At 63.1% G+C, this 112,993-nt stretch carries 107 protein-coding genes, 1 other RNA gene and 1 pseudogene (2 of these 109 running past the window's edge); 38 read left to right on the top strand and 71 right to left on the bottom strand.

Translation table 11 applies throughout. The features are described from left to right. The 8 genes from C4K39_RS18640 to C4K39_RS18605 form a co-directional block, all read right to left on the bottom strand. Positions 1–423, bottom strand: partial view of a putative 2-aminoethylphosphonate ABC transporter substrate-binding protein gene (locus C4K39_RS18640; RefSeq protein ID WP_068575444.1) — the start only. Its footprint begins 603 nt before the window's first position; only the first 423 of its 1,026 coding nucleotides appear in the window; its start codon is at positions 421–423; the stop codon falls past the left edge of the window. Positions 424–469: 46 nt separating this feature from the next. After that, positions 470–2,194: a putative 2-aminoethylphosphonate ABC transporter permease subunit gene (locus tag C4K39_RS18635; RefSeq protein WP_068575443.1), complete on the bottom strand. Its 1,725-nt coding sequence runs from the start codon at positions 2,192–2,194 to the stop codon at positions 470–472. A 1-nt stretch (position 2,195) separates the two neighbouring features. After that, entirely contained in the window at positions 2,196–3,272 is a 1,077-nt protein-coding gene (locus C4K39_RS18630) for a putative 2-aminoethylphosphonate ABC transporter ATP-binding protein (protein WP_068575442.1), read from the bottom strand. Between the two features lie 122 nt (positions 3,273–3,394). Beyond that, entirely contained in the window at positions 3,395–5,047 is a 1,653-nt protein-coding gene (locus tag C4K39_RS18625; RefSeq protein WP_164487304.1) for an IucA/IucC family protein, read from the bottom strand. 25 nt (positions 5,048–5,072) lie between these two features. Then, on the bottom strand, positions 5,073–5,816 hold the full coding sequence (locus C4K39_RS18620; protein ID WP_124347153.1) for a hypothetical protein: 744 nt from the start codon (positions 5,814–5,816) through the stop codon (positions 5,073–5,075). Between the two features lie 206 nt (positions 5,817–6,022). Next, complete coding sequence (locus tag C4K39_RS18615) at positions 6,023–6,238, bottom strand: hypothetical protein (protein WP_053133871.1); 216 nt, start codon at positions 6,236–6,238, stop codon at positions 6,023–6,025. Between the two features lie 261 nt (positions 6,239–6,499). Then, positions 6,500–7,369, bottom strand: coding sequence for a LysR family transcriptional regulator (locus tag C4K39_RS18610; RefSeq protein WP_068575439.1), 870 nt, complete (start codon positions 7,367–7,369; stop codon positions 6,500–6,502). A 107-nt stretch (positions 7,370–7,476) separates the two neighbouring features. Then, on the bottom strand, positions 7,477–9,795 hold the full coding sequence (locus C4K39_RS18605) for a heavy metal translocating P-type ATPase (RefSeq protein ID WP_124347152.1): 2,319 nt from the start codon (positions 9,793–9,795) through the stop codon (positions 7,477–7,479). 87 nt (positions 9,796–9,882) lie between these two features. Between C4K39_RS18605 and cadR the strand changes: the two genes are divergently transcribed. After that, on the top strand, positions 9,883–10,332 hold the full coding sequence (cadR, locus tag C4K39_RS18600; protein ID WP_068575437.1) for a Cd(II)/Pb(II)-responsive transcriptional regulator: 450 nt from the start codon (positions 9,883–9,885) through the stop codon (positions 10,330–10,332). Between the two features lie 24 nt (positions 10,333–10,356). Here the strand turns inward: cadR and C4K39_RS18595 are convergent, their stop codons facing one another. The 4 genes from C4K39_RS18595 to C4K39_RS18580 all read right to left on the bottom strand — a co-directional run bounded on the left by C4K39_RS18595 (position 10,357) and on the right by C4K39_RS18580 (position 13,811). After that, positions 10,357–10,941 carry an undecaprenyl-diphosphatase gene (locus C4K39_RS18595; RefSeq protein ID WP_124347151.1) on the bottom strand — a complete coding sequence of 195 codons (585 nt, stop codon included), beginning with the start codon at positions 10,939–10,941 and terminating at the stop codon, positions 10,357–10,359. A 178-nt stretch (positions 10,942–11,119) separates the two neighbouring features. Continuing rightward, positions 11,120–12,091: a thymidylate synthase gene (locus C4K39_RS18590; RefSeq protein ID WP_124347150.1), complete on the bottom strand. Its 972-nt coding sequence runs from the start codon at positions 12,089–12,091 to the stop codon at positions 11,120–11,122. Between the two features lie 48 nt (positions 12,092–12,139). Next, positions 12,140–12,949: a prolipoprotein diacylglyceryl transferase gene (lgt, locus tag C4K39_RS18585; RefSeq protein ID WP_022641675.1), complete on the bottom strand. Its 810-nt coding sequence runs from the start codon at positions 12,947–12,949 to the stop codon at positions 12,140–12,142. A gap of 79 nt (positions 12,950–13,028) precedes the next feature. Next, positions 13,029–13,811, bottom strand: a complete 783-nt coding sequence (locus tag C4K39_RS18580; protein ID WP_068575434.1) for a sulfite exporter TauE/SafE family protein — start codon at positions 13,809–13,811, stop codon at positions 13,029–13,031. A gap of 123 nt (positions 13,812–13,934) precedes the next feature. On the opposite strand from C4K39_RS18580, the gene C4K39_RS18575 reads away from it, so the two are divergent. Then, positions 13,935–14,681 (top strand): NRDE family protein, encoded by a 747-nt coding sequence (locus C4K39_RS18575; RefSeq protein ID WP_068575433.1) that lies wholly within the window; start codon positions 13,935–13,937, stop codon positions 14,679–14,681. 42 nt (positions 14,682–14,723) lie between these two features. On the opposite strand, the gene ptsP is transcribed toward C4K39_RS18575, so the two are convergent. Together ptsP and C4K39_RS18565 are read right to left on the bottom strand one after the other, a co-directional pair. Beyond that, entirely contained in the window at positions 14,724–17,003 is a 2,280-nt protein-coding gene (gene ptsP / locus C4K39_RS18570) for a phosphoenolpyruvate--protein phosphotransferase (RefSeq protein ID WP_068575432.1), read from the bottom strand. 22 nt (positions 17,004–17,025) lie between these two features. Continuing rightward, the gene (locus C4K39_RS18565) at positions 17,026–17,505 is read right to left on the bottom strand and encodes an RNA pyrophosphohydrolase (protein ID WP_011064073.1); all 480 of its coding nucleotides are present in this window, start codon (positions 17,503–17,505) and stop codon (positions 17,026–17,028) included. Between the two features lie 143 nt (positions 17,506–17,648). Between C4K39_RS18565 and C4K39_RS18560 the strand changes: the two genes are divergently transcribed. Continuing rightward, entirely contained in the window at positions 17,649–18,305 is a 657-nt protein-coding gene (locus C4K39_RS18560; RefSeq protein ID WP_068575431.1) for a histidinol-phosphatase, read from the top strand. Between the two features lie 44 nt (positions 18,306–18,349). Here C4K39_RS18560 and C4K39_RS18555 read toward each other — a convergent pair whose 3' ends face one another. From C4K39_RS18555 to ilvA, 4 genes are read right to left on the bottom strand one after another with little or no spacing between them, the layout of a single operon-like run. Next, complete coding sequence (locus C4K39_RS18555; RefSeq protein WP_068575430.1) at positions 18,350–18,817, bottom strand: DUF2269 family protein; 468 nt, start codon at positions 18,815–18,817, stop codon at positions 18,350–18,352. Next, complete coding sequence (locus C4K39_RS18550; protein WP_124347149.1) at positions 18,814–20,070, bottom strand: SDR family oxidoreductase; 1,257 nt, start codon at positions 20,068–20,070, stop codon at positions 18,814–18,816. The genes C4K39_RS18555 and C4K39_RS18550 overlap by 4 nt, the downstream gene beginning before the upstream one ends. 19 nt (positions 20,071–20,089) lie before the next feature. Further along, a complete protein-coding gene (locus C4K39_RS18545) occupies positions 20,090–20,518 on the bottom strand; it encodes a DUF2269 family protein (protein WP_124347148.1) in 429 nt (142 codons plus the stop codon). 38 nt (positions 20,519–20,556) lie between these two features. Then, entirely contained in the window at positions 20,557–22,071 is a 1,515-nt protein-coding gene (gene ilvA / locus C4K39_RS18540) for a threonine ammonia-lyase, biosynthetic (RefSeq protein ID WP_068575427.1), read from the bottom strand. Between the two features lie 205 nt (positions 22,072–22,276). Between ilvA and rpiA the strand changes: the two genes are divergently transcribed. Then, positions 22,277–22,948 (top strand): ribose-5-phosphate isomerase RpiA, encoded by a 672-nt coding sequence (gene rpiA / locus C4K39_RS18535; RefSeq protein ID WP_124347147.1) that lies wholly within the window; start codon positions 22,277–22,279, stop codon positions 22,946–22,948. 53 nt (positions 22,949–23,001) lie between these two features. On the opposite strand, the gene C4K39_RS18530 is transcribed toward rpiA, so the two are convergent. The 4 genes from C4K39_RS18530 to C4K39_RS18515 form a co-directional block, all read right to left on the bottom strand. Further along, positions 23,002–23,910 (bottom strand): SdiA-regulated domain-containing protein, encoded by a 909-nt coding sequence (locus C4K39_RS18530; protein ID WP_124347146.1) that lies wholly within the window; start codon positions 23,908–23,910, stop codon positions 23,002–23,004. A gap of 97 nt (positions 23,911–24,007) precedes the next feature. Next, positions 24,008–24,925 (bottom strand): SdiA-regulated domain-containing protein, encoded by a 918-nt coding sequence (locus C4K39_RS18525; RefSeq protein ID WP_068575424.1) that lies wholly within the window; start codon positions 24,923–24,925, stop codon positions 24,008–24,010. Positions 24,926–25,089: 164 nt separating this feature from the next. Continuing rightward, positions 25,090–25,755: a fumarylacetoacetate hydrolase family protein gene (locus C4K39_RS18520; RefSeq protein ID WP_124347145.1), complete on the bottom strand. Its 666-nt coding sequence runs from the start codon at positions 25,753–25,755 to the stop codon at positions 25,090–25,092. 43 nt (positions 25,756–25,798) lie between these two features. Further along, entirely contained in the window at positions 25,799–27,193 is a 1,395-nt protein-coding gene (locus tag C4K39_RS18515; protein ID WP_068575422.1) for a D-2-hydroxyglutarate dehydrogenase, read from the bottom strand. 203 nt (positions 27,194–27,396) lie between these two features. Here C4K39_RS18515 and serA point away from each other — a divergent pair, with 203 nt between their 5' ends. Next, positions 27,397–28,626, top strand: coding sequence for a phosphoglycerate dehydrogenase (serA, locus tag C4K39_RS18505; protein WP_068575421.1), 1,230 nt, complete (start codon positions 27,397–27,399; stop codon positions 28,624–28,626). Positions 28,627–28,755: 129 nt separating this feature from the next. On the opposite strand, the gene C4K39_RS18500 is transcribed toward serA, so the two are convergent. After that, positions 28,756–29,193: a DUF4399 domain-containing protein gene (locus C4K39_RS18500; RefSeq protein WP_068575420.1), complete on the bottom strand. Its 438-nt coding sequence runs from the start codon at positions 29,191–29,193 to the stop codon at positions 28,756–28,758. A gap of 131 nt (positions 29,194–29,324) precedes the next feature. Here C4K39_RS18500 and C4K39_RS18495 point away from each other — a divergent pair, with 131 nt between their 5' ends. Continuing rightward, the gene (locus C4K39_RS18495; protein ID WP_124347144.1) at positions 29,325–30,110 is read left to right on the top strand and encodes a transporter substrate-binding domain-containing protein; all 786 of its coding nucleotides are present in this window, start codon (positions 29,325–29,327) and stop codon (positions 30,108–30,110) included. Between the two features lie 135 nt (positions 30,111–30,245). On the opposite strand, the gene C4K39_RS18490 is transcribed toward C4K39_RS18495, so the two are convergent. Both C4K39_RS18490 and C4K39_RS18485 read right to left on the bottom strand, forming a co-directional pair. After that, on the bottom strand, positions 30,246–30,734 hold the full coding sequence (locus C4K39_RS18490; RefSeq protein ID WP_124347143.1) for a 2-thiouracil desulfurase family protein: 489 nt from the start codon (positions 30,732–30,734) through the stop codon (positions 30,246–30,248). A 2-nt stretch (positions 30,735–30,736) separates the two neighbouring features. Next, the gene (locus C4K39_RS18485; protein WP_124347142.1) at positions 30,737–31,369 is read right to left on the bottom strand and encodes a 2OG-Fe(II) oxygenase; all 633 of its coding nucleotides are present in this window, start codon (positions 31,367–31,369) and stop codon (positions 30,737–30,739) included. Between the two features lie 151 nt (positions 31,370–31,520). Here C4K39_RS18485 and C4K39_RS18480 point away from each other — a divergent pair, with 151 nt between their 5' ends. Beyond that, the gene (locus C4K39_RS18480; protein WP_124347141.1) at positions 31,521–32,273 is read left to right on the top strand and encodes a DUF2059 domain-containing protein; all 753 of its coding nucleotides are present in this window, start codon (positions 31,521–31,523) and stop codon (positions 32,271–32,273) included. 161 nt (positions 32,274–32,434) lie between these two features. Here the strand turns inward: C4K39_RS18480 and bipL are convergent, their stop codons facing one another. Then, positions 32,435–33,373, bottom strand: a complete 939-nt coding sequence (gene bipL, locus C4K39_RS18475) for a phospholipase BipL (protein WP_124347140.1) — start codon at positions 33,371–33,373, stop codon at positions 32,435–32,437. A gap of 107 nt (positions 33,374–33,480) precedes the next feature. On the opposite strand from bipL, the gene C4K39_RS18470 reads away from it, so the two are divergent. Continuing rightward, on the top strand, positions 33,481–34,074 hold the full coding sequence (locus C4K39_RS18470) for a DUF6436 domain-containing protein (protein ID WP_124347139.1): 594 nt from the start codon (positions 33,481–33,483) through the stop codon (positions 34,072–34,074). A gap of 95 nt (positions 34,075–34,169) precedes the next feature. Beyond that, positions 34,170–36,578: a penicillin acylase family protein gene (locus C4K39_RS18465; RefSeq protein WP_124347138.1), complete on the top strand. Its 2,409-nt coding sequence runs from the start codon at positions 34,170–34,172 to the stop codon at positions 36,576–36,578. A gap of 27 nt (positions 36,579–36,605) precedes the next feature. Here C4K39_RS18465 and C4K39_RS18460 read toward each other — a convergent pair whose 3' ends face one another. Continuing rightward, positions 36,606–37,574, bottom strand: a complete 969-nt coding sequence (locus C4K39_RS18460) for a GlxA family transcriptional regulator (protein ID WP_124347137.1) — start codon at positions 37,572–37,574, stop codon at positions 36,606–36,608. Between the two features lie 200 nt (positions 37,575–37,774). On the opposite strand from C4K39_RS18460, the gene C4K39_RS18455 reads away from it, so the two are divergent. Then, positions 37,775–38,416: an HD domain-containing protein gene (locus tag C4K39_RS18455; protein WP_124347136.1), complete on the top strand. Its 642-nt coding sequence runs from the start codon at positions 37,775–37,777 to the stop codon at positions 38,414–38,416. A gap of 64 nt (positions 38,417–38,480) precedes the next feature. Here C4K39_RS18455 and C4K39_RS18450 read toward each other — a convergent pair whose 3' ends face one another. From C4K39_RS18450 to C4K39_RS18415, 8 genes are all read right to left on the bottom strand, one after another. Continuing rightward, on the bottom strand, positions 38,481–39,371 hold the full coding sequence (locus C4K39_RS18450; protein ID WP_022641701.1) for an ABC transporter permease subunit: 891 nt from the start codon (positions 39,369–39,371) through the stop codon (positions 38,481–38,483). Further along, positions 39,368–40,288, bottom strand: coding sequence for an ABC transporter permease subunit (locus C4K39_RS18445; RefSeq protein ID WP_022641702.1), 921 nt, complete (start codon positions 40,286–40,288; stop codon positions 39,368–39,370). The genes C4K39_RS18450 and C4K39_RS18445 overlap by 4 nt, the downstream gene beginning before the upstream one ends. Further along, complete coding sequence (locus C4K39_RS18440) at positions 40,285–41,427, bottom strand: ABC transporter ATP-binding protein (protein WP_068575409.1); 1,143 nt, start codon at positions 41,425–41,427, stop codon at positions 40,285–40,287. Before C4K39_RS18440 ends, C4K39_RS18445 begins: the two co-directional genes overlap by 4 nt. Positions 41,428–41,498: 71 nt before the next feature. Then, complete coding sequence (locus C4K39_RS18435) at positions 41,499–42,593, bottom strand: polyamine ABC transporter substrate-binding protein (protein WP_124347135.1); 1,095 nt, start codon at positions 42,591–42,593, stop codon at positions 41,499–41,501. Positions 42,594–42,782: 189 nt separating this feature from the next. Then, entirely contained in the window at positions 42,783–43,895 is a 1,113-nt protein-coding gene (locus C4K39_RS18430) for a polyamine ABC transporter substrate-binding protein (RefSeq protein WP_068575407.1), read from the bottom strand. Positions 43,896–44,075: 180 nt separating this feature from the next. Next, positions 44,076–45,440 carry an aspartate aminotransferase family protein gene (locus tag C4K39_RS18425; RefSeq protein WP_124347134.1) on the bottom strand — a complete coding sequence of 455 codons (1,365 nt, stop codon included), beginning with the start codon at positions 45,438–45,440 and terminating at the stop codon, positions 44,076–44,078. Positions 45,441–45,496: 56 nt separating this feature from the next. After that, positions 45,497–46,855 carry a glutamine synthetase family protein gene (locus tag C4K39_RS18420; protein ID WP_068575405.1) on the bottom strand — a complete coding sequence of 453 codons (1,359 nt, stop codon included), beginning with the start codon at positions 46,853–46,855 and terminating at the stop codon, positions 45,497–45,499. Between the two features lie 38 nt (positions 46,856–46,893). Next, positions 46,894–47,676 (bottom strand): gamma-glutamyl-gamma-aminobutyrate hydrolase family protein, encoded by a 783-nt coding sequence (locus tag C4K39_RS18415; protein ID WP_068575404.1) that lies wholly within the window; start codon positions 47,674–47,676, stop codon positions 46,894–46,896. 278 nt (positions 47,677–47,954) lie between these two features. Between C4K39_RS18415 and C4K39_RS18410 the strand changes: the two genes are divergently transcribed. Continuing rightward, complete coding sequence (locus C4K39_RS18410; protein ID WP_068575403.1) at positions 47,955–49,331, top strand: glutamine synthetase family protein; 1,377 nt, start codon at positions 47,955–47,957, stop codon at positions 49,329–49,331. Positions 49,332–49,473: 142 nt separating this feature from the next. Then, the gene (locus C4K39_RS18405; RefSeq protein ID WP_068575402.1) at positions 49,474–50,112 is read left to right on the top strand and encodes a TetR/AcrR family transcriptional regulator; all 639 of its coding nucleotides are present in this window, start codon (positions 49,474–49,476) and stop codon (positions 50,110–50,112) included. A gap of 4 nt (positions 50,113–50,116) precedes the next feature. Here C4K39_RS18405 and coaA read toward each other — a convergent pair whose 3' ends face one another. The 11 genes from coaA to argE form a co-directional block, all read right to left on the bottom strand. Beyond that, positions 50,117–51,034 carry a type I pantothenate kinase gene (coaA, locus tag C4K39_RS18400; protein WP_068575401.1) on the bottom strand — a complete coding sequence of 306 codons (918 nt, stop codon included), beginning with the start codon at positions 51,032–51,034 and terminating at the stop codon, positions 50,117–50,119. 118 nt (positions 51,035–51,152) lie between these two features. Then, entirely contained in the window at positions 51,153–51,368 is a 216-nt protein-coding gene (locus C4K39_RS18395) for a TOBE domain-containing protein (protein ID WP_011064106.1), read from the bottom strand. Positions 51,369–51,456: 88 nt separating this feature from the next. After that, positions 51,457–52,263, bottom strand: coding sequence for an aliphatic sulfonates ABC transporter ATP-binding protein (gene ssuB / locus C4K39_RS18390; RefSeq protein WP_068575400.1), 807 nt, complete (start codon positions 52,261–52,263; stop codon positions 51,457–51,459). Next, positions 52,260–53,048 carry an aliphatic sulfonate ABC transporter permease SsuC gene (ssuC, locus tag C4K39_RS18385; protein WP_068575399.1) on the bottom strand — a complete coding sequence of 263 codons (789 nt, stop codon included), beginning with the start codon at positions 53,046–53,048 and terminating at the stop codon, positions 52,260–52,262. Before ssuC ends, ssuB begins: the two co-directional genes overlap by 4 nt. Before the next feature lie 9 nt (positions 53,049–53,057). Next, complete coding sequence (gene ssuD / locus C4K39_RS18380) at positions 53,058–54,206, bottom strand: FMNH2-dependent alkanesulfonate monooxygenase (RefSeq protein WP_068575398.1); 1,149 nt, start codon at positions 54,204–54,206, stop codon at positions 53,058–53,060. A 24-nt stretch (positions 54,207–54,230) separates the two neighbouring features. Further along, on the bottom strand, positions 54,231–55,196 hold the full coding sequence (locus C4K39_RS18375; protein ID WP_068575397.1) for a sulfonate ABC transporter substrate-binding protein: 966 nt from the start codon (positions 55,194–55,196) through the stop codon (positions 54,231–54,233). 90 nt (positions 55,197–55,286) lie between these two features. After that, positions 55,287–55,880: an NADPH-dependent FMN reductase gene (gene ssuE / locus C4K39_RS18370; RefSeq protein ID WP_068575396.1), complete on the bottom strand. Its 594-nt coding sequence runs from the start codon at positions 55,878–55,880 to the stop codon at positions 55,287–55,289. A 207-nt stretch (positions 55,881–56,087) separates the two neighbouring features. Then, positions 56,088–56,726 carry a peroxiredoxin gene (locus C4K39_RS18365; RefSeq protein WP_022641715.1) on the bottom strand — a complete coding sequence of 213 codons (639 nt, stop codon included), beginning with the start codon at positions 56,724–56,726 and terminating at the stop codon, positions 56,088–56,090. Positions 56,727–57,001: 275 nt separating this feature from the next. Further along, the gene (locus C4K39_RS18360) at positions 57,002–58,327 is read right to left on the bottom strand and encodes an OprD family porin (protein ID WP_124347133.1); all 1,326 of its coding nucleotides are present in this window, start codon (positions 58,325–58,327) and stop codon (positions 57,002–57,004) included. A gap of 495 nt (positions 58,328–58,822) precedes the next feature. Continuing rightward, positions 58,823–60,121, bottom strand: coding sequence for an amino-acid N-acetyltransferase (argA, locus tag C4K39_RS18355; RefSeq protein WP_068576058.1), 1,299 nt, complete (start codon positions 60,119–60,121; stop codon positions 58,823–58,825). A 136-nt stretch (positions 60,122–60,257) separates the two neighbouring features. Beyond that, positions 60,258–61,415 (bottom strand): acetylornithine deacetylase, encoded by a 1,158-nt coding sequence (gene argE, locus C4K39_RS18350; RefSeq protein ID WP_124347132.1) that lies wholly within the window; start codon positions 61,413–61,415, stop codon positions 60,258–60,260. Positions 61,416–61,573: 158 nt separating this feature from the next. Here argE and C4K39_RS18345 point away from each other — a divergent pair, with 158 nt between their 5' ends. Then, a complete protein-coding gene (locus tag C4K39_RS18345; RefSeq protein ID WP_124347131.1) occupies positions 61,574–62,941 on the top strand; it encodes a CYTH domain-containing protein in 1,368 nt (455 codons plus the stop codon). A 10-nt stretch (positions 62,942–62,951) separates the two neighbouring features. On the opposite strand, the gene C4K39_RS18340 is transcribed toward C4K39_RS18345, so the two are convergent. After that, complete coding sequence (locus C4K39_RS18340) at positions 62,952–63,422, bottom strand: Lrp/AsnC family transcriptional regulator (RefSeq protein ID WP_068576052.1); 471 nt, start codon at positions 63,420–63,422, stop codon at positions 62,952–62,954. A 124-nt stretch (positions 63,423–63,546) separates the two neighbouring features. Between C4K39_RS18340 and C4K39_RS18335 the strand changes: the two genes are divergently transcribed. The 7 genes and pseudogenes from C4K39_RS18335 to C4K39_RS18310 all read left to right on the top strand — a co-directional run bounded on the left by C4K39_RS18335 (position 63,547) and on the right by C4K39_RS18310 (position 69,257). Further along, complete coding sequence (locus C4K39_RS18335) at positions 63,547–63,873, top strand: ACT-like domain-containing protein (RefSeq protein WP_068576050.1); 327 nt, start codon at positions 63,547–63,549, stop codon at positions 63,871–63,873. A 112-nt stretch (positions 63,874–63,985) separates the two neighbouring features. Further along, the gene (gene tfpB / locus C4K39_RS18330) at positions 63,986–65,764 is read left to right on the top strand and encodes a type IV pilus assembly ATPase TfpB (protein ID WP_124347130.1); all 1,779 of its coding nucleotides are present in this window, start codon (positions 63,986–63,988) and stop codon (positions 65,762–65,764) included. Positions 65,765–65,833: 69 nt separating this feature from the next. Further along, positions 65,834–66,586 (top strand): annotated as a pseudogene (locus tag C4K39_RS32270) (HAMP domain-containing protein); the annotation flags it as partial. After that, positions 66,578–67,441, top strand: a complete 864-nt coding sequence (locus tag C4K39_RS32265) for a methyl-accepting chemotaxis protein (RefSeq protein ID WP_437179388.1) — start codon at positions 66,578–66,580, stop codon at positions 67,439–67,441. The pseudogene C4K39_RS32270 and the gene C4K39_RS32265, both read left to right, overlap by 9 nt. Positions 67,442–67,488: 47 nt before the next feature. After that, complete coding sequence (locus tag C4K39_RS18320; RefSeq protein WP_124347129.1) at positions 67,489–68,409, top strand: SPFH domain-containing protein; 921 nt, start codon at positions 67,489–67,491, stop codon at positions 68,407–68,409. Positions 68,410–68,419: 10 nt separating this feature from the next. Beyond that, positions 68,420–68,869, top strand: coding sequence for an NfeD family protein (locus tag C4K39_RS18315; protein WP_068576042.1), 450 nt, complete (start codon positions 68,420–68,422; stop codon positions 68,867–68,869). 70 nt (positions 68,870–68,939) lie between these two features. Continuing rightward, positions 68,940–69,257 carry a DUF2388 domain-containing protein gene (locus tag C4K39_RS18310; RefSeq protein ID WP_068576040.1) on the top strand — a complete coding sequence of 106 codons (318 nt, stop codon included), beginning with the start codon at positions 68,940–68,942 and terminating at the stop codon, positions 69,255–69,257. Positions 69,258–69,334: 77 nt separating this feature from the next. Here the strand turns inward: C4K39_RS18310 and gcvP are convergent, their stop codons facing one another. Next, positions 69,335–72,208, bottom strand: coding sequence for an aminomethyl-transferring glycine dehydrogenase (gcvP, locus tag C4K39_RS18305; RefSeq protein ID WP_124347128.1), 2,874 nt, complete (start codon positions 72,206–72,208; stop codon positions 69,335–69,337). A 190-nt stretch (positions 72,209–72,398) separates the two neighbouring features. On the opposite strand from gcvP, the gene C4K39_RS18300 reads away from it, so the two are divergent. Further along, positions 72,399–73,538 carry a DegT/DnrJ/EryC1/StrS family aminotransferase gene (locus C4K39_RS18300; protein ID WP_068576035.1) on the top strand — a complete coding sequence of 380 codons (1,140 nt, stop codon included), beginning with the start codon at positions 72,399–72,401 and terminating at the stop codon, positions 73,536–73,538. A 42-nt stretch (positions 73,539–73,580) separates the two neighbouring features. Here the strand turns inward: C4K39_RS18300 and gcvH are convergent, their stop codons facing one another. The 9 genes from gcvH to C4K39_RS18255 form a co-directional block, all read right to left on the bottom strand. Next, complete coding sequence (gene gcvH / locus C4K39_RS18295) at positions 73,581–73,964, bottom strand: glycine cleavage system protein GcvH (RefSeq protein WP_068576033.1); 384 nt, start codon at positions 73,962–73,964, stop codon at positions 73,581–73,583. Positions 73,965–74,017: 53 nt separating this feature from the next. After that, a complete protein-coding gene (gene gcvT / locus C4K39_RS18290; RefSeq protein ID WP_124347127.1) occupies positions 74,018–75,100 on the bottom strand; it encodes a glycine cleavage system aminomethyltransferase GcvT in 1,083 nt (360 codons plus the stop codon). A gap of 154 nt (positions 75,101–75,254) precedes the next feature. Beyond that, a complete protein-coding gene (locus tag C4K39_RS18285) occupies positions 75,255–76,871 on the bottom strand; it encodes an ABC transporter permease (protein ID WP_068576029.1) in 1,617 nt (538 codons plus the stop codon). Between the two features lie 88 nt (positions 76,872–76,959). Next, on the bottom strand, positions 76,960–77,961 hold the full coding sequence (locus C4K39_RS18280; protein WP_068576027.1) for an extracellular solute-binding protein: 1,002 nt from the start codon (positions 77,959–77,961) through the stop codon (positions 76,960–76,962). Between the two features lie 160 nt (positions 77,962–78,121). Continuing rightward, positions 78,122–79,342 carry a 2-octaprenyl-3-methyl-6-methoxy-1,4-benzoquinol hydroxylase gene (locus C4K39_RS18275; protein ID WP_164487357.1) on the bottom strand — a complete coding sequence of 407 codons (1,221 nt, stop codon included), beginning with the start codon at positions 79,340–79,342 and terminating at the stop codon, positions 78,122–78,124. A gap of 15 nt (positions 79,343–79,357) precedes the next feature. After that, the gene (locus C4K39_RS18270; protein WP_124347125.1) at positions 79,358–79,837 is read right to left on the bottom strand and encodes a DUF4442 domain-containing protein; all 480 of its coding nucleotides are present in this window, start codon (positions 79,835–79,837) and stop codon (positions 79,358–79,360) included. Next, positions 79,830–81,017, bottom strand: a complete 1,188-nt coding sequence (gene ubiH, locus C4K39_RS18265; RefSeq protein WP_068576020.1) for a 2-octaprenyl-6-methoxyphenyl hydroxylase — start codon at positions 81,015–81,017, stop codon at positions 79,830–79,832. Before ubiH ends, C4K39_RS18270 begins: the two co-directional genes overlap by 8 nt. Further along, positions 81,014–82,348, bottom strand: coding sequence for a Xaa-Pro aminopeptidase (pepP, locus tag C4K39_RS18260; RefSeq protein WP_068576018.1), 1,335 nt, complete (start codon positions 82,346–82,348; stop codon positions 81,014–81,016). The genes ubiH and pepP overlap by 4 nt, the downstream gene beginning before the upstream one ends. A 22-nt stretch (positions 82,349–82,370) precedes the next feature. Continuing rightward, positions 82,371–82,928 (bottom strand): YecA/YgfB family protein, encoded by a 558-nt coding sequence (locus C4K39_RS18255; RefSeq protein WP_068576016.1) that lies wholly within the window; start codon positions 82,926–82,928, stop codon positions 82,371–82,373. A 233-nt stretch (positions 82,929–83,161) separates the two neighbouring features. Here C4K39_RS18255 and C4K39_RS18250 point away from each other — a divergent pair, with 233 nt between their 5' ends. The 4 genes from C4K39_RS18250 to C4K39_RS18235 all read left to right on the top strand — a co-directional run bounded on the left by C4K39_RS18250 (position 83,162) and on the right by C4K39_RS18235 (position 84,587). Further along, positions 83,162–83,371, top strand: a complete 210-nt coding sequence (locus C4K39_RS18250; protein WP_011064144.1) for a TIGR02449 family protein — start codon at positions 83,162–83,164, stop codon at positions 83,369–83,371. Beyond that, positions 83,368–83,691, top strand: a complete 324-nt coding sequence (locus C4K39_RS18245) for a cell division protein ZapA (protein ID WP_068576014.1) — start codon at positions 83,368–83,370, stop codon at positions 83,689–83,691. Before C4K39_RS18250 ends, C4K39_RS18245 begins: the two co-directional genes overlap by 4 nt. Before the next feature lie 23 nt (positions 83,692–83,714). Then, positions 83,715–83,893, top strand: a non-coding RNA gene (gene ssrS, locus C4K39_RS18240) — 6S RNA. A gap of 88 nt (positions 83,894–83,981) precedes the next feature. Continuing rightward, positions 83,982–84,587: a 5-formyltetrahydrofolate cyclo-ligase gene (locus C4K39_RS18235; RefSeq protein WP_068576012.1), complete on the top strand. Its 606-nt coding sequence runs from the start codon at positions 83,982–83,984 to the stop codon at positions 84,585–84,587. A 24-nt stretch (positions 84,588–84,611) separates the two neighbouring features. Here the strand turns inward: C4K39_RS18235 and C4K39_RS18230 are convergent, their stop codons facing one another. Continuing rightward, complete coding sequence (locus tag C4K39_RS18230) at positions 84,612–84,833, bottom strand: hypothetical protein (RefSeq protein ID WP_124347124.1); 222 nt, start codon at positions 84,831–84,833, stop codon at positions 84,612–84,614. A gap of 123 nt (positions 84,834–84,956) precedes the next feature. Here C4K39_RS18230 and C4K39_RS18225 point away from each other — a divergent pair, with 123 nt between their 5' ends. From C4K39_RS18225 to C4K39_RS18210, 4 genes are all read left to right on the top strand, one after another. Then, positions 84,957–85,406, top strand: coding sequence for an EVE domain-containing protein (locus tag C4K39_RS18225; RefSeq protein WP_124347123.1), 450 nt, complete (start codon positions 84,957–84,959; stop codon positions 85,404–85,406). 178 nt (positions 85,407–85,584) lie between these two features. Further along, a complete protein-coding gene (locus tag C4K39_RS18220) occupies positions 85,585–86,550 on the top strand; it encodes an HlyD family secretion protein (protein WP_068576008.1) in 966 nt (321 codons plus the stop codon). Beyond that, positions 86,547–89,270 carry a ribosome-associated ATPase/putative transporter RbbA gene (gene rbbA, locus C4K39_RS18215; RefSeq protein ID WP_124347122.1) on the top strand — a complete coding sequence of 908 codons (2,724 nt, stop codon included), beginning with the start codon at positions 86,547–86,549 and terminating at the stop codon, positions 89,268–89,270. The genes C4K39_RS18220 and rbbA overlap by 4 nt, the downstream gene beginning before the upstream one ends. Continuing rightward, positions 89,270–90,388, top strand: coding sequence for an ABC transporter permease (locus C4K39_RS18210; RefSeq protein WP_068576003.1), 1,119 nt, complete (start codon positions 89,270–89,272; stop codon positions 90,386–90,388). The genes rbbA and C4K39_RS18210 overlap by 1 nt, the downstream gene beginning before the upstream one ends. 57 nt (positions 90,389–90,445) lie before the next feature. On the opposite strand, the gene C4K39_RS18205 is transcribed toward C4K39_RS18210, so the two are convergent. Beyond that, entirely contained in the window at positions 90,446–90,853 is a 408-nt protein-coding gene (locus tag C4K39_RS18205; RefSeq protein WP_068576001.1) for a flagellar basal body-associated protein FliL, read from the bottom strand. Positions 90,854–91,011: 158 nt separating this feature from the next. Between C4K39_RS18205 and C4K39_RS18200 the strand changes: the two genes are divergently transcribed. Further along, the gene (locus C4K39_RS18200) at positions 91,012–91,989 is read left to right on the top strand and encodes an NADPH:quinone oxidoreductase family protein (RefSeq protein ID WP_068575999.1); all 978 of its coding nucleotides are present in this window, start codon (positions 91,012–91,014) and stop codon (positions 91,987–91,989) included. Between the two features lie 118 nt (positions 91,990–92,107). Beyond that, positions 92,108–92,710: a flagellar basal body-associated protein FliL gene (locus C4K39_RS18195; RefSeq protein WP_124348373.1), complete on the top strand. Its 603-nt coding sequence runs from the start codon at positions 92,108–92,110 to the stop codon at positions 92,708–92,710. Between the two features lie 13 nt (positions 92,711–92,723). On the opposite strand, the gene C4K39_RS18190 is transcribed toward C4K39_RS18195, so the two are convergent. From C4K39_RS18190 to trxA, 5 genes are all read right to left on the bottom strand, one after another. Then, the gene (locus C4K39_RS18190) at positions 92,724–93,371 is read right to left on the bottom strand and encodes a gamma-glutamylcyclotransferase (RefSeq protein ID WP_068575997.1); all 648 of its coding nucleotides are present in this window, start codon (positions 93,369–93,371) and stop codon (positions 92,724–92,726) included. Positions 93,372–93,585: 214 nt separating this feature from the next. Further along, the gene (locus C4K39_RS18185; protein WP_068575995.1) at positions 93,586–94,554 is read right to left on the bottom strand and encodes a CDP-6-deoxy-delta-3,4-glucoseen reductase; all 969 of its coding nucleotides are present in this window, start codon (positions 94,552–94,554) and stop codon (positions 93,586–93,588) included. Further along, entirely contained in the window at positions 94,554–96,020 is a 1,467-nt protein-coding gene (gene ubiD / locus C4K39_RS18180) for a 4-hydroxy-3-polyprenylbenzoate decarboxylase (protein WP_124347121.1), read from the bottom strand. The genes C4K39_RS18185 and ubiD overlap by 1 nt, the downstream gene beginning before the upstream one ends. Positions 96,021–96,142: 122 nt before the next feature. Further along, entirely contained in the window at positions 96,143–97,402 is a 1,260-nt protein-coding gene (gene rho / locus C4K39_RS18175; RefSeq protein ID WP_022641764.1) for a transcription termination factor Rho, read from the bottom strand. A gap of 246 nt (positions 97,403–97,648) precedes the next feature. Beyond that, positions 97,649–97,978 (bottom strand): thioredoxin TrxA, encoded by a 330-nt coding sequence (gene trxA / locus C4K39_RS18170; protein WP_003206727.1) that lies wholly within the window; start codon positions 97,976–97,978, stop codon positions 97,649–97,651. Between the two features lie 426 nt (positions 97,979–98,404). On the opposite strand from trxA, the gene ppx reads away from it, so the two are divergent. After that, positions 98,405–99,907, top strand: a complete 1,503-nt coding sequence (gene ppx / locus C4K39_RS18165; RefSeq protein ID WP_068575991.1) for an exopolyphosphatase — start codon at positions 98,405–98,407, stop codon at positions 99,905–99,907. Between the two features lie 73 nt (positions 99,908–99,980). Here the strand turns inward: ppx and ppk1 are convergent, their stop codons facing one another. Further along, positions 99,981–102,200 carry a polyphosphate kinase 1 gene (gene ppk1, locus C4K39_RS18160; RefSeq protein ID WP_068575989.1) on the bottom strand — a complete coding sequence of 740 codons (2,220 nt, stop codon included), beginning with the start codon at positions 102,198–102,200 and terminating at the stop codon, positions 99,981–99,983. Positions 102,201–102,218: 18 nt separating this feature from the next. Then, positions 102,219–103,232: a porphobilinogen synthase gene (gene hemB / locus C4K39_RS18155; RefSeq protein WP_124347120.1), complete on the bottom strand. Its 1,014-nt coding sequence runs from the start codon at positions 103,230–103,232 to the stop codon at positions 102,219–102,221. A 208-nt stretch (positions 103,233–103,440) separates the two neighbouring features. Here hemB and C4K39_RS18150 point away from each other — a divergent pair, with 208 nt between their 5' ends. Next, positions 103,441–104,049 carry a DedA family protein gene (locus C4K39_RS18150; protein WP_068575985.1) on the top strand — a complete coding sequence of 203 codons (609 nt, stop codon included), beginning with the start codon at positions 103,441–103,443 and terminating at the stop codon, positions 104,047–104,049. A gap of 201 nt (positions 104,050–104,250) precedes the next feature. Further along, positions 104,251–104,919, top strand: coding sequence for an isoprenoid biosynthesis glyoxalase ElbB (gene elbB / locus C4K39_RS18145; protein WP_068575983.1), 669 nt, complete (start codon positions 104,251–104,253; stop codon positions 104,917–104,919). 39 nt (positions 104,920–104,958) lie between these two features. Here elbB and C4K39_RS18140 read toward each other — a convergent pair whose 3' ends face one another. Further along, entirely contained in the window at positions 104,959–105,414 is a 456-nt protein-coding gene (locus C4K39_RS18140) for a YaiI/YqxD family protein (protein WP_068575982.1), read from the bottom strand. A gap of 80 nt (positions 105,415–105,494) precedes the next feature. Continuing rightward, positions 105,495–107,393, bottom strand: a complete 1,899-nt coding sequence (locus tag C4K39_RS18135; protein ID WP_124347119.1) for an FTR1 family protein — start codon at positions 107,391–107,393, stop codon at positions 105,495–105,497. A 494-nt stretch (positions 107,394–107,887) separates the two neighbouring features. Between C4K39_RS18135 and C4K39_RS18130 the strand changes: the two genes are divergently transcribed. The 4 genes from C4K39_RS18130 to C4K39_RS18115 are packed head-to-tail and all read left to right on the top strand — an operon-like array spanning position 107,888 to position 111,121. After that, positions 107,888–109,369 (top strand): COG3014 family protein, encoded by a 1,482-nt coding sequence (locus C4K39_RS18130; RefSeq protein WP_068575978.1) that lies wholly within the window; start codon positions 107,888–107,890, stop codon positions 109,367–109,369. 12 nt (positions 109,370–109,381) lie between these two features. Then, positions 109,382–109,753 carry a YcfL family putative periplasmic lipoprotein gene (locus tag C4K39_RS18125; RefSeq protein WP_124347118.1) on the top strand — a complete coding sequence of 124 codons (372 nt, stop codon included), beginning with the start codon at positions 109,382–109,384 and terminating at the stop codon, positions 109,751–109,753. Positions 109,754–109,786: 33 nt separating this feature from the next. After that, complete coding sequence (lpoB, locus tag C4K39_RS18120) at positions 109,787–110,374, top strand: penicillin-binding protein activator LpoB (RefSeq protein ID WP_068575974.1); 588 nt, start codon at positions 109,787–109,789, stop codon at positions 110,372–110,374. Between the two features lie 3 nt (positions 110,375–110,377). Continuing rightward, entirely contained in the window at positions 110,378–111,121 is a 744-nt protein-coding gene (locus C4K39_RS18115; protein ID WP_068575972.1) for a penicillin-binding protein activator LpoB, read from the top strand. A 55-nt stretch (positions 111,122–111,176) separates the two neighbouring features. On the opposite strand, the gene C4K39_RS18110 is transcribed toward C4K39_RS18115, so the two are convergent. The 3 genes from C4K39_RS18110 to C4K39_RS18100 form a co-directional block, all read right to left on the bottom strand. Continuing rightward, complete coding sequence (locus C4K39_RS18110; RefSeq protein ID WP_031320684.1) at positions 111,177–111,809, bottom strand: LysE family transporter; 633 nt, start codon at positions 111,807–111,809, stop codon at positions 111,177–111,179. A 186-nt stretch (positions 111,810–111,995) separates the two neighbouring features. Continuing rightward, positions 111,996–112,577: a mechanosensitive ion channel family protein gene (locus C4K39_RS18105; RefSeq protein WP_068575970.1), complete on the bottom strand. Its 582-nt coding sequence runs from the start codon at positions 112,575–112,577 to the stop codon at positions 111,996–111,998. Beyond that, positions 112,577–112,993, bottom strand: partial view of an ATP-binding cassette domain-containing protein gene (locus C4K39_RS18100; protein WP_124347117.1) — the final stretch only. The gene runs 1,494 nt beyond the window's last position; only the last 417 of its 1,911 coding nucleotides appear in the window; its start codon lies off the right edge, out of view — the gene reads right to left on this strand; it ends in the stop codon at positions 112,577–112,579. Before C4K39_RS18100 ends, C4K39_RS18105 begins: the two co-directional genes overlap by 1 nt.

Here is a 112,993-nt window from a genome sequence, read left to right as displayed (position 1 = left end):
GCCTTGTTTCTTGGCTTCCACAGTGTTGAAACAGATGGTGGCGGCCCACACGTCCATGCCGACCCAGGCCGGTGGATTGGCGGCATCGCGGTAGTTGCCGCCAATCTTGTCCAGATCCTTGGGCGCATAGTTCTGCAGCATCTTCTGCTGATTCAGGATCGCCAGGCTGGATGCCGCCAGCCCCCAGACGGCATCAGCCTGTGGACGGTCCTTTTCCGCCAGCAGCTTGGCGGTGATGATCCCGGTTGAGTCACGCACCCACTTGATCTCGATATCCGGGTTGGCTTGCTCGAAGGCCTGCTTGTAGGTCTTCAATTGTTCAGCTTCGAGGGCGGTGTAGACCGTCAGCTCGGTCTTCGCAGCAAAGGCGTTCAGGCTGACAGCGCAGAGGACAGAAGCGGCAAGAGCCAAAGGCTTGAACATGGTGCGGTTCCTTGGTGAGTGCGGATCAGTGGGTGGTTGGGTGAATTCAATGACCGGGCGCCGTCTGGCGCCAGGCCTGGGAGCGACGCAGCAGGCCGCGCGAAGCACCGGCCAGGAGCAGCGACACGCCGATCGAGGTGAACAGGATCAGGGTCGACATCGCCGCGGCGCCGCCGACGTTGCCGGCGTCGTCCATGTTCAGCACGGCGACGGCGGCCAGGATGGTGTCGGGGCTGTAGAGGAAGATTGCCGCCGAGACTGTGGTCATGGCCGAAACGAACAGGTAGCGCACGATGTCCAGCAGCGCCGGCAGGCAGATCGGCACCGTGACCCGCAGGTAGTGGCGGTACAGCGGCGCCTTGAGGGACAGCGCCGCCGCCTCGAACTCCGCGTCCAGCTGGCGCAGGGCGGTGGTGGCGGTCATCTGCGCGGTGGTCAGGTAGTGGGCGATGGTGCACACCACCAGCAGCGCCATGCTGCCGTAGAACACATGCAGCGGATTGCCGTTGAGATTGAAGAAGAAGACGTAGCCCAGGCCCAGCACCAGCCCGGGTACCGCCATGGGCACGAAGCTGAGCATGCGCAGGGCCAGGTTCAAGCCGCGCTGGCCGCTGGTTTTCTCCATCAGGTAGGCCCCGGTGAAGATCACCACACTGCCGATCAGCGCCGTGCACAGGGCCATGGTCAGGCTGTTGCGATAGGCCAGCCAGCCGCCGCCGGCGGTTTCGTCGAACTGGTAGTGGTTCAGCGACAACGACAGGTTGTAGGGCCAGAACTTCACCAGCGATGAGTACACCGCCATGCCGAACACCAGCAGCAGCGCCGCGCAGATCAGCAGCACGATGACCAGGTAGCAGCCATCACGCAGCCGCGAGGGGGTCGGTTTGAACACCTGGGCCCGGCCGCTCATGGAGTCGCCATGGCGCCGGCGCAACCAGGCATCGACGCCGAAGCTCAACAGGGCCGGCACCAGCAGCACCATGCCGATCAGCGCACCACGGCCGAACTGTTGCTGCCCGACCACGGCCTTGTAGGCCTCCAGGGCCAGCACCTGGTAGTCCCCGCCCACCACCACCGGCACCCCGAAATCGGTGATGGTCAGGGTGAACACCAGGCAGAACGCGGCGAACACCGCTTGCCGCGTAGCCGGCCAGGTGATGCTGCGAAACGCCTTGGCCGGGCTCGCGCCCATGCTCGAGGCGGCATCGAACAGCCGCGCATCGGCCAGGGACAGCGCCGACAGCAGGATCATCAGGGCATGGGGAAAGGTGTAGATCACCTCGCCCAGGACGATGCCCCAGAAACCGTAGATGTTGTCGGCAAACAGCCCGCGCAGCAGGCCCTGGTTGCCGAACAGGTAGACCAGGGCGATGCCCGGCAGCATCGACGGCGCCATCAAGGGCAGCAGCGACAGCCCGCGCCAGATGCCCTTGCCGGGGATCAAGGTACGTTGCAGGGCGTAGGCGAACAGGTAGGCCAGGGGCACGACGATGGCGGCCACGCTCAGGGAGACTTTCAGGCTGTTGCCCAGCAGCCAGTGGAAGTTGGCGCTGGTCACCAGCTCGCGGGCGGCCAGCCAGCCACCGCCCTGCCCGGCCTCGGCACTGAAACCGCGCCAGAAGATCGCCAGCAGCGGCAGCAGCACCGCTACCCCCAGCAACACCAGCAGCAAAACCTTGCCACCGATGACGAACACTCGATCGCCAATCTCGGCACGGGAAACCTGGCGCGCCCGTTTGGCGGGTAGCGGCAGGGACATTTCGACGGCCATCTCAGGCAAACACCTGCAGGCTGCGCGGTGGCAGGGCCACCCAGATGTCCTGGGCTCCCAGGCGCGGCATGGCCTCCGGTGCCAGCTCCGCCAGCAGCGGATGCCCCGGCAACTGGTTGAGTTCGAAACTCATGCGGCAGCGGTTGCCGAGGAAGGTGATCTCGCGGACCTTGGCCGGGAACAGGTTTTCCTCATGCACCGGCGGGTTCACGCTGATGGCCTCCGGACGGCAGAACAGGCGTCCCGAGGCGGCCTTGGCCGAGTCGTCGGCCAGGCGCAGGTTCATCCCGCCGACCTGGGCATGGCTGTCGCTGCTGCGGCTGAAGGGCAGCCAGTTGCCCTGGCCGACGAACTCGGCGACGAACGGCGTGGCCGGACGATCGTAGATTTCCTGGGGCGTGGCGTACTGCTCGACCTTGCCGTTGTTCATCACGGCGATGCGGTCGGCCATCAACATGGCCTCGTCCTGGTTGTGGGTCACCATCAGGGTGGTGATGCCCAAGCGTCGCTGCAGCTGGCGCAGCTCGGTGCACAGGTGCTCGCGCACGCGGGCGTCGAGGGCCGACATCGGCTCGTCCAGCAACAACAGCGACGGCGAAGGGGCCAGGGCGCGGGCCAGGGCCACCCGCTGCTGCTGGCCGCCGGACAACTGGCCGGGGTATTTCTTCTCGCTGCCGGTCAGGCCCACCAGTTCGAGCATCTGCGCCACGCGCTTGCGGGCTTCGTCACGGCCACTGCCAGCCAAGCCATAGGCAATGTTGGCCTCCACCGTGAGGTTGGGGAACAGCGCATAGGACTGGAACAGGATGCCGTAGTCCCGGGCCTGCGGCGCCAGGTTCGAGACGTCACGCTGGCCCAGGTACAACTCGCCCGCATCCTGGCGCTCCAGGCCGGCGATGCAACGCAACAAGGTGGTCTTGCCGCAGCCCGACGGCCCCAGCAGGCACACCAGCTCACCAGCGGCCACGTCCAGGGACACGTTATCCAAGGCAGTGAAGGCGCCGAAGCGCTTCTGGATGCCGCGCACCTTCATCGGCGCGCCAGGGTTGCTCAGGGCGGTTGCGGGGGAGTTGTTCATGGACGGACCTCATCTGGCAGATGCAGGCCATCCTAGGGAACGAATGCGTAGGTCTTATGGCAATCAGATAAAAGTTGCCGATAGCGGTATTGGCAGATTTGGGTTGGTGCTCGGCCCCGGTCTCAGAACTTCATGTTCGAGGATTGCTCCAGGCGCATGCTCAGGGAGTGCTTGGTGGAGCCCACCATGGCCCGTAGCCGCTGCAGTTCGCCCTGGCCCGAGGTACTGCGCAATCGGGCAGCCAATCCTTGCCAGTGCTGTTCCAGGCACGGCTCCAGCTCGGCCAGCGCCATGCCCCTGTGCTTGATCAGCCAATGCATGACCAGGTACAGGTGCCCATGCAGCATCGCGTGGACCAGCCGCCCCTGGCCAATCAGGACATCCGGCATGTGGGTCCAGGTATCGGGCGCCAGCGGTACACGCAGTTCCTGGCAGATGGGGCGCACCCGGGCCGGGTCCATGATCGTGTTGTCCAGGTCACGCAGTAACAGCCGCACCGGCTTGCCAGCGCGCAGAACGATGTAGCTGTTCTGCATATGCGGTTCGAGGCAGATGCCCCATTGCACGCAAAGCTGCAACGGGCCGCTCATCAGCACCTCGGCGTAGCGCCGGAAGCTATCGAGGCGGTCGCTGTGGCTGTCCAGCTTCAGCAGGGTCGCGGCCTGTCCGGTCGGGCTCCAGAGGTTCAGGGCCGGCACCACCACCTCGCCATCTCCTGCCAGACAAGGCCCCCTGACGATGGCGCTCAGGTGTTCGCTGACCAGGGCATCGTCCCAGCACAGGGAGGCGACGTCGTATTGGAAGCCGATGCTGGCAATCTCGCTGCGCCCATGGACCTCACGGACGATGCTGGAAACGAAGGGCGCGTTGTAGCTATTGAGGCGGTACAACAAGCGACGCTCCCCGGTCAGGGTGGCATCCAGCGCCAGCTTGACGTCGTACCCTGTCGCCAGCACCCGGCAAGTGCGCTGGGAAGCCAGGGGCACCACTTGCAGTTGGGTCGGCGCGAGGGATACCAGGTCCCTGCGCAGCAACTCGCGGACGACCGGAGACAGTCGCAGTTGCCAGGGATGGACAGGCAACAGGCCCTCCTGGCCGGCCATATCCGGCCCGCCCCAATGCTGCGCGCAAGACTGCGGGTCCGCATAGTCGCTGGAGTGGAACCTGAAACCGGCGGCATTCACCAGGAACAGCGGGACCGGCTCTGGCGACAGGTTCGAGACATCGACCACGTCCTGGATGCAGGGGCCGATCCGCAGCGCCGGAAACGGATAATAGCCATGGCCCCGGCACACCGGCTCGATGGCACACCCGGGTTGCCCGGCACGCCGACCCAGCGCCAGGTTGAGGATCAGGTTGCAGAAGCTGTTGCGGTAGTCGTGCGCCAACGCCGGCAAGTGCCTGTCATAGGGCGTTCCTGCAAGCACCTGGCTCAGGGCACGCAAGAAGGGCCCGGACCAGGCCAGATCGCGGCACTGGCCTGCGTCGTCCAGCCTGGGGTTGGCGAGCAACTCGAAATACACCTGTGGAGCATCGCCCACCAACTGCATCTGCAACGTTGGCCCCAGCCCCAGGCACAAGCGCAGGCCGCCCTCGCCTGCCACGCGGGTTATCCGCTCATCGCATAAATGCTCGAGAAACACGTAGTGCAACAGGCGCGCCATGCAGATGAGGTGGGCTTCCCGGTAGATCGCACGCAGGCCCTGCCTGTCCAGGCCATTGCACAGGCACCAGTGCCTGACCGTCGCCAGGGATACCGTCGCTGGAGGGCGCATGTCCTTCATCCTGGGGTTGAACCGCTCATTCGAAGACCCGCAGCTCAAGTTCATGGCGGGTAATGGCATCGAAGTCATCCATGCGCTCGAGCATCAACGCTTTGGCCTGTGCCGCCTCGCCCTGGGTGCAGAATCCTTCGATGAGCCGTGCGGTGTAGGCCACATGTCGGGTTTCATCGAGCAGCAGGCGATCGAGGATCCGCGCCAACCGGGGCCTGCTGTCCACCGGGCAGAACTGCAGCAGGATCGGCCGCTGCATCAAGTGATGCACGCGAGTGCGGATCTCGGCGATGTTCATCTGGATCAGGTCGTCCAGGGTAATGGGGTGGGCAAAGGCCGAGCCGGGCACCGCCACCGGCGCTTGTTGCCGGGAATAGCCGGGAGACAGCGTCAGCAACTGGGCGTGGAGCTTGCGGTCCACCGCCCCGGGAAAAGCGATGTCCAGCATCTGTACATAGGCCCGTGCATGGTGGGACTCATCGATGGCGTGCTGGCGTATCTGCGCGGCTAGCCCGGCATCGGGCGTACTGGCCGCAAGGCTCCACAAGCGAGTGGCGCCATCCCCTTCACGCTCGGCATTGGTGATCAGGGAGATCGCCAGCCATTGCGGATCGCACGCGGCTTCATGGTAGATATCGGCATAAGTGGTTTCACCGAACAACGGCGGACTTTTCTGGCAGGCATTACAGAGCAGGTCGTCGTAATGAAACAGCAACGGCACATTCTGTTGGCGCAGTGCCTGAAGGGTGGAATGGGCAATGTCGCTCATGACGCACTCTCCTGCGTGGAAGTGAAGCAAGAGCCAGGAGTTGCACAGTGTTGTTACAGGCAACCCGGACCTGGAAAGATCAACCAGCAGCAACTACCGAACTCTGCGCGATGAATAGTCGAAAGAACTGGGGCAGCGAATATCTCCGACATACCCCAGCCACTCCAGTGTGCAGAGTTTCAATAGTCATGCTTCGGATATGTCAGCTAGTGCGTTCTGAACGGAGCGTTAACCGCCACGAAAGACAAGTTGGCCTGCGGGTGCGTCCTGTTCAGCTCGGCCAGGGACTCAGGGTCGATCTCCAGCTTGCCGTTCTTGATCGAGCCGACGATTTTCACCGTATGCCCGTCGTCCGCCAGCTTCTTGAGCGACTCCGACAACCGCCCTGGTTTTTTTGCCGTACCTGTTTCGTCCTTCTTCATGATTCCATCCTCGTTGCGTTCAGTGACCCCCACGCGCAACGTTAGTGCATGGTTCTTATACATCTGGCCCAAGCGGACGGACGGCCAGATATAAAACGCGATTAGTATCCGAGAATTATGAGAATTCACTATTAGTCGATCTTTACAGTCCATAGCGACTAATTAAAAGCATGTAGTCCGATGCCCTGGACACATAAAACCGCCGACTATTGATGCAACTAACTGCAATAGGACAAATTAACTTTGGATATACCCTGGAGTTCAGGGTAAAGCCGGGGCCATTTCCTGGGCCAGGCCGAGGAAGGCTGCCGGCAGGCGGGCGTTCTTGCGCTCCTTGAGGCAGTACAGGTATTCAACGATCTGCGGCGCATGTTCGATGGTCAGCACCCGCAGTTGCGGATCGTGGGGAACCTCCTGGCGGGCGATGATGCTGATGCCGATATTGCGCAATACCGCCTCGCGGATCGATTCACGGCTGCCAATCTCCAGCAACGGGCCAAAGCTGACGTTGGCGCTCTTGAGTAGCGCCTCAGTGAGGCTGCGGGTGGTGGAACCCGGCTCGCGCATCAGCAGGGTATGGCCAGCCAGGGCACTGAGCGGCACATGCTCCAGGGCCGCCAGGGGGTGATTGCGATGCACCGCCAGCACCAGCGGGTCGCTGCCCAGCACCCGGCGCACCAGGCGCGAGTCCTCCAGCAATTGGGAAGAGGCTGCCACATCGACCCGGTATTCCTCCAGGGCCTCCAGCACCTGCTGGGAGTTGCCGATTTCCACCGATACCTCCACTTGGGGCAAGTGCTGGCGGAAGGTCTTCACCAGGTCGAGGATGTAGTACGGCGCGGTGGCGGCGATCCGCAACGTGCCCTGGACCTGCCCGCTGTTACGCAGGAAGAACTCGATATCGGCCTCCTTCTGCAACAGCTCCTTGACCATCGGCAGCAAGCGCGCGCCCTCGTCGCTCAGGCTCAGGCGCCGGCCACCGCGGTAGAACAGCTCCACCGAGTACTGGCTTTCCAGGTTGCGGATCTGGGTGGTCACCGTGGGCTGGCTGAGGCCGAGCTTCTTCGCCGCCTGGGTGATGCTGCCCAGCCGGGCGACCATGTAGAAAGCCTTCAGCTCGGCACTCAGCATGACGGCTTACCGCGGCTGCAAGCTTTCAGCGGCAAGCCGCAAGCTGAAGCCGGTGTGCGTGAGTTCATCACTCTGATTCCCCCTCAGTTGCTTGCAGCTACGGTGTCCTATTTGCGCAGCAGGCGCAGGCCGTTGAACACCACCAACAGGCTGACCCCCATGTCGGCGAACACGGCCATCCACATGGTGGCCAATCCGGCAAAGGTTACCCCAAGAAAGATCGCCTTGATCACCAGGGCCAGGGCGATATTTTGCTTGAGCACTGCCGAGGTCTGGCGCGACAGGCGGATGAAGGCCGGGATCTTGCGCAGATCGTCGTCCATCAGCGCGACATCCGCAGTCTCGATGGCGGTATCGGTGCCGGCGGCCGCCATGGCGAAGCCGATCTCCGCCCGGGCCAGGGCCGGGGCATCGTTGATGCCGTCGCCCACCATGCCCACCCGGTGACCCTGGGCATACAGGTCCTCGATGGCTTGCAGCTTGTCGGTGGGCAACAGGTCGCCCCGGGCCTGGTCGATGCCTACCTGAGCGGCGATGGCCTTGGCGGTGTGGGGGTTGTCGCCGGTGAGCATCAGGGTCTTGATGCCCAGCTCGTGCAGTTGCTGGATCGCTTCGCGGCTGGACTCCTTGACCGTATCGGCCACCGCGAACAGCGCCAGCGGCCCCTTGTTGTCCAGCAGCAGGACCACGGTCTTGCCTTGCTTCTCCAGGGCGAAGAGCTTTTCTTCCAAAGCTGGCGAGCACAGGCCCAGCTCCTCCACCAGGCGGTGGTTGCCCAGGTGGTACAACTGGCCGTCGATTTCACCGCGCACGCCACGGCCAGCCAGGGCCGCGAAGTTATCCACAGGGTGCATGGCCAGCTGTTGATCCACAGCCGCCTGGGCGATGGCCAGGGACACCGGGTGATCTGAACGGCCAGCCAGGCTGGCGGCCAGGGCCGGGGCGCTGTCGTTGGCCAGCGGGTCCAGGGGCAGGAAGTCGGTCTGCACCGGCTTGCCATGGGTAATGGTGCCGGTCTTGTCCAGGGCCAGGTAATCCAGCTTGTAGCCACCTTCCAGATAGACCCCGCCCTTGACCAGGATGCCCTTGCGCGCTGCGGCAGCCAGGCCGCTGACGATGCTCACCGGGGTCGAGATCACTAGGGCGCACGGGCAGGCCACCACCAGCAGCACCAGGGCGCGGTAGATCCAGTCGAACCACAGGCCACCCATGAACAGCGGGGGAATCAGCGCCACCGCCAAGGCGAAGGCGAACACCGCCGGGGTGTAGATTTTCGAGAAACTGTCGACGAAGCGCTGGGTCGGCGCCCGTGCTCCCTGGGCCTGTTCCACGGCGTGGATGATCCGCGCCAGGGTCGAGTTGTTGGCCGCAGCGGTGACCCGGTATTCCAGGGCGCCGGCCTGGTTGATGGTGCCGGCGAACACCTTGTCGCCCACGGTCTTTTCCACCGGCAGGCTTTCACCGGTGATCGGTGCCTGGTCGATGGTGGAACTGCCACTGGTCACCTCGCCATCCAGGCCGATGCGCTCACCCGGGCGCACCCTCACCAACGCGCCAAGCTCGACGCTTTTCGCCTCCTGTTCGCTCCAGCTACCGTCGGTTTGTTGCACCGTGACCTGCTCCGGGGTCATCTGCATCAGGCCACTGATGGCATTGCGCGCGCGGTCCAGGGAGCGAGCCTCGATCAACTCGGCCACGGTGAACAGGAACATCACCATGGCCGCCTCTGGCCACTGGCCGATCAGCACGGCGCCGGTCACGGCGATGCTCATCAGCGCATTGATGTTGAGGTTGCGGTTCTTCAGGGCGATCCAGCCCTTCTTGTAGGTGCCCAGCCCGCCGCTGAGGATCGAGACCAGGGCCACCAGCGCTACCAGCCAATCCGGCCCGGCACTGGTGAAGTGAATGACTTCGGCAGCCAGCGCGCCGACGCCGGACAGCGCCAGCGGCCACCAGGGTTTCTTCACCGGCTGCGCACTGGCAGGCTGGCTATCGCTCCCTGCCTCCAGGGGTTCGGCATGCATCCCGAGGGACTTGATGGCCTCGACGATCGGCGCAATGTTCGGCAGGTCGTGGGTCACGCCCAGCACCCGGTTGATCAGGTTGAACTCCAGGGCCTGGATGCCGGCCAGCTTGCCCAGCTTGTTCTGGATCAGGGTCTGTTCGGTGGGGCAATCCATGGCCTCGATGCGAAAGCTGCTCAACCGCGCCCCGGCAGCCGATGCCTCGCCCAGGACCACCCGGGCTGGCGCAGCAGCCGCGGAGCCACAGCAGGAACCGCCATGACTGGCGTGATCGTGGGACTTGAGCGGCTGCAGCTTGCCCACGGCAGCGTGGGCATGGCTGTGATCGTGATCGTGATCGTGATCGTGGCCAGCATGGGCATGCTGGGCGGGCTTGCGCGGATTGTGCAGGGAATCGCTCATGGGGTCGCGTCCGTATGAAGGTGCTTGTTGCCAAGTGAACACCCTGTAGCCACTATAGGGTCAAGCACCTATTCGGAGACGATGGCGATGAAAATTGGCGAACTGGCGAAACTCACCGACTGTCAGGTCGAGACCATCCGCTACTACGAACGCGAAGGACTGCTACCGGAACCGGCTCGCAGCGAAGGCAACTACCGCCTCTATACCCAGGCTCACAGCGAGCGCCTGACCTTCATCCGCAACTGCCGCAGCCTGGACATGACCCTGGAAGAGATCCGCAGCCTGCTGAATCTGCGGGACAGCCCCCAGGACCAGTGCGCCAGCGTCAACGCCCTGATCGACGAGCACATCCATCACGTCAAGGCGCGGATCGACGGCTTGCTGGCCCTGCAAGAGCAACTGGTGGACCTGCGCCAGCGCTGCAGCGAGGCGCCGGACCTTGAGCACTGCGGCATTCTCCAGCGCCTGGAAGTCAGCGGTTCGGTGGCCCCCAGCGAGGCCGAGCCGTCCCACGTCGGCCGCAGCCACGGCCATTGAGCCGCGAGGCCGGGCGCCACGCTCTCAGGAGCCGTGGCGCCCAGGCAGCAACCGCAGGTAGACCCCTTCCAGCAACGCCAGCAAACGCTCGTCCAGCTGATGCCAGGCGATCCCGCGGCGCACCAGCCAGGCACTCCCCAGCCCCACCAGGCAACCGCCGAGGATGTCGAACGGGAAGTGCACCCCCAGGTAGACCCGTGCCCAACTCACCAGCAATGCCAGGGCCAGCATCACCAGGGCGGTCTTGCGCAGGGAAGCCAGCAACAGGGCAAACCCCATGGCGAACATGCCGCTGGCGTGGTCGCTGGGGAAGGACGCGCCGGGTGCATGAGCCAGGAAGTTCTGTCCCAACTCCAGCATGAAGGGCCGAGGATGGAACCACAGGCCGCGAATCAGCAGGTTGCTGGCCAGGGCCAGGATGATGCTCAAGGTGGCCAATAGCACCACCATTCGCTGGCGTCGCTCGCCGAACACCCAGAACAGCAACAGCAGCAGCGGCACGCTCAGCACCACCCATTGCGCCAGGAAAACCGCCAGTTCACGCATGAGCATCGAGGCGTCGGCACTGGCATTGATGGCCAGGAACAGGCTGCGATTGAGTTCTTCCATTCAGGGGCTCGTGTTCAGAAAAATAAGAGGAGTGCAGCTCATAAGAGCTTAGTTGCCCGTCCGGCACGGCAATGCCCGGGACACGTCCCGGGCAAGCTCGATAACGGCAACGGCAGAATCGACCGGGGGCCGTGCGATATGGATCGCAAGGCCCCCGATTGGTTCAGGACAGGGGGGGCTAGACCGCCATGGGCGCGGTCATTGGCGCATGGTGTTCGTAGCCTTCCAGGGAGAAGTCGCCCGGCTCGATCAGCTCCAGCCACTCAGGCTGGTACGCGCCGGTCTTGGCGAACTCCGGCACCCGGTCGGAGATCACCAGCTTGGGCATCGGGAACGGCTCGCGCTTGAGCTGCTCGTTGAGCATGTCCAGGTGGTTCTCGTAGACGTGGGCATCACCGATGAAATAGGTGAACCAACGTGGGGTATAGCCGGTCAGGCGACCGATCAGGCTCAGCAGCGCCGCGCCTTCGGTGAGGTTGAACGGTGTGCCCAGGCCCAGGTCGTTGGAACGGATGTAGAGGGTCAGGGAGATTTCCCGGGTCTCGACATTCGGATGGAACTGGTACAGCAGGTGGCACGGCGGCAAGGCCATTTCATCCAGCTGGGCGCAGTTCCAGCCGTGGAACAGGATGCGCCGGCTGCCCGGGTCGTTGATGATGGTATCGACGCACTGGCGCACCTGGTCGATGGCCTTGTACAGCACCACGTAGGCTTCGCCCTCTTCTTCGCCCGCGGCGATCTGCCGGTAGCCCTGGCTCAGCGCCAACTCGATGGCGGCCTGGTTGGCGACCTTGATCTGCTTATAGGCCGGCCATTTGCGCCATTGCACGCCGTAGATCTCGCCCAGGTCGTCCTCGCCCTGACGGAACGGGTTGGCTAGCCACTGGGCGTTTTCGTTGGCGTTCTGGTCCCAGACCTTGCAGCCCAGGGCACGGAACTCGGCGGCGTTGTTCACACCGCGCAGGAAGCCGACCATTTCGCCGATCGCCGACTTGAACGCCATCTTGCGCGTGGTGATGGCCGGGAAGCCTTCCTTGAGGTCGTAGCGCAGCATCGCCCCGGGGAAGCTGATGGTGTTCACACCGGTGCGGTTGGCCTGCTTGGTGCCGTTGTTGATGACGTGGGCCACCAGATCAAGATATTGCTTCATGAATTACCTGCATCCCTGAACCCGGGACCTGCGCCCCGGGATTCGAATTTATTGCGCGGCACTCTTGGCCGGAGCGCGATGATAAGCCAGCCAGATCAATCCGAGGCCACCGAGGATCATCGGAACGCACAGAATCTGACCCATGGTCAGCCAGTTCCACGCCAGGTAGCCCAGCTGGGCATCCGGCACCCGCACGAATTCGACGATGAAACGGAATATTCCGTAGAACAGCGCGAACATCCCCGAGACCGCCATGGTCGGGCGCGGCTTGCGCGAGAACAGCCAGAGGATCAGGAACAACGCCACACCTTCCAGGGCGAACTGGTACAGCTGCGACGGATGGCGCGGCAACTGCGCCGGATCGCTGAACGGCGGGAACACCATGGCCCAGGGCAGGTCGGTGGCCTTGCCCCACAACTCGGCGTTAATGAAGTTGCCGATGCGCCCGGCGCCCAGGCCGATCGGCACCATGGGTGCGACGAAGTCCATCAGTTCGAAGAAGGTCTTGTTGTTGCGCTTGCCAAACCACCAGGCCGCCAGCATCACCCCGATGAAACCGCCGTGGAACGACATGCCACCCTTCCACACCTCGAAAATCAGGGTCGGGTTGGCCAGGTAGGCGCTGAGGTCGTAGAACAGCACGTAGCCCAGGCGCCCGCCGACGATCACGCCCATGGACAACCAGAACACCAGGTCCGAGAGTTTTTCCTTGGTCCAGGTCGGATCGAAGCGGTTCAGCCGGCGCGACGCCAGCAACCAGGCACCGCCGATGCCGATCAGGTACATCAGGCCGTACCAGTGGATTTTCAGCGGGCCGATGGCCACGGCCACCGGATCAATCTGCGGGTAAGGCAGCATTACGACTCCTCGTAAGGGTTGGGACTTCGGTTCCGGGCGAAACTGTCACGCCAGGATTAAGCCAGGATTGCGTCACGACTCAGAACAGGAAGCTGGTCCCCACGCAGAACAGCAGCGCGGCGAACATTCGCTTCAACAGTCGCGGTGACAGTTTGTGGGCCAGGCGCGCACCGATACGGGCGAACACCATGCTGGTCAGGGCGATGCCCAATAGCGCCGGCAGATAGATGAAGCCCAGACTATGAGCCGGCAACAGGGGATCATGCCAGCCCAGAATCATGAAACTTAACGCACTGGCCAGGGCGATGGGCAAACCGCAGGCCGAGGAAGTGGCCACGGCCTGCTGCATCGGCACGCTGCGCCAGGTGAGGAATGGCACCGTCAGCGAGCCACCACCGATGCCAAAGATCGCCGAGGCCCAGCCGATCACCCCACCGGCAGCGGTCAGGCCAAGCTTGCCGGGCACCTCGCGGCTGGCCTTGGGCTTGAGTTCCAGGGCCATCTGCACGGCGATCACCAGGGCGAACACACCGATGATCTTCTGCAGGTGCGGGCCGGAAATGGCCTCGGCCGTCAACGCCCCGAACCCGGCCCCCATGAGGATGCCCAGGGTCATCCAGGCGAATATCGGCCAGCGCACTGCGCCCCGGCGATGGTGTTCCCGCACTGAATTGATGGACGTGAAGATGATGCTGGCCAGGGAGGTGCCCACTGCCAGGTGGGTCAGCACCGAGGCATCGAAGCCTTGCAGGGTGAAACTGAACACCAGCACCGGAACGATGATGATTCCGCCGCCTACGCCGAACAGCCCGGCCAGTACGCCCGCACAGGCGCCCAAGAGCAGATAGAGCAGAAATTCCATGGGAGCATCCAAAAATGAGTTCGGCATGGTAACGGATGCGCGGCCCAGGACTCCACCGGATGACGATGGATACCCATCGGCTCTGTGCGTAAAGTGGGCAAAAACACACAGGGGGCCACCTTCATGTGCTTGATTGTCTTTGCCTGGCGACCGGGACACACCCAACCGCTGATCGTCGCGGCCAACCGTGACGAGTTCTATGCCCGGCCCAGCCTGCCCCTGGCGCAATGGCCGGAGTCGCCACAGATCCACGCCGGACGCGACCTGGAGGCCGGCGGCACCTGGCTCGGGGTCGGCGCCGATGGGCGCTTCGCGGCCCTGACCAATATCCGCAACCCGCACCAGCCGCCGGCACGTCGCTCCCGCGGGGAACTGGTGGCACGCTTCCTGGCCGGCACCATCGACCTGGACGAGTACCTGCGTGACGTAGTGGGCCGCTCTCTGGAATACGCCGGTTTCAACCTGCTGCTGGGTACCGCGGACCAGCTCTGGCACTACAACGCCCATGACCCGGAGCCACGCCAGCTGGAGGCCGGCGTCTATGGCCTGTCCAATGCCGGCCTGGACACCCCCTGGCCCAAGCTGCTCAAGGCCAAGGCCGCGCTGCGTGAGGTGTTGGACGATCCCCGGCCCGAGGCCTTGCTGGCGCTGTTGGGCGACCCGCAGACCGCGCCTTTCGCCGACTTGCCAGACACTGGCGTGGGCCTGGCCACCGAGAGCCTGCTGTCGAGTATCTTCATTGCCAGTCCCAGTTATGGCACTCGCGCCAGTACCGCGCTGATCGTCCACGCCGACGGCTCACGGCATCTGGTCGAGCGCAGCTTTGGCCCCTATGGCGGGCATCTGGGAGAGATCGAACTGAGGATCTGAGGCGCCGTCGGCGGCCGGTCTCAAGGAGGACCGGCACGCGGACTAGAGGGTCTTGTTCGACGCGGGGTTGATCATCCGCGCCAGGCCGAGCTTCTTCAGCGCCAGCTGCAGCGAGCTGTGGATAACTTGCGGGTTGTCGATGGTCATCATCTCGTCCAGCAATTCCTTGGCCTTGGTCATGCTGATCTGGCGCAGCATCCACTTCACCTTCGGCAGGTTGGTGGCGTTCATCGACAGGCTGTCAAAGCCCATGGCCATCAGCAGCACCGCAGCGGCCGGGTCGCCGGCCATCTCGCCACAGATACTCACCGGCTTGCCTTCGGCGTGGGCGTCGCGGACCACGGTCTGCAGGGCTTGCAACACCGCCGGATGCAGGTAGTCGTAGAGGTCGGCCACCCGCGGGTTGTTGCGGTCCACCGCCAGCAGGTACTGGGTCAGGTCGTTGGAACCCACCGACAGGAAGTCCACCTGGCGCGCCAGTTCCTTGGTCTGGTACACCGCCGCAGGAATCTCGATCATCACCCCCACCGGCGGCATCGGCACGTCGGTGCCTTCGTCGCGCACCTCGCCCCAGGCCCGGTGGATCAGGTGCAGCGCCTCTTCCAGCTCGTGGATGCCGGAGATCATTGGCAACAGGATGCGCAGGTTGTTCAGGCCCTCGCTGGCCTTGAGCATGGCCCGGGCCTGCACCAGGAATATCTCCGGGTGGTCGAGGGTCACGCGGATACCGCGCCAGCCCAGGAACGGGTTGTCTTCCTTGATCGGGAAGTAGGACAGCGACTTGTCGCCACCGATGTCCAGGCTACGCATGGTGACCGGCTGCGGATGGAAAGCCGCCAGTTGTTCACGGTAGATCGCCAGCTGTTCCTTTTCGCTGGGGAAGCGCTGGTTGATCATGAACGGCACTTCGGTGCGGTACAGCCCCACGCCCTCGGCACCACGCTTCTGCGCCCGGGCCACGTCCGCCAGCAGGCCGGTGTTGACCCACAGCGGCATGCGGTGGCCATCGGGGGTCACGCAAGGCTGGTCGCGCAGCGCATCCAGGCCCTGGGCCAGTTGCCGCTCCTCTTCCACCACATCGGCGAACTGCTTGCGCAGCACGTCGCTGGGGTTGGTGTAGACCTCGCCATGGTAACCATCGACGATCATCTGGATACCATCGACCTTGGAGTACGGCAGGTCGACCAGGCCCATCACCGTCGGGATACCCATGGCCCGGGCCAGGATCGCCACGTGGGAGTTGCCCGAGCCCAGTACCGAGACCAGGCCCACCAGCTTGCCCTCGGGCACTTCGCCGAGCATGGCTGGAGTCAGCTCCTCGCTGACCAGGATGGTGTTGTCGGGGTAGACCAGGGTCTGCTGGCGCTCTTCCTGGAGGTAGGCCAGGAGCCGCCGGCCCAGGTCCTTGACGTCCGAGGCGCGCTCGCGCAGGTAGGCATCGTCCATCAGTTCGAAACGGTTGACGTGATCGCTGACCACCTGGCGCAACGCACCCTGGGCCCATTGGCCGGTCTTGATCACGGCCTTCACTTCGCTGCCCAGGGAGGCATCGTCGAGCATCATCAGGTAGACGTCGAACAGCGCCCGCTCCTCGGGACGCAACTGGGTCGCGAGCTTTTCCGACAACGCCCGCATGTCGGCGCGCACCCCTTCCAGGGCGCTCCTGAACAACGCCAGCTCTGCGTCGATATCGGTGATGTGCTTGTCCGGCACCACGTCCAGGTCAGCCGGCGGCAGCATCACCACCGCGCTGCCCACGGCGGCGCCGGGAGAACCCGGCACGCCAACGAACTTGGCTTCCTGGATACCCTTGCCCTGGCGTCCCAGGCCGCGGATCGAGCCGGTGGCCTCGGCATGGGCGATAACCCCGGCCAGCTGGGCACTCATGGTCACCAGGAAGGCTTCTTCGCCTTCATCGAACTGGCGGCGTTCCTTCTGCTGGATCACCAGGACCCCGACCACCCGCCGGTGATGGATGATCGGCGCCCCGAGGAAGGAGGCATAGCGCTCCTCGCCGGTCTCGGCGAAGTAGCGGTAGCGGGGGTGATCGGCGGCGTTTTCCAGGTTGAGGGGTTCTTCCCGAGTACCTACCAGGCCCACCAGGCCTTCGTTGGGAGCCATGCTGACCTTGCCGATGGAACGCTTGTTCAAGCCTTCGGTAGCCATCAGCACGAAACGGTTGGTTTCCGGGTCCAGCAGGTAGACGGAGCAGACCTGGCTGCCCATGGCCTCTTTGACGCGCAAGACGATGATCCCCAACGCCGTCTTGAGATCCTTGGCGGAGTTAACTTCCTGGACGATCTTGCGCAGCGTATTGAGCATGGCTCGGGGTCGAACTCCGTCGTCAGTCGCGCACTAGAAGGCGCGGGGCAAGCTCTTTGAGAGCGCGGCGATACACTTCGCGCTTGAATGTCACCACCTGGCCCAACGGGTACCAATAACTGACCCAGCGCCAGCCATCGAATTCCGGTTTACCGGTCAAATCCATCCGCACCCGCTGCTCGTTGGAGATCAGGCGCAAGAGAAACCATTTCTGCTTTTGGCCGATGCACAGCGGTTGGCTGTGGGTCCTTACCAGGCGCTGCGGCAAACGATAGCGCAACCAGCCGCGGGTGCAGGCGAGAATTTGCACATCTTCGCGCTCCAGGCCCACTTCTTCGTTCAACTCGCGATAAAGAGCGTCTTCCGGCGTCTCGTCGGGGTTGATGCCGCCTTGGGGAAACTGCCAGGCATCTTGATTGATACGGCGAGCCCATAGCACCTGGCCGGCATCATTCGTCAGAATGATCCCGACATTGGGGCGAAAACCATCGGGGTCGATCACGGCTACAACCTCGCAAACGCATGTCGCCGCATTGTTCCATAAAGCTTGGGAATGCAGCAACGAGGCTGCCAAGCTTATGTGCACTCTTGTGAAAAGACCGTATTCTGGGGGCCTTTTCCAAGACTTTTCAGTGAGTAACTGCAATGCGCCTGGCTTTATTCGACTTGGACAACACACTCCTGGGTGGCGATAGCGACCATGCCTGGGGCGACTACCTGTGCGAGAAGGGCTTCCTCGACCCCGTGGCCTACAAGGCCCGCAACGACGAGTTCTACCAGGACTACCTGGCCGGCAAGCTCGACAACGCCGCGTACCTGAACTTCTGCCTGGAAGTCCTCGGCCGCACCGACATGGACGTGCTGGAACAATGGCATCGCGACTACATGCGCGACTGCATCGAGCCGATCCTGCTGCCCAAGGCCCAGGCCCTTCTGGCCCGGCACCGCGAGGCTGGCGACAAGCTGGTGATCATCACCGCCACCAACCGCTTCGTCACCGCCCCGATCGCCGAGCGCCTGGGCGTGGAAACCCTGATCGCTACCGAGTGCGAGATGCAGGACGGTCGCTACACCGGCCGCAGCACCGACGTACCGTGCTTTCGCGAGGGCAAGGTGACCCGCCTGCTGCGCTGGATGGAAGAAACCGGCCACGACCTGCAAGACAGCTATTTCTACAGCGATTCGATGAATGACCTGCCGCTGCTGGAGCAGGTGACCACTCCGGTGGCCGTCGACCCTGACCCCAACCTGCGCGCCGAAGCCCAGAAACGCGGCTGGCAGGTGATCAGCCTGCGCGATTGAAGCGGCGCCCCGGGCCGCAGTGCGGTCCGGGGCGGCTCTGGGCCTCAGGCCGGCTTGGCCACCATCAGGTAGAAGATCGCCATGAAGGCCAGGAACGCCGGCCAGCCCAGGGCGAACCACCAGCGCATATAGAGAGTGGCGCGCATCGGCATCGGCGTCCCATCGCGCAAGGCCTGCTCGGCCATCTTGTGCACCCGGATCTGCAACCAGACCACCGGCAGCCAGCACACCCCCGCCAAGACATACAGCCCCAGGCTCCACATCAGCCAGGACTGCTGGATCGACCATCCTGCCAGGTGGATCAGGCCCAGCCCGCTCAGCGGCTGGAACACCGCGGTGGTCGCGGTGAAGGCCCAGTCGGCGAACACCAGGTGCCTGAAGGTCACGGCGATCACCTGCACCTGACCGCTGCGCCAAGCCCGCAAGGCGTAGTAGGCCGACCCGGCACCCAGGCCGAATAGCACGGTGGAAGACAGGATATGCAGGGTTTTCAGCAGCAGGTAAGCGCTCATCGACGAGGTTCGGTCCACAACAGCCAAAGGGTCGCCACCATCAGCACCAGGTTCTTGGCGACGGCGGCATAAGGGTCAAACCAGAAATGCGGCAGGATCAGGCTGATGATCAGCGTGTAGCCAAACATCAGCAGCAATTGCGCCTGCAAGGCCCGCCGGCGCCAGCGCCGCAGCAGCAGGCCGACGCCCAGCACCGCGTCGCAGAGCGAACCACCGATCACCGCCAGCACCGCCCAGGCGCCCTGCACCCCAGCCTCGGCCATGATCCGCAGGCCCCAGTCGTAGCCGGGGCCGATGCACACCACTGCCGTCCCGAGCCAGATCAGCACCATCACCGCCAATAGCAGCGGCCGCAGCACCCACTGGGTGGTTTGCCCGGCCTGGGGCCAGCCCTGCAGGCGCGTCGCCAGGGGAGCGGCGTGATAACCACAGACCGATGCCAGCACCTCGGGGTCCGCCAGGTTGTCCTGCCGGGCCATGCTCAGGCTTTGCCGGCTCAGCGCCCGCCAACCCAGGCGCTCGCCCAGCAGCGCGGCCAGGCCCAGGAGCGGCCCCGGCAACTGGATATAACGGGCCGGCGCCCAGCCTTGGGCCGCTCGCAGGCGATCGAGCAATTGCCCCATGGTCATCCGCTCCGGGCCAACCAGCGGCAGGACCATGGATTCTGTCGGCCACTGCCGCAGCAGCGCCAGCACCGCGGCGCTCAAGTCATCCACATGCAGGGGCTGCATCTGTGCCCTGGAGGACAGCAGCGGGATCAGCGGCCAGGGCGAGAGTCGTGCCAGCCAACCGCTACTGGCACCACCCGCCCCCAGCACCAATGAAGGACGCAGCACCACGGCTGAAATGCCCAGGCCCAGCAGATAGTCGTCCGCCACGGCCTTGCTTGCCAGGAACGGCACCCGGGGCTGGCTGCCGGCGCCCAACGCGGAAATCTGCAGGACTCGCGTGCCACGAGCCGCCGCCAGGTCGAACAGCGCGCGCGTACCCAGGTCCTGGGTCAGGCTCAAGGCCTGGGGGTCGTTGCTCAGCAAACCGGCGGCATTGATCAGTAGATCGGTATCCGCTGGCAGTTCGAACGAACCGGGCTCACGACCGAGACGGTCAAGATCCAGCTGCAACCACTGCACCCCGGGCAAACCCCGAGGTTGTGGCTGGCGGCTGGTAGCGATCAATTGATGACCGGCGGCGTGCAACGCCGCCAGCAGATGACGGCCGACAAACCCTGTGGCCCCCACCAGAACAACCTTCATGGCAATCCTTAAGACCGGATCAGACCGGCTTGGCCCCCATGAGGCCGGCAATGGTGACGAAACACAGGGCGCTGAAGACCGCCAAGACCAGGGTAAAAGCCAGGCCACTGGCAGCCTTGGCCACGCGCAGGCGATTGAGCCGCACCATCAGCCATAGCCAGGCCAGCGCCCCCAGGGTGTAGAGCACGCTGGAGCCCAGGACCCAGGTCTGCCCCAGCGGCCAACCCACCAGGTGCACCAGCCACCAACCGGTGACCGGCAGGGTCACCAGGCCCAGGGCCAGTAGCAACCAGCCGAACAGGCCCGGGCGGTGCAGTACCCGGCTATAGACCCCCGCGTCACCCTGGCGGCGCAGGCGCCAGACCCAGATAGCCAAGCCCAGCGCGCTGCCCAGCAGCAATACCGTGGCCGATACATGAAGCGTCTTCAGCATGCTCAGCGTTTCCATATTCTCGTGTCCTTAAGGCCTCGATTCAGCGTAGCCGCTCAGCCGAGGAACAGCTGGTAGGCCGGGTTGTCGCTTTCGTCCCAGTACGGATAACCGATCTGCTCCAGGGCCGCAGGAACCAGGTGGCGCTCCTCGGCCGGCACCTGCAGGCCAGCGACCACTCGCCCGTCCGCCGCACCGTGGTTACGGTAGTGGAACATGGAAATGTTCCAGCGCCCGCCCAGCTTGTTGAGGAAGTTGAACAAGGCGCCCGGGCGCTCCGGGAACTCGAAGCGCAGGACCAGTTCGTCGCTGACCTTCTCCGCACGCCCACCGACCATGTAGCGAATGTGCAACTTGGCCAGTTCGTTATCGGTCAGGTCGATCACCGGGAAACCCTGGTCAGTCAGGTTGGCGATCAGGGCACTGCGCGGGTCGTTTTCCGGGTGGGTCTGCACGCCGACGAAAATGTGCGCCTCGCTGCCGGTGTTGTAGCGGTAGTTGAATTCGGTGATCTGGCGTTTGCCCACCGCCTCGCAGAAGGCCTTGAAGCTGCCAGGCTGCTCGGGAATGGTCACGGCGATGATGGCTTCGCGGCCCTCACCCAGCTCGGCGCGCTCGGCCACGTGGCGCAGGCGGTCGAAGTTGACGTTGGCACCGGAATCGATGGCCACCAGGGTCTGCCCGGTGATGCCACGCTGCTCGACGTACTTCTTGATCCCCGCCACCCCGAGGGCACCGGCAGGTTCGGTGATCGAGCGGGTATCGTCGTAGATATCCTTGATTGCCGCACAGATCTCGTCGGTGCTGACCGTGATGACCTCGTCGACGTGGTCCTTGCAGATATCGAAGGTGTGCTGGCCGATCTGCGCCACGGCCACGCCGTCGGCGAAGATGCCCACGGTTGGCAACACCACCCGCTCGCCGGCGGCCATGGCCATTTGCAAGCAGTTGGAGTCGTCCGGCTCGACGCCGATCACCCGCGTCTCGGGACGCAGGTACTTCACATAGGCTGCGATGCCGGCGATCAGCCCGCCGCCGCCGACCGGCACGAAGATCGCATCCAGCGGGCCGGGATGCTGGCGCAGGATCTCCATGGCCACCGTGCCCTGCCCGGCAATGGTGTGGGGATCGTCGTAGGGATGGATGTAGACGTAGCCCTTCTCGTCCACCAGTTTCAGCGAATAGGCCAGCGCTTCGGGGAAAGTATCGCCGTGCAGCACCACCTTGCCGCCACGGGAACGCACGCCTTCGACCTTGATCTCGGGAGTGGTCTTGGGCATCACGATGGTGGCCTTGACCCCCAGCACCTTGGCGGCCAGGGCCAGGCCCTGGGCATGGTTGCCCGCCGAGGCGGTGACCACGCCACGGGCGCGTTCGACATCGGTGAGCTGGGTCAGCTTGTTGTAGGCGCCGCGAATCTTGAACGAGAACACCGGCTGCAAGTCTTCGCGCTTGAGCCAGACCTGGTTGCCCAGCCGCTCGGAGAGCTGGCGAGCGGACTGCAACGGGGTTTCTACGGCAACGTCATAAACGCGCGAGGTGAGGATCTTCTTTACGTACTGTTCGAGCATCGGAAAGCATCACTGAGCGGGTTGGGCAGGGCCAAGGAGTCTAACCCAGCGTTTGCCCGGGCGACCACACGAATACAGAGGTTTTGGCCTGTCTCCGGGACCTGTCGCCAATCCAGGCAAACGAGTGGCCAGACGGGCAATGACCTGGCCGGCGCCGGCGCCTATAATGCCGGGCTTTGTGCCCCCTGCCCGCTTCGGAGCCCGCATGACCCAGGATCAACTCAAACAGGCCGTCGCCCAGGCCGCCGTCGACCTCATCCTGCCGAAACTCGACGACAAGAGCATCGTCGGGGTCGGCACCGGCTCCACCGCCAACTGCTTCATCGACGCCCTGGCCCAGCACAAGGGCGCCTTCGACGGCGCCGTGGCCAGCTCCGAAGCCACCGCCGCGCGCCTCAAAGGCCATGGCATCCCGGTGTACGAGCTCAACACCGTCAGCGAGCTGGAGTTCTACATCGACGGCGCCGACGAAAGCGATGCGCACCTGAACCTGATCAAGGGCGGTGGCGCGGCCCTGACCCGGGAAAAGATCGTCGCGGCCGTGGCCAAGACCTTCATCTGCATCGCCGATGCCAGCAAGCTGGTCCCGGTGCTGGGCGCTTTCCCGCTGCCAGTGGAAGTGATCCCGATGGCCCGCAGCCACGTGGCGCGCGAGCTGGTGAAGCTCGGCGGCGACCCGGTGTACCGCGAAGGCGTGATCACCGACAACGGCAACATCATCCTCGACGTGCATAACATGCAGATCAGCAACCCGGTGGAACTGGAAAGCCAGATCAATGCCATCGTCGGCGTGGTCACCAACGGCCTGTTCGCCGCACGCCCCGCCAATGTGCTGCTGCTGGGCACCGCTGAAGGCGTGAAGACCCTCAAGGCCTGATGCCCCGAGCCAGCGCAGGCGCTCACCGGGCGCCCGCACTGGCAGCACATGGCTTATTCCCCAGGCCTCCTGAAGACGTAGAACAGGTTCGGCTCGCTGACCAGGTACAGCGTGCCCGCCTTGTCCATGGCCATTCCTTCTGCCTGGGGCACAGCCTTGCTCAAGCCTTGGCGCCCCCTGCCCAGTGCCAGGGTACTCAACGGACGCCCCTCGGTATCCAGCTCTACGATCAGCCGCGATTCATCCGACAAAGCCAGCAGATGCCCGCTGCCCGCGTCGTACTGCAAGCTGGAGAGATCACGCACGAACAACCCCGCGTCGCGCCTGGGATCATTCACTACATGCATGCCACGAGGCGCGTGCGGGTCGCTGTCGGGAAAGCCCCGCACCTCATAGATCAGCATCGGATCGCGCTCCTTGGCGACGAACAGCCGCTTGCCCGAGGCATCGTAGGCCAGGCCTTCGAACCCCTTGTTGCCTCCCAGGTGCATGCCGAGGGTCACCTGCTCGGACAGCGCCGCATCCACCTGCGTCGTGCCCTCTTGCAGGTGAATCTTCACCAACCGCTGCTGGCGCTCATCGCTGATGACGTAAGTATCGGCACTGATGAACTCCACCGCCTCCGGGTCCGTGAAGCCGGCCAGGGCGATCCGCCGGAGAACCTGCCCCTCCAGGGACAGCTCGATCAGCTCGGCGTTCTTGTTGGTAACGGTGAACAGGCTATTGCGCAGCGGGTCGTAGGTCAGCGCCGAGACATCGTCCAGGCCCTCGATGGGCTGCGCCTCACGCACCACTCGGTAATCGCCCAGATTCAGCGATCGAGGATCACCCGTCTGCCAGTAGGCCTGCCAGTCGAACCAGGCGCGCTGCCACAACCGCTGGTTATGCGCGAACGCAACAAACAGCACGGCCACCAGGCAGAGCAATAGAGAGAGGGAATGAAGACGACTCAGAGGGTACATGGCAGGCAGGCTCGAAATCAGGACAGGCCGATGAAATATCACAGCCGACTGAATTCAAGCTTAATCCGCGGGAAGGCCCGGGAAACCGGGCCAGGACTCAGCGCTTCTCGAAGCGGTAGAACAGATTGGGCTCACTGACCATATACAGGTTGCCAGCTTCGTCCATGGCTACGCCTTCGGCCCGCGGAATGGTGTGTTCCAGGCCGTTGAAACCACCGAGCAGGGTCATGAAGCTGACTTGTTCGCCTTGCTCGTCCAATTCCAGCAACAGGTGGGAGTCGGCAGACAGCACCAGGGTATGGCCGGTGCGCGGGTCGATCCCCAACGCCGATAGATTGCGCAGGTCGAGCTCGTCGCTAGGCAGCTTCTGCTTGTCGCCCTTGAGCACGGTACCGTCGCTGCTCCAGGTGAACAACGCCGGCGGACGCTCCTCTCCCAACAGCAGTTGCTGCTTGCGCGGGTCCCAGGCCACAGCCTCGAAAGCCTTGTTCTGGTCTGCCGAGGGGCCCAGGTCATACTTCGGGAAGTCCGCGATGTTCAGCTCCCTGGTATTGCCATCGACCTTGACGACCACCAGCGAATGCTCGCGCTCATCGACAATCGCCAACAGGCCGTTTTCCATGACCGCCACCCCTTCCGGGTTGCTCCAGCCCACCAGGGGAATCTTGCGCAGGACATCGCCCTGCAGGGTCAACTCCACCAGGAACGGGTGTTTGCCCATCACCGAAAACAGGGTCTTGGTCTGCGGGCTGTAGGAAAGATCGGAAGCTTCATCACGCTCCATGCCCGGCAGGACCTTGGCATCGATCACCGCGCGATAAGCAGGCAGCCAGATACTGGCGTTGCGCTCGGCAGGACTGACGAAGCCTTCCTGGACCCAAAGCGCACCACGGTCATCCCAGTGCATGATGCTGGCGACGCCATAGCTGATCACCCCGGCCAACAGCAGCCAGGAATACCAACGCATGCGCAGGCGGCGCAGAGTAAAAGGTTTGGTCAGCGGTTGGGCATCCATTTCACAGATTCCAGAAGCTCGGCCATAGGTAATAGCACGCAGATTTCACATCCGCGAACGGTAAACCCGGTGATTATCCAGAGAGAATGTGAAAAAACGGTTAATGCCCTGGCGTTTTTACGAGGCGTCCAGATATTCAGGGCCGCCTCGCAGAAAGTTTCCGATCAACGGACGCTGCTGGCAAAGCGACTGGCGCCTGGCAACTCCAGTACCAGCTCATCCCCCACGTTCAGCGGACCCACACCCACCGGTGTGCCGGTGAGAATCACATCGCCAGCTTGCAGGGAGAAGCAGCCAGCCATGTACTGGATCATGGGGACGATGGGATTGAGCATGATGCTGCTGTTGCCATCCTGGCGCACCTCGCCATTGATGGTCAGGCGAATGCCAATATCGCCCAGGTCGGCAAAGGTGCTGCCCACTACAAAGGGCGCGATCACCGCCGCGCCATCGAACGACTTGGCGATTTCCCAGGGCAGGCCCTTGGCTTTCAGTTCGGCCTGCTTGTCCCGCAGGGTCAGGTCCAGGGCCGGGGCGAAGCCGGAAATGGCATCCAGCACCTCTTCACGGCTGGGCTTGGTGGACAGCGGCTTGCCGATCAACACGGCAATCTCGGCCTCGTAATGCACCGAGCCACGCTCGGTAGGAATGGCGAAACCGCCCTCCAGGGGAACGACGCAGCTACCGGGCTTGATAAACAACAAGGGCTCGGTGGGAACCGGGTTGTCCAGCTCCTTGGCGTGCTCGGCGTAGTTGCGACCGATGCATACCACCTTGCCCACCGGGAAATGAATCCGGGTACCGTCGACATACTGGTGCTGATAGCTCATTACCGACTCCTGCTCGTACGCGTGCTCTGGACGCTGCCTGGATTCAGGCAGCGAAGATCTTGCCCGGATTCATGATGCCGTTCGGATCGAATACCGCCTTGACCGCCTTCATGTACTCGATCTCCACCGGCGAGCGGCTATAGGTCAGGTAATCGCGCTTGGTCATGCCTACGCCATGTTCCGCGGAGATCGAGCCATTGTGCTTCTCGACGGTTTCGAACACCCATTTGTTGACCGTGGCGCACTTGGCGAAGAACTCGTCCTTGCTCAGGTTGTCCGGCTTGAGGATGTTCAGGTGCAGGTTGCCGTCGCCGATATGGCCGAACCAGACGATCTCGAAGTCCGGGTAGTGCTTGCCGACGATGGCGTCGATTTCCTGGAGGAATGCCGGCACTTTCGACACCGTGACCGAGATGTCGTTCTTGTACGGGGTCCAGTGGGAGATGGTCTCGGAGATGTACTCGCGCAGCTTCCACAGATTCTGCAGCTGGGTTTCGCTCTGGCTCATCACGCCATCCAGGACCCAGCCCTGCTCTACGCAATGCTCGAACGTCTCCAGGGCGTGGTTGGCCACCTCTTCGGTGGTGGCTTCGAATTCCAGCAGGGCGTAGAACGGGCAGTCGGATTCGAATGGCGCCGGTACGTCGCCGCGGGCCAGGACCTTGGCCAGCGCCTTGTCGGAGAAGAACTCGAAAGCCGTCAGGTCGACCTTGCCCTGGAACGCATGCAGCACCGGCATGATCGAGTCGAAGTCAGGCGTGCCCAGGACCATGGCGGTGAGGTTCTTCGGCGCGCGATCCAGGCGCATGGTGGCCTCGACCACGAAACCCAGGGTGCCCTCGGCGCCGATGAACAACTGGCGCAGGTCGTAGCCGGTGGCGTTCTTGATCAGGTCCTTGTTCAGTTCAAGCAGGTCGCCGTTGCCGGTGACCACCTTCATGCCAGCCACCCAGTTACGGGTCATGCCGTAGCGAATGACCTTGATCCCGCCAGCATTGGTGCCGATATTGCCGCCAATTTGGCTGGAACCTGCCGAAGCGAAGTCCACCGGGTAGTACAGGCCGTTTTCTTCCGCCAGGTTCTGCAGTTGCTCGGTGACCACGCCCGGCTGGCACACTGCGGTGCGATCGGTCAGGTTCAGTTCGAGAATCTGGTTCATGTAGTCGAAGGACACCACCACTTCGCCGCTGGCCGCCACGGCAGCGGCCGACAATCCGGTACGACCGCCCGAAGGCACCAGCGCCACCTTGTGCTGGTTGGCCCAGCGGACGATGGCCTGGACCTGTTCGATGGTCTTGGGGAACACGATGGCCGTGGGTGCGGGGGCGAAGTGCTTGGTCCAATCCTTGCCGTAGGCATTCAGCGAGTCGGCGTCGGTCAGCACCTTGCCGGGCTCAACCAGGGTCTTCAGCTCATCAATCAGGGCAGGATTGGTCATCGACAGAACTCTCGAACAATTCATGGTCATCCTGAGAACGCTTCACGTCGCAGGAATGAGTGTTTAGCGGGGCGCGTATGCTAGCATACCGCCCCCGCAGAAGAGTGCCCAAGGGCCTTCTGCGGTGTCGGCTTCGCGCCGTCCAGGTCAGCTCAAGCTGTCCAATTCCCTGCCATTTTTCTCCGGGACACAGGTTTACGCAGATGAGCAAGACTTCTCTCGATAAGAGCAAGATCAAGTTCCTTCTCCTCGAAGGCGTCCACCAATCCGCTGTCGACGTCCTCAAGGCCGCCGGCTACACCAGCATCGAGTACCTCACCAGTTCTCTGCCGGAAGCCCAGCTCAAGGAAAAGATCGCCGATGCACACTTCATCGGTATTCGCTCCCGTACCCAACTGACCGAAGAGATCTTCGACCACGCGAAGAAACTGGTCGCAGTAGGGTGCTTCTGCATCGGCACCAACCAGGTTGACCTGGCTGCTGCTCGCGAGCGCGGCATCGCAGTGTTCAACGCGCCTTACTCCAACACCCGCTCGGTAGCCGAGCTGGTACTGGCCGAGGCCATCCTGCTGCTACGCGGCATCCCCGAGAAAAATGCATCCTGCCACCGTGGCGGCTGGATCAAGAGCGCAGCCAATTCCTTCGAAATCCGCGGCAAGAAGCTGGGTATCGTCGGTTATGGCTCCATTGGCACCCAGCTGTCGGTCCTGGCCGAGGGCCTGGGCATGCAGGTGTTCTTCTACGACACCGTGACCAAGCTGCCGCTGGGCAACGCCACCCAGGTGGGCAACCTGCACGAGCTGCTGGGCATGTCCGACATCGTGACCCTGCACGTACCGGAAACCGCAGCCACCCAGTGGATGATCGGCGAGAAGGAAATCCGTGCCATCAAGAAGGGCGGCATCCTGATCAACGCTGCTCGCGGTACCGTGGTCGAGCTGGACGCCCTGGCGGACGCGATCAAGGACAAGCACCTGATCGGCGCAGCCATCGACGTGTTCCCGGTCGAGCCACGCTCCAATGACGAAGAGTTCGAAAGCCCGCTGCGCGGCCTGGACAACGTGATCCTGACCCCGCACATCGGCGGTTCCACTGCCGAAGCCCAGGCCAACATTGGCCTGGAAGTGGCCGAGAAGCTGGTCAAGTACAGCGACAACGGTACCTCGGTGTCCTCGGTCAACTTCCCTGAAGTGGCCCTGCCTGCCCACCCTGGCAAGCACCGTCTGCTGCACATCCACGAGAACATTCCGGGCGTGATGAGCGAGATCAACAAGGTCTTCGCCGAAAACGGCATCAACATCTCCGGCCAGTTCCTGCAGACCAACGAGAAGGTCGGCTACGTGGTGATCGACGTCGACGCCGAATACTCGGACCTCGCTCAAGAGAAACTGCAGCACATCAACGGCACCATCCGTTGCCGGGTGCTGTTCTAAGAGCAGCTGCAAGCGGCAAGTTTCAAGCGGCAAGCAAGGGCCCGCCCTGGTTTGTAGCTGCAGCCTTGTAGCTAGCCGTACAAAAAAGGGAGCCTTGATGGGCTCCCTTTTTTTGCGCGGCATTTACGTTTATTTCACTGTCACTGTGATTTTCTTGGAGACGATCACCGGGTCGAACGGTACGTGGTTCTTGTCTCCCAGCTCCAGTTGCAGGGTGTGCTTGCCCGGGGCCAGGGTCACTTCGGTCTCGGTCTGGGCCTTGCCGAAATGCAGGTGCTTGGCGTCCATCGGGATCGGCATGTTCTCGGCCGGCAGTTGGTCGACATCGATCAGCAGGTGATGGTGGCCGGTATTGGCGGCCTGGTCGCCAGCCGGCGCCAGGGCAATGCCCTCGACGCCGAACTTGACCTTGAAGGTCTTGTCCACGGTATCCCCGTCAGCTGGAGATACGATGAACACCTTGGCACCGGCGGGTGCCTGAGTACGAGGAATTTCAGCGGCGCCGACCTGCAATGAGGCCCCCAGCAACAGGCCGGCCAGTGCCGCGCAAGACATGAATTTATTCATTTTTTTCTCCAGTTTTCCGCAAATCTTTTACGGTTATGACAACTTCGTGGCGATTCGTTGTCGAAGGCACTCAACACCTTAGCAAAGCGAGCCTGAATGGCGCATCGCTCATATGACTTCAAGGAGTGACCATGCGTTTTCTGCCTGGCCTGATACTTTTGCTACCTCTGGTAAGCCTCTGCGCCCAAGCCGAACTGATTGACGACATCAACGACCGTGGTGAACTGCGCATTGCCCTGGAAGCCGATACACCCCCCTTCAACTTCAAGGACGAAGGCAGGCTCACCGGCTTCGAGGTCGAACTGGGGCAGTTGCTGGCCAGCGAACTGGACGTACGCGCCGACTTCGTCGTGACCGAGGCCGCCGAGCTGCTGCCTGGTGTCGAGAGCGGTCGCTTCGACGTCGCCATCAACCACATAGCAGTGACCCCGGAACTCAAGGATCGTTTCGACTTCAGCGAACCCTATAGCTACTCCAACGCCCAACTGATCGTGCGCAAGGAAGAACAACGCCCACTCTTCAACCTGCAATCCCTGCGCGGCCGGGCCCTCGGTGTGGCCCAGGGCAGCCAGTTCGTCGACCAGGCACGGACCGTGGAAGGGATCAACCTGCGCAGCTATGCCGACGCCCAGCAGCCGATCAAGGATGTAGCGGACAAGCAGATCGATGCCGCCATCAGCGATCGCCTGCTGATCCCCTACGCCATTCGTGACAGCCGCCTGCCAGTGAAGGAAGGCGCCAAGGTGGGGCCTACCCTGAGCCTGGCCATTCCCTTCCAGAAGGGTAATCCGGCCTTTCGCGCCAGCCTGAACGGCGCCCTGCAGCGGATCAAGGCCGATGGCCGGCTGATGACCCTGTCGGAAAAATGGTTCGGCATGGACGCCAGCAAACCGCCCAAGGGCGAGACCGAGCAATAAACCTGAGCTGTAGCCACTGGCGCAGGCCGCGAAGGGCTCGAAGGATTGCACCGCAGGGACGCCAAGGGTTTGGCGGGAGTGCGCCAAGCGAGGCGCGGCGGGCCTTATCGCAGCCTCACTGAAACTCGACAGCGGTTACGAGGACAATGCGGCGAGGGCGCTGGCGGCCTCGAGCAGTTGCAACTCGCTGAAGACCTGCACGCCATGTTGCTTGAGCAAGGCGGCGGTGACGCCCTCTCCCGGGACCTTGACCCCACTGAAGGTGCCGTCATAGGTCAACAGGTTGCCGCAAGACGGGCTGTTGGCCTTGAGCACGGCAATACGGATGCCGTGTTTTTCCACCAGGGCCAAAGCCTGCCGGGCCCCGGAGAGGAACTCGGCGCTGACATCTTCACCTTCCGTGGTCATCACCGGTGCCCGCCCCTGCAGCACATCGACGCCCTGGCCACCCGGGATTTCCGCCGCGGCCCGTGGTGTCGGCAAGCCACCAGCCACTTCCGGGCACAGCGCCACCACGCGCCCTTCCTGCTGCCAGGCCGCCAATTGATCGAAGGGGCCGCTGGCACCACCGTCGTAGCGTACGCGGTGGCCCAGCAGGCAGCGGCTGACCAGGATCTTGTGCATGGTCAGAACGGCTCGTTGCCACGGCGCCGGAACCAGCCGGTCAAGGACAGGCGTTCCCGGGTCGCGGGCAGGACTTCATGGGGCATTTCGCCGGAGAGGAATACCACCAGCCGGCCGCCGACCGGATCGACATCGTGCTCGCCGCGTTCCCCCAGGTACATGCGCAGTTGCCCGCCATGCTCGGGCAGCCATTGCAAATTGAGGTAGATCACCGCCGACACCATGCGCCGGTCATCGTCGCGAAAGCGGTCCACATGGCGCTTGTAGAAGGCCCCTGGTGGATACATCGCGAAATGACACTCGAAATCCTCCAGGCCGAGGAACAGGCCACGGTTCAAGGCTTCGCGCAGGCTGTCCATGAGCGCCAGGTAGGCGTCGCTGGCCTGGGCCTGGCCGGGCTCGAGCCACTGGATATGGTCGCCGCGGATACCCTCGCGGATTTCCTGGGCAGGGCCGCGCCCAACCGCCGCCGGAGCCAGTTCGCCCTCGGCGGCACGTTTACGGCACTCGGCAGCCAGGTCGAGGGTCAGAGCCTCAGGCAGGAAAATATCCTGCTGCGACCAGCCACGGGCGGCCAGGTCGTCGACGATGCTCAACAACAGCGGATGATCAGAGGGTATGTGCATGGCGCGCATAGTATCCAGCCGCAGATAAATCTGACAGAGCCGCAGGGCGGCAGATTCAGCTTTTTTTCCAACGTGCCTGGAACCATGACTTCATCTGATACGAATTCTCGACAACCACCCTCTTGCCCCGGAGAATAGTCGCCTGCTGACAGGAGTCCTTATGCGCCGTTTGCTTTTCTCACTGTTGATCCTCTGCACCATGCCCGCCTGGGCAGACAGCCACGACCAGTTGTACAAGGTCGCCGGTTGGGAGCAGCAGCGCGCGCACTTCAGCGATGCCCTCAACGCCGCCCAGCAGCGCTACCAGAACAGCCTGCCGCCAGCGGTCTACCAGGCCCTGGTGGACAACAGCAACCAGCGCTTCGCCCCCCAGGCCGTGGACAACCGGGCCGAGGAGCAACTACGCCAGCACTTGGCCGACCCGGCTCCCGCCCTGAATTTTTTCCAATCCCCCCTGGGCCGCAAGATCGTCGCCGCAGAACTGCTGGCTACCCGCCGCGACCAGTTGGCCAAGAACGCCCAGGGCCTGCCGAAGATGCAGGCCAGCGACAACCGTCAATTGATCATCGGCCACCTGGCCCAGGCCTTGCCCGCCCGCGAGGCCGGCGCGGAAGTCACCCTGGCCATCGCCGGGGTCGCGGCCGACAGCCTGAGCCAGATGATTCCCGGCCTGCTGGGCAACGGCCAGGCCCAGGGCATGCTCAACGGCCAGCGCCAGCGCCTGATGCAACAGATTGGTGCCGACTTGAACAACACCCTGCTGTACGTCTACCGAGACCTGTCCGATACCGAACTGGAAGAGTTCGCCACTTTTGCCGAATCCGCCGAAGGCAAGGCCTATTACCAAGCGGCCCTGGCCGCGATCCGCGCGGGCCTGGCGGTAGGCCAGAACACCTCCAGCCTCGCGCCCTGATCCGGCCACTCACCTGTAGCCGCTGCCGAGCCTGCAAGGCGGCGCAAAGGGCCGCAGGACCTTGCCAGGCGATCGCCTACCCAACCAACGACCTTGAAACCTGGCGGCCTAGGCCAGCGCCTCAGTGGCCACCGGCTGCAAGGCAGGCACGCTCCTGCGGCTCAAACGTGCCGCGCCAGGAACGCGAAATACTGGTCGCGGTACAGCGGCACTTCATTAGCCAAGTGATGCCGCGCTTCCGGCAGCATCAGCACCTCGGGCGCATTGAACTTGCTGCGGATCACCTGCAGGTTGTGCTGCCAATCCACGGTCATGTCCGCTTGCCCCTGCACGATCACCGGCTGCCTGTTGCTGCGCGGGGCTGCCTCCAACCGCTTGATCCAGCGCGCCAGCGCACCGACCCAGGCCGTCGGCAGGCGCTGGGGCTGCAAGGGGTCGGCCTGGAGGAACGCGAGGAAGTCCTGGTCGTTGGAGTTCTCGCTGAACCGCCGGGCGATGCCGGTGACGAAAGGCCGCAGCAGGTAGTAGCTGAGCAGCGACCAGCCCCACGCCCGGGGCCTGACCAGCGGCGATAGCAGAAACACCTGGCCCTGGGCCGGGCTTTGCGCACCCTGGTTGAGCAAGTGATCCATGACGATAGCCCCGCCGGTGCTTTGCCCGAACAGGTGCCAGGGCGTGGGCAGCTCCAGGGCCCGCGCTTGCTCGAACAACCCCAGCAGCACTTGCTGGTACACCGCGAAGTCGTCGATGCTGGCCCGTTCGCCACTGGACAGGCCATGGCCGGGCAAGTCACAGGAAATCACCACGAAATCCCGTTGCAGCGCCCACTCGATCACATGCCGGTATAGGCCCATGTGGTCGTAGAAGCCATGGAACAGGAACATCGTCGCCCGCGGCTGCGCTGGCCACCAGACCTGGCAGACCACCTCATAACCCTCCACCTGGAAGCGCCCCAAGCGGCTGCGGGGCACTCGCGCACGCCCGGCGAAGTCCAGGCCGTAGAAACGCTGGTAGGCCTGGCCCTGATCCGACAGGGGCTGCCCATCGGCCAGTGATTGCAGGCTGGCGCGCAGGAGGTCGGGGTCGAAGGTCGTAGGCATGGATGTTTCCAAAACGGGGTACCGGGCAAAACGGGCTTTGTGGGCCTGCGATATTCATCTGTCGCGGCAAGCATGGCAAGCTACGCGACCTTCGAGGACCGATCCCCATGCGCCAGCCCTACCGCACGACCCTGCTTGCCAGCCTGCTCGTCCTGATTTGCGCCGCCGTCCTGTGGAGCGCCTACGACTGGTTCCAGGGCCGCTACCTGCGCGCCTTCAGCGAGCATACGGCGATGTTCTCCGGCGATGCCCTGCAGTTGCCAGAGGAACTGGCCGGCCCGGGAGCGATTCGCCTGGTGCACTTCTGGGACCCGGCCTGCCCCTGCAACGTCGGCAACCAGCAGCACCTGGCCGAGCTGATCGAAACCTATGGCCCCCGGGGCGTGGAGTTCTACGCCGTGCAAAAGCCAGGCAGCCATGATCGGTTACCAGGCAACCTGGACCGGCTCAAGCCCCTGCACAACCTGCCCGGAGCCGAACAGATCCCCGCCAGCCCGGCCGTGGCGATCTGGGACCGCAACGGCCAGCTGGCCTACTTCGGCCCCTACAGCGAAGGCCTGACCTGCAACTCCAGCAACAGCTTCATCGAACCCATTCTCCAGGCCCTGCAGGAAGAGCGCGGGGTCAGCGCCACCCATACCCTGGCGGTGGGCTGCTACTGCCCCTGGGCCAGCGGCAACGACCAAGGCATTCACGACTAATCGAGGACTGCCTCCTGCGCACTGCTGTCCAGATGTGCTACATGTCTGCTGCCCGAGCAAGACGGCACTGAACACAACAACAGCAAGGAGCTCGCATGAAACGCAGCCTGACCGTCGTCGCCGTGTTGGTCCTCGCCCTGCTGGCGGGCATCGGCGGGTATCTGTACAGCAAGCAGCCGGTGCGCCAGGGCCAGGTGGAGATCAGCGGCCTGCAAGGCTCGGTCACGGTGCGCTACGACGAGCGCGGCGTACCGCACATCCGCGCGGAGAACGAAACCGACCTGTATCGCGCGCTGGGCTACGTGCATGCCCAGGACCGTCTGTTCCAGATGGAAATGCTGCGACGCCTGTCCCGTGGCGAGCTGGCCGAGATCCTCGGGCCCAAGCTGCTCGATACCGACAAACTGTTCCGCAGCCTGCGCATCCGCGAGCGAGCCGATAGCTACGTAGCCGCGCTGGACCGCCAGTCCCCGGCCTGGAAGGCCCTGGAAGCCTATCTGGACGGTATCAACCAGTATCAGGACAGCCACGCCCAACCCATGGAGTTCGACGTCCTGGGCATCCGCAAGCGGCCCTTTACCGCCGAAGACACTGTCAGCGTCGCCGGGTTCATGGCCTACAGCTTCGCCATGGCCTTTCGCTCCGAGCCCGTGCTGACCTACATCCGCGACGAACTGGGCAACGACTACCTGAAGATCTTCGACCTGGACTGGCAACCCAAGGGCGTGCTGGCCAAGGGCAAGCCACAACCGTCCCTGCCCCTGGCCACCATTGATTGGCAGGACCTGGGCCGCATCGCCCACCTGAGCCAGCAAGCCCTGGTGGAGGCCGGGTTGCCGCAATTCGAAGGCAGCAATGCCTGGGCCGTGGCCGGCAGCCGGACCAAAAGCGGCCGCCCGCTGCTGGCCGGCGACCCGCATATCCGCTACTCCCTGCCGTCGGTGTGGTACGAAGCGCAGCTGTCGGCACCGGGCTTCGAGCTCTACGGCCACCACCAGGCCCTGGTGCCCTTTGCGTTCCTGGGCCACAACCTGGACTTCGGCTGGAGCCTGACCATGTTCCAGAACGACGATCTCGACCTGATCGCCGAGAAGGTCAACCCGGACAACCCCAACCAGGTCTGGTATCACGAGCAGTGGGTCGACCTGGCCAGCAGCCAGCAGCAGATCGCCGTCAAGGGCCAGGCACCGGTGACCTTGACCCTGCGCCAGTCGCCCCATGGCCCGATCATCAACGACATGCTCGGCAGCACCGTGGGCAAGGCCCCGGTGGCCATGTGGTGGGGTTTCCTGGAGACCCCCAACCCGATACTCGATGGCTTCTACCAGCTCAACCGCGCCGACACCCTGGCCAAGGTCCGCGCCGCCGCAGCCAAGGTCCACGCACCCGGGCTGAATATCGTCTGGGCCAATGCCAAGGGCGATATCGGCTGGTGGGCCTCGGCGCTGCTGCCCAAGCGCCCGGCCGGCGCCAAGCCGGCCTTCATCCTCGACGGCAGTACCGCCATGGCGGACAAGGATGGCTTCTACCCCTTCAGCGCCAATCCCCAGGAAGAGAACCCGGCCCGGGGTTACATCGTCTCGGCCAACTTCCAGCCAGTCTCGCCCACCGGCATGGAGATCCCCGGCTACTACAACCTCCCCGACCGCGGCCAGCAGCTGGATCGCCAACTCAGCGACAAGAGCGTGAAATGGGACCTGGAGAACACCCAGAAGCTGCAACTGGGCACCACTACCGCCTACGGTCCGCGCCTGTTGGCACCTCTGCTGCCAGTACTGCGTGAAGTGGTCAGCGCCCCAGAGGAACTCAAGCTGGTGGAACAACTGGCGCAATGGCAAGGCGACTATCCGCTGGAATCCACCAGCGCCACCCTGTTCAACCAGTTCCTGTTCGAACTGGCCAACGCCACCTTCCATGAAAAGCTCGGCGATGCTTTTTTCGATGCGCTGATCCAGGCCCGCGTTGTGGATGCCGCCCTGCCGCGCCTGGCGGCAGATCCCGATTCCCCCTGGTGGGACAACCGTGCCACCGCCCAGCGTGAAACCCGGGCCGACACGGTGAAAGTGGCCTGGCGCGCCAGCCTCGACCACCTCAAGCGCACCCTGGGGCCGAACCCGGCGCAATGGCGCTGGGGCACTGCCCACACCCTGACCCATGTTCATCCGCTGGGCATGCAAAAACCCCTGGACCGCGTGTTCAACGTCGGCCCCCTGGAGGCCCCCGGCAGCCATGAGGTGCCGAACAACCTCACCAGCAAGATCGGCCCGGCCCCCTGGTCGGTGGTCTACGGCCCTTCGACCCGGCGCATCATCGACTTCGCCGATCCGGCCCATAGCCTGACCATCAACCCGGTCGGCCAGAGCGGGGTGCTGTTCGACAAGCACTATGACGACCAGGCCGAGGCCTACATCGAAGGGGTTTACCAGCAGGCGCACTTCAGCGAAGAGGAAGTCACTGCCAACACCCGTAGCACCCTGAAGCTGCTGCCGGCCCGCCGCCCCTGAACCAGGCGCCCTGGTAGCCGCCGCTGGCTACCAGGACGGCGGGGCGAAGTTCGCCCGGAACTGCTGCGGGGTCAGCCCCAGGCGGCGCTTGAACACACGGAGCAGGTGCTGGGCATCGCGAAACCCGCAGCGATAGGCCAGGGTCTTGAGCGGCGCCGACGAGCGCTCCAGCAGCGCCCGAGCGGCATCTACCCGCGCCCGCTCGACGAACTGTGCCGGGGTTATTCCAGCCTCACGAACAAAGACCCGGGAAAAGTTGCGTGGACTCATGCGCGCCGCACGCGCCAGCTCGCCGATACTCAGGTTGTCCTGCAGGTGATCCAGCACATGTTGCTGGACCTGGGCCACGACGGAGGTGGCTGTAGCCTGGGGCAGCAGGAACGGGCTGAACTGCGACTGGCCTCCGGCGCGCTGGGTAAACACCACCAGACGCTTGGCCACGTTCAAGGCCACCTCGGCGCCCCAGTCCTTGGCCAGCAGATACAACGACAGGTCGATGCCGGCGGTGACCCCCGCCGAGGTAAACAGCCTGTCGTCCTCGACATACAGGCGATCGACCTCGACCCGAGTCGAGGGATACAAGGCCGCGAGCGCCGGCGCATTGCTCCAGTGGGTGGTCACCGTGCGTCCCTCCAGCAGGCCTGCCCGAGCCAGGATGAACGCGCCGTTGCATATCGAACCGAAGCCCGCGGCCCGGGCACAAGCCCCGCGCAGCCAGGCGTCGAAGGCCGGACCGAAGTCGCTGCCGGGGACTTGCGGCCCACCCGCCACCAGCAACAGGTCGAAGGCTTCCACAGCCTCTTCGAAGGAGCGCCGGGCCTGCAGCACCAGGCCGTTGGAGCAAACCTGCGCGCCGGCCTGGAGCCCGATCACCTCCAGGCGGTAATGGTCTTCGGCCGGCAAGAACCGATTGGCCTCGCAAAATACGTCCATGGGGCCCGTCACATCGAGGGCCTGGACACCGGGAAACACCAGGATGGCAACGGATCTGGCCATGGCACGCACCTTCTTCTATGGGCCGGGCAGGCAAGCCCGACACTGGATTGTCGCAACCAGGCCCCCGAGGCGACAGCCCATGGCCGTAAATGCCCCCAGGTTGGCCCGGATCGCAGCCCCGGATCGATTGTCCCCATGCCTGGCCAGGCACAGACTCTGGGCTCCAGCGCCAGTACGGCGCCCGCCACGAGGACCGCCCCATGAGCTCCACCATCGCCGGGATCAAGATTCCCGACAGCGCCCTGGCCCGGGCCACCACCGACTACATTCGTGATATCGAATCCGACTTGCTGTACCACCACTCGCGTAGGGTGTTCCTGTTCGGTGCCCTGAGCGGCGAACGCCGCCAGTTGCAATACGACTCACAGCTGCTGTACGTCGGCGCGATGTTCCACGACCTGGGCCTGGTGCCCGGCCACCGCAGCGACGACCAGCGCTTCGAAGTCGACGGCGCCAATGCCGCCCGGGACTTCCTCAAGCCCTACGGGCTGAGCGACGACGATATCGAGCAAGTCTGGCTGTCCATCGCCCTGCATACCACTCCCGGCATCCCCCAGCACCTGCGCCCCACCGTGGCCCTGGTCACAGCCGGGGTCGAGATGGACGTCCTGGGCATCGACTACGCGGCCTTCCCCAGCGCCCAGCGCGAGGCGGTGGTGCATGCCCATCCCCGGGGCGAAGGTTTCAAGGAGTGCATCATCTGCGCATTCGCCGACGGCCTGCGCCATCGGCCGCAGACCACCTTCGGCAACGTCAAGACCGATGTCCTGGCCGACCAGCAGCCTGGGTTCCAGCCGACGAACTTCGTCGAAGTGATTCGCCGCTCGCCCTGGGTTTCCTGAACCAGGATACGAGGCCAGAAACCACAACGCCCCTGGAAAGGGGCGTTGTGCTATTGCAACAGGCTCAAGCGGCTTGCGGCGCCTTGGGCCGACGCACGTCCGGCTGTTTCCAGGAATCGGCGGCGCTCTCTTCGATGGCTTGCTGGATCGCCCGCTTGCGGGCCTCTTCGGCACGCCGGCTGAAGAACCAGACCAGGAAGGTCACCAGCGATACCGCCAGCAAAATCAGGCTGGCCACGGCATTGATCTCCGGCTTGACCCCCAGGCGCACTGCCGAGAAGACTTCCATCGGCAAGGTGGTGGAGCCCGGGCCGGACACGAAGCTGGCCAATACCAGGTCGTCCAGGGACAAGGCGAAAGACATCATGCCGCCCGCCGCCAGGGACGGGGCGATCATCGGGATGGTGATCAGGAAGAACACCTTGAACGGCCGCGCGCCCAGGTCCATGGCCGCTTCTTCGATGGACAGGTCCAGCTCGCGCAGGCGCGCCGACACCACCACCGCCACGTAGGCGGCACAGAAGGTGGTATGGGCGATCCAGATGGTGGCGATGCCACGCTCCTGGGGCCAGCCGATGGCCTGGGCCATGGCCACGAACAGCAGCAACAGCGACAGGCCGGTAATCACCTCGGGCATCACCAGCGGCGCGGTTACCAGGCCGCCGAACAGGGTGCGCCCCTTGAAGCGGCTGATCCGGGTCATGACGAACGCCGCCAGGGTGCCCAGGGCCACCGCCGCCACGGCGGTGTAGCAGGCGATCTCCAGGGAGCGCAGCACCGAGCCCATCAACTGGGTGTTGTCCAGCAGGCCGACATACCAGCTGACCGACCAACCGCCCCACACCGTCACCAGCCGCGAGGCGTTGAACGAGTAGATCACCAGGATCAGCATCGGCAGGTAGATGAACAGCAGGCCCAGGACCAGCATCAGGTTGGAGAAACTGAAGCGCTTCATTCCTTGGCCTCCATTTCTTTGGCCTGGCTACGGTTGAACAGGATGATCGGCACGATCAGGATCGCCAGCATCACCACCGCCAGGGCCGAGGCCACCGGCCAGTCACGGTTGTTGAAGAACTCCTGCCACAGCACCTTGCCGATCATCAGGGTCTCCGGACCACCGAGCAATTCAGGAATCACGAATTCACCCACCACCGGGATGAACACCAGCATGCAGCCGGCGATGATGCCGTTCTTGGACAGCGGTACGGTGATCCTCCAGAAGCTGTTGAAGGTCCCCGACCCCAGGTCGGCAGCGGCTTCCAGCAGGCTCGGGTCATGCTTGACCAGGTTGGCGTACAGCGGCAGCACCATGAACGGCAGGTAGGAATAGACCACGCCGATGTACACCGCGGTGTTGGTGTTGAGGATCTGCAGCGGCTCGCTGATCCAGCCCATGGACATCAGGAAACCGTTGAGCAGGCCGTTGTTGCTCAGGATGCCCATCCAGGCATAGACGCGGATCAGGATCGCGGTCCAGGTCGGCATCATGATCAGCAGCACCAGCACGGTCTGCATTTCCTTGCGGGCACTGGCGATGGCATAGGCCATCGGGTAGCCGATCAGCAGGCAGAGGATGGTGCTGATGAATGCCATCTTCAGCGAGCCGAGGTAGGCGGCGATGTACAGCTCGTCGTCCCCGAGCATCGCGTAGTTGCCCAGGTTCAGCAGGATCTGCAGCTTCTGGTCGACGTAGCTGTAGATCTCGGTGTACGGCGGGATGGCCACGTCCGCTTCGGCGAAGCTGATCTTCAGGACGATGAAGAACGGCAGCATGAAGAACAGGAACAGCCAGATGAACGGAATCCCGATGACCAACTGGCGGCCTCCGGGAATTATTCGGTCGAGTCGGCGCTTGAGCTTTCGCATGTTCATGAGCGCAGTACCACGCCGCTGTCGTCTTCCCACCACACGTAGACCTGGTCACCCCAGGTCGGCCGCGCCCCGCGGCGCTCGGCGTTGGCGACGAAGGATTGCACCAGCTTGCCGCTCGGCAGTTCGACGTAGAACACCGAGTGGCCGCCCAGGTAGGCGATGTCGTGGACCTTGCCGCTGGACCAGTTGTATTCGCAGGTCGGCATCTCGGCGGTCACCAGGAGTTTTTCCGGGCGGATGGCGTAGGTCACCGACTTGTCCTGGACCGAGGTGCTGATGCCATGGCCGACGTAGATGTTGCGGTCCACGTCCTTGCAAGTGATCAAGGCATGGCCTTCGGCATCGTCCACCACTTCACCCTCGAAGATGTTGACGTTGCCGATGAACTCGCAGACCAGGCGGCTGACCGGGGTCTCGTAGATATCGATCGGGCTGCCGATCTGGGCGATCCAGCCCAGGTGCATGATGGCGATGCGCTCGGCCATGGTCATGGCCTCTTCCTGGTCGTGGGTCACCATCACGCAGGTCACCCCCACGCGCTCGATGATCTCCACCAGTTCCAGCTGCATCTGCGAGCGCAGCTTCTTGTCCAGGGCGCCCATGGGTTCGTCGAGCAACAGCAGCTTGGGTCGCTTGGCCAGGGAGCGGGCCAGGGCCACGCGCTGGCGCTGGCCGCCGGAGAGCTGGTGCGGCTTGCGCTTGGCGTACTGGCTCATCTGCACCAGCTTGAGCATCTCCGCCACCCGGGCATCGACCTCCGCCGTCGGGATCTTGTCCTGCTTGAGGCCGAAGGCGATGTTCTGCGCCACGGTCATGTGCGGGAACAGCGCATAGGACTGGAACATCATGTTGATCGGCCGCTCGTAGGGCGGCATGTCGGTGATGTCCACGCCATCGAGGAAGATCCGCCCCTCGGTAGGCCGCTCGAAGCCGGCCAGCATGCGCAGCAGGGTGGACTTGCCCGAACCGGAACCACCCAGCAGGGCAAAGATCTCGCCCTTCTTGATTTCCAGGGACACATCGTCCACGGCCACCGTCTCGTCGAACTTTTTCGTGACCCGGTCGATCTTGACCAACACCTGCTTGGGTGTCTGGTCGCCCTCGAGGGCTTTCTTATAGGCGCCGGAGGCAACTGCCATTTGCGAAACTCCCAACAAAATTTTCAGCCCGCCCCTGGTGGACGGGTCCCGGATAGTTTGAGCCTGTAGAACTATTTACCCGTCTTGACCTTGGTCCAGCTGCGGTTCATCAAGCGTTGGATACTGGCTGGCAACTCTATGGACACGTAAGTCTTGTCGAGCACGGCCTGCGGTGGATAAACCGCTTCATCGGTGCGAATGGACTGGTCCATCAGCTTGTCCGACCCGGGGTTGGGGTTGGCATAACCGACGTAGTCACTGACCTGGGCGATCACCTCAGGTTGCAGCAAATAGTTGATGAAGGCATGGGCCTCCTTGACGTTGCTCGAATCCTTGGGGATGGCCAGCATGTCGAACCACAGGGCGCCGCCTTCCTTGGGAATGGCGTAGGCGATGTTCACGCCCTTGCCGGCATCGGCGGCCCGGGCCCGGGCCTGGAACACGTCGCCGGAGAAGCCGACCGCCACGCAGATATTGCCGTTGGCCAGGTCAGAGATGTACTTGGACGAGTGGAAGTAGGTCACGTAGGGACGTACCGCCAGGAGCTTGGCCTCGGCCTTCTTGTAGTCCTGAGGGTTGGTGCTGTTGGCGTCCAGCCCCAGATAGTTGAGCACCGTGGGCATCATTTCGTCGGCGGAATCGAGGAAGGCCACGCCGCAGCCGCTGAGCTTCTTGATGTTCTCCGGCTCGAACAGGGCGCTCCAGGAGTCGATCTTGTCCACACCCAGGGCGGCCTTCACTTTCTCGACGTTGTAGCCGATGCCGTTGGTGCCCCACAGATAGGGCACCGCGTATTGGTTACCCGGGTCGTTGGCCTCAAGACGCTTGAGCAACTTCGGGTCGAGGTTGGCATAGTTGGACAACAGGCTCTTGTCGAGCTTCTGGAACGCCCCGGCCTTGATCTGCTTGCCCAGGAAGTGGTTGGACGGCACTACCACGTCATAACCGGTACGACCGGCCAGCAATTTGCCTTCCAGGGTTTCATTGGAATCGAATACGTCATACAGCGGCTTGATACCCGTGGTCTTTTCAAACTCAGACAGGGTGCTCTGACCGATGTAGTCGGACCAGTTATAAATATGCACCGTCGGTGCCGCCTGAACGCCTGCCACCAGCGTCAGGCTGGCGGCGACCAGCATGGCTTTGCGAAATAAAGAAATAGGCAAGTGGAGGTCCTCTTAAATAGTTGGGCCCAAGTTGCTCCGAGCTACCTGACAGCCCCCAAGCTGCCCAGCAACAAAACCGGCGCGCAACTTACCCTCGATAAACCAATCCAGCAAAACTTTCTGTCATTTATTTGTTCCCTGTTGCCGTCGTCGTCACGACAACGGCAACAGGTCTTGCTGAAAATCGGCTTACTTGCCGGATTTGATCTTGGTCCAGCTGCGAGTCAGGATGCGCTGGGTTGCGGCCGGCAGGTCGGCGATCGCATACAGCTTGGCCTGGACTTCAGCCGGTGGGTAAACGCCTGGATCGCTGGTGATGTCTTTATCGACCAGTGGGGTTGCAGCCGCGTTACCGTTGGGGAAGCGCACGGCGTTGGTGATCTCGGCCATGATTTCCGGCTTCTGCAGGAACGTCATGAACTTGTAGGCACCCTCGACGTTCTCTGCGTCCTTGGGAATGGCCACCATGTCGTAGAAGCTGCCAGCACCTTCCTTGGGAATGTTATAGCTGACCTTGACCTTGTCACCGGCTTCCGCAGCGCGGGCCTTGGCCTGGTAGATGTCACCCGAGTAACCCACGGCTACGCAGATATTGCCATTGGCCAGGTCCGAGATGTATTTGGAGGAGTGGAAGTAGCCGATCGAAGGACGGATCTTGAGGAACAGCTTCTCAGCCTCGTCCAGTTGCTTCTTGTCCTGGCTGTCGGTCGGATAGCCCAGGTAGTGCAGCGCCACCGGGATCATCTCGGTCGGCGAATCGAGGAAGCTGATACCGCAGGACTTCAACTTCTCGGCGTTTTCCGGCTTGAACAACAGGTCCCAGGAGTTGGTGGGAGCATCGGCACCCAGCGCAGCCTTGACCTTCTCGGCGTTGAAGCCGATGCCGATCGAACCCCACATGTAAGGGAAGGCATGCTTGTTGCCCGGGTCACTCACCGATACCGCCTTGAGCAGCGACTCGTTGAGGTTCTTCCAGTTCGGCAACTTGGACTTGTCCAGGTCCTGGTAGACACCGGCCTTGATCTGCTTGGCCAGGAAGTTGTTGGAAGGCACTACCACGTCGTAACCGGACTTGCCGGCGAGCAACTTGGCTTCCAGGGTTTCATTGCTGTCGAAAACGTCATAGACAACCTTGATACCCGACTCGGCTTCAAACTTCTTGATGGTGTCTGGAGCAATGTAGTCGGACCAGTTGTATACGTGCAGCACTTTATCGTCCGCCTGTGCTGCCGCCGCCATCACGCCCATCAGGGACATGGCGAGGAGGGTCTTGCCAGCTAACTTCTTACCTAATGCCTTCATGCGTAATGCTCCAATTATTCTTTTTAACCACATTCTCGGTGATCAGGAGCCAGGACCAGGTTCCGGGCCACTAAAAACGGCGGGTAGTCTGGCAAGATCCAAGGCCGGCTTTCAAGAAAAGTCGGCCTTTAATCTGCCCTGGACACGGTGCCCGCAAGCACCGCGCCCAAAGCCTAGCACTCAGCCCTGCAGGACACTCAAGGTCAGGTCCAGGCACTTACGCGCCTTGGCCACCAACTCGTCGATTTCCGCCTCGCTGATCACCAGCGACGGGGCAATGATCATGGTGTCGCCCACGGCGCGCATGATCAGGCCGTTGTCGAAGCAGAACTGCCGGCAAATCATGCCCACGCCCCGGCCCTCGTAGCGCGCCCGGGTGGCCTTGTCCTTGACCAGTTCGATCGCCCCCAACATCCCCAGGCCACGAACTTCGCCCACCAGCGGGTGGTCGCCGAGCTCACGCAGACGCTTCTGCAAATACGGTGCCGTCTGGCTATGTACCTTCTCGACGATTTTTTCTTCGCGCAGGATGCGGATGTTTTCCAGGCCCACCGCTGCTGCCACCGGGTGGCCGGAATAGGTGAAGCCGTGGTTGAAGTCACCGCCCTCGCTGAGCACCTTGGCCACGGTGTCACGTACGATCACACCACCCATGGGGATGTAACCGGAGGTCAGGCCCTTGGCGATGGTCATGAGGTCAGGCGCCAGGTCATAGTAGTCGGCGCCGAACCATTGGCCGGTGCGACCGAAGCCGCAGATCACTTCGTCGGCGACGAACAGGATCTCGTACTTGGCGAGGATTTCCTTGATCTTCGGCCAGTAGGTTTCCGGCGGGATGATCACACCGCCAGCGCCCTGGATCGGCTCGGCAATGAAGGCGGCAACGTTGTCTTCGCCGACTTCGAGGATTTTCTTCTCCAGTTGCTCGGCAGCCCACACGCCGAACTCATCCGGCGTCATGTCGCCGCCTTCGCCGAACCAATATGGCTGCGGGATATGCACGATGCCGGGAATCGGCAGGCCGCCCTGCTCGTGCATGCCGCTCATGCCGCCCAGGCTGGCGCCAGCTACCGTGGAACCGTGGTAGCCGTTGATGCGGCCGATGATGGTCTGCTTCTGCGGCTTGCCCTTGAGCGCCCAGTAATGGCGCACCATGCGCAGCACGGTGTCGTTGCCCTCGGAGCCGGAGCCGGTGAAGAACACATGGCTCATGCCCTTGGGGGCCACGTCGATGATCGCCTTGGCCAGCTCCAGCGCCGGTGGGTGGGCAGTCTGGAAGAACAGGTTGTAGTACGGCAGTTCGCGCATCTGCTTGCTGGCCACCTCGGCCAGTTCGTCACGACCGTAGCCGACGGCCACGCACCACAGCCCGGCCATGCCGTCGAGAATCTGGTTGCCTTCACTGTCCCACAGGTACACGCCCTTGGCATGGGTGATGATTCGCGGCCCCTTCTCCTTCAGTTGATTGAAGTCGCTGAAGGGTGCCAGGTGGTGATCACTGCTGAGGGTTTGCCACTCGCGGGTTTGCGGGTTTTTATGAGTCATCAATGTCTCCTTAGTGTCAGTGAAGGCGCCACCGCCGGACAGCGGCGCCCGGCGTATCAGACGGCGAACAACAGGAATTCCCTCTCCCAGGAACTGATCACGCGCTTGAAGTTTTCATGCTCGGCCCGTTTGACCGCGACGTAGCCGGTGATGAATTTGTGGCCCAGGTACTTCTCGATGGTCTTGCTGTTTTCCATCCGTTCCAGTGCGTCCTCGATGGTCAGCGGCAGGCGCAGGTTGCGGCGCTCGTAGCCACGGCCCACCACTGGCGCGCTCGGGTTGTGCCCCTCGACCATGCCGATGAAGCCGCACAGCAGGCTGGCGGCGATCGCCAGGTAGGGATTGGCGTCGGCACCCGGCAGGCGGTTTTCCACCCGGCGGTTCTGCGGCCCGGCATCCGGCACCCGCAGGCCCACGGTACGGTTCTCCTCGCCCCACTCGACGTTCACCGGCGCCGAGGTGTCGGGCAGGAAACGGCGGAACGAGTTGACGTTGGGGGCGAACAGCGGCAGCAGCTCGGGGATGAATTTCTGCAAGCCGCCAATGTGATTGAGGAACAGCTGGCTCATGGTCCCGTCTTCATTGGAGAAGACGTTCTTGCCCGTATTGATGTCGATGATGCTCTGGTGCAGGTGCATGGCACTGCCCGGCTCGCCGGTCATGGGCTTGGCCATGAAGGTGGCCGCCACATCGTGCTTGAGCGCCGCTTCGCGCATGGTGCGCTTGAACACCAGGATCTGGTCGGCCAGGGACAGGGCGTCGCCGTGACGGAAGTTGATTTCCATCTGCGCCGTGCCGTCTTCGTGGATCAGGGTATCGAGGTCCAGCTCCTGCAGTTCGCACCAGTCGTAGACATCCTCGAACAGCGGGTCGAATTCGTTGGCCGCTTCGATGGAGAAAGACTGGCGCCCGGTTTCCGGACGGCCGGAACGGCCCACCGGCGGCTGCAACGGATAGTCGGGGTCCTCGCTGCGCTTGGTCAGGTAGAACTCCATTTCCGGCGCCACGATCGGCTGCCAGCCATGGTCGGCATAGAGTTTCAGGACCTTCTTGAGCACGTTGCGCGGCGACAGCTCGATGGGGTTGCCCTGCTTGTCGTAGGTATCGTGGATCACCTGGGCCGTGGGCTCTATGGCCCAGGGTACGAGATAGACCGCGTTATGGTCGGGGCGACAGATCATGTCAATGTCCGCCGGGTCCAGCAGCTCGTAATAGATGTCGTCTTCGACATAGTCGCCGGTGACGGTCTGCAGTAGCACGCTCTCGGGCAGGCGCATGCCTTTTTCGGCGATGAACTTGTTGGTCGGCGAGATCTTTCCCCGGGTGATGCCGGTCAGATCGCCGATCATGCATTCGACTTCTGTGATCTTGTGGTCTTTCAACCAATCGGTGAGCTGGTCGAGGTTGTTACTCATAAATGCCTCTAGGCTGAGTTTCCTGACTCTCTATTAAGTCAGGCGTTGTATGACGCTTCGGCGTCGCGCTGTTTTGCCCGCTTGCGGCAGGCATCACCAAAAGCCCGGAAGATGGCCAGGTAGTGAGGATTGCAGCTTACCTGCCATTCGGGGTGCCATTGCACCCCCAAAGCAAAAGCCTTGCTCGCCTCGACGGAAACAGCCTCGATCAGCCCATCCGGAGCCCGGGCCTCGACCTTCAACCCCGGGGCCAGACGCTCGATGCCCTGGGCATGGATCGAGTTGACTTGGATTGTTTCCGGTAGCCCCAGCCCCGCCAGTACTCCATCGGCCTCGATGAACAGCTCGTGGGCCGGCGCATACCAGGCGTCCAGGGGTTGGCCGGGCACCTCGGCATGCCGGTGGTCCATGAACGGCGGCACCTGGTGCACGCTCTGGTGCAGGCTGCCGCCCAGAGCGACATTCATCTCCTGGAAGCCGCGGCAAATCCCCAGAACCGGGACGCCCGCCTCGACGGCGGCATCGAGCAGCGGCAGGGTGGCGGCATCCCGTGCAGAATCATGAGCAGTTCCAGGCTCGCTGGCCTGGCCCTGATAGTGGAAAGGTTCGATATTGGAAGGGGAGCCGGTAAAGAGGATACCGTCCAGACCGTCCAGAATATCGGACGGGGCAAGCAGCTGCGCCATGGATGCGAGGATCACCGGCAGGCCCTGGGCCGCGGTGGCTACTGCCTGGACATACTCGTCGCCACTGATGTGATAAGCGTGCGAACCGATCTGCCTAGAGCAGGCGGTGACGCCGATTAACGGCAGGCGAGACATGAAACACCCCGGTATTATTGATGTTATGGGTTTGGCCCGAGCTTAGCCTTGTTCATTTTTTTACACAACACCCCTGTAAAAGATACAACACAGCCTGTTCAAACCAAGGGTAGCCAGGGTGCCCGAACTCGCAAAAGCGCCCTGTTTTACTGCAAAAACACCCTGCCAGCCCTTTATTAGGGCAAAAAAGGCCTTGCTTGACTTCGGCATGCCGTTCGGGTTGACTGAAACCAGAAAAGATCAATGATTGATATTTTTAACAACAAAGGTGTTGCATCATGTCGGTACCCCCGCGTGCCGTTCAGCTGAACGAAGCGAACGCGTTCCTTAAGGAACATCCTGAGGTTCTGTACGTCGACCTTCTGATTGCGGATATGAATGGTGTGGTGCGCGGCAAGCGCATCGAACGCACCAGCCTCCACAAGGTTTACGAGAAAGGCATCAACCTCCCGGCTTCCCTCTTTGCTCTGGATATCAATGGCTCCACGGTGGAAAGCACCGGCCTGGGCCTGGATATCGGTGACGCTGACCGCATCTGCTATCCAATCCCCGATACGCTCTCCAACGAACCCTGGCAGAAGCGCCCCACTGCACAACTGTTGATGACCATGCACGAGTTGGAAGGCGATCCGTTCTTCGCCGACCCTCGTGAGGTCCTGCGCCAGGTGGTGAGCAAGTTCGACGAACTGGGCCTGACCATCTGCGCGGCGTTCGAGCTGGAGTTCTACCTGATCGACCAGGAGAACGTGAACGGTCGCCCACAACCGCCACGCTCGCCGATCTCCGGCAAGCGCCCGCAATCCACCCAGGTCTACCTGATCGACGACCTCGACGAATACGTCGACTGCCTGCAGGACATCCTCGAAGGCGCCAAGGAACAAGGCATCCCGGCCGACGCCATCGTCAAGGAAAGCGCCCCGGCCCAGTTCGAAGTGAACCTGCACCACGTCGCCGACCCGCTCAAGGCCTGCGATTACGCGGTGCTGCTCAAGCGCCTGATCAAGAACATCGCCTACGACCATGAGATGGACACCACCTTCATGGCCAAGCCTTATCCGGGCCAGGCGGGCAACGGCCTGCACGTCCATATCTCGGTGCTGGACAAGGATGGCAAGAACATCTTCACCAGTGAGGATCCCGAGCAGAACGCCGCGCTGCGTCACGCGATCGGCGGTGTGCTCGAGACCCTACCCGCGTCGATGGCCTTCCTGTGCCCGAACGTCAACTCGTACCGCCGTTTCGGTGCCCAGTTCTACGTCCCCAACGCTCCGAGCTGGGGCCTGGACAACCGTACCGTAGCGCTGCGCGTACCGACGGGCGCACCGGATGCGGTACGTATCGAGCACCGTGTGGCCGGCGCCGATGCCAACCCCTACCTGCTGATGGCTTCGGTGCTGGCGGGCGTGCACCACGGCCTGACCAACAAGGTCGAGCCAAGCACGCCAATCGAGGGTAACGCCTACGAGCAGGTGGAGCAGAGCCTGCCGAACAACCTGCGCGATGCCCTGCGCGAGCTGGACGACAGCGAGATCCTCAACAAGTACATCGATCCGAAGTACATCGATATCTTCGTTGCCTGCAAGGAAAGCGAGCTGGAGGAGTTCGAGCACTCCATCTCCGACCTCGAGTACAACTGGTACCTGCACACCGTCTGAACGGCCTGCAGCAAAGAACGCCGCGCAGCCCATGGCCCGCGGCGTTTTTTATGCCCGCGATCCGCAACTACGGCGCTCGGTTGCCGCTACAGGGAGCCCAATCCTCTGGCGTACAATGCCGGCTGTCCAACAGGAGACCCCGATGACGCGCACCGCCCCTCTTCGCAAGCCCCGTGCACGCAGCCAGGCCCGGATCGACTCGATACTTGACGCGGCCCGCACCCTGCTGGCCAGCGAAGGCGTGGCCAGCCTGTCGATCTACAGCGTGGCCGAGCGCGCGCAGATCCCGCCGTCGTCGGTTTATCACTTCTTCGCCAGCGTACCGGCCCTGCTCGAGGCCCTTACCGCGGATGTCCACGCCGCATTCCGCGCGTGCCTGCAAGCCCCGATCGAGCATGAACGGCTCGACGGCTGGCGGGACCTGTCACGCCTGGTGGAGCAACGCATGCTCGCCATCTACGCAGACGATGCCGCAGCCCGGCAGTTGATCCTGGCGCAACATGGATTGACCGAAGTCACCCAGGCCGACCGCCAGCACGATCTCGAACTGGGCGACCTGATGCACAAGCTGTTCAACCGGCACTTCACCCTACCGGCACTGCCACAGGACGTGGACGTATTCGCCCTGGCCATGGAGCTGGGGGACCGGGTGTATGCCCGGTCGGTGCAGCAACACGGGCAAATCACCGCCCGCATGGCAGAGGAAGGCATGCGGGTATTCGATGCCTACCTGGGCCTGTACCTGCCGCCGTACCTGCCCAAGCGCCCCACCCCGCTCTGAACGTTCAAGCCTGGCGCAGCGACAACCTGTCGATGCGGTGATCCAAAGTCTTGTGGATCACCAGGTTGGCCCGCTCCCGGGTGGGCAGGATGTTCTCCACAAGATTCTTCAGGTTCACCCGGTCCCAGGTATCGGAGGCCATGGCCAGCGCCTCTGGGTCGGACAGCCCCTTGAACTTGTTGAAGTAGGAGTCGTCCGACTGGAAGGCCGTGTTCTTCAAATAGACGAAGCGCTCCAGGTACCAGGTCTTGATGGCCTCCGGTGCGGCGTCGACATAGATCGAGAAGTCGATGAAATCCAGGGCATGCAGGCCCTGCCCCCGCTCACCCTGCAACACATTCAGGCCTTCGAGGATGATGATGTCCGGCGCCTCCACCGACTGCGCCTCGTCAGCCAGGATGTCGTAGCGGACATGGGAATAGATCGGGATCTGCGCGGCCTCGCCCCGCCGGCACACCGCCTGGAGAAACTCCAGGAATAGCGGCTCGTCGTAGGACTCGGGAAACCCCTTGCGATGCAGGATGTTCTTTTCCTGCAGGCTCGCCAGGGGCAAGAGGAACGAATCGGTGGTCACCAACTGCACGTTGGGCTTGCCCGGCCAGTAGGCCAGCAACGCGGCCAGGACCCTGGCGAAGCTGCTCTTGCCCACTGCGACACTGCCCGACACCCCGATGACATAAGGCACCTTGCCCCCATCCTGTGGCGCCTTGAGCGCCTGGACCTGCGTGGCATGCAGATGCAACAGGCGCGACAGCGGCAACAGGATCTGCCTGACCTCTTCTGACTCCATGGGCTGGGTCGGGCTGGTCAGCGTCTCCATCTCCGACGGCGACAGGCTCATGGGCTCCCCGGCCCGGAGAGCGGCCCAATGGTCGCGGTCGAACTCCAAGTACCCTGCGTTTGGACCCTGCTTTGTTGTCATGTCTGTACTGTTCAGGCCTTGCGAAAGCAGGGAAAGTATCAAATCTGACCGTTATTTACAGCGCCCATGAAAAAGCCCCGCAGGGCTCGCTCCCTCCGGGGCCTTGATACGACGGTGTTCACAACTTGGCGATCGACACCTCCGTGGACTTCACGAAGGCAATCACTTCACTGCCAATGGACAGCTCCAGCTCCTTGACCGAGCGGGTAGTGATCACCGAAGTGACGATCCCCGAGGCTGTCTGCACGTCGATTTCCGACAACACATCACCCTCGACGATTTCCTTGATGGTGCCCTTGAACTGGTTGCGAACATTGATGGCTTTGATGGTCATGGTATTTCTCCTGGGGTCGAAAAACAGAGCTGCACGTTTCAAGCGGCCAGCGGCAAGCCCAAGCACAACGCTCTTGCTTGCTGCTGCTCTACAGCGCCCAACGCAATTGCGTGGGCAGGGGTGAAACAGGTTCCGGCTCGGGCGGCGACCCGGGCAGCGACAACACGCGATTGAGCACCTCGGTCTCCAGCGCCGCCAGGCGATGGGAGCCGCGTACCCGCGGCCGCGGCAGCTCGACATGCAAGTCGAGGCCAACCTCGCCGTCCTCGATCAACAGCACCCGATCGGCAATCGCTACCGCCTCGCTGACATCGTGGGTCACCAGCAGCACGGTGAAGCCGTGCTGCTGCCACAGGCGTTCGATCAACTGCTGCATCTCGATTCGGGTCAGGGCATCCAGGGCCCCCAAGGGCTCGTCCAGCAACAACAGCCGTGGTTGATGGATCAGCGCCCGGGCCAGGGCCACGCGCTGCTTCTGCCCACCGGACAAGGCCGCCGGCCATTCATTGGCCCGATCCGCCAGGCCTACCGCCTCCAGGGCCTCCAGGGCCTGGGGCCGCCAGTTGCCCTTGAGCCCCAACCCAACGTTGTCGATGACTTTCTTCCAGGGCAGCAGGCGCGCCTCCTGGAACATCAAGCGAGTGTCCTCGCGCGCCTCGACCAGCGGTGCAGCACCGGCCAGCAACTGGCCGCCGCTAGGCTGGTCAAGACCCGCCAGCAAGCGCAGCAAGGTGCTCTTGCCACAGCCACTGCGCCCCACCACCGCAACGAACTGGCCAGCGGGAATATGCAAGTCGACTTCCCGCAGCACCTGTCGCGAGCCAAAGGTCTTCTGCAGTTTGCGTACTGCCAGCGGGATGCCCCGCAGCAGCCGTGGTGGTTGCTGGGCAGTCATTGCGCACCTCCCTTGACGACCTGATAAGCCGGGTGCCAACGCAGCCAGACTCGCTCCAGGCCACGTGCCGCAAGGTCTGCGAGCTTGCCCAGCACGGCGTACATGACAATCGCCAGGACCACCACGTCGGTCTGCAGGAACTCCCGGGCATTCATTGCCAGGTAGCCAATGCCGGAACTGGCAGAGATGGTTTCGGCAACGATCAGGGTCAGCCACATGAAGCCCAGGGCGAAGCGCACCCCTACCAGGATCGATGGCAAGGCTCCCGGCAGGATGACCTGGCGAAACAACGCGAAGCCCGTCAGGCCGTAGCTGCGGGACATTTCCACCAGCGCCGGGTCGACGTTGCGAATGCCGTGGTAGGTGTTGAGGTAGATCGGGAACAAAGTACCCAGGGCCACCAGGAAGATCTTCGCCGACTCATCGATACCGAACCACAGGATCACCAGCGGGATCAGCGCCAGGTGCGGCACGTTGCGGATCATCTGCACCGAGCTGTCCAGCAAGCGCTCACCCCATTTCGACAGGCCGGTAATGAAGCCCAGCACCAGGCCGATGCTGCCACCGATCAGGAAGCCCAGCCCGGCACGCCAGCCACTGATGGCCAGGTGGGTCCAGATATCGCCACTGCGTATCAGGCTGACCCCCGCCTCTATCACCGCGCTGGGGGCCGGCAGGATACGGGTCGACAGCCAACCCGCCGACACCGACAACTGCCAGGCCGCCAGTAACAGCAACGGCAGCCCCCACGGCGCCAGCCGATGCACTATGCGTTGTCCGTTCATGGCCGCACCTCAGCTCTGGGACGCGGCTTTGGGAATGATGTCGTTGGCTACCATCTCGCCGAACGGACTCACATAACCGGCAGCCTCCGGCAGCTTGGGCCGCTCGATGTCCAGGTGCGGGAACAGCAACTCGGCCACCCGGTAGGACTCCTCCAGATGGGGATAACCGGAGAAGATGAAGGTGTCGATCCCAAGGTCCGCGTACTCCTGCATCCGCGCCGCCACGGTCGGCCCGTCGCCCACCAAGGCGGTGCCAGCCCCGCCACGCACCAGGCCGACTCCAGCCCAGAGATTGGGGCTGACTTCCAGCTTGTCGCGACGACCGCCGTGCAAGGCCGCCATGCGCTGCTGGCCCACGGAGTCGAAGCGCGCCAGGGATGCCTGGGCCCGGGCGATGGTCTCGTCATCCAGATGGGAGATGAGTTTGTCCGCGGCTTTCCAGGCCTCTTCGTTGGTTTCGCGCACGATCACGTGCAACCGGATACCGAAGCGCACGGTGCGCCCAAGCTTGGCGGCCTTATCCCGCACTTGCTGGATCTTCTCGGCCACTGCGGCCGGTGGTTCGCCCCAGGTCAGCACCATCTCCACCTGCTCGGCGGCCAGGTCCTGCGCCGCTTCCGACGATCCGCCGAAGTACAGCGGCGGACGCGGTTGCTGCAAGGGCGGATAGAGCAGCTTGGCGCCCTTCACGCTGATGTGCTGGCCGTCGTAGTCCACGGTTTCGCCTTCAAGTACCCGGCGCCAGATGCGGGTGAACTCCACCGAAGCCTGGTACCGCTCCTCATGGTCGAGGAACAGGCCATCGCCCGCCAGCTCGTCAGGGTCGCCCCCGGTTACCAGGTTGAACAGGGCCCGGCCACCGGACAAGCGATCCAGAGTTGCCGCCTGACGCGCTGCCACGGTCGGGGAAATGATCCCGGGACGCAGCGCGACAAGGAATTTCAGACGCTGGGTCACCGGAATCAGCGAGGCTGCCACCAGCCAGGAGTCTTCGCAGGAACGCCCGGTAGGGATCAGCACGCCACCGAAACCCAGGCGGTCGGCGGCCTGGGCGATCTGCTGCAGGTAACCATGATCGACGGCTCGGGCGCCTTCGGCGGTGCCAAGGTAATGGCCGTCACCGTGGGTGGGCAGGAACCAGAAGATGTTGAGGCTCATGGAGTGGTCTCCTAAGGGGTCGGGTTACGGCGCTTTGGCCACGGCGGCGCCGGGCGTCCAGATCACGTCTTTGATGTTCAGGGGCTTGGGAATCAGCTTGAGCTGGTAGAAGCTGTCGGCGATTTTCTGCTGGGCGGCAATCACTTCCGGGGTCAGGAAGCCTGCGCCATAGCCCTGGCGCTTGACCGAGGTCAGGGTGATCTCGGGAGACAGCCCCAGCAGCGGCGCCACCTGATCGGTGACCTCCTGCGGGTTGGCCCTGGACCACTCGCCCACCGCCCGCACTTCTTCCACCAGGGTCTTGATCACCTCAGGGTGCTGCTGCGCATAGGGCTTGGTGGCCAGGTAGAACTGGTGGTTGTCGACGATGCCGCTGCCGTCACGCAGGGTTCGCGCTTGCAACTGCTGCTCGGCGGCGGCCTGGTAAGGGTCCCAGATCACCCAGGCATCGACGCTGCCACGCTCGAAAGCGGCGCGGGCATCGGCCGGCGGCAGGAACACGGTCTGGATATCGCTGTACTTCAGGCCGGCATCTTCCAGGGCGCGGACCAGCAAGTAATGGACGTTGGAGCCTTTGTTGAGCACCACCTTCTTGCCCTTGAGCTCCTGCACCGAGCGGATCGGCGAGTCCTTGGGCACCAGGATCGCTTCACTCAGGGGAGCCGGTGGCTCATAGGCCACATAGAGCAGGTCGGCGCCGGCAGCCTGGGCGAACACCGGTGGCGTCTCGCCGGTCACACCGAAGTCGATGGAGCCGACGTTCAGCCCCTCCAACAGCTGCGGGCCACCGGGAAACTCAGTCCACTGTACATCGACGCCCTGCTGCGCCAGGCGCTTCTCCAGGGAGCCCTTGGCCTTGAGCAGCACTAGGGTGCCGTACTTCTGATAGCCGATACGCAGGGTCTCGGCCTGGGCTTGGACAATGGCGCCGAAGGACACAGCCGCAGCAAACAGAGCGACCAGCCCGCGACGCAAAATGACAGGGCGCATGGCGCTCTCCTTTTTGCTGTGGGGTTTTGGCTGCACCTGCTTGCCCGTTGGCGGGCGAGTAAGGCCAGTAGTTCAGATCAATGACGTGGCTCAAATGCTCCAGCGAGCACTGAGCAGGCGTTCGTTCAACAGATTCGGGTCCAGCGGCTTGGGACGGCGTGCCAGGGCACTGTGGAACTGCTCCAGGGCTTCCTGCAAACGCAGCTCCAGGGCTTGGGCCAACTGCGGCTGGACGCTGCCTTCGCCGTAGGCGATCTGGCTATCCTCGGCAAAGATGCCCTGGAGCATTTCCTGGGCCTTGAGCGCCGAAAGCACAGGCTTCAAGGCGTAGTCCACCACGAGCATGTGGGCGATGCTGCCGCCGGTGGCCATGGGCAGCACCACCTTGTGCCTCAACGCGCCCTCGGGCAGCAGGTCCAGCAATGTCTTCAGGGCTCCGGAGAACGAAGCCTTGTAGACCGGAGTGGCGATCAGCAGGCCGTCGGCCTGTTCGATCTGGCGCAGCAGGTCGATGACCTTGGGGCTGTCGAAGCGGGCGTGAAGCAGGTCCTCGGCCGGGAAGTCCCGCACCTGGTAACTGACCACTTCCACACCTTGCTGCTGCAACCAGCGCTTGGCCAACTCCAGCAGCACTCCGGAACGGGAACGCTGGCTGGGACTGCCACCGAGAGAGACCACCAGCATGCAGGGGATTCCTTGAACGAATAAGGTGATTCGCGGGATGCGATCTCACCGGATGAGCAGACCTTAACAGTCTATTTTTATATCTATAAATCTTATTTATTCATTTGTTTATTCCACAAAAGAATATAAGAAGGTGCATTTACCAGGCGAAAAAAAAGGCCGTCGAAACGGCCTGAAAACCCCTGCTTTATGGATCTGTCATGCGCCTCAACGGTTGGGTTGTGGAGTCAGCCGCAGGTAGGGCTTCACTGCGCGATAGCCTTTGGGAAAACGCCGCTTGATCTCTTCCTCGTCCTTCAGGGACGGCACGATCACCACTTCGTCACCGTCCTGCCAGTTGGCCGGGGTGGCCACCTTGTAGTTGTCGGTGAGTTGCAGCGAGTCGATCACCCGCAGGATCTCGTGGAAATTGCGCCCAGTGCTGGCTGGGTAGGTGATGGTCAGGCGGATTTTCTTGTTCGGGTCGATGATGAACAGCGAGCGCACGGTCAGGGTGTCGCTGGCATTGGGATGGATCAGGTCATAGAGGTCCGAGACCTTGCGGTCGGCGTCGGCCAGGATCGGGAAGTTGACCCGGGTGTCCTGGGTCTCGTTGATGTCCTCGATCCAGCGGTGATGGGAATCCACCGGGTCCACCGACAGGGCAATGGCCTTGACCCCGCGCTGGGCGAATTCATCCTTGAGCTTGGCGGTAAAACCCAGCTCGGTGGTGCATACCGGGGTGAAGTCCGCCGGATGGGAAAACAGCACGCCCCAGCTATCACCCAGCCACTCGTGGAAACGAATCTTGCCGGCACTGGAATCCTGTTCGAAGTCGGGGGCGATGTCGCCCAGTCTGAGGCTCATGGGTGCTGCTCCTGTGAGTGCGTGATGACGCTACTCTGCCTCGGGCGCAGTTTATTTAAAAAGAATAAATATAGATTTATTAAGACCGTAAAGGAATATTAAAAATCTCTTCACTGGACTCGCAGGCACGCCAGGAACACCCTGGTACACAAGGTTCGAGAAGGCCTTGAGTAGCTGCAAGAAAGAGGGGAATTCAGGAAGGGCTCACGGGGGTGGGCCTGACTTGGAACGAAGCCTCGCCCGGCATTGCGCCGGGCGAGGTTTTTTATTACCGATTACAGCAGCGGGATCGAGTAGCTGACGATCAGGCGGTTTTCGTCCTGGGAACGGGTGTTCGCCAGGTCGGTACGCCACATGGCGTTTTTCCAGGCGAAGCCCAGGTTCTTCAGCGGGCCTTCCGGAATGACGTAGGCAACGGTCAGGTCGCGTTCCCACTCGGTCTTGCTGCCCAGGGAGGTATCGATGTTGTTGCCACGCAGGTAGACCGCGTTGGCGGTCAGGCCTGGCACGCCGACCTTGGCGAAGTCATAACCGTAGCGAACTTGCCAGGTGCGCTCGCCAGCACGGGCGAACTTCTGGATCTGCATATCGGTGATGGTGCTGTTGGACGAGCCGTCACCCTGGTTCAGCCAAGGGAAGTCGCTATCGCCCTTGGTGTACTGGTAGCCGGCACCGAAGGTGTGGCCTTCGACCGAGTACAGGGCCAGGTAGCTGTACAGGTCGTTGTCGACCTTGCCTTTGGTGACCTTGTCGCCGTAGTAACCCGTGGTGTAGTAGCCCGCGGTGTCGCCATTACGACCGTCGTCGCGGCTGCGGTAGTAGCGCAGGTCGCTCTTCAGGACGCCCGGGCCGATTGCCCAGTTGTGCACCAGGCCGAGGAAGTTCTGGTTGTAGAAGTTCTTCAGCTCACCGAAGTAGTACGAAGCCGTCAGATCCTTGGTGATCTTGTAGTCGGCACCGGCGTAGTAGAACTTGTTGCTGAACTCGCCTTTCGGGTAGTTCGAGCCAGCGTTGGCGCCCGCGATGGACAGGCCTTCGTTGTTGCTCGAGTTACGGCCCTTGGCGCGCTCGACCTGGCCTGCGGTCAGGGTCAGGTCCTTGATTTCGTTCGAGGTGATCTGGCCGCCCTGGAAGGTTTGTGGCAGCAGGCGACCGTCGTTGTACTTGATCACCGGGTTGTTCGGCAGCAGGGTACCGACCTTCAGCTCGGTCTGGGAAACCTTGACCTTACCGGTCAGGCCCAGGCTGGCGAAGTCATTGACCGCCTTGTTGCCGTCGCTTGGGAAGATGGTGCCGCCGGAAGCGGTGCCGCCAGAGTTGCCGCTCTTGGCCGGCGAGGAATCCAGGCGCAGGCCATACAGCGCAATGGCATCAACGCCGAACTGGACAGTACCCTGGGTGTAACCCGAGGTGAAACGCAGATCGAAGCCTTGGCCCCACTCTTCGTTCTTGTTCGGGCCAGTACCGTCACGGTTATCGGTGTTGATGTAGAAGTTACGCAGCCCCAGGGTGGCCTTGCTGTCTTCGATGAAACCAGCGGCGCCTGCCTGCTGCGCCAAAACCCCTACGGCCACAGCCAGGGCCAAGGTGGACTTGTTCATGTATCGCTCCTCTCGTTTTCTAATTCTTGTGGTTCCTGGCCCCAGATCGAAACGCCCGGGTGCCGCAGATGCGCGATTAGCGCCAGACCGTGACTGATAAGTCAATCGTAACGATCTGTGTCTTCGACCAATGTCTAATCGCAGTTATTTGGTCCATGCAGGTTAATGAATTCCTCATAAACCCAAAAAGAATTATTCCATTCTTTCTCATACCCTTCAGGAATAAAGCTCGCCATCCGCCAGCCAAAAGCTCCAGCGTAGACGCCTGCGAGCCTATTCCTGAAAAATATTTTCCCGCCGCTATTTCTTCCAGGCCCTCGGCCAGATCAATAAATAACGTCATAAGGGATCAAAAAAGCGACGCAATCATGGCTAAGAGCCTATCCTCCCGTCAATTTGTTACAGTTTTAGTATCGAAATGAAATTATTCTGAAATACACAAGGCCGCGCTTCGATTCCAAACCGAAGCGCGGCCTTGTCATTCCGGACACTATTTCACAGGGCTTTTTCGAAGATCTTCGAATTGCGCTGGTAGTTGTACAGCGAGGCTCGGGCCGATGGCAGGCGCTCGACACTGCTGGGCACGAAGCCACGCTCACGGAACCAGTGGGCCGTCCGTGTGGTGAGGACGAACAGCGTCTTGAGGCCCTGGGCCCGGGCACGAGTCTCGATCCGCTCCAGCAGCTCGTCGCCACGCTTGCCATGCCGGTACTCAGGATTGACGGCCAGGCATGCCAGCTCGCCCGCATCGGAATCGGCGATCTGGTACAGCGCCGCGCAGGCGATGATCATGCCTTCGCGCTCGACCACGCTGAACTGCTCGATCTCGCGCTCCAGCACTTCGCGGGAGCGACGTACCAGGATGCCCTGCTCTTCCAATGGGCTGATCAGCTCCAATAGGCCACCAACGTCTTCGATCGCCGCCTCGCGCACCCGCTCGAACTGCTCCTGGGCAACCAGGGTGCCGCCGCCATCGCGGGTAAAGAGCTCGGTCAGCAAGGCACCATCCTCGGCATAGCTGACGATATGGCTGCGCCCTACCCCACCCCGGCAGGCCTCAGCCGCCGCATCCAGCAACTCGGCCTGGTAGTTGGCGCCCAGGCGCTGCAAATGAGCAGGAACCTGCTGCGGGCGCAGTTCACGCACCAACTTGCCATCCTCGTCCAAAAGCCCTGGGTCTGCACCGAACAGCAGGAGCTTGTCGGCGCCCAGGTCGATGGCGGCACGGGTAGCCACGTCTTCACAGGCCAGGTTGAAGGTTTCCCCGGTAGGCGAGTACCCCAGGGGCGAGAGCAGGACGATGGAACGCTCGTCCAGCAGGCGATTGATACCCTTGCGATCGACCCGGCGCACCTCGCCGGTGTGGTGGTAGTCGACGCCTTCGAGCACACCGATCGGACGAGCGGTCACCAAATTGCCGCTGGCCACCCGCAAGCGCGAGCCCTGCATTGGCGAGGACGCCATGTCCATGGACAGGCGCGCTTCGATGGCGATACGCAACTGGCCCACGGCGTCGATCACGCATTCCAGGGTCGCCGCATCGGTGATCCGCAGGCCGTGATGGTAATGGGGCGTCAGGCCACGGGCGGCAAGGCGCGACTCGATCTGCGGGCGGGAACCGTGCACCAGCACCAGGCGCACCCCCAGGCTGTGGAGCAGCACCAGGTCGTGGACGATATTGCCAAAGTTGGGATGTTCAACGCCGTCGCCGGGGAGCATGACTACAAAGGTGCAGTCGCGGTGAGCATTGATATAGGGAGACGCGTGGCGGAGCCAATTGACGTATTCGGGCATGAACCTGAGCCTGTAAATAAAAAGCAGCCTATGAAAGGACGAAACGGAAAACGCACTGCGGGCTGATGGTTATCGTCGGAACAGGCTTGGCAACACGCTTACTCTCCTCATGGGTACGGACAGGAATACCGGCAATTTACTGAAATTGGGCCGGCGTCAGGCAGTAATGTTCAATCAATTCACGCAATAGCTGCACGGTAGGCTGCAAGCGTGACATTTCGAGGTACTCCCCCGGCTGGTGGGCACAGGCGATATCCCCGGGCCCCAGCACCAGGGTCTGGCAACCAAGGCGCTGAAGATAAGGGGCTTCTGTGCCAAACGCCACTGCTTCGGCACGATGTCCGGTCAAGCGCTCCGCCACTCGCACCAATTCGGCGTCCTCGGGCTGCTCGAACGGCGGTACGGCAGGAAACAGCGGGGCATAGTCGATCTGCACCTCGTGCCGTTCGGCCACTGGCCTGAGCCTCTGCCGGATCGCCTCGCGCAGGGCCTGCGGGTCCATGCCCGGCAAGGGACGCAGGTCGAACTCCAGAGAGCACTGGCCACAGATGCGGTTGGGGTTGTCGCCACCGTGGATGCAGCCGAAGTTCAGGGTCGGCTGCGGCACGCCAAATTGCGGATTACGAAATTCACGCTGCCACTGCAGGCGCAGGCCACGCAGTTCGCCGATGGCATCGTGCATGGCTTCCAGGGCGCTGCGGCCAAGGCTCGGGTCCGACGAATGGCCGCTACGACCGAGAATGTCGATACGCTCCATCATCACGCCCTTGTGCAAGCGGATCGGCTTGAGCCCGGTCGGTTCGCCAATCACTGCCGCTCGCCCCAGGGGACGTCCGGCGTCAGCCAGGGCCCGGGCTCCAGCCATGGAGCTTTCCTCGTCGCAAGTGGCCAGGATCAACAGCGGCTGCTTGAACGGCCGCTCGAGCAACGGCCTTACAGCCTCGATGGCCAGGGCGAAGAATCCCTTCATGTCGCAACTGCCAAGGCCGACCCAACGCCCATCGACCTCGGTCAGCTTCAGTGGATCGGTCTGCCACAGCGCCGCGTCGAACGGCACCGTGTCACTGTGCCCGGACAGCACCAGGCCGCCAGGGCCCGTGCCAAAGCTGGCCAGCAGGTTGAACTTGCCGGGGCTGACCTGCTGGATATCGCAGGTGAAGCCCAGATCGCCCAGCCAGCCGGCGAGCAGGTCGATGACCGGACGGTTGGACTGGTCCAGTGCAGGTTGGGTACAGCTCACCGAGGGGGCGGCGATCAGTGCGGCGAACTGCTCCTTCATGGACGGCAATGGCATGAGCTGGCTCCGGAAATCCCAAGACAAGGCCCATCATAGGGGCTGTTGCCCCGTCGAAGGAACCGCGGCGGCACCTCCAGGCGCCTTGTCCTGTACACTGCACGGCCTTGGCAGCCAATTTTCCCCCGGCTGCGCTCCCGATCCTGGATTGTCCGGCCATGCAGAAAGAAACCGAAATCAAACTCCGTGCCAGTCGCGAGACCCTCGTGGCCCTGCGCGAGCACCCGCTCCTGAAAAAACGCAACAAAAGTGGCTGGGAACGCCGTGAACTGATGAACCAGTACTTCGACACCCCGGACCGCGACCTGGCCCAGGCCAAGGTGGCCCTGCGCCTGCGCCGCGATGGCGATGTCGTGATCCAGACCCTCAAGACCCGTGGCCAAAGCGTCGCCGGCCTGTCCGAGCGCAACGAATACGACTGGCAGCTGCCCAAGGCCAAGCTCGACCTGAAGAAACTCGACGGCCAGTGCTGGCCCGAGGCCCTGGCCGAACTGGACAAGAAAACCCTCAAGCCGATGTTCACCACCGATTTCGTCCGCGAACGCGCGGAAATCGCCTGGGGCCGTGGCAAGGCCAAGGTGGTAATCGAGGCAGCCCTGGACCTGGGCCAGGTGATCGCCGGCAAGCACAAGGAAGAAATCTGCGAACTGGAGCTGGAACTGCGCGAAGGCGAGCCGGCGGCCCTGCTGGAGCTGGCAGCGGAGCTGGCCCTCACCCTGCCACTGATGCCCTGCGACATCAGCAAGGCCGAACGCGGCTACCGCTTGTTCGATGCCGGCAGCTATTCCCTGAGCCTGCCAGCCCCGCAACTGAGCGCCGAAACGTCGCTGGACGAAGCCTTCGCCGCCCTCGCCTGGCACCTACTGGGCAGCAGCCAGCGCCTGGCCGAACAGTACCGCTTCAACGGCCACTGGCGCCTGCTGCAGGATTGGGTGGACAGCCTCGCCGAATTGCGCGCCCTGGTCAGCAGCCTGGGCCAGGCCGCGCCACGCCAGTCCAGCGCCGAACTGCGCAGCGCCCTGGATGCCCTGCTGGAAGACTGGCGCCCGCTGGTGCAGGCCGGCCTGGATGACGAAGACGTGCGCAAGGCCGCTCCAGAGCAATTCATCGAAGAACTCCAGGACGTGCGCTGGGGCCTGTTCTCGCTGAACACCTCGCGTTGGCTGCTGGACCGTACCTGGGCCGCCGAGCGCAACACCCGCGGCAATCGCCAAGGGGCCGCCCAACTCTCCAGCTGGCTGCCGCGCCTGCTGGCCGATGAGGCCTCGTCCCTGCAACTGCCACGCTACCAGCAGCAGCCCGAAGACCTGGCCGAGCAACTGCCGCGTATCGAGCGCATCCAGGCCTGGCTGCACCATGCCCGCAGCGTGCTGGAAATCCCCGAGCTGGATCGTCTCTATGGCGAGTTGAACAAACTGGCACAACTGGCCAACGAGCCCATCACCGAGGACGCCCTGGTCGCCCGCAAGCAGCAAGCCATCGCGGTGTTCCAGAACCGTGCGTGGAAAACCCTGCTGCGCATGTGATCCACGGCGCTCAGCGCAATACCGGCAGGCTGGTGGTGGACTTGATCTCCGACAGGGCAACGATCGAGTTCACCTCCTGGATTCCCGGCACCATGGACAGCTTCTCGAAGAAGAAGCGTTCATAGGCCTCGATATCCGCCGCCACCACCCGCAATAGAAAATCCACCGCCCCCATCAGCACATAGCATTCCAGCACTTCCGGGAAACCACGGATCGCCTCGGTGAACTCGGTGAAGTTGGAGCGGCCGTGGGCATTGAGCTTGATCTCGGCAAAGATCTGCGTGTTCAGCCCGATCTTCTTGCGATCGAGCAAGGTCACCTGGCCCCGGATCACCCCCTCGTCCTTCAAACGCTGGATCCGCCGCCAGCATGGCGACTGGGACAATCCCACCTGCTCGGCGATTTGTGCGCTGGAAAGCGAAGCATCTTCCTGCAACAGCGCGAGAATCCGGCGATCATAAGCGTCCAGCTCGCTATGCATGATTAATCCTCAAATAGGCATATATGTGAATTATTCAATTCAATAAATATAAAAACAGACTCATCTTAGATAAGAAATACCCGGAATCGAATGTAAAAATTTCTCCACTCACCTGGAGATCGCCATGCCCCTTCTCGATACCCCTGGCCAATCGTTGCGCCCCGATGCCTGGAGCCCCAACCAAGCCCATTGCCGCGTGCAATACCAGCTACTGGCCGATATCGAAGCCGACATCCTGTGCCGGGTACTCAACCACTTCGCCTTGCAGTTCCTGATTCCGCAGCGAGTCTCGGTGCAGCAGCAAGAGTCGACCCTGCAGGTGGAGGTGGAACTCGATGGCTTGAGCTGGCATCGGGCCGGGGTCATCGCGGACAAGCTGCGCAACCTGATCAGCGTCAGCTCGGTTGAACTGGCAATGGTTGAGCCATCGCGCCTGCAAGCCGCAGGCTGATCCCCGGTAAAACCCTGCAACCCTTGGCCGACAGGCTCCCGGCCTGGGCTGACTATCCTTGGCTGTTCGTGGCTGGGCAACCGCGCCTCGTCCATAGCCCAAGGAGGCCAGCATGGCCGCCGTGCACATTCCCCAGGACCGTTGGCTGGAGCTGACCGAACTACTGCGCGACCTGCTGGCCCAGGGCCGTATCAGCCAGGACGCCGCCGAACAGGCGATGACAGCTCGCCACTTGGCAACCGACATCGCCTCGCATCCGCTGGAAACCATCGCCGCCCGCCAGTTGCCGGACCTGCAGCGCCCCGGCCACAGCCTGGACCTGGACAGCCTCACGGCCTTGCTCGCTCGCCAGGCTGGCCTGCCCTACCTGCACCTCGACCCGCTGCAGATCGATGCGGCCAGCATCACGCCCCTGATGTCCTGCGCCTTTGCCCAGCGACATGCAATCCTCGCAGTGGCCGTGGATGCCCAAAGCGTGACGGTGGCCAGCGCCCAACCGTACGTCACGGCCTGGAAAGCCGACCTGGCCCACGTTCTCAAGCGCTCCATAAGACACGTGATCGCCAACCCGGCGCAGATCCGCCGCCTGACCCAGGAGTTCTATCGCCTTGCGCGATCGGTCAGTGGCGCCAGCAACGAGCAGCGAGCCAGTACTCCGGGCGATTTCGAGCAGTTGCTGAAGCTGGGAAGCAGCGACCCGGCAGCGGACACCGACGACGCCCACACCGTCCATATCGTCGACTGGCTGTTCCAGTACGCCTTCGAGCAACGAGCCAGTGACATCCATATCGAACCTCGCCGCGAACAGGGCAACCTGCGTTTTCGCATCGACGGCATGCTGCACCACGTCTACGCGTTTCCAACCCAGGTGACCCTGGCCATCATCAGCCGCCTCAAGAGCCTTGGGCGCATGAACGTCGCGGAAAAACGCCGCCCACAGGACGGTCGGGTCAAGGCCCGCACGCCATCGGGCAACGAAGTCGAGCTGCGCCTGTCGACCCTGCCCACGGCCTTCGGCGAGAAACTGGTGATGCGCATCTTCGACCCCCAGGTCCTGCTCAAGGACTTCGACCAGCTGGGCTTCTCCGGCGCGGACATGGAGCGCTGGCAGGCCATGACCACCCAGGCCCACGGCATCATCCTGGTCACCGGGCCCACAGGGTCGGGCAAGACCAGTACCCTCTACGCCACCCTGAGGCAGCTGGCGACACCTGAAATCAATCTCTGCACCATCGAGGACCCGATCGAAATGCTCGAGCCGGCGTTCAACCAGATGCAGGTGCAGCACAACATCGACCTGGACTTCTCCAGCGGCGTCCGCGCCCTGCTGCGCCAGGACCCGGACATCATCATGATCGGCGAAATCCGCGACCTGGAGACCGCCGAGATCGCGATCCAGGCCGCGCTGACCGGCCACCTGGTGCTGTCCACCCTGCACACCAACGACGCCCCGGGCGCCATCAGCCGCCTGCTGGAGCTGGGCGTACCGCATTACTTGATCAAGGCCACGCTGATCGGGGTCATGGCCCAGCGCCTGGTACGTACCCTGTGCGGCCATTGCAAGCAACCTGTGGATCTTAACGCGGACCAATGGCAGAGCCTGGCGCCTGCCGAGCGGCTGCCGGTACCCCTGCACGCCTACTGCGCCATTGGCTGTGTCGAGTGCCGAGGCACCGGCTACCGAGGGCGGGTCGGGGTCTATGAAATCCTGCGCATGAACGATGCCCTCAAGCCCCTGATCCAGCCTGACCTCGACTTGGCCGGACTGCGCCGCCAGGCCGCTGCCGACGGTATGCGCAGCCTGCGCCTGGCCGCCTCGTACCAGGTGACACAAGGGCTGACCAGCCTGGAGGAAGCCCTGCGGGTCACGCCCTGTAACGAGTCCCGATAGCGCCGCCAAAGCGCGCCTCTAGGGCTGGACTACGCTGTAGGCACAGCCAGAACGTGCAAGGAGCCGGGCATGAACATCCGCCAGAACATGATCACCTCGGGCGCCATCAGCCTACTGGCCATCGCCCTGGTGGCCGGCATCGGTCTCTGGGGCCAGTCGCGCCTGGCCAGCGCCCTGCACGACAACGAACTCAATGCCAGCGCCCTGCGCAACCACCTGGAAGCCGACATGATGCATGACGCCCTGCGGGCCGATGTGCTGCAAGCGCTGAGCAGCCAGCCTGGTGATGAAGCGGCGGGCAACGAAGTGCGCGACAGCCTGCGCGAGCACGGCGACTGGTTCCGCAAGTCCCTGGCCGAGAATGCCCGGCTGCCACTGGCGTCGGAGATCCGCGAGGCCATCGGTGAACTGCAGCCGGTGCTGGAGAACTACATCCGGGCCGCACAGGACATTGCCGGGCTGGCCCTCAAGGATCCCCAGGCCGCGCGCCTGCAGATGCCGGAGTTTTCCCAGCGGTTCACTGAAGTGGAAACCCGCAACGAGGCCCTGAGCAGCAAGATCGAAGCCAGCAGCGCCCAGACCCGCGCCCGCAGCGAAACGGCGGTACGCCAGGCCGCCGGGTGGCTGATCGGCGGTAGCCTTTGCGCCGCGCTGGCCTTGTGCCTGCTGACCCGGCAACTGCTCAACCGCGTGCTCAAGCCCCTGGAGAAGTCCGTGGCCACGGCCCGGGCCATTGCCCAGGGCGACCTGACCCGCAGCATCAGCGTCGACAGCCATGACGAAGCCGGCCAACTGCAACAGGCTTTGGGCGAAATGCAGAACAACCTACGGCAGATGATCACCACCATCCGCCATGAAAGCGAGGAACTGCGCGGCCGCTCCCACAGCCTCAGCGGCACCTCGTCGCACATCGCCGACGGGGCCAGCGAGCAGGCCGATGGCGCCACCGACATGGCAGCAGCCATGGAACAGATGATCAGCAATATCGCCCAGGTCGCCGAACATGCGCGCAATGCCCAGAGCATTTCGTCCCAGTCCGAATCCCTGGCCGATAGCGGCGGCCAAGTGATACTCGGCGTGGTGGACGGCATGAGCCAGATTGCCGAGGCGGTCAACCAGTCCTCTGAAAGCATCACCGCCCTGGGCCAGTCCTCCGAAGAAATCCACTCGATCATCCAGGTGATCAACAGCATCGCCGAACAGACCAACCTGCTGGCGCTCAACGCCGCCATCGAGGCTGCCAGGGCCGGCGAGGCCGGGCGCGGGTTCGCCGTGGTCGCCGACGAGGTGCGCAACCTGGCGGCCCGTACGGCGCAATCGACCCAGGAGATCACCGGCATGATCCAACGCATCCGGGAAACCACCGAACAGGCGGTCAGCGGCATGCAGACCGGAGTCAGCCGGGTGAACGACGGGGTGAACATGGCCCAGCAGGCGGGCACCTCGATCAACGAGATCCGCCAGGGAGCCCAGCGCTCGGCGCTGATGGTCCAGGAGATCTCCCACACCATCGGCGAACAGTCCAAGGCCAGCGGCGAAGTCGCCCAGCGAGTGGAAATGATCAGCGAGGTGGCCCGGCGCAACAGCCAGGCCATGCGCGACCTGATCCTCACGGTGGAACAGATGGAGAGTTCGGTTGCCACCCTGCAGACCTCGGTCACGCGTTTCCAACTGTGAAGCCAAGGCCGAGACCCCATTGACCCATAGATGAACAGGTGAGCCTGATGCAGATCACAAGCGTGCTGCTACTTTTCGTCGCCCTGGCCGTGGCCCTGGTGTTCATGGGATTCAAGGTGGTACCCCAGGGCTACCAGTGGACCGTGGAGCGCTTCGGGCGCTACACCAACACCCTCAAGCCGGGACTGAACATCATCATTCCAGTGATGGACCGCATCGGGCGCAAGATCAACGTCATGGAGAACGTGCTGGATATCCCGCCCCAGGAAGTCATCACCGCCGACAACGCCACGGTGCAGATCGACGCCGTGTGCTTCTTCCAGGTGGTCAATACCGCCCAGGCCGCCTATGAGGTCAACAACCTCGAGCACGCCGTGCGCAACCTGCTGCAGACCAACATCCGTACCGTGCTCGGCTCCATGGAGCTGGATGCGATGCTCAGCCAACGCGATGCGATCAACGAGAAACTGCTGAAGACCGTGGACGAGGCCACCGCGCCCTGGGGCATCAAGATCACCCGGATCGAGATCAAGGACATCAGCCCACCGGCCGACCTGATGGCCGCCATGTCCGGGCAGATGAAGGCCGAACGGGTCAAGCGCGCGCAAATCCTGGAGGCAGAAGGCCTGCGGGCCGCCGCCATTCTCACCGCCGAAGGCAAGAAACAGGCGCAGATCCTGGAAGCAGAAGGCGAGCGCCAGGCGGCGTTTCTCGAATCCGAGGCCCGGGAGCGCCAGGCCGAAGCGGAAGCCAGGGCAACCCAAGTCGTGTCCGAGGCCATCGCCAATGGCAATGTCCAGGCCATCAACTATTTCGTGGCCCAGAAATACGTCGACGCCCTGGGCAAGCTGGCCTCGGCCAACAACAGCAAGGTGGTCCTGATGCCGCTGGAGGCCAGCCAGGTGATCGGCGCGGTGGGTGGCATCGGCGAAATCGTCAAGGCCACGTTCGACGGCAAGAAACCCTGAGGCCGGCTCCATGGCGACATTCCTGCAAGCACTGTCGTTCTGGGACTGGCTGGCCCTGGGCACCGTCCTGTTGATCCTCGAAGTGTTTGGCGCTGGCGGCTACCTGCTGTGGATCGGCCTGGCGGCAGCCTGTGTCGGGGTGCTGGCCTTCCTGCTCCCGGGCCTGCCGGGGGAAGCGCAGGTCTTGCTGTTCGGCCTGGTATCGGTACTGACCGCCCTGTACTGGTGGTACCGTCAACGCCGCGTGATTCGAACCAGCGACCAGCCGACCCTCAACCTGCGGGGCCAGGAGCTGATCGGCAAGACCTTCGTCGTGCACCAGGCCATCGCCAACGGCCGGGGGCGGATCAAGGTTGCCGACGGGGTATGGATTGCCAAGGGTGCAGACGCGCCGGTGGGCGCCCGGGTCCGGGTGATCGGCCAGGAAGGAAGCATCCTGCTGGTCGAAAACCTAGACTGACAGGCTACGGAACTCAGCCAGGGAATCTAGAATCAAACGGTGTAATTCCCCCTAGTCGGAGTCACCCATCATGCGTCTGAAAATAGCTGTCGTCACACTTGCCCTGCTGTCGTTGCCCATAGGTTCGGCAATGGCCGATACCTTCTGGCGCAACGTCATCTCCTCCGGTGCGACCACAGGCTCTACCTACCTGACCTTCAAGGACCACAAGTTGATCGTCGCCGCCCAGGACGATGCCGGCAGCTTCGTCGCCAGCAACGGCAGTATCCGTGGCCCCTACCTCGAAGCCGCCATGCAGAAGGTCCGTGCCGACAATCCCGGCCTCAAGGCCACCGACATGGAACTGGCCAACGCCATCCTGGCGAAGAATGCCGTCGCCCAGGAGTAAACCGGGTCCAGAGATGGCCGATAGGAAAAACGCCGACCCTGGGGTCGGCGTTTTTTTGTCCGCGCACCAACAGCGAATCAGCGATAAGCCTCCAGCGGTACGCAAGCACAGAACAGATTGCGATCACCGTAGACATTGTCCACCCGGTTCACCGCGGGCCAGTACTTGTGGGCCCGGGCATGGGCGCTGGGCAGCACCGCTTGCTCGATGCTGTAGGAACGCGCCCAGACCCCAGTGATATCTGCCAACGTATGGGGTGCGCCCTTGAGCGGATTGTCCTCGGCCGGCCAATGGCCGTCCTGCACCTGGGCGATTTCGGCGCGGATGCTCAGCATGGCCTCGACAAAACGATCCAGCTCGGCCTTGGATTCGCTTTCGGTGGGTTCGACCATCAATGTTCCCGGTACCGGGAACGACATGGTCGGGGCGTGGAAGCCGTAGTCCATCAGGCGCTTGGCGACGTCTTCCTCGGTAATGCCGGTCAGGGCCTTGAGTGGTCGTAAATCGAGGATGCATTCATGGGCCACGCGACCGTTGCGCCCGCTGTAGAGCACCGGGAAGGCGCCACTGAGCTGGACGGCCAGGTAGTTGGCCGCCAGGATCGCCACCTCGCTGGCGTCGGCCAGCTGCGGCCCCATCATGGCGATGTACATCCAACTGATGGGCAAGATGCTCGCACTGCCCCAGGGCGCCGCACTGACCGCGTCGTTCTGTGGCAGCGGGCCGTCGATCGGCACCACCGGATGGTTGGCGACAAAGGGCGCCAGGTGGGCACGCACGCCGATCGGCCCCATGCCCGGGCCACCGCCGCCGTGGGGAATGCAGAACGTCTTGTGCAGGTTCATGTGGGAGACGTCGGCGCCAATGTCCGCGGGCCGGGCCAGGCCCACCTGGGCATTGAGGTTGGCGCCATCCATGTACACCTGGCCGCCATGCTGGTGGATGACTTCGCAGATCTGGCGAATGCCTTCTTCATAGACGCCATGGGTCGAGGGATAGGTGGCCATCAGGCATGACAGTTGTTCGCCAGCCTCCCGGGCTTTGGCCGCAAGGTCCGCAAGGTCGACATTGCCTGCCTCGTCGCATTCGACGATCACCACCTGCATCCCGGCCATCTGCGCCGATGCCGGGTTGGTGCCATGGGCCGAGGACGGGATCAGGCAGATATTGCGCTGCCCTTGCTGACGGCTCTCGTGATAGCGGCGGATGGCCAGGAGCCCGGCGTACTCGCCCTGGGCACCCGAGTTGGGCTGCATGCAAATGGCATCGAAACCGGTGATCGCGCACAACCAGCGTTCCAGCTCGTCGATCATCAGTTTGTAGCCAGTCGCCTGCTCCCGGGGCGCGAAAGGATGCAACTGGGCGAACTCCGGCCAGGTGATGGGGATCATCTCGCTGCTGGCGTTGAGTTTCATGGTGCAGGAACCCAGGGGGATCATCGACTGGTTGAGCGCCAGGTCCTTGTTCTCCAGCTGCTTGAGATAGCGCAGCATGCGGGTCTCGCTGTGATGGGCACTGAACACCGGATGGCTCAACACCGGGGTGCGACGCAGCAACTCGGCGGGTAATCCGGACTCCAGGTCCTCGGCATCCAGCGCGGCTACGTCCAGTCCGTGATCGGCCCCCAGGAATATATCCAGCAACCGAGCGACGGTGTTCTCGTCGCAGGTTTCGTCCAGGCTCAGGCCCAGCCGGCCACGCCCGAGAATCCGCAAGTTGATCCGCTGCGCCCTGGCACTCTCGATGATCGCGGTCTGGCTACCGCCTACTTCCAGGGTCAGGGTGTCGAAGAAATGCCGGTTGACCCGGACAATGCCGTGGCGTTCGAGCCCAGCGGCGAGGATGCAGGCCAACCGATGCACGCGCTGGGCGATGCGCTTGAGACCCTGCGGGCCATGGTAGACCGCATAGAAGCCGGCGATGTTGGCCAGCAGGACCTGGGCGGTACAGATGTTGGAGTTGGCTTTTTCGCGGCGGATATGCTGCTCGCGAGTCTGCAGGGCCATGCGCAGGGCCACCTGGCCCCGGGCGTCGCGAGAGGCACCGATGATGCGCCCGGGCATGGCCCGCTTGTACTCGTCGCGACAGGCGAAGAATGCGGCATGGGGCCCACCGTAGCCCATGGGTACGCCAAAACGCTGGGACGAGCCCAGCACCACATCTGCGCCCAGCTCGCCGGGCGGGGTCAGCACCAGCAGGCTCAGCGGGTCGGCAGCGACGCAAGCCAGGGCCTGCCGAGCGTGCAGTTGCTCGATCAACGGGCGCAGGTCGCGGATCTCGCCGTGGGTGTCCGGGTACTGCAGCAGAGCGCCGAAGACCTCATGCCCGGACAGCCGGTCCACGGTATCGACGATCAGCTCGAAACCGAAGGCCTCGGCACGGGTGCGCACGACGGAGATGGTTTGCGGATGGCAGTGTTCATCGACGAAGAACCGGTTGCTCCTGGACTTGGCCACGCGCCTGGCCAGGGCCATGGCCTCGGCCGCCGCGGTAGCTTCGTCCAGCAGCGAGGCATTGGCCAGGTCCAGGCCTGTGAGGTCGATGGTCATCTGCTGGAAGTTCAACAAGGCCTCCAGCCGGCCTTGGGCAATTTCTGGCTGGTAAGGGGTATAGGCGGTGTACCAACCTGGGTTCTCCAGCACATTACGCAGGATCACCCCCGGGGTCAGTGTGCCGTGGTACCCCATGCCGATCAGGCTGGTCCAGACCTGGTTCTGCGCGGCATAACCCCTGAGCCGGGCCAGGGCCGCTTCCTCGTCGAGAGCCGCTGGCAAGTCCAGTGCCCGATTGAAGCGGATGGCCGGCGGCACCGTCTGCTCGATCAACTCGACCCGACTGCCGAGCCCAAGGCTGGCAAGCATGGCTTGCTGCTCCTCGGCATCGGGCCCCAGGTGCCGGTTGAGAAATGCGTTGGACTCACGTAGCTGGCTCAGGGATGGCGACCGGGACATGGCAGGCTCCTCCGATAAACGGCGCTCAGCGTCGATGCGACTGGGTGCCAAGCAGCATAGCAGTCGATTTTGCCCATCGACGCTCTAGCATCCCGGGACAATCGGGACCATCATGCGCAGCGTCAACGCACCAAGCCCGGTGCGCCTCAACCCATGCTCTTATCGTCCGCTTATCGGGTGTCCCATCGTCATGAGCCAACTACCTTTCCTGCCGTTCTCCAAACCCACCATCGATGAGTCCACCATCGCCGCCGTCGGCGATGTGTTGCGCTCGGGGTGGATCACCAGCGGGCCCAAGGTCCAGGCCTTCGAAGCCCAGCTCTCGGAATTCTTCGGCGGGCGTACGGTGCGTACCTTCAACTCCGGCACCTGCACCATGGAGATCGCCTTGCGCATCGCCGGCATCGGCCCTGGCGATGAAGTCATCACCACGCCCATCTCCTGGGTGGCCACCGCCAACGTGATCCTCGAAGTGGGCGCCACTGCGGTGTTCGCCGATATCGATCCGGTGACCCGCAACATCGATCTGGCCCAGGTCGAAGCTGCCATCACCCCACGCACCAAGGCCATCATCCCGGTCTACCTGGCCGGCCTGCCGGTAGACATGGACCGCCTGTATGCCCTGGCCAGCAAGCATGGCCTGCGAGTGGTGGAGGATGCCGCCCAGGCCCTGGGCTCGAGCTGGAACGGCCAGCGCATCGGCGCCGGTGGCGACTTCGTGTCCTTCAGCTTCCAGGCCAACAAGAACGTCACCTCCTCCGAAGGCGGCTGCCTGGTGCTCAATACACCGGAAGAAGTGCGCCTGGCCGAGAAGTACCGCCTGCAAGGGGTAACCCGCAGTGGCCAGGACGGCCTGGACGTGGATGTACTGGGTGGCAAATTCAACATGACCGACGTTGCCGCCGCCATCGGCCTCGGACAGTTCGCCCATATCGAGGCGATCACTGCCCATCGTCGCGAACTGGCCCGGCACTACTTCGAATGCTTCGGCAGCGACTTCCAGGAGCGCTACGGCGCCCAGCTGCCACCAGCGGACTTCAACAACAGCAATTGGCACCTGTTCCAGCTGGTACTGCCGGAGCGCAAGGACGGTAAGCCCGCACGTGCCACCTTCATGGAGCAGATGCAGGAACGGGGAATTGGCATCGGCTATCACTATCCGCCGATTCACTTGCTGAGCCTGTACCGCGAGCGCGGCTTCAAGGAAGGAATGTTCCCGGTAGCGGAACGGGTTGGTCGCCTGATCGTGTCGTTGCCAATGTTCACGGCGATGAACAAGAGCGATGTGGAGCGCGCGGTAGCCGCGGTGAAGGAAGTCCTGCAAGGTTGAACCCGCGGCCGGCCTGGCATGCCAGGCCGGCCGCAATGCAGCTTACTCGCCGATGGAAGCCTTGTAGCCTGCGGCGTCCAGCAGCTTTTCCAGGTCGGCTGGGTTGGCTGGCTTGAGCTTGAAGATCCAGGCGTCGTACGGCTCGCTGTTGAGCAGTTCAGGGCTGGCGCTCAGCTCCTCGTTGACCTCGATCACTTCACCCGCCACCGGGGCATAGATATCGGAAGCGGCCTTTACCGACTCCACGACTCCGGCCTGGTCCCCTGCCCCGAACACCTTGCCGACTTCGGTCAGCTCGACGAATACCACGTCGCCCAGGGCCTCCTGGGCATGGTCGCTAATACCCACGGTCACGCTGCCATCGGCTTCCAGGCGGGCCCATTCGTGGCTTTCGGCAAAACGCAGGTGGGCAGGGATGTCGCTCATGTTCTATGTCCTCAAGAAGAAATGATCAGCGGCGCAACGCCCGCTGCAAAATGTTAGATCAAGGTTTTGCCATGGCGCACGAAGGTCGGCTTGACTACTCGCACCGGGTACCACTTGCCACGGATTTCCACTTCGGCTCGATCACCGGTGGCCATCGGCAGCCGCGCCAGGGCAATCGACTTACTCAGCGTAGGGGAGAAACTACCACTGGTGATCTCTCCTTCGCCAACATCAGCGATACGAACCACCTGGTGCGCCCGTAGAACCCCACGTTCTTCCAGGACCAGACCCACCAGTTTCTGCTTCACGCCGGCCGCTCGTTCGGCCTCCAGGGCAGCACGCCCGATGAATTGGCGCGAGGCCGGTTCCCAGGCGATGCTCCAGGCCATGTTCGCCGCCAGGGGCGAAACCTCCTGGTGGATATCCTGGCCATAGAGGTTCATGCCGGCCTCCAGGCGCAAGGTGTCCCGGGCACCCAGGCCAATGGGCGAGATGCCCGCGCCTACCAGGTCGTTGAAAAATGCCGGGGCCTGTTCGGCAGGCAGGACGATTTCCAGCCCATCCTCACCGGTATAGCCAGTACGGGCGATGAACCAGTCACCGTCGGTGCGCCCCTGGAAGGGCTTGAGTTGCTGGATCAGGGTGGCCCGCGACTGGCTCACCAGCTCGGCGATGCGCTGCCGGGCCTGAGGCCCCTGGATCGCCAGCATGGCCAGTTCCGGGCACTCGCGCAGCTGTACCTGGAAGCTCCCCAATTGCGCTTGCATCCAGGCCAGGTCCTGCTCGCGGGTGGCCGCATTGACCACCAGGCGATAGGTGTCTTCGAGACGGTAGACGATCATGTCGTCGACGATGCCGCCCCGCTCATTGAGCATGGCGCTGTACAACGCCTGGCCGGGGCTGTGCAGGCGTTCGACGTCATTGGCCAATAGATGCTGGAGCCAGGCCTTGGCCTGGGGGCCGTCGACATCGATCACGGTCATGTGGGATACATCGAACACCCCGCAGTCACGTCGCACCTGATGGTGCTCCTCGACTTGCGAGCCGTAGTGCAAGGGCATATCCCAACCGCCAAAATCGACCATTTTCGCGCCAAGGGCGAGATGCAGGTCATACAGAGGCGTACGCTGTCCCATGGGTTTCTCCTTCCGGGCGTGGCGAGGGTGCGGGCTGGCGCTGCAAAGGTGAAAGCCTTGAAAAACAAGGCCTACAGCCGGTTTCAGCGTCCCGGCCAAACAACAGACCGCACCGAATGCCGCGCATTGTAGCCGCAAGGTGCAGGGCTGGCACCTAACCGATTCGATGGGCCGAGCGGCGGATCAGGCCGATCACCGGCAACAGCCCCACCAGCACCAGGGTCAGGGCCGGCAGCGAAGCCCGTGCCCATTCCCCTTCACTGGTCATTTCAAAGATCCGTACCGCCAGGGTGTCCCAGCCGAACGGGCGCATGAGCAACGTAGCGGGCATTTCCTTGAGCACGTCGACGAACACCAGCAGGGCGGCGCTCAAGGTCCCGGGCAACAGCAGCGGCAGATACACTTTGAAAAACAGTCGCGGACCACCGACCCCCAAGCTGCGAGCGGCCTCAGGCAGCGACGGGCGAATCCGTTCCAGGCTGGTTTCCAACGGGCCATAGGCCACGGCAATGAAGCGCACCAGATAAGCCAGCAGCAATGCACAAAGGCTGCCCAGCAGCAAAGGCTTGCCAGCGCCCCCCAGCCAACTGGAAAGCGGGATCACCAGTTCACGGTCCAGGTAACTGAAAGCCAGCATGATCGATACCGCCAGCACCGAGCCCGGCAACGCATAACCGAGGTTGGCCAGGCTCACGCCACTGCGGATGCCACGGGTTGGCGCCAGGCGTCGGGCAAAGGCCAGCATCAGCGCGACGCTGACGGTAATCAGCGCGGCCATGCCTCCCAGGTACAGGGTATGGACGATCAGCCCGGCATAACGCTCATCCAGGTCGAAGCGACCGCGCTGCCAGAACCAGGCCAGCAATTGCAGCAGCGGGATCACGAAGGCACAGGCGAATACCAGCAGGCACCAACCCGTGGCCGCCAGGGCCTTGATGCCACGCAGCGGATACAAGGCCTTGCCCCGGGGCCGTTCGTTACCCGTGCGGCTGGCGCCCCGGGCGCGCCGTTCGCCATACAGCACCAGCATAACGGCCAGCAGCAACAGGCTGGCCAGTTGGGCGGCACTGGAGAGGCTGAAGAAGCCATACCAGGTCTTGTAGATCGCCGTTGTGAAGGTGTCGAAGTTAAAGACCGCCACCGCGCCGAAATCCGCCAGGGTCTCCATCAGGGCCAGAGCTACCCCGGCGCCGATGGCCGGTCGGGCCATGGGCAGCGCCACGCGCCAGAACGCTTGCCAGGGCGATTGCCCGAGCACCCTCGCAGCCTCCATCAAGCCCTTGCCCTGGGCCAGGAAGGCGTTGCGCGCCAGCAGGTAGACATAGGGATAGAACACCAGGACCAGGACCAGGATCACCCCACCGGTGGAGCGCACCCTCGGCAACCTAAGGCCACTACCGAACCACTCCCGCAGCAGGGTCTGCACCGGCCCGGAAAAATCCAGCAGGCCAACGAAGACAAAGGCCAGCACATAGGCCGGGATCGCAAACGGCAGCATCAGCGCCCAGTCCAGCCAGCGTCGCCCCGGGAACTCGCAGAGGCTGGTGAGCCAGGCCAGGCTCACTCCCAGCAACGTGACCCCGACGCCGACCCCGAGCACCAGGGTCAGGGTATTGCCGAGCAGACGCGGCATCTGGGTTTCCCACAGGTGGGACCAGATCTGCTGGTCGACGGCCTGCCAGGAAAACAGCAGCACACTCAGAGGCAACAGCACCAGGGCCGCGACGGCAAAAACCAGGGGATACCAGCGACGTTGGGCAGGGTGGGCCACGGAAAACTCTCAGGTCAGGGGAAGGGCTTCAAGGCTGGGCCGCGAAAGAAAACGCCCCGCAAAGGCGGGGCGCAGTATAACGGCAGGCTCAGTTCCAGCCCGCGCGGTCCATCAGGCGAATGGCCTCGGCCTGACGCTTGCCGGCAATCTCCACCGGCAGGGTATCGGCGACGAACTTGCCCCAGCTGGCCACTTCCGCAGACGGTGCCACCGCTGGGTTGGCCGGGAACTCCTGGTTGACGTCGGCGAAGATCTTCTGCGCTTCAGGGGTGGTCATCCACTCCACCAGCGCCTTGGCGGCCTCCGGATGCGGTGCATGCTTGGTCAGGCCGATCCCCGACAGGTTCACGTGTACCCCACGATCGCCCTGGTTCGGCCAGAACAGTTTTACCGCCAGGTTCGGCTTCTGCTTGTGCAGGCGGCCGTAGTAGTAGGTGTTGACGATCCCCACGTCGCACTGGCCAGCGTTGATGGCTTCCAGCACGGCGATGTCGTCGGAGAACACGTCGGTGGACAGGTTGTTGACCCAGCCCTTGAGGATCTCCTCGGTCTTGTCCGCGCCATGGGTCTCGATCAGCGTGGCGGTCAGCGACTGGTTGTAGACCTTCTTCGCCGTGCGCAGGCACAGGCGGCCTTCCCACTGCTTGTCGGCCAGGGCTTCATAGGTGGTCAGCTCGCCCGGCTTGACCCGTTCGGTGGAGTAGGCCAGGGTCCGCGCCCGCAGGCTCAGGCCGGTCCAGGCGTGGTTGGAGGAGCGGTATTGCAGGGGAATGTTGCTGTCGATGACCTTGGAGGTGAAGGGCTGCAGGATGCCCATCTGTTCGGCCTGCCAGAGGTTGCCGGCGTCCACGGTCAGCAGCAGGTCGGCGGTGGCGTTCTCGCCCTCGGCCTTGATGCGCTGCATCAGCGGCGCTTCCTTGTCGGTGATGAACTTGATCTTCACCCCGGTCTTCTGGGTGTAGGCATCGAACACCGGCTTGATCAGCTCGTCGATACGGGAGGAGTAGACCACCACTTCGTCGGCGGCCTGGGCAGTGCCGGCGATGAGGGTGAGTGCCAGGGCGGTCAGTAGACGCTTCGGTGCCAACATGGGAGCAGTCTCTCGTATGCAAAGTGAGGCGAAATGATAAGGACTACCATTTGCTGGCTCAACCGAACCCGGAGCCGAGGAGTAACCAGATGTTGCGCGGGGAAAACGCGACCCGCCTTGCAGCGGCGCCTGCCCCGGCAGGCACCATCGGAGGCCCGGATCACTCGGCCCGGGCCAGCTCCGGCAGGTCGCCACTCAGGCCCAGTGCCTGGCGCACGAACAGGGCCTTGGCCTCGGGCATCTGGTCGACCACCTTCAAGCCGGTGTTGCGCAGCCAGCGCAGCGGCAACGGATCGGCCTGGAACAGCCGCTCGAAACCCTCCATGGCAGCCATCAGCGCCAGGTTGTGGGGCATGCGCTTGCGCTCGAAACGGCTCAGCACCTTGACCTCGGCCAGGCGCTCGCCACGTCCGTTAGCCTCCAGCAACACCTGGGCCAGTACCGCGGCGTCGAGGAACCCCAGGTTGACCCCCTGCCCCGCCAGCGGATGGATGGTATGGGCCGCATCGCCGATCAGCGCCAGGCCCTCGGCCACATAGCGCTTGGCATGGCGCTGGCGCAACGGCACGCAAAGCCGTGGATCGGCGCCGAGCACCTGGCCCAGGCGCCCCTCGAAGGCCCGTTCCAGCTCGGCACAGAAGCTTGCGTCGTCCAGCGCCATCAGGCGCTCGGCCTCGGCGGGCGTGGTGGACCAGACGATGGAGCACCAGTCGTGCTGGCCATCCCGCACCAGAGGCAGGAAGGCCAGTGGGCCGGTGTCGGTGAAGCGTTGCCAGGCCGTCAGTTGGTGAGGCTGGCTGCTGCGCACACTGGTAACGATGGCGTGGTGCAGGTAATCCCATTCGCGGGTGGCGCAACCGGTGAGGCGGCGCACCGCCGAGTTGGCACCGTCGGCAGCGACCACCAGTGGCGCCCGCAGCGTGCGGCCATCGGCCAGGGTCAGCAGCCAATCGTCGCCGGAGCGGCGCATCTGCTCCAGCCGCGCATTGGCCAGCAGACCGATATCACACTCATGCAAGCGCTCTAGCAGGGCATCCTGGACTACCCGGTTCTCAACGATGTGCCCCAGCACTTCGGCATGCACGCTGGCCGCCGAAAAGTGGATCTGGCCAGTACCACTGCCGTCCCAGACCTGCATATCGCGATAAGGGCTGCTGCGCCGGCCAGCGATGCCATCCCAGGCGCCGAGACGCTGCAAAATCCGCTGGCTAGCCGCCGACAGGGCACTGACCCGGGGTTCGAATGGCGACTGCTCGTCGAAAGGCTTGACGCTCAGGGAGCCGCCATCGAGCAACAGCACTTCCAGACCGCTACCCTGCAACGCCAGGGCCAGGGCACTGCCGACCATGCCGGCTCCGACAATCAGCACATCTGCGCGCATTTCCATGCCTTAGGCCTATCTCGCTTGCGGCTTGAGCCGCACATAAAGGGTTTTGTCGACCCGCGCCACCAGGGTGCCGGAGCCATCGTGAATCTCTACCTGCAACTGCGGCAGGTACTTTTCCCCGGCAGCAGTGTGCTGGCGGATCTGGTCGATCAGGGCCTGGTCGATGTTGAACCGGGCGAACACCGGGCCCTTGCCCGGCGCGATGAAATCAATGGCTGCGGCCTTGTCCCAGACGATGTAGTCGCGCCCCAGGTTCTCCATCAGCATCAGCATGAAGAACGGGTCCACCATCGAATACAGGCTGCCGCCGAACTGGATGCCGACATAGTTGCGGTTGTACCAGCCCAGGCCCATGGACACCTGGACCTCGCGAAAGTCCGCGGCGATGTGGCCAATCCGCACTCCTGCCCCGAAGTAGGGTGGGTACAGGTTCAACACCCAACGCAACAGGCGCGCCTTGCCGATACGTCGGGCCAGCCACTCACGCATCCGGACGAACGCCCAGGCCCATGGCCTGGCGGGCGAACCAGCGCTTGGCCGGCGGCAGCAGGTCCAGGCCGAGCAAGCCCAGGTTACGCCCCACCGAGAGCAGCGGCAGCTTGCTGCCGAACAGTCGCGTCACCTGGTCCGAGAACCCCACGGTCAGGTTCTGGTCCAGGCGCTGGCGCTCACGATAGGCCTGCAGGACCGTAAAGTCGCCCGGCGCACGCTCGCTGCCGAGCAGGGCATCGGCCAGGGCCTGGGCGTCACGCAACGACAGGTTGAAACCCTGGCCGGCGATCGGGTGCAGGCTATGGGCGGCATTGCCCAGTACCACCAGGTGCGGGCGCACCTGTTCCTCGGCCTCCACCAGGGACAACGGGTACAGGTGCCGGGCGCCCACTTGCCTGAGGGTGCCCAGGCGATAGCCGAATACTCCCTGCAACTCACTGAGGAAGCTGCGTTCGTCCAGCGCGGCCAGGCGCTGGGCGTCCATCCCCTGGCGGGTCCAGACCAGCGCACAGCGGTTTTCCGGCAGCGGCAGCAAGGCCATCGGGCCATCATCGGTGAAGCGCTCGAAGGCCATGCCCCCATGGGCTTCGCTGGGCGTGATGTTGGCGATCAATGCGCTCTGGTCATAGGGTCGGTTCCTGACCCCGATACCCAGTTGCTCGCGCAAACCGGAACGACCGCCATCGGCGAGCACTGCAAGATCGCACTCAAGGGTGGTTTCGTCATTCAGGGTCAGGCGGTAGCCACCTTCCAGCGGCTCCAGGCGAGTCACCTCGGCCGGACAGCGCCAACTGATCACATCCTTGTCCAGCCCCTGCCACAGGCATTGGCCGAGCCAGGCGTTTTCCACTACATAGCCCAGGGCCGGAACGCCTTCTTCCATCGCCGACAAGCGCGCAGTGGAGAAACGGCCACGGTCGGACACATGAATCTGCTTGATCGGCTCGGCGCGCCGGGAAATCGCCTGCCACAGGTCCAGGCGCTGGTAGATCTGCCGGGCGCCGAAGGACAACGCCGAGGAGCGTGCGTCATAGCTGGGCTGGAAACTGTCGCCAGGAGCGAATGGCTCGATCAGCACGATCTTCCAGCCACGAGCCTTGGCCCCGGCCTGCAGGGCCAAAGCCAGGCTGGCACCGACCAGGCCGCCACCGATGATGGCCAGGTTGACCCGGCTCATGATGCCCGGACCTGGGCAGCGGCCATCAGCGCCTCGATCTCGGCGACGCTCTTGGGCACGCCTCCTGTCAGAATTTCACAGCCCTGCTTGGTCACTACCACGTCGTCCTCGATGCGCACGCCAATGCCGCGCCACTTCTTCGCTACTTGCTGGTTGTCCGGGGAGATGTAGATGCCCGGCTCCACGGTCAGCGCCATGCCGACCTCCAGTACCCGCCACTCGCCGCCGACCTTGTACTCGCCGACATCGTGTACATCCATGCCCAGCCAGTGCCCGGCACGGTGCATGTAAAACGCCTTGTAGGCCTCGCTGGCGATCAGCTCGTCAACATTGCCTTCCAGCAGGCCCAGCTTCACCAGGCCGTTGGTGATGACCCGAACCGTAGCTTCATGGGCCTGGTTCCAGTGTTTTTCCGGGGCGATCTCGGCGAAGGCGGCTTCCTGAGATGCCAGCACCAGTTCGTAGATCGCCTTCTGCTCCGGGGAAAACCGGCCATTGACCGGCCAGGTACGGGTGATATCGCTGGCATAGCAGTCGATTTCACAACCGGCATCGATCAGCACCAGGTCACCGTCCTTGAGCAGCGCATCATTTTGCTGGTAGTGCAGGATGCAGCTGTTACGACCCGCCGCGACGATGGAACCGTAGGCCGGCATCTTCGCCCCGCCCTTGCGGAACTCATAGTCCAATTCGGCTTCCAGGCTGTACTCATGCAACCCTGGCCGACCGGCCTGCATCGCCCGGATATGCGCCTGGGCGGAAATCCGCGCGGCCTCGCGCATCACCTTCACTTCCGCCGCCGATTTATACAGGCGCATGTCGTGAAGCAGATGATCCAGGGCAACGAATTCGTTCGGTGGCTGGGCGCCGAGATGGGCCTTGGAACGGATTACGTTGATCCAGTCCATCAGGTGGCGATCGAACTCGGGGTTGCTACCCATGGCCGAATAGACCCGGTCGCGTCCCTCGATCAAACCAGGAAGGATGTCGTCGATATCGGTGATGGGAAAGGCATCGTCCGCCCCATAGTCGCGGATCGCGCCTTCCTGGCCGGCCCGCAGGCCATCCCAGAGCTCGCGCTCGGCGTTGCGCTCACGGCAGAACAGCACGTATTCGCCATGCTCACGACCGGGCATCAGCACGATCACCGCCTGGGGCTCGGGGAAGCCGCTGAGGTACTGGAAGTCGCTGTCCTGGCGGTAGACGTGCTCCACGTCGCGGTTGCGAATGGCCACGGCCGCTGCCGGCAGGATCGCGATGCTATTGGGCTCCATCTGCGCCATGAGCGCCTTGCGGCGCCGACTGTATTCCGCTTTCGGGATATGAATCATGGGCAGGCCGGCTCCCGTCAGATCAATGCAGAGACGGCTTGGCGGCCGGTACGGCGGCCTTGTTGGTTTCGGTGAACAGCAACAGCGGCGCGACCCGCAGGTACTCCATCACTTCCATGTAGTCGTTTTCACCGTCGTCGGATTCTTCCAGGGCGTCCTGGACCTGAGCGATGGCTGCAAGGTCCTGCAACACTTCCGTAGCTTCGGCGCTCAGGGCGCTGCTATCGCGGGAGTTGAGGCCAAAACCGGCGAGGAATCCCTGGCACCATTGGCCCAGGGCAGCGGCGCGTTCGGCCAGCGGCGCGTCATCGCTGGGCAGCAGCAGGACCACGGTCATGTCGTCGCTGGTCAGCTCGCCTTTGACCATTTCCTGCAGGCCGATCAAGGCATTACGTACGTTATCCTGAGGCTCGCCTTCGAGCAGCTCGGTGGCATCCACCAGCCAGCCGTCGGCGTCGAACCCGGCGCCGGCACAGCTACGACCTAGCAACAGGCCGTGCAGTTCGGCAGGGGAAACAGGATGGCCATTGCTGCTGAGCAGGGTGGCGAAAGCACTATAAGGGGAGTTCTGAATGGGCATGGGCAGCTAGGCGCCAAGCGGCGCAATGTCTAGAATGAAGGCCTTGTATCGTAGGGCGTGTCACCGTTCATTGCCAGCGTCGCGTTGTGCTTTGCGCCCCGCTACAACGGTCCACAGGGCCTCGGGCAAGGGACAGTCCACCGACCGGCGGCACCAGACGGCCAGGAGCGTCCAGGTTGTCCGGGGGCAGCCAAGCCAGTTGCCACTCATCAGACCAAATTCAGTGGGACACAATGGAAGACACCGACCTGCACGCACTGATGGCCAGACTCGAACTGCTTATTACCCGGGTCGAGCAACTAAAGAGTCAAAACGCACTCTTATTAGCTCAGGAAAAAACCTGGCGCGAGGAACGCGCGCACCTCATTGAAAAAAACGAAATCGCCCGGCGTAAGGTCGAATCGATGATTTCGCGCCTCAAGGCCCTGGAGCAAGACTCATGAGTTCAAGCAATAGCGTTACCGTGCAGATCCTCGACAAAGAATATTCGATCATCTGCCCCCAGGAAGAACGCAGCAATCTGGTGAGCGCCGCCCGTTACCTGGACGGCAAGATGCGCGAGATCCGCAGCAGCGGCAAGGTCATCGGGGCCGACCGCATCGCCGTGATGGCCGCCCTGAACATTACCCACGACCTGCTGCACCGCCAGGAACGCCCGGACGTCCAGAGCAGCGGGACGACCCGCGAGCAAGTGCGCGACCTGCTGGAGCGTGTCGACCTGGTCCTGGCCACCGATTCGGACACAAGCAAAGCTGATTCCTGACAGCGGTTGCGGTATACTCCCGCCACTCCCTGGGGTGCTTGCCAGTTGGCGATGTCCCTGAGCCGATTTGCACTACCCTGGAAGTTGCACGTTGGGCTGGTGTGCATGTCCGCTAGACGGAAAGCCTTAAAGCCTGCTGCATCTCCCGCCTTGAACTCTCGGGTTCAAGGGCTAAGTCGACAGCGGTTCGCCTGGGGAGCCTGAATTGCCAATCAATGCCAGTTAGCCAAGCTGGCATTGGTTTTTCCGGGTAGGCTGTCCTGCCATCCCGACTGCCAATAGCTGCCTCCATGACCGAACCTGCGCCGCTCTCCCGCCCGCAACTTCGCCGCATGCTGCGTAAAACCCGCCGTGCCCTGACCCCTGCCCAGCAGCGCCAGGCCGCCCGTGGTTTGTATCGACAGTTGGCGCAAGACCCGGTGTTTCGTCGCGCGCGGCACCTCTCGCTGTACCTGCCCACCGACGGAGAGATCGATCCACGTCTACTGTTGCGTGCCGCCCAGCGCCGGGGCAAGGCCACCTACCTGCCGGTACTCAGCGCCTGGCCACGGACCAAGATGGTCTTCCAGCGCATTCGGCCAGGAGAGCAGCTGCGCCCCAATCGCTTTCGTATCCTCGAACCCAAAATCAATGTCGCCCGGCAACGCAAGGTCTGGGCCCTGGACCTGGTACTGCTGCCCCTGGTGGGGTTCGATGAAGAAGGTGGGCGCCTGGGAATGGGCGGGGGCTTCTATGACCGCAGCCTGGCCTATCTCGCGCGCCGCCAGAGTTGGCGCAAGCCGAAGCTGCTGGGGCTGGCCCACGAGTGCCAAAAGGTCGGGAAACTGGATCAGGCCAGTTGGGATGTACCGCTACACGGCACGGTGACCGATCGGGGATGGTACGGGGCCAGGTAGGCACCGAACCCGATCAGTAGCGATTCAACGCTTGAGAGGTTGCGATTGCTGCTGTGCGATCTCGACGGGAGCATCGGTCTTGCTGGCCCATAAGCTCTGCGCATAACCGGTGGTCACAACGCCCAAACCGAACAAAATAACCAAAATCCATAGCAAATCCGGTTGGCGTTTCATCGATTGCCCCCCCTCAGGCAAATCACACACTGGTGGTAACGGCGTCCATGACAGGCCGAACAGCAGCGTCAAGCTTAAAATCCCGGCATTTTGCGATAACGTGAACCGACACGCAAATGCTGGCGTCAACCGACCGTCGGTTTGTCATAAAATTGCCAGATCACCCGTTCACTCACCTTGTCGGAGGGCAAGAACATGGCCTATTGGCTGATGAAATCCGAGCCGGACGAGCTCTCCATCGAGGGTTTGCAAGCCCTTGGCCAGGCCCGCTGGGACGGCGTGCGCAACTACCAGGCACGCAACTTCCTGCGCGCCATGGCCGAGGGCGACGAGTTCTTTTTCTATCACTCAAGTTGTCCCGAACCGGGCATTGCCGGGATCGGTCGGATCGTCAAGGGCGCCTACCCGGACCCGACGGCCCTGGAGCCGGAAAGCGTCTATTTCGATCCCAAGTCCAGCGCCGAGAAGAATGCCTGGAGCGCTATCGACGTGGCCCATGTACAGACCTTCGGCAGGGTCCTGCGCCTGGACTATCTCAAGCAACAGGCGGCCCTCGCCGACATGCCCCTGGTGCAAAAAGGCAGCCGCCTGTCGGTCATGCCCGTGAATGCCGAGCAATGGGCCGCGGTACTCACCCTGCGCTGACCCGCGACGCTGCCACGGCCATGCAAGCCATGGCAGCATCGGCGGTTTTTTGCCTGGCACCCCATGCAGCCCGCGAACAATGGGGTTAGGCTAGCGCCCTTTACATTTGACGAGCATCAAGCCGCCCAGGCCCAGGGTTCGTCAGACTAGGACGCTATAGCCGCAGGACGCAGAACCCATGTCGACGAACCATCGTTCTTCCCGCCTCTTCGCTGTTTCCCTCTTGATTCTGTTGCTCGCCGCCGGTGGTTTCGGCTACTGGAAATCCCTCCAGGACCGCCTGCCCGAAGGCTTGAGCATGGGCAACGGCCGGCTCGAGGCCACCGAAGTGCAGATCGCCAGCAAGATTCCGGGGCGCCTGGCCGAGGTCCGGGTCCATGAAGGTGACAAGGTGCTCCAGGGGCAGTTGCTGGCGCGCATGGATACTCGCACCCTGGAGGCCCAGCGCGCCCAGGCCGAGGCCGAAGTGGCCCGGGCCCGGGAAAACCTCAGTGCCGCCGAAGCCAACGTGCAACTGCGCCAGAGCGAACTGCTGCTGGCCAACCAGGAGCTCAAGCGCTCACAGGAATTGTTCCGCCGTGGCTTCGCCAGCCAGCAGATCATCGACCAGCAGCAAGCCCGCCTGAGCACCGGCAACGCCGCCGTGCTGGCGGCCCAGGCCCAGGTCGCAGCGGTCAAGGCGGCAATTGGCGCGGCCCAGGCCCAGGTGGCCCAACTCACCAGTGAAATCGACGACAGCAGCCTGCGGGCCCCCATCGACGGCATCATCCAGCTGCGCCTGGCCGAACCTGGCGAAGTGCTGGGCGCCGGTGGCCGGGTACTGTTGCTGATCGACCCCAACGACCAGTACATGAATCTCTACCTGCCGGCTTCGGTCACCGGTCGCCTGACCGTTGGCGACGAAGCGCGGATCATGCTCGACGCCCTGCCCAACCAGCCATTGCCGGCGAAGATCAGCTTTGTCGCGGCCAAGTCGCAGTTCACTCCCAAAGAAGTGGAAACCCGGGATGAGCGCCAGAAGCTGGTGTTCCGGGTCAAGGTGCACCTCACCCAACCTGCTGCGGTACCACAAGCCAAGCCGGGCATGCCTGGCGCCGGCTATGTGCGCACGGCTCCCGTGGACTGGCCGGCCAACCTGAAATGAGCGCCCTGGCGCTGCACGCGACGGGCATCGGCCATCGCTACGGTTCCCAGCAGGCGCTGGTGGACATCGCCTTCAGCCTCCCGGCAGGTACCCGCTGCGGCCTGATCGGGCCTGACGGCGCCGGCAAATCCAGCCTGCTGGGGCTGATCGCCGGGGTCAAGAAACTCCAGCAGGGCGATCTCCAGGTACTCGGTGGCGATATTACCCAGCGCCGCCATCGCAGCAGCCTGTATCCGCGCATTGCCTTCATGCCTCAGGGCCTGGGCGGCAACCTGTACCCGGAGCTGTCCATCAGCGAGAACATCCGCTTCTTCGCCACCCTCTTCGGCCTGCCGGCCAAGGAATGCGAGCAGCGCATGCACAGCCTGCTGCAGGCCACCGATCTGCTGCGCTTCGCCGAACGCCCGGCCGGCAAGCTGTCGGGTGGGATGAAACAGAAGCTTGGGCTGTGCTGTGCGCTGATCCATGAACCGGACCTGCTGATCCTCGACGAGCCCACCACAGGGGTCGATCCGCTTTCGCGCCGGCGTTTCTGGGAACTGGTGGAGGACGTGCGCCGGCAACGCCCACAACTGACGCTCCTGGTCGCCACCGCCTACATGGAGGAAGCCGAGCAGTTCGAGCATTGCCTGATGCTCGACCGGGGCCGGTTGATTGCCCAAGGCCTGAGCCGGGAACTGGCCGGAGTGACCGCCAGCGGCAAGCTCGACGACGCCTTTACCCATTTCCAGGGCGACGCCCGCCACGACAGCCAGCCGCTGGTGATTCCGCCCCGCTCCAGCGACAACCAGGACATCGCCATCGAGGCCCATGAACTGACCCTGCGCTTCGGCGACTTCACCGCCGTGAACAAGGTCAGCTTCGCCATCGGTCGCGGGGAAATCTTCGGTTTCCTGGGCTCCAATGGCTGCGGCAAGACCACCACCATGAAGGTCCTCACCGGGCTGATGCCGGCGACCGAAGGCAGCGCCAAGCTGCTGGGCAACCCGGTGAATGCCAAGGACCTGGCCACCCGCAAGCGGGTCGGTTTCATGTCCCAGAGCTTCTCGTTGTACGGCGAGCTCAGCGTGCGCCAGAACCTGGAACTGCACGCCCGGCTGTTCGACCTGCCTAAAGACCAGAGCGCCCCGCGTATCGAGGAGCTGATCCAGCGTTTCGACCTGGGGGAAATCGCCGAACAGCAGTCAGGCGCCCTGCCACTCGGCTTGCGCCAGCGCCTGTCATTGGCGGTGGCGGTGCTGCACCGCCCGGAGGTGCTGATCCTCGACGAGCCCACCTCAGGGGTCGACCCGGCAGCTCGCGACGACTTCTGGCGGCTGTTGATCGAGCTGTCCAGGGAACAGGGCGTGACCATCTTCCTGTCCACGCACTTCATGAACGAAGCCCAGCGCTGCGACCGTATTTCCCTGATGCACGCAGGCAAAGTACTGGCCTGCGACACCCCGGCGGCACTGCAGCAGCAGTTTGCCGGCGACACCCTGGAGGCCGCCTTCGTGCGTTGCCTGGAAGAGGCCCAGGGCACGGCGGACACACCAGCACCAGCACAGCCAGAGCCTCCCGCCGCGCCCACTGCCATCGCTCCCGTACGCTCGGGCCTGAGCCTGGCCCGCCTGCTGGCAGTGGCCACCCGTGAAGGCAAGGAACTGCTGCGCGATCGGGTACGCCTGGGCTTCGCCTTGCTCGGGGCGCTCTTCATGATGGTGATCTTCGGCTACGGTATCTCCCTGGATGTGGAGAAGCTGGCCTTCGCCGTCTACGACCAGGACCAGACCCCACAAAGCCGCGCCTACCTGGAGGCCTTCCGCAGCTCACGCTATTTCGAGGAAAAACCCGGCATCCGCAACTCCAGCGAGCTGCATCGACGGCTGCAACGCTCGGAAATCAAGCTGGCCCTGGAGATCCCCCCGGGCTTTGGCCGCGACCTGTATGCCGGGCGCCAACCCGCCGTCGCCGCCTGGCTGGATGGCGGCATGCCGTTTCGCGCGGAAACCAGCCGCAACTATGTGGAGGCGGTGCACCAGGCCAACCTGGAGCGGTTGGCGGAGCAAAGCAGCCTGCCCCGCGACCCGAGGCCTGCAGCCAAGCTGGAGACCCGCTTTCGCTACAACCAGGATGTGGTCAGCGTGAACGCCATCGGTCCGGGCGTCATGGCCCTGATCCTGGCCTTTATCCCGGCCATGCTCACGGCCCTGGGCATCGTTCGCGAGAAAGAGCTGGGCTCGATCACCAACTTCTATGCCACGCCCCTGACCCGCCTGGAGTTCCTCCTGGGCAAGCAGGCGCCCTACCTGGCCGTCAGCCTGATCAACCTGGGACTGCTGGTGGCCATGAACCGCTGGTTGTTCGGTGTGCCCTTCAAGGGCAGCGGCCTGACCCTGGCCCTGGGCGGCGTGCTCTATGTACTGGCGACCACCAGCATGGGCCTGTTGATCTCGGCCTTCACCCGTACCCAGATCGCCGCAATCCTTGGCACCATGATCATCACCAGCCTGCCGACCATCCAGTTTTCGGGGCTGATCGTGCCACGCTCGTCCCTGGACGGTTCGGCGGCGATCATGGGGCAGCTGTTCCCGGCCGGGCACTTCCTGGACATTGCCGTCGGCACTTTCACCAAGGCCCTGGACGTGCGCGAACTCTGGCCCCAGTGCCTGGCCCTGGTGGGGTTCTTCCTCGGTTTCACCGGGCTGAGCCTGGTCATGTTGAAAAAGCAGGAGGTCTGATGAACCGGCTTGCCCATATCCTGCGCCTGGGCCTCAAGGAACTGACCAGCCTGCGCCACGACAGCGTCTTGCTGTTGTTCCTGATGTACGCCTTCACCGTGGCCATCTACCTGCCCGCCGCCGGCTCGGTCATCGGTGTACACAACGCCAGCGTGGCCGTGGTGGACGAAGACCATAGCGCGCTGTCGCGCCTGCTGGCACAGTCACTGCAACCGCCGGAGTTCCAGCCCCCGGTCGCCCTGCCTTATGACCGCCTGGACACCGTGATGGACCAGGGCCAGTACACCTTCGTGATCAACGTTCCAGCCAGCTTCCAGAGCGACCTGCTGGCCGGCCGCCAGCCAGCGGTGCAAGTCAATGTCGATGCCACGGCCATGAGCCAGGCATTCATGGGGGCCGGCTACATCGGCCGGATCTTCCAACGTGAATTGCTCAACTACGCCGACCAGGGCGATGTCGCAAGCAAGGCTCCGGCCCGACTGACCACCCGCGCCCTGTTCAATACCAACCTCGAGGGCGGCTGGTTCCTGGCAGTGATCCAGATCGTCAACAACATCACCATCCTGGCCATCGTGCTCACCGGCACCGCCCTGCTGCGCGAACGCGAGCACGGTACCCTCGACCACTTGCTGGTGCTGCCGCTCACGGCGCTGGAAATCATGCTGGCGAAGGTCTGGAGCAACATGCTGGTGGTGGTGCTGTGCACCTGGATATCGCTGGAAGTGGTTGTCAAAGGCTTGCTGGGCGTGCCGCTGGCGGGCTCCCTGGGGCTGTTCCTGATGGTGACCGCACTCTATCTGTTCGCCAGCACGGCCCTGGGCATCTTCCTCGCTACCCTGGCCCGCTCGACCCCGCAGTTCGGCTTGCTGGCGATCCCGGTGATCATTCCGATGCTGTTGCTGTCTGGTGGCAGCACACCGCTGGACAGCATGCCGCAATGGCTGCAATGGGTGATGCAGGGTTCACCCTCGACGCATTTCGTCAGCCTGAGCGCGGCGATCCTGTTTCGCGATGCGGGCGTCAGCGTGGTCTGGCCCGACCTGCTGGCCCTGGCCGGGATCGGCCTGGCGTTCTTCGCCATCGCCCTGGCACGCTTTCGCAAGAGCCTGGCGTCCTGAACCCGACCGGCACACGGGCCCGCAAGGGCGCCGTGGCTGGCCGAAGGGAGGTGGGAGTTACTGGATGATCAGGTTGTTGAACAGCAGGTCCTCGACCACCGGCTTGCCGGTCTCGTCGCTCATCACCTGCTGCACCTGCTTGAGGGCTTCCTGGCGCAGTTTTTCCTTGGCCTCGACGTTGTTCATGGTCTCGGTGGTCTGCTGGGCGAACAGCGCCACCAGTTGGTTGCGAATCAATGGCTCATTGGCCTTGACGGCCTGGGCCGCAGGGTCGCCGGTCACCCGCAGGGCTACGTCGGCCTTGTAGACCTTGAGCTTGGGACCGCCATCCAGGCCATAGTTGCCCACGAAGGGTGGGTTCAGGCTGATGTAGCTGACTTTCGGTGCTTCGCCTTCTTTAGCCTCTTCGGCCATCGCTGCCACAGGCAGGGAGAGGGCCAGCAGCAACATGATCCACGCTTTCACAATTCGCTCCTTAATCCGGTTTGCGGCCTAGCATAAAGGCCCGTCCGCCTGAGCCCAAGCACAAGCTTATAGCTGGCTATCAGGGCCGGGCATGCTCGTTGACCGCCTGATTCACACTCCTACACTTATCGGCCACCACTCCCAAAGGAATAGCCCTGATGAAAGCCGTGCTGTGCAAAGCCTTCGGCCCCGCCGAAACGCTGGTGCTGGAAGAGGTTGCAAGTCCAGAGCCGAAGAAGAACGAGATCCTGCTGGATGTACATGCTGCTGGGGTCAACTTCCCGGACACCCTGATCATCGAGGGCAAGTACCAGTTCAAACCGCCATTTCCCTTCTCCCCAGGTGGCGAGGCGGCCGGCGTGGTCAGCGCGGTGGGCGAGAAAGTCGGGCATCTCAAGGTGGGCGACCGGGTGATGGCCCTGACCGGCTGGGGCAGTTTCGCCGAGCAGGTGGCGGTACCGGGCTACAACGTACTGCCGATTCCACAGGCCATGGACTTCAACACCGCAGCGGCCTTCAGCATGACCTACGGCACCTCGATGCACGCCCTCAAGCAGCGGGGCAACCTGCAGCCCGGCGAAACCCTGCTGGTGCTCGGCGCTTCGGGTGGCGTAGGCCTGGCAGCGGTGGAGATCGGCAAGGCCATGGGGGCCCGGGTGATCGCCGCCGCCAGCAGCGCCGAGAAACTCGCGGTGGCCAAGGCCGCCGGTGCCGACGAATTGATCAACTACAGCCAGGCCAGCCTCAAGGACGAGATCAAGCGCCTGACCGGCGGCAATGGCGTCGATGTGATCTACGATCCGGTGGGCGGCGACCTGTTCGACCAGGCCATCCGCTCCATCGCCTGGAACGGCCGCCTGCTGGTGGTGGGGTTCGCCAGCGGGCGCATCCCCGAACTGCCAGTGAACCTCGCCCTGCTCAAGGGCGCTGCGGTAGTGGGCGTGTTCTGGGGCTCCTTTGCCCAGCGCCAGCCCCAGGACAATGCGGCGAACTTCCAGCAACTGTTCGCCTGGCACGCCGAAGGCAAGCTCAAGCCCCTGGTGTCCCAGGTCTATCCCCTGGCCGAGGCGGCCCGGGCCATCGACGATCTCGGCCAGCGCAAGGCTGTGGGCAAGGTGGTAGTGCAGGTTCGCTGAAACCAAGCCTGCGCGCCTGTTCCGGCCCCTTGGCCTTGCGACGATTCATCGGCTTCAATCAATGCGGATGATCTGCCGCTGCGAATCCGCAGCGGCTTTCCCATGGAGAGGCCAAATGATGATGAGCACATTGCACAGACTGGTGATGGGACTTTTGGCATTGCCGCTGTTCGCCGGCGCCCTGCAGGCCTGCGCCCACGACAGCGCCGGGCTCAGGAACACGACGGTGCTGATCGTGCGCCACGCCGAAAAGCCCGAACAGGGCAGCGGGCTGAGCCCCCGGGGCGAAGAACGGGCCAAGGCCTACGCACAGTACTTCGATCCGCTGCGCCTTGCCGACGAGCAGTTGCTGCCACAACGCTTGATCGCCACCCGTGACAGCAAGGAAAGCGCGCGTCCACGGCTGACCCTGACACCTCTCTCACAGCGCCTGAACCTGCCCATCGAACAACCCTACGACGACCGGGATGTGGACAAGCTGGCCAAATCCCTGGGCAAGGACAACCAGGCCCGGGTGGTCCTGATCGCCTGGCACCACGGCAAGATCTACAAGTTGATCAAGGCATTCGGCGGCGACGGCGAAAAACTCACCGGACAACAGTCCTGGCCGGGGTCGGTCTACGACTGGCTGATCGTCCTGCGCTTCGATGACAAGGGACAACTGATGGAGTCCCGCAGCCAGAAGGTGCAGGAGCATCTGCTGCCGGGAGATGGCAACTGAGCGATCCGGCTTGTCAGGCCCCTACAGCCCGGCAGCGCTTGAGCCGCGCCTCCAGGTTGCGATCCGGCATGGCGTGGCTGCGCAGGGCCTGGACCGTCTGCTCGACATAATCACGAGTGGTGCCATAGCGCCCGCAAGCGCTCTCGAACACCTGGTTGAGCACATGATCCGGCAGGTTGCCAGCGTAGCTGGGCAGGTGTCGCTCCAACACGAAGCCCAGCGCCTGGACCAGGTTGCCATCGGCCAGGCGGCAATTGAGCCAATGGGGTCGGTAGGAAGGGAACGGCATTTCCCGTTGCCATAGGGCGTACAGGGAATCTTCCAGGCGCTCCTCGGGCAAGCGATAGGCGAATCCGCTGCAGGAGCCGCCACGGTCCAGGCCAAACACCAGGCCGGGTAGCTCAGGCGTGCCCCGGTGCTCGTGGGACCACAGGTAAAGGCCACGATGGTAGCCATGCACCCGCCCCCGGATGCGCTCGACTGCCGAGCACTCGGGGCGCCAGATCAACGAACCATAGGCGAACAGCCAGACCGGCCCACCCTTGTGCCGGGCCATGGTGGACTGCATGGAGCTTAGGAGTTGCTCGTGCGTCAACTGCGGCCCCAGATCGAGCCGTGGAGGATAGGCCAGGTTCAGATAACCGGATTCAAGGGCTGTCATGGCGAATAGCGTTCGGCTCCCCGCGTATAAGAAGTTACTTAGTAGAACGCCTGGCAGTAACGACAAGACACATGACTTTCAAACAAGCCAAGTACAAGTAACTAGAACGACTTAACTTTAACGACTGATATATAACTTACCGATATCCATTCAATTACATAAATATCGATAAGTTATATAAGGAGTTATAAAGCCAGTTGCCGCCTTGTGGCACTCAGGGACGCGGGGCGTAGGCAAATACATCGGCACGCATCTGGTGGGCATCCATACCTGCATTCACCAGGGCATCCAGGGTGGCATAGATCATCGCAGGCGAGCCGCTGGCGTAGACATGCACCGACGCGAGGTCGGCGATGTCCTCGCAAACCGCCTCGTGCAGCATGCCGCAACGCCCTTCCCAGCCACACAGGTCGCTGACCACTTTGTGCAGATAGAGGTTGGGCAACTGCTGCCATTGTTCCCAGTGTTCCAACTGGTAGAAATCTTCAGGGCGGCGTACTCCCCAGTACAGGTGCACCGGATGCTTGAAGCCCTTGGCCCGGCAATGCTCGATCAGGCTGTGCATCTGGGCCATGCCGGTGCCCGCGGCGATCAGTACCAGCGGCCCATCGGGCAGCTCCGACAAATGGGTGTCGCCAAACGGCAGCTCCACCCGCGCCATGCGGTTGCGTTGCAGTTGCTCGATCAAGCTTTGCGCACTGTTTTCACGAGCCAGGACATGCAGCTCCAGATCGCGCCCGTCGTGAGGCGCCGAAGCCAGGGAGAAAGCCGATTTCTCGCCATTTTCCCGCTCCAGCATCAGGTACTGGCCTGCGTGATAGCGAGGGGGCTTGCCGGCCGGCGCCCGCAACCGAATCCGCCAGACATCGCCGCCGACTTCCAGGCACTCAATCAGCTGACACGACAAGCTGCGCACCGGCAACTCTCCCAGCGCAAGGACGCCATCCCACAGCACGATGCAGTCTTCCAGCGGCTCTGCAATGCAAGTGTAGAACTCGCCGTGATCATGCACATCGCCGGCTTGCTGCACGCTGCCCTCGACCAGCAGGGCAGCACACACATGGCAGTTACCGTTGCGGCAGCTCTGCGGGCAGTCATAGCCCAAGCGCCTCGCCGCATCGAGAATCCGCTCTCCGGGCAGTGTCTCGAGCACTGCTCCGGAGGGCTGCAGGGTTACACGCATCAATCTATTCCTAACTGATTCCAGATGGCATCGATCCGGCGGGTGACCGCCTCATCCTTGACGATGACCCGGCCCCACTCTCTGGTGGTTTCTCCGGGCCACTTGTGAGTGGCGTCGAGCCCCATTTTCGAACCCAGGCCGGATACCGGCGAGGCGAAGTCGAGGTAGTCGATCGGGGTGTTGTCGATCATCACCGTGTCGCGCTTGGGGTCCATGCGCGTGGTGATGGCCCAGATCACATCGTTCCAGTCCCTGGCATTGATATCGTCGTCGGTGACGATAACGAACTTGGTGTACATGAACTGTCGCAGGAACGACCACACGCCCAGCATTACGCGCTTGGCGTGGCCAGGGTATTGCTTTTTCATGGTCACCACCGCCATGCGGTACGAGCAGCCCTCGGGCGGCAGGTAGAAGTCGGTGATCTCCGGGAATTGCTTCTGCAGGATCGGCACGAACACTTCGTTGAGCGCCACGCCGAGGATCGCCGGCTCATCCGGCGGACGGCCGGTGTAGGTGCTGTGGTAGATCGGCTTGGTGCGATGGGTGATGCGCTCCACGGTGAACACCGGGAAGCTGTCCACTTCGTTGTAGTAGCCGGTGTGGTCGCCGTAGGGGCCTTCCGGGGCCATCTCGCCCGGATGGATCACGCCTTCGAGGATGATCTCGGCGGTGGCCGGGACCTGCAGGTCATTGCCACGGCACTTCACCAGCTCGGTGCGATTGCCCCGCAACAGGCCGGCGAAGGCGTATTCGGAGAGGGTGTCGGGCACTGGGGTCACGGCGCCGAGGATGGTAGCCGGGTCAGCGCCCAGGGCCACGGCGACCGGAAACGGCTGGCCGGGGTTCTTCTCGCACCACTCACGGTAATCCAGTGCGCCACCGCGGTGGCTGAGCCAGCGCATGATGACCTTGTTGCGGCCGATGACCTGCTGGCGATAGATCCCCAGGTTCTGGCGATCCTTGTTGGGGCCGCGGGTCACGGTCAGGCCCCAGGTGATCAGCGGTGCCACATCGCCTGGCCAGCAATGCTGGATCGGCAACTGCGAAAGATCGACGTCGTCGCCTTCGAGCACCACTTCCTGGCACACCGCGTCCTTGACCACCTTCGGCGCCATCGACACGACCTTCTTGAAGATCGGCAGCTTGGACCAGGCGTCCTTCAGCCCCTTGGGCGGCTCGGGTTCCTTGAGGAAAGCCAGCAGCTTGCCGATCTCGCGCAGCTCGTCGGTGGACTCGGCACCCATGCCCATGGCCACTCGCTCGGGGGTGCCGAACAGGTTGCCCAGTACCGGGATATCGAAACCCGTGGGCTTTTCGAACAGCAATGCCGGGCCCTTGGCGCGCAGGGTGCGGTCGCAGACTTCGGTCATTTCCAGGACAGGAGAGATGGGAACCTGGATGCGCTTGAGTTCACCGCGCTGTTCCAGGCCGCGGATGAAGTCGCGCAAATCGCGATACTGCATGCAAGAGCCTCGTGTTGGCCGTATCGGTCGGGGTGCAGAGTGTAGCGCCGTTCAGGTCGCAATGGCCAAAGTGCAGACAGCAAAAAGCCGGGTTGCCCCGGCTTTTGCTCGACCCGTGGATGTTACTTGCGCTTCATCGACAGGAAGAATTCATCGTTGGTCTTGGTCTGCTTCAGCTTGTCGACCAGGAACTCGATAGCGGCGACTTCATCCATCGGATGCAGCAGCTTGCGCAGGATCCACATGCGCTGCAGCTCGTCGTCGGCAGTCAGCAGCTCTTCGCGGCGGGTACCGGACTTGTTGATGTTGATGGCCGGGAATACGCGCTTCTCGGCGATACGACGGTCCAGGGGCAGCTCCATGTTGCCGGTCCCCTTGAACTCTTCGTAGATCACTTCGTCCATCTTCGAGCCGGTTTCGACCAGCGCGGTGGCGATGATGGTCAGCGAGCCGCCTTCCTCGATGTTCCGCGCGGCACCGAAGAAGCGCTTCGGCTTCTCCAGGGCGTGGGCATCGACACCACCGGTCAGGACCTTGCCGGAGCTCGGGATCACGGTGTTGTAGGCGCGAGCCAGACGGGTGATGGAGTCCAGCAGGATCACTACGTCCTTCTTGTGCTCGACCAGGCGCTTGGCCTTCTCGATCACCATCTCGGCCACTTGCACGTGGCGGGTTGGCGGCTCGTCGAAGGTGGAAGCGACCACTTCGCCACGCACGGTGCGCTGCATTTCGGTCACTTCTTCCGGGCGCTCGTCGATCAGCAGGACGATCAGGTGGCACTCGGGGTTGTTGCGGGTGATGTTGGCCGCGATGTTCTGCAGCATGATCGTTTTACCCGCTTTCGGCGGAGCGACGATCAGGCCACGCTGGCCCTTGCCGATCGGGGCACACAGATCGATGACGCGACCGGTGAGGTCTTCGGTGGAACCGTTGCCGGCTTCCATCTTCAGGCGATCGTTGGGGAACAGCGGGGTCAAGTTCTCGAACAGGATCTTGTTCTTGGCGTTCTCGGGACGGTCGTAGTTGATGGTATCGACCTTGAGCAGCGCGAAGTAACGCTCGCCTTCCTTCGGAGGGCGGATCTTGCCAACGATGGTGTCACCGGTGCGCAAGTTGAAGCGACGGATCTGGCTTGGCGACACGTAGATATCGTCCGGGCCGGCCAGGTAGGAGGCGTCGGAGGAGCGAAGGAAGCCGAAGCCGTCCTGGAGGATCTCCAGCACGCCATCACCGGAGATTTCCTCACCGCTTTTCGCGTGCTTTTTCAGCAGGGAGAAAATCACGTCCTGCTTGCGCGAACGGGCCATATTTTCTATGCCCATCTGTTCGGCCAATTCGAGCAGTTCGGTAATCGGCTTTTGCTTGAGTTCAGTCAGGTTCATATAGGAATGACGTAATCATTTATAGAGGGGGAAATTAAGCTTTTGGCTTAATGAGGCCGCGCCGCGGAGAAGGCGACAGGATCGCGTACTTATTCGAAAAGGAGAGCGTCGGCGACGGCTTGCAGGGGGCACTGGAGAAACCAGTGCGGGGCCGAATGTAACACCTGAGTTTCGGAGCGTCTAGCCCTCAATTACGAAAAAGCCCCGCATTTTGCGGGGCCTTTTCAATCACGCTGAAACCGAGGTTCAGATGTTGGCGTCGAGGAATGCCGCCAGTTGCGACTTCGACAGCGCACCGACCTTGGTGGCTTCAACGTTGCCGTTCTTGAACAGCATCAGGGTCGGGATACCACGCACGCCATGCTTGGCCGGGGTTTCCTGGTTTTCGTCGATGTTCAGTTTGGCAACGGTGAGCTTGCCCTTGTAGGTCTCGGCAATTTCGTCCAGAACCGGAGCGATCATTTTGCATGGGCCGCACCACTCAGCCCAGTAGTCGACCAGTACAGCGCCTTCAGCCTTGAGTACATCGGCCTCGAAGCTGGCGTCGCTGACGTGTTTGATGAGATCGCTGCTCATGGAATTCTCCAGGTTGTAAGCAAAAAAACGTGGCCCATCATATCTGCCCTTCCCTCGTTCAGGAAGCCGCAGATGATTGACTCTAACTATAGTGCCCCATGAGTTTGGGTATAGCTCAGGCCGGCGCAAAGCGAGAATCCCACAGATACCTGCAAAGCCGGGACAACGTCGCGCCGCGCATCCTATTAATGTCACCGAGGCCGCTACACACGCCTTTGGGCTCGATCTACGCGCTCCCCCGCAGCCCTGGATGCGCAACACGGCCGGATGAGCGGTAGCACTGCATCCTCAAGACCCTCATGGCGCATCTGGAAATGCACGCTGGCGCAAGGTTTCATGCGATGAATCAACGCATTGGCCACTGCGCGTTGGCGCGAGCCGTTGATCGTGGCAGGATGACGAGGTTATCGACCGAGACCCCCTGCCATGCCCCAATCCCAAGCCAAGAATCTGTCCTTGATCGCCGCGATCGATCTAGGCTCCAACAGCTTTCACATGGTCGTGGCCAAGGCCCGGAACGGTGAAATCCGCATTCTCGAGCGATTGGGTGAAAAGGTTCAGTTGGCCGCCGGCATCAATGAAGAACGCCAGCTCAACGAAGAATCCATGCAGCGCGGGCTTGATTGCCTCAAGCGCTTCGCCCAACTGATCAACGGCATGCCCCAGGGCACTGTGCGCATCGTTGGTACCAACGCCCTGCGCGAGGCTCGCAACCGTGGCGAGTTCATTCGCCGCGCCGAGGAAATCCTCGGCCACCCGGTGGAAGTCATCTCCGGTCGCGAAGAAGCCCGCCTGATCTACCTCGGGGTTTCCCATACCCTCGCCGACACCCCGGGCAAGCGCCTGGTGGCCGACATCGGCGGTGGCAGCACCGAGTTCATCATTGGCCAACGTTTCGAGCCCCTGCTGCGCGAAAGCCTGCAGATGGGCTGCGTGAGCTTCACCCAGCGCTATTTCCGCGACGGCAAGATCACCCCGGCCCGCTACGCCCAGGCCTATACCGCCGCTCGCCTGGAGATCATGAGCATCGAGCACGCGCTGCACCGCCTGACCTGGGACGAAGCCATCGGCTCCTCCGGCACCATTCGTGCCATCGGCCTGGCCCTCAAGGCCGGCGGCCAAGGCAGCGGCGAGGTCAATGCCGAAGGCCTGGCCTGGCTCAAGCGCAAGCTGTTCAAGCTCGGCGATGCCGAGAAGATCGACTTCGAAGGCATCAAGCCCGACCGCCGGGCCATCTTCCCTGCTGGCCTGGCGATCCTCGAGGCGATCTTCGATGCCCTGGAATTGCAGCGCATGGATCACTGCGAAGGCGCCCTGCGCGAAGGCGTGCTCTACGACCTGCTGGGCCGCCATCACCATGAAGACGTCCGTGAGCGCACCCTCGGCTCGCTGATGGAGCGCTACCACGTGGACCTGGAGCAGGCTTCGCGGGTCGAAGGCAAGGCCCTGCGCTCCTTCGACCAGGTAGCGGCCGACTGGGACCTGGAGGACGGTATCTGGCGCGAACTGCTGGGTTGGGCCGCCAAGGTGCACGAAGTCGGCCTGGACATTGCCCACTACCACTACCACAAGCACGGCGCCTACCTGATCGAGCACTCGGACCTGGCCGGTTTCTCCCGCGAAGACCAGCAAATGCTGGCCCTGCTGGTACGCGGGCACCGGCGCAACATTCCCAAGGAGAAGTTCGCCGAGTTCGGCGACGACGGCATCAAGCTGATCCGCCTTTGCGTGTTGCTGCGCTTTGCCATCCTGTTCCACCACATCCGTGGCACCCAGCAGATGCCCCAGGTGAAACTCAGCGCCAGCGGCGACCAGCTGGACGTGAAGTTCCCGGCCAACTGGCTGGATGAAAACCAGCTGACCCAGGCGGACTTCGCCCTCGAGGCCGAGTGGCTGACCCGGGTCGGCATCGTGCTCAACGTCAGCTGAGCCCGCTGCCGGTCAAACAAAAAAGGCCAGCCCGATCACTCGGGCTGGCCTTTTTCATGGGCGCCGGCTGAACCTAGCGCACCGGCAACACCGGGCTACCGAGACGCTCCAGCAAGGTGGCCTGGGCGCTGCGCGGGTTCTGGTTGCCGGTCGGCGTGTTACGGATATAGCGACCGTCGGACTGCAGGCTCCAACTGTGGGTGTTATCGGTGAGATAGCTCTCCAGCTCCTTCTTGACCCGCAGGATCAACTTCTTGCCTTCCACCGGGAAGCAGGTCTCGACTCGCTTGTCGAGGTTGCGCTCCATCCAGTCGGCACTGGAGAGGAACATCTGCTCCTCGCCGCCATTGAGGAAGTAGAACACCCGGGTGTGCTCCAGGAAGCGGCCGATGATCGACCGTACATGGATGTTGTGCGACACCCCCGCGATCCCCGGACGCAGGCAGCACATGCCACGCACCACCAGGTCGATGCGCACGCCAGACTGACTGGCCTTGTACAACGCGCGAATGATCTTCGGATCGGTCAGCGAGTTGAACTTGGCGATGATGTGCGCCGGCTTGCCATCCAGGGCGAACTGGGTCTCCCTGGCGATCATGTCGAGCATGCCCTTCTTCAGGGTGAACGGCGCATGCAAGAGCTTCTTCATGCGCAAGGTCTTGCCCATGCCGATCAACTGGCTGAACAGCTTGCCGACGTCCTCGCACAGGGCGTCATCGGAGGTCAGCAGGCTGTAGTCGGTATACAGGCGGGCATTGGCTGCGTGGTAGTTACCCGTACCCAGGTGCGCATAGCGCACGATCTCGCCCTGCTCGCGCCGCAGGATCAGCATCATCTTGGCGTGGGTCTTGAAGCCCACCACGCCGTAGATCACCACTGCACCGGCCGCTTGCAGGCGGCTGGCCATCTGCAGGTTGGACTCTTCGTCGAAGCGCGCACGCAGCTCGATCACCGCGGTGACCTCCTTGCCGTTGCGCGCCGCGTCCACCAGGGCGTCGACAATCTCCGAGTTGGCCCCGGAGCGGTACAACGTCTGGCGCACCGCCAGCACATGGGGGTCCTTGGCGGCCTGGCGCAGCAGGTCGACCACCGGAGTGAAGGACTCGAACGGGTGCAGCAACAGGATGTCCTGCTTGCTGATGACGCTGAAGATGTTCTCGCTGTTCTGCAAGAGCTTCGGAATCTGCGGGGTGAACGGCGGATGCTGGAGCTCCGGGTGGCTGTCCAGGCCGGTGATGCTGAACAGGCGCGTGAGGTTCACCGGGCCATTGACCTGGTACAGCTCGGTCTCGTGCAGGTTGAACTGCTTGAGCAGGTAGTCCGACAGGTGCTTGGGGCAAGTGTCGGCAACTTCCAGGCGCACCGCATCACCATAGCGGCGGGAGAACAGCTCGCCACGCAGGGCACGAGCCAGGTCCTCGACATCCTCGGTGTCCACGGCCAGGTCGGCGTTTCGAGTCAGGCGGAACTGATAGCAGCCCTTTACCTTCATGCCCTGGAACAGGTCATCGGCATGGGCATGGATCATCGACGACAGGAATACATAGTTGTCACCAGGGCCACCGACTTCCTCCGGCACCCGGATGATCCGCGGCAGCAGGCGCGGAGCCGGGATGATCGCAAGGCCGGAGTCACGGCCGAACGCATCGATACCTTCCAGCTCGACGATGAAGTTCAGGCTCTTGTTCACCAGCAATGGGAACGGGTGCGTCGGGTCCAGGCCGATGGGCGTGATAATCGGGGCGATCTCGTCACGGAAAAAGCGTCGTACCCAGGTCTTGAGCTTGGCGGTCCAGTGACGGCGACGAATGAAGCGGATCTGGTGCTTCTCCAGCTCCGGCAACAGGATGTCGTTGAGGATCGCGTATTGGCGGTCGACCTGACCGTGTACCAGGTCGCTGATGCGAGCCAACGCCTGGTGCGGCTGCAAGCCATCGGCCCCGGCCTGCTCACGGGCGAAAGTGATCTGTTTCTTCAGGCCGGCGACCCGGATCTCGAAGAACTCGTCCAGGTTACTGGAGAAGATCAGCAGGAACTTCAGGCGTTCCAGCAACGGGTAGGACTCATCCAGCGCCTGCTCCAGCACGCGGATGTTGAATTGCAGTTGCGACAGCTCGCGATGGATATACAGGCTGCTGTCGTCCAGGTTGGGAATGACGATGGTCGGTGCCGGTTGCGTTTCGGCCTGGACGGCCGCAGGTACCGGCTCCAGCTCGGGCGGGGTCTCGACCACTTGCTCGACCACTGGCTGAGCTTCTTTTACGGCAACTTCTGAGAGTCCTTCAGTATTCATCGCGTGTTCCTGGGAGGGCTATTTTTGCTCTCGTAACAATTGAGCAGCACGAACGGCAAAGTAAGTCAGGATGCCATCGGCACCCGCACGTTTGAAAGCGGTCAGGGACTCGAGAATAACCCCTTCACCCAACCATCCATTCTGGATCGCCGCCATGTGCATGGCGTATTCGCCGCTGACCTGATAGACAAAGGTCGGCACCTTGAATTCATCCCTGACCCGCCAAAGGATGTCCAGATAAGGCATGCCCGGCTTGACCATGACCATATCCGCCCCTTCCGCCAGGTCCGCAGCGACTTCATGCAGGGCTTCCTGGGCATTGGCCGGGTCCATCTGGTAGGAGGCCTTGTCGGCCTTGCCCAGGTTCAGCGCCGAGCCCACCGCGTCGCGAAAAGGCCCGTAGTAGGCACTGGCGTACTTGGCCGAATAGGCCATGATCCGCACATTGACATGCCCCGCCAGCTCCAGGGCCTCGCGAATCGCCTGAACACGACCGTCCATCATGTCCGATGGCGCCACCACCTGGGCCCCCGCTTCGGCATGGGACAGCGCCTGGCGCACCAGGGCATCGACGGTAATGTCATTCTGTACATAGCCCTGGTCGTCGAGAATGCCGTCCTGGCCATGGGTCGTGAAGGGGTCCAGGGCGACGTCGGTGATCACCCCAAGACCTGGGAAGCGCTCGCGCAGGGCCCGGGTGGCGCGCTGGGCGATGCCATCCGGGTTCCAGGCTTGGGCAGCATCCAGGGATTTGAGTTGCCCAGGAGTCACCGGAAACAATGCCAGGGCGGGAATTCCCAGCTCGACCCAGTGCACCGCCGCCTCCAGCAGCAAGTCGATGCTCAGGCGCTCGACCCCGGGCATCGAGGCCACCGCCTCACGACGATTCTCGCCGTCGAGCACGAACACCGGCAGGATCAGGTCGTCCACGCTCAACCGGTTCTCGCGCACCAGACGTCGGGAAAAATCATCACGGCGATTACGGCGCAAGCGAGTGGCGGGAAACAGGCGATTGGCAGCGGCAAAGCTCACGACGGACTCCATGGCCCGCGCTAACGGGCGAGCGTGACAGTTATAAGCGGGCATTATGACGAACAGATGACAGTTCTGCTCAAGCTGTTGACCGACAGCAACACTCATTGTCATTGAGGGGAATTGTTCACGTCGAGACACATTTCGATACTTTCCCCAACGTCGACGAAGGGGTAGGCTGCGCGTTCATTTCGCCAGCATCCAGACAATGCTCCAACAATTTCTTCAGGATTTCGGCTACTTCGCCCTCTTTCTCGGTACGTTTTTCGAAGGCGAAACCATTCTGGTTCTCGCCGGGTTTCTCGCGTTCCGTGGATACATGGATATCAACCTGGTCATGGTGGTCGCCTTCTTTGGCAGCTACGCCGGCGACCAACTGTGGTACTTCCTGGGGCGCAAGCATGGCCGCAAGTTGCTGGCGCGCAAACCGCGCTGGCAGATGATGGGTGACCGGGCGCTGGAGCATATCCGCAAGCACCCGGACATCTGGGTATTGAGCTTTCGCTTCGTCTACGGCCTGCGCACCGTGATGCCGGTGGCCATCGGCCTTTCCGGTTATCCGCCGGCCCGCTACCTGCTGCTCAACGGCATTGGCGCGGCCATCTGGGCCGTAGCCCTGGCGCAAGCGGCCTTCCACTTCGGCGCCGTGATGGAAGGCATGCTCGGCAGCATCAAGAAGTACGAGCTCTGGGTCCTGGGCGCGTTGCTGGTCGTGGGCCTGTGCCTGTGGCTGCGGCGGCGCTTCAAGAATGCGCGCCTGGCCAAGCAGATCTACGAAGCCGAGCAGGCCGAGCTGAACAAAAAGCCCGCCGAGTAAGCCCCTGCCCTGCGCGGCGACTTCCACTGGGTCGCCGCCCTGCCGTCACCCCCACCGCTCTTCGAGCGCTGAACTCGCCCTCCCAACCGTTTTCCAAACCCATGCCCCCGGCAGACTCCTGGCTTGCAGTCTCGATACCCCTTCCTGGCCACAGGTGACAAACTGGTGGGCATTTAGCGCGATGAACCTGGAGAAAACCCCATGAGCAAAAAAGTTGCAGTGATCCTTTCCGGTTGCGGTGTCTTCGACGGTGCCGAGATCCATGAAAGCGTGATCACCCTGTTGCGCCTCGACCAGCGCGGCGCCCAGGTGCAGTGCTTCGCCCCGGATATCCCGCAGATGCATGTGCTCAACCACCTGACCGGCGAAGCCATGCCCGAGACCCGCAACGTGCTGGTGGAATCGGCGCGTATTGCCCGGGGCCAGGTCAAGGATGTGCGCGAGGCCAATGTCGATGATTTCGATGCGCTGATCATTCCCGGGGGCTTCGGCGCCGCCAAGAACCTGTCCAGCTTCGCCACCGAAGGTGCCGCCTGCTCGGTGCAGGCGGACGTGCTGGCCCTGGCCGAAGCCTTTGCCGAGGCAGGCAAGCCGGTAGGCCTGATGTGCATCGCCCCGGCCATGGCGGCGAAGATCTATGGCCCCGGCGTGACCTGCACCATCGGCAACGATGCCGACACCGCGGCGGCGTTGGGCAAGATGGGCGCCACCCACGCCGAGTGCGCGGTGGACGACATCATCGAGGATCCAGCGCGCAAACTGGTGACCACCCCGGCCTACATGCTGGCGCAATCCATCAGCCAGGCAGCCTCGGGCATCAACAAGCTGGTGGACCGGGTACTGGAGCTGACCCACCAGGACCAGCAGTAGTCCCATCTTCCACAGCCAGGGATACGCTCCCTGGCCACATCAGGCCTGGCGCGCCAGCCTGGTCAGGATGCGGTCCAGGGCGTTGGCGAACGCCTGCTTCTCCCGATCGCCATAAGGTGCCTGGCCACCGCTGACCTGGCCCTGCTCGCGCAGATCGGTGAACAGGTTGCGCACCGCCAGGCGCTCGCCCATGTTCTGCGCATCGAACTCCTTGCCCCTGGAGTCGAGAGCCGACACGCCCTTCTTCACCAGGCGATCCGCCAGCGGTACATCGCTACAGATCACCAGTTCGCCGGGCACCGCGTGCTCCACCAGGTAATCGTCCGCGGCATCCGGGCCACTGGGCACCACGACCAGCTTGACGCAGGCGAATGCGGGCTTGATCTGCGGCTGGCCAGCCACCAGCACCACCTCGAACTGCCGCTTGAGGGCAAAACGCACCACCTGCTCCTTGGCGGCCTTGGGACAAGCGTCGGCATCGATCCAGACACGCATTGATGTTTTCCTCGCTAAATGCAAAACGGGCAAGCCATCCCAAAGGGACAAGCTTGCCCGCAATCAACCCGCCCCGAGACTCAGGAAGCCTGCAGGCGTTGTTTTTCGCTCATCCGGCTACGGGTGTAGAGCACCACGATCGCCACGATCGCCACCACCTGGGCACCAAGCGAATAGGCGTCGGCATGAATGCCCAGCCAGTCGAAATCGAAGAACGGAACCGGCCGAGTACCAAAGATCCCCGCCTCTTGCAGCGCCTTGACGCCATGGCCGGCGAACACCACCGACAAGGCGCACAGCAGCGCGGCGTTGATGCTGAAGAACAACGTCAGCGGCAACTTGGCCGAACCCCGCAGGATCACCCACGCCAGGCCCACCAGCAGCACCAGGGCGGTGGCGCCACCGGCCAGTACCGCGTTGTGCCCGGCAGGACCAGCCTGCAGCCACAGGGTCTCGTAGAACAGGATCACTTCGAACAGCTCGCGATAGACCGAGAAGAACGCCAGCACCGCAAAACCGAAGCGGCCACCGCCTCCCACCAGGCTGCTCTTGATGTAGTCCTGCCAGGCCGCCGCATGCCGGCGGTCATGCATCCACACACCGAGCCACAACACCATGACGCTGGCGAACAAGGCCGTGGCGCCCTCCAGCAGCTCTCGCTGGGAGCCGCTGACATCGATCACATAGGCTGCCAGGGCCCAGGTCCCCAGCCCGGCGAGCAGGGCCAGGCCCCAACCGACGTTGACACTGCGTACCGCCGACTGCTGGCCGGTGTTGCGCAGGAATGCAAGGATCGCCGCCAGCACCAGGATGGCCTCCAACCCCTCACGCAGAAGGATCAACAGGCCGGAAATGAAGCTCAAGGACCAGCTCAGGCTGTCGCCGCCCAGCAGTCCGGCGGACTCCTTGAGCTTGGCCTTGGCCGCCTCCAGGCGCTGCTCGGCCTGCTCCACCGGCAGGCCATCCTGCAGCGACTGACGGTAGGCCATCAGGGCTTTTTCGGTGTCCTTGCGCACGGCGGCATCGACGTTGTCCAGGGAGCTTTCCACCAGCTCGAAGCCTTCCAGGTACGCGGCGACCGAGAGATCGTAGGCCTGTTCGTGATCGCCGCTGCGGTAGGCCGCCAGGCTCTTGTCCAGGGTCGAGGCGGTATAGTCCAGCAATTGCCCCGGGCCACGCTTGGCCTGGGGTGGCTGGGCGCGCTGGGCACGGAAGGTCGCGGCGGCCTGCGGTCCCTGGGCCGCCAGGACTTCGCCTGGGGTCTGCCGGGCCAGATCGGCCAGGTTGAAACCCTGCTCGCTCTTGGCCGCCGCCGGATCGGCACTGAAACCGGCGATATAGGTCGCCAGGTCCCAACGCTGGCGATCATCCAGTTGATCGGCGAACGACGGCATGTCAGTGCCTTCCACGCCCAGGCCCAGGGTGTTGTAGATGGCATACAGGCTCAGGCGGTCCAGACGCGCAGCGTCCCGCAGGTTGGCCGGTGGTGGCGTCATGCCGACACCCGCCGGGCCGTCACCGGCCCCCTGCTGGCCATGGCACACCGAGCAGTGCTGGGCGTACAAGGGAGCCCCACGAGAAGGGTCCGGAGTGATGATCGGTGCCTGGCTGACCTCATAGGCCACCGCCAGCCGAGCGCCCATCTGCCGGGCCAGGCGTGCGACCTGATTGCCATCCACACGCTCATCGACGGCCTTGCGCAGGCTGGCGATGCCCTGTTCCAGCTCGGCCTTCTCGGGCTTGGCAGGCAGATCGGCGATCAGCCCCTGCAATACCCCGAGAAACTCCACCTGCTCGCGATACTCGGAGTCATCGATGACCTTGCCATCCTCCACCGTGGCCGGATAGTCCGCGCCGATGTAGTCCAACAAGTGCAGTGCCTTGGGAGCACCGTCGATGGTATCGGCCAGGAGGTTGAAGCTGCAGAACACCAGTACCGGCAGTACCAGCAACGCCAGTAAACGGGAAGGGGCAGTCATGAACGATTCTCAAAGGGAAATACGAAGTAACATATTGTTCCCTCCCAATCGGTTTCACTCAAGGCTTATCGACCCACGGAAACATCTTCGAAAACCGAGCAATGGCTCTGGCCCTTGGTTTCATTAGTCGGCCCGCCTTCTCCAGGTGCAATCCAGCGGGTTCAAGCAGCTATTACAGCCCGGTAAAAATCATCCTGGATCAAACGTTTCAGCCCTGGCCATGACCCGAGCCGAGATGCATCTTGCCCACCCCAAGCGCTGCTCAAAGTCCGTGTGCAACAGCTCACATAGTGGCAATAGCAAATCAAAACGGCGTTAAAAAGCCATTACATAGCCAAAACCCACGTCTATAATGCCGCGCCCTCGTTATCGCGAAATGGCATTTTAGCTCCTCTTTTTATGAGGAATTGGCAGGATCGCCAGTGTTCCTGCCAGAGGGTTCGTCCAGCCCGACCCGCTGCCAGGCTGTCTCACTCAGGGAAGAAGAAGTACCCATGGCATCCCGCGCCCTCCCCACGATTGCGCTCGGCGCAGTCACTCTGCTCGCCGGCTGCTCGGCCTTTCGCAGCTACGACAACGAGCTTCAGGAAACCAACCAGCAGCTGCGCGCCGGCAACATCGACGCCGCCCTGACCCTGCTGGAGAAGCACAACCAGGGTGAAGACAAAGACCTGCTCTATTACTTCGAAAAGGGCGAGTTGCTGCGGTCCAAGGGCGACCTGAACGGCAGCCAGGCAGCCTGGGGCCATGCCGACCAGGTAGTGGGCACCTGGGAAGACTCGGTCAAGCTCGATACCGACAAGTACCTGGCCCAGTTCGGCAGTTTCCTGATCAACGACAAGGTTCGTCGCTACGAAGGTTATGACTACGAAAAAGTCATGCTGACCACCCAGATGGCCATGAACCTGCTGGCCAACAACGACTTCGACGGCGCCCGCATGGCGATCAAGAAGACCCACGAGCGCGAGGCGGTGATCGCCGAACTGCGGGACAAGGAATACCTCAAGCGCGAAGACGAAGCCGAGAAGCAAGGGATCAAGACCCAGTACAAGGACCTCCAGGGCTACCCGGTCGAAGCCCTCGATGCACCAGATGTGGTCAACCTGAAAAACAGCTACCAGAGTGCCTTCAGTCACTATCTGTCAGGCTTCGTCTACGAAGCCCTGGGCGAAAAGGACCTGGCCGCGCCCGGCTACCGCAAAGCCGCTGAACTGCGCCCCAACACACCCTTGCTGGAACAGGCCCTGCTGAACCTCGACGCCCCCGTAGAGGTGCCTCAGGTCCAGGCCCCTGCCAAGTCCAGGCACAAGAGCGCCGCCAAGACTCCAGCCAAGGCACCGGCGATTGCCGCCCTGGCAGCGGATGAGAGCGACGTCCTGATCGTGGTGCAAAGCGGACTGGCACCGGCCCGTGACTCGGTGCGCATTCCCCTGCCTATCCCGATCCGCGACAAGCTGGTGATCACCCCGCTGTCGTTCCCGGTGATCAAGGCCGATAACTCGACCCAGGCCTTCGCCCAGATCGGCATCGATGGCCAGCAACAAGAGCTGACCCTGCTCAACAGCACCACCGCCATGTCACGCCGTGCCCTGCGCGACGACATGCCAGGCATCATCCTGCGCACCACCGTGCGCGCCGTGAGCCGCGGCGTGGCGCAAAAGAACCTCAACGAGGTCAACCCGCTGGCCAGCCTGGCGGTCGGCCTGGCTTCGGCCGTGACCGAGGGTGCCGATACACGTACCTGGCGCACCCTGCCGGACTACACCCAGGTCACACGCCTGCGCCTCAAGCAAGGCGAGCACAAGCTCAGCTTGCCCAATGCGCTTGGTGGCACCCAGGTGCAGGTCAAGGTCGACCAGCGTTACCAGGTGATTGCCCTGCGGGTGGTTGGCAACCAGGTATTCAGCAGTGGCCTGGCCGCCCAGGTCATCCCGAACCACGTCGGCCAGAACATGGCCAGCAACCAACGCCCCTGAGCAGAGACTCCCATGCGCTTGAAACTTCTCGCCGTCGCCACCCTGGCCCTCCTGGCCGGTTGTGCCACCCCTCCGCCCCCTGCTCCCGGCAGCGCCGCCAGCAAGGTGGTGGTCATGAACAAGTTCAACAACATCGCCATCGGGGCGATGCGGGTCGCCCGTGAAAACGGCTTCCTGACGGTCAAGGTGGCGCTGAACAACACCAGCCACACCAACATGACCATGTACTACCGCTTTGTCTGGCTGGGCGACGACGGCTTCCCGGTCGCCGATGAAGAAAGCTGGAAGGTCTTCAACCTGTACGCGGCCCAGGCCACCTTCCTGCCTGCCATCGCACCGGTCCCCAAGGCCACCGACTTTCGCATGGAAGTCAAAACCCAATAAGCCGTCCCTGAAACCCGATCAAGAGAACCCATCATGTTTGCACGCTTTTCCTTCCTCGCCGTGGTCGCCCTGCTGGCCAGCGGCTGCGCCAACAACTCCCCGGTCCTGGGTGGCAAGAACATCAGCTACGGCGATAGCAAGGCCGTGGAACTGGTGACCAACGAGTTCGGCTCCACCGACCTGCAGATGATCGCCGAGTCCATGACCCGCTCCCTGGCCCAGTCCGGCATCCTCCAGGGCCGCCCGGTGGTCCAGGTCTACGACGTGAAGAACAAGACCAGCGAGTACATCGATACCCGTGAGATCACCACGTCGATCAAGACCCAGTTGATGAAGTCCGGCACCGCACGTTTCGCCAGCGACAACAACGCCATGCAGAGCCAGGTCGACCAGCTCAAGCTGCAGAACCAGAGCGGCCTGTACAAGAAGTCCACTGTGGCCAAGACCGGCAACATGGTCGCCGCCAAATACCGCCTGGAAGGCTCCATCAGCTCCATCGTCAAGCGCAGCAGCGACTACAAGGACGTCTTCTACAAATTCAGCCTGCAACTGATCGACGTCGAGAGCGGTCTGGCCGAATGGATGGACGAGAAAGAGATCCGCAAGACCACGGAGCGCTAAGCAATGCGTGCATGGATTGGCATCCTGGCCCTGGCCTGCGCGTTCGGCGCACAGGCGGCCCCTAAAGTCGCAGTCATGGACCTGGCCTACCAGGAGCGCGTAGAAGAATACATCCACGTGGTCTCTGCCCAGCAGAACTACCGCGAGGGCTACTACAGCGCCAGCGGCTCATCCAGCTACAACGAGCTGGAAGCCAGCACCAGCTACATCGAGGAAGGCGAGCTGCGCAAGTTCACCGGCGACATCAAGGGCGGGATCCTCAAGTCCGGGATGTTCCAGCTGGTGCAGGGTTCGCCCCACACCGAGTCGTCCAAGGCCAACGTCTACGACGTGATCAAGCGCATCAAGGCTGGCAACTTCAAGGGTGCCGACTACGTGCTGTTCGGCACGGTGTCGGACATCGACTTCACCCAGGACATCAACGAGATTGCTGAAACCAACAGCTACTCGGCGGTCCTGGGCCTGACCCTGGTGGCGGACTTCAGCCTGATCAACACCCGCACCTTCGAGATCACCTCGGCGTTCACCGCCATGGGCGAAGGCCAGGACACCAAGCTGGTGAACAGTCGCGACATTCGTGTCTCGCTGAACCGCCCACGGGTGGTACGCGAAGTCTCCAAGGCCCTGGGCGAGGATGTCACCCGGCAGATGGCCGAGCAACTGGGCCGCGGCGGCTACGCGCCCCAGGGCCAGGCGCCGGCCCGCAACAACCTGCCAGCGGACACCGCTCCGGTGATCCTGCGCTGAGCAGGCAGGCAATGAAAAAGGCGACCCGCAGGTCGCCTTTTTTTTGCCGGGACAACTAGACCGCAGCCTTGCGGATGGTCGCCAACAAGCCCGCCGCGCCCAGGAACAGGCCGGCGAAGGTACGGTTCATACGCCGCTGCTGGACCGGGGTGCGCAACAGACGCAGGACCTTGGAAGCCAGCCCGGTATAGCCGGCCATGACGATCAGGTCGACGACGATCATGGTGGCGCCAAGGATCAGGTACTGCTTGAGCAACGGCGCATGGGGGTCGATGAACTGTGGCAATACCGCCAGCATGAACACCAGGGCCTTGGGGTTGCTGATGTTCACCAGGAACCCGCGGAACACCAGGGCCAGGGGCTTGCCGATCGGCCGGATGGCCGCGTCGTCGCTAAGATCGCTGGGCACGGAGCGCCATTGCTTGACTGCCAGGTACACCAGGTAGGCCACGCCGAACCATTTGATGGCGTAGAAGGCCGTGGCGGAAGCTGCCAGGATCGCGCCGACACCCGCCGCGACGATGGCAATCTGCATGGCCAGGCCCAGTTGCAGTCCCAGGGCGTTCCAGTAACCGCGCCAGAAGCCATATTGCAGGCCACAGGACATCGACGCGATCGCGCCGGCTCCCGGAGAAAGACTGATTACCCAACTGGCGGCGAAAAACGCCAGCCATGTCTCAAGCACCATCGCACACCTCGGATCGAATTGGACGTGACTGCCTAAGCTAATCCTCCGATCCGCAGCTGACCATGTTTTTTTATCGGGAAGTGCTGCCGGCCCAGCCGCTGCCGTCACCCCTCAGGAGCTTGGTGGCCCCCAGGGCCGTGCCTGCTGCGCAGTGGTTCGCAGCCTTCGCCAGCGCTACAGGGTTGGCTATTTTTCGTCCAGGCCTACGGGCAGCACATCAGTGCCACGCCAGCGGCGTACCGAACGCTGGAAGAACAAGCTGTTGGGCACCTGCACCATGGCACTGCCGGTACCGGCTTCCTCGGGCTCGATCAACGTGGTGTACAGCAGGTTGATGGCCACCACCCGGCCCTTGATTCCCGGCTTGTCGAGGGTATCCACCAGCTCCACCACATCGCCCAGGCGGAACGGGCCGACGGTGAAGATCAGGATCGCGCAGAGCAGGTTGGAGAGCACGCTCCACATGGCGAAGAACGCCACGGCTGCCACCGCGACAAAACCGGACAACGCGGTCCACAACACCGTGGCCGATACGCCCAGGCGCTCCAGCACGAAGATCACCGCGCTGCCCATGATCAGCCAACGCAGGCCACCCCGCAGGGGCATCAGCAACTGCGGCGGGAACGGATAGCGCTGGCCCAGGCGGGTCAGGCCTCGGGCCACGAAACGCTGGGCCAGGTAGCCTGCCAGGAGGATCAGCAGGATCTGCACGCCAAGCCACAACGGGCCGATCCACTGCGCCGGCAACGGCAGTTGCAGGGTCTCCATCAGGACAACGCCTCCAGCTCCGCCTGCATGCTCTCCAGCAGTTCCAGGGCTTCCATCCAGGCTTCTTCCAGCTCGGCTTCGCGGACCTTGAGCTTGGCCTGCTCGGCCAGCAGGTCACGCAGTTCATCCTTGCGGGCCGCCTCATAGAGCCCACTGTCACCAAGGCTGGTCTCGATCTGGGCCAGGCGCACATGCACCTTGCCCAGTTCGGTCTCAAGCTTCTCAGCTTCGCGCTTGTGCGGTGCCAGTTGCTGGCGCAAGGCAGCGGCAGCCTGGCGCTGGGCCTTCTTGTCGGTCTTGTCGGCGTTCACGACAGAGGGGCTGACCGGAGCATTGCGCAGGCGGTAATCCACCAGCCAGCGGGCGTAGTCGTCCAGGTCGCCGTCGAACTCCTCGACCCTGCCGTCGGCCACCAG

Source organism: Pseudomonas sessilinigenes, assembly GCF_003850565.1.
GTDB classification, from domain to species: domain Bacteria; phylum Pseudomonadota; class Gammaproteobacteria; order Pseudomonadales; family Pseudomonadaceae; genus Aquipseudomonas; species Aquipseudomonas sessilinigenes.
Note: the sequence above shows the minus strand (reverse complement) of the source record. Positions and strands in the feature narration are given on the sequence as shown.

Bases quoted from the DNA above. Each gene is read 5' to 3' on its own strand.
- C4K39_RS18235 (WP_068576012.1), top strand. From the start codon at position 83,982: ATGACCGAACCTGCGCCGCTCTCCCGCCCGCAACTTCGCCGCATGCTG.
- C4K39_RS18245 (WP_068576014.1), top strand. From the start codon at position 83,368: ATGAGTTCAAGCAATAGCGTTACCGTGCAGATCCTCGACAAAGAATAT.
- C4K39_RS18340 (WP_068576052.1), bottom strand. From the start codon at position 63,422: ATGCATAGCGAGCTGGACGCTTATGATCGCCGGATTCTCGCGCTGTTG.
- C4K39_RS18335 (WP_068576050.1), top strand. From the start codon at position 63,547: ATGCCCCTTCTCGATACCCCTGGCCAATCGTTGCGCCCCGATGCCTGG.
- C4K39_RS18130 (WP_068575978.1), top strand. From the start codon at position 107,888: ATGGCATCCCGCGCCCTCCCCACGATTGCGCTCGGCGCAGTCACTCTG.
- C4K39_RS32265 (WP_437179388.1), top strand. From the start codon at position 66,578: ATGCAGAACAACCTACGGCAGATGATCACCACCATCCGCCATGAAAGC.
- argA (WP_068576058.1), bottom strand. From the start codon at position 60,121: ATGCCCGAATACGTCAATTGGCTCCGCCACGCGTCTCCCTATATCAAT.
- C4K39_RS18310 (WP_068576040.1), top strand. From the start codon at position 68,940: ATGCGTCTGAAAATAGCTGTCGTCACACTTGCCCTGCTGTCGTTGCCC.
- ptsP (WP_068575432.1), bottom strand. From the start codon at position 17,003: ATGCTCAATACGCTGCGCAAGATCGTCCAGGAAGTTAACTCCGCCAAG.
- C4K39_RS18615 (WP_053133871.1), bottom strand. From the start codon at position 6,238: ATGAAGAAGGACGAAACAGGTACGGCAAAAAAACCAGGGCGGTTGTCG.
- tfpB (WP_124347130.1), top strand. From the start codon at position 63,986: ATGGCCGCCGTGCACATTCCCCAGGACCGTTGGCTGGAGCTGACCGAA.
- ubiH (WP_068576020.1), bottom strand. From the start codon at position 81,017: ATGAGCCGGGTCAACCTGGCCATCATCGGTGGCGGCCTGGTCGGTGCC.
- C4K39_RS18450 (WP_022641701.1), bottom strand. From the start codon at position 39,371: ATGAAGCGCTTCAGTTTCTCCAACCTGATGCTGGTCCTGGGCCTGCTG.
- C4K39_RS18140 (WP_068575982.1), bottom strand. From the start codon at position 105,414: ATGCGTGTCTGGATCGATGCCGACGCTTGTCCCAAGGCCGCCAAGGAG.
- C4K39_RS18300 (WP_068576035.1), top strand. From the start codon at position 72,399: ATGAGCCAACTACCTTTCCTGCCGTTCTCCAAACCCACCATCGATGAG.
- C4K39_RS18560 (WP_068575431.1), top strand. From the start codon at position 17,649: ATGCGCCTGGCTTTATTCGACTTGGACAACACACTCCTGGGTGGCGAT.
- C4K39_RS18595 (WP_124347151.1), bottom strand. From the start codon at position 10,941: ATGGAAGAACTCAATCGCAGCCTGTTCCTGGCCATCAATGCCAGTGCC.
- ssuC (WP_068575399.1), bottom strand. From the start codon at position 53,048: ATGAACGGACAACGCATAGTGCATCGGCTGGCGCCGTGGGGGCTGCCG.
- lpoB (WP_068575974.1), top strand. From the start codon at position 109,787: ATGTTTGCACGCTTTTCCTTCCTCGCCGTGGTCGCCCTGCTGGCCAGC.
- C4K39_RS18635 (WP_068575443.1), bottom strand. From the start codon at position 2,194: ATGGCCGTCGAAATGTCCCTGCCGCTACCCGCCAAACGGGCGCGCCAG.
- C4K39_RS18465 (WP_124347138.1), top strand. From the start codon at position 34,170: ATGAAACGCAGCCTGACCGTCGTCGCCGTGTTGGTCCTCGCCCTGCTG.
- ppx (WP_068575991.1), top strand. From the start codon at position 98,405: ATGCCCCAATCCCAAGCCAAGAATCTGTCCTTGATCGCCGCGATCGAT.
- C4K39_RS18125 (WP_124347118.1), top strand. From the start codon at position 109,382: ATGCGCTTGAAACTTCTCGCCGTCGCCACCCTGGCCCTCCTGGCCGGT.
- coaA (WP_068575401.1), bottom strand. From the start codon at position 51,034: ATGACAACAAAGCAGGGTCCAAACGCAGGGTACTTGGAGTTCGACCGC.
- C4K39_RS18485 (WP_124347142.1), bottom strand. From the start codon at position 31,369: ATGCGCGCCATGCACATACCCTCTGATCATCCGCTGTTGTTGAGCATC.
- ubiD (WP_124347121.1), bottom strand. From the start codon at position 96,020: ATGCAGTATCGCGATTTGCGCGACTTCATCCGCGGCCTGGAACAGCGC.
- C4K39_RS18440 (WP_068575409.1), bottom strand. From the start codon at position 41,427: ATGGCAGTTGCCTCCGGCGCCTATAAGAAAGCCCTCGAGGGCGACCAG.
- serA (WP_068575421.1), top strand. From the start codon at position 27,397: ATGAGCAAGACTTCTCTCGATAAGAGCAAGATCAAGTTCCTTCTCCTC.
- rbbA (WP_124347122.1), top strand. From the start codon at position 86,547: ATGAGCGCCCTGGCGCTGCACGCGACGGGCATCGGCCATCGCTACGGT.
- ssuE (WP_068575396.1), bottom strand. From the start codon at position 55,880: ATGCTGGTGGTCTCTCTCGGTGGCAGTCCCAGCCAGCGTTCCCGTTCC.
- C4K39_RS18580 (WP_068575434.1), bottom strand. From the start codon at position 13,811: ATGGAATTTCTGCTCTATCTGCTCTTGGGCGCCTGTGCGGGCGTACTG.
- elbB (WP_068575983.1), top strand. From the start codon at position 104,251: ATGAGCAAAAAAGTTGCAGTGATCCTTTCCGGTTGCGGTGTCTTCGAC.
- C4K39_RS18150 (WP_068575985.1), top strand. From the start codon at position 103,441: ATGCTCCAACAATTTCTTCAGGATTTCGGCTACTTCGCCCTCTTTCTC.
- C4K39_RS18620 (WP_124347153.1), bottom strand. From the start codon at position 5,816: ATGAGCGACATTGCCCATTCCACCCTTCAGGCACTGCGCCAACAGAAT.
- C4K39_RS18375 (WP_068575397.1), bottom strand. From the start codon at position 55,196: ATGCGCCCTGTCATTTTGCGTCGCGGGCTGGTCGCTCTGTTTGCTGCG.
- lgt (WP_022641675.1), bottom strand. From the start codon at position 12,949: ATGCTGCCTTACCCGCAGATTGATCCGGTGGCCGTGGCCATCGGCCCG.
- C4K39_RS18280 (WP_068576027.1), bottom strand. From the start codon at position 77,961: ATGTTGGCACCGAAGCGTCTACTGACCGCCCTGGCACTCACCCTCATC.
- C4K39_RS18610 (WP_068575439.1), bottom strand. From the start codon at position 7,369: ATGCTGAGTGCCGAGCTGAAGGCTTTCTACATGGTCGCCCGGCTGGGC.
- gcvT (WP_124347127.1), bottom strand. From the start codon at position 75,100: ATGGGACAGCGTACGCCTCTGTATGACCTGCATCTCGCCCTTGGCGCG.
- C4K39_RS18520 (WP_124347145.1), bottom strand. From the start codon at position 25,755: ATGAGCTATCAGCACCAGTATGTCGACGGTACCCGGATTCATTTCCCG.
- bipL (WP_124347140.1), bottom strand. From the start codon at position 33,373: ATGCCTACGACCTTCGACCCCGACCTCCTGCGCGCCAGCCTGCAATCA.
- C4K39_RS18210 (WP_068576003.1), top strand. From the start codon at position 89,270: ATGAACCGGCTTGCCCATATCCTGCGCCTGGGCCTCAAGGAACTGACC.
- C4K39_RS18345 (WP_124347131.1), top strand. From the start codon at position 61,574: ATGCAGAAAGAAACCGAAATCAAACTCCGTGCCAGTCGCGAGACCCTC.
- C4K39_RS18225 (WP_124347123.1), top strand. From the start codon at position 84,957: ATGGCCTATTGGCTGATGAAATCCGAGCCGGACGAGCTCTCCATCGAG.
- gcvP (WP_124347128.1), bottom strand. From the start codon at position 72,208: ATGTCCCGGTCGCCATCCCTGAGCCAGCTACGTGAGTCCAACGCATTT.
- argE (WP_124347132.1), bottom strand. From the start codon at position 61,415: ATGCCATTGCCGTCCATGAAGGAGCAGTTCGCCGCACTGATCGCCGCC.
- C4K39_RS18470 (WP_124347139.1), top strand. From the start codon at position 33,481: ATGCGCCAGCCCTACCGCACGACCCTGCTTGCCAGCCTGCTCGTCCTG.
- C4K39_RS18220 (WP_068576008.1), top strand. From the start codon at position 85,585: ATGTCGACGAACCATCGTTCTTCCCGCCTCTTCGCTGTTTCCCTCTTG.
- C4K39_RS18590 (WP_124347150.1), bottom strand. From the start codon at position 12,091: ATGAAGCAATATCTTGATCTGGTGGCCCACGTCATCAACAACGGCACC.
- trxA (WP_003206727.1), bottom strand. From the start codon at position 97,978: ATGAGCAGCGATCTCATCAAACACGTCAGCGACGCCAGCTTCGAGGCC.
- rho (WP_022641764.1), bottom strand. From the start codon at position 97,402: ATGAACCTGACTGAACTCAAGCAAAAGCCGATTACCGAACTGCTCGAA.
- C4K39_RS18530 (WP_124347146.1), bottom strand. From the start codon at position 23,910: ATGTACCCTCTGAGTCGTCTTCATTCCCTCTCTCTATTGCTCTGCCTG.
- C4K39_RS18200 (WP_068575999.1), top strand. From the start codon at position 91,012: ATGAAAGCCGTGCTGTGCAAAGCCTTCGGCCCCGCCGAAACGCTGGTG.
- C4K39_RS18270 (WP_124347125.1), bottom strand. From the start codon at position 79,837: ATGCGTGAGTGGCTGGCCCGACGTATCGGCAAGGCGCGCCTGTTGCGT.
- pepP (WP_068576018.1), bottom strand. From the start codon at position 82,348: ATGATTCATATCCCGAAAGCGGAATACAGTCGGCGCCGCAAGGCGCTC.
- C4K39_RS18550 (WP_124347149.1), bottom strand. From the start codon at position 20,070: ATGAAGGTTGTTCTGGTGGGGGCCACAGGGTTTGTCGGCCGTCATCTG.
- C4K39_RS18195 (WP_124348373.1), top strand. From the start codon at position 92,108: ATGATGAGCACATTGCACAGACTGGTGATGGGACTTTTGGCATTGCCG.
- C4K39_RS18625 (WP_164487304.1), bottom strand. From the start codon at position 5,047: ATGCGCCCTCCAGCGACGGTATCCCTGGCGACGGTCAGGCACTGGTGC.
- ilvA (WP_068575427.1), bottom strand. From the start codon at position 22,071: ATGCTCGAACAGTACGTAAAGAAGATCCTCACCTCGCGCGTTTATGAC.
- C4K39_RS18500 (WP_068575420.1), bottom strand. From the start codon at position 29,193: ATGAATAAATTCATGTCTTGCGCGGCACTGGCCGGCCTGTTGCTGGGG.
- C4K39_RS18105 (WP_068575970.1), bottom strand. From the start codon at position 112,577: ATGGAGACCCTGCAACTGCCGTTGCCGGCGCAGTGGATCGGCCCGTTG.
- C4K39_RS18320 (WP_124347129.1), top strand. From the start codon at position 67,489: ATGCAGATCACAAGCGTGCTGCTACTTTTCGTCGCCCTGGCCGTGGCC.
- C4K39_RS18275 (WP_164487357.1), bottom strand. From the start codon at position 79,342: ATGCGCGCAGATGTGCTGATTGTCGGAGCCGGCATGGTCGGCAGTGCC.
- C4K39_RS18430 (WP_068575407.1), bottom strand. From the start codon at position 43,895: ATGAAGGCATTAGGTAAGAAGTTAGCTGGCAAGACCCTCCTCGCCATG.
- cadR (WP_068575437.1), top strand. From the start codon at position 9,883: ATGAAAATTGGCGAACTGGCGAAACTCACCGACTGTCAGGTCGAGACC.
- C4K39_RS18415 (WP_068575404.1), bottom strand. From the start codon at position 47,676: ATGTCTCGCCTGCCGTTAATCGGCGTCACCGCCTGCTCTAGGCAGATC.
- C4K39_RS18395 (WP_011064106.1), bottom strand. From the start codon at position 51,368: ATGACCATCAAAGCCATCAATGTTCGCAACCAGTTCAAGGGCACCATC.
- C4K39_RS18250 (WP_011064144.1), top strand. From the start codon at position 83,162: ATGGAAGACACCGACCTGCACGCACTGATGGCCAGACTCGAACTGCTT.
- C4K39_RS18605 (WP_124347152.1), bottom strand. From the start codon at position 9,795: ATGAGCGATTCCCTGCACAATCCGCGCAAGCCCGCCCAGCATGCCCAT.
- C4K39_RS18575 (WP_068575433.1), top strand. From the start codon at position 13,935: ATGTGCTTGATTGTCTTTGCCTGGCGACCGGGACACACCCAACCGCTG.
- C4K39_RS18190 (WP_068575997.1), bottom strand. From the start codon at position 93,371: ATGACAGCCCTTGAATCCGGTTATCTGAACCTGGCCTATCCTCCACGG.
- C4K39_RS18490 (WP_124347143.1), bottom strand. From the start codon at position 30,734: ATGCACAAGATCCTGGTCAGCCGCTGCCTGCTGGGCCACCGCGTACGC.
- ssuB (WP_068575400.1), bottom strand. From the start codon at position 52,263: ATGACTGCCCAGCAACCACCACGGCTGCTGCGGGGCATCCCGCTGGCA.
- C4K39_RS18480 (WP_124347141.1), top strand. From the start codon at position 31,521: ATGCGCCGTTTGCTTTTCTCACTGTTGATCCTCTGCACCATGCCCGCC.
- C4K39_RS18315 (WP_068576042.1), top strand. From the start codon at position 68,420: ATGGCGACATTCCTGCAAGCACTGTCGTTCTGGGACTGGCTGGCCCTG.
- C4K39_RS18460 (WP_124347137.1), bottom strand. From the start codon at position 37,574: ATGGCCAGATCCGTTGCCATCCTGGTGTTTCCCGGTGTCCAGGCCCTC.
- C4K39_RS18255 (WP_068576016.1), bottom strand. From the start codon at position 82,928: ATGCCCATTCAGAACTCCCCTTATAGTGCTTTCGCCACCCTGCTCAGC.
- C4K39_RS18425 (WP_124347134.1), bottom strand. From the start codon at position 45,440: ATGACTCATAAAAACCCGCAAACCCGCGAGTGGCAAACCCTCAGCAGT.
- C4K39_RS18630 (WP_068575442.1), bottom strand. From the start codon at position 3,272: ATGAACAACTCCCCCGCAACCGCCCTGAGCAACCCTGGCGCGCCGATG.
- C4K39_RS18365 (WP_022641715.1), bottom strand. From the start codon at position 56,726: ATGAGCCTCAGACTGGGCGACATCGCCCCCGACTTCGAACAGGATTCC.
- C4K39_RS18115 (WP_068575972.1), top strand. From the start codon at position 110,378: ATGCGTGCATGGATTGGCATCCTGGCCCTGGCCTGCGCGTTCGGCGCA.
- C4K39_RS18525 (WP_068575424.1), bottom strand. From the start codon at position 24,925: ATGGATGCCCAACCGCTGACCAAACCTTTTACTCTGCGCCGCCTGCGC.
- C4K39_RS18495 (WP_124347144.1), top strand. From the start codon at position 29,325: ATGCGTTTTCTGCCTGGCCTGATACTTTTGCTACCTCTGGTAAGCCTC.
- C4K39_RS18360 (WP_124347133.1), bottom strand. From the start codon at position 58,327: ATGAACAAGTCCACCTTGGCCCTGGCTGTGGCCGTAGGGGTTTTGGCG.
- C4K39_RS18185 (WP_068575995.1), bottom strand. From the start codon at position 94,554: ATGCGTGTAACCCTGCAGCCCTCCGGAGCAGTGCTCGAGACACTGCCC.
- ppk1 (WP_068575989.1), bottom strand. From the start codon at position 102,200: ATGAATACTGAAGGACTCTCAGAAGTTGCCGTAAAAGAAGCTCAGCCA.
- C4K39_RS18545 (WP_124347148.1), bottom strand. From the start codon at position 20,518: ATGGAAACGCTGAGCATGCTGAAGACGCTTCATGTATCGGCCACGGTA.
- C4K39_RS18410 (WP_068575403.1), top strand. From the start codon at position 47,955: ATGTCGGTACCCCCGCGTGCCGTTCAGCTGAACGAAGCGAACGCGTTC.
- C4K39_RS18135 (WP_124347119.1), bottom strand. From the start codon at position 107,393: ATGACTGCCCCTTCCCGTTTACTGGCGTTGCTGGTACTGCCGGTACTG.
- C4K39_RS18110 (WP_031320684.1), bottom strand. From the start codon at position 111,809: ATGGTGCTTGAGACATGGCTGGCGTTTTTCGCCGCCAGTTGGGTAATC.
- ssuD (WP_068575398.1), bottom strand. From the start codon at position 54,206: ATGAGCCTCAACATCTTCTGGTTCCTGCCCACCCACGGTGACGGCCAT.
- C4K39_RS18515 (WP_068575422.1), bottom strand. From the start codon at position 27,193: ATGACCAATCCTGCCCTGATTGATGAGCTGAAGACCCTGGTTGAGCCC.
- rpiA (WP_124347147.1), top strand. From the start codon at position 22,277: ATGACCCAGGATCAACTCAAACAGGCCGTCGCCCAGGCCGCCGTCGAC.
- C4K39_RS18405 (WP_068575402.1), top strand. From the start codon at position 49,474: ATGACGCGCACCGCCCCTCTTCGCAAGCCCCGTGCACGCAGCCAGGCC.
- C4K39_RS18555 (WP_068575430.1), bottom strand. From the start codon at position 18,817: ATGAGCGCTTACCTGCTGCTGAAAACCCTGCATATCCTGTCTTCCACC.
- gcvH (WP_068576033.1), bottom strand. From the start codon at position 73,964: ATGAGCGACATCCCTGCCCACCTGCGTTTTGCCGAAAGCCACGAATGG.
- C4K39_RS18445 (WP_022641702.1), bottom strand. From the start codon at position 40,288: ATGAACATGCGAAAGCTCAAGCGCCGACTCGACCGAATAATTCCCGGA.
- C4K39_RS18455 (WP_124347136.1), top strand. From the start codon at position 37,775: ATGAGCTCCACCATCGCCGGGATCAAGATTCCCGACAGCGCCCTGGCC.
- C4K39_RS18420 (WP_068575405.1), bottom strand. From the start codon at position 46,855: ATGAGTAACAACCTCGACCAGCTCACCGATTGGTTGAAAGACCACAAG.